Origin of the sequence: Dactylosporangium sp. CA-152071 (assembly GCF_050936335.1) — a bacterium.
GTDB classification, from domain to species: domain Bacteria; phylum Actinomycetota; class Actinomycetes; order Mycobacteriales; family Micromonosporaceae; genus Dactylosporangium; species Dactylosporangium maewongense.
The window spans coordinates 2,208,448-2,317,189 of sequence record NZ_JBNJMZ010000002.1 but is presented as its reverse complement, the minus strand read 5'-3'; the positions used below and the strand labels follow the sequence as shown (position 1 = coordinate 2,317,189).

The 108,742-nt window shown below is 73.0% G+C and carries 113 protein-coding genes and 2 pseudogenes (2 of these 115 running past the window's edge); 59 read left to right on the top strand and 56 right to left on the bottom strand.

The window, feature by feature from the left end:
- Window positions 1-989 carry the 3' portion of a DUF4132 domain-containing protein gene (locus tag ACQEVZ_RS50450; RefSeq protein WP_433382338.1) on the top strand. The gene continues 1,336 nt to the left of window position 1, outside the view, so only the last 989 of its 2,325 coding nucleotides appear in the window; the start codon falls outside the window, past its left edge; its stop codon occupies window positions 987-989.
- On the opposite strand, the gene ACQEVZ_RS50445 is transcribed toward ACQEVZ_RS50450, so the two are convergent.
- The 9 genes from ACQEVZ_RS50445 to ACQEVZ_RS50405 form a co-directional block, all read right to left on the bottom strand.
- Window positions 986-1,432, bottom strand: a complete 447-nt coding sequence (locus ACQEVZ_RS50445) for a nitroreductase family deazaflavin-dependent oxidoreductase (protein WP_360561122.1) — start codon at window positions 1,430-1,432, stop codon at window positions 986-988. The two genes, ACQEVZ_RS50450 and ACQEVZ_RS50445, sit on opposite strands and share 4 nt — an antisense overlap.
- A gap of 100 nt (window positions 1,433-1,532) precedes the next feature.
- Window positions 1,533-3,617, bottom strand: coding sequence for a glycoside hydrolase family 2 TIM barrel-domain containing protein (locus ACQEVZ_RS50440; protein ID WP_433382334.1), 2,085 nt, complete (start codon window positions 3,615-3,617; stop codon window positions 1,533-1,535).
- Window positions 3,618-3,686: 69 nt separating this feature from the next.
- Window positions 3,687-4,991: a mannitol dehydrogenase family protein gene (locus ACQEVZ_RS50435; protein WP_433382331.1), complete on the bottom strand. Its 1,305-nt coding sequence runs from the start codon at window positions 4,989-4,991 to the stop codon at window positions 3,687-3,689.
- On the bottom strand, window positions 4,988-6,196 hold the full coding sequence (gene manD, locus ACQEVZ_RS50430; RefSeq protein WP_433382328.1) for a D-mannonate dehydratase ManD: 1,209 nt from the start codon (window positions 6,194-6,196) through the stop codon (window positions 4,988-4,990). Before manD ends, ACQEVZ_RS50435 begins: the two co-directional genes overlap by 4 nt.
- Entirely contained in the window at window positions 6,193-7,023 is an 831-nt protein-coding gene (locus ACQEVZ_RS50425; RefSeq protein ID WP_433382325.1) for an ABC transporter permease, read from the bottom strand. Before ACQEVZ_RS50425 ends, manD begins: the two co-directional genes overlap by 4 nt.
- Window positions 7,020-7,898, bottom strand: a complete 879-nt coding sequence (locus tag ACQEVZ_RS50420; RefSeq protein WP_344499326.1) for an ABC transporter permease — start codon at window positions 7,896-7,898, stop codon at window positions 7,020-7,022. The genes ACQEVZ_RS50425 and ACQEVZ_RS50420 overlap by 4 nt, the downstream gene beginning before the upstream one ends.
- Window positions 7,898-8,950, bottom strand: a complete 1,053-nt coding sequence (locus tag ACQEVZ_RS50415; RefSeq protein ID WP_433382321.1) for an ABC transporter ATP-binding protein — start codon at window positions 8,948-8,950, stop codon at window positions 7,898-7,900. Before ACQEVZ_RS50415 ends, ACQEVZ_RS50420 begins: the two co-directional genes overlap by 1 nt.
- Entirely contained in the window at window positions 8,947-10,152 is a 1,206-nt protein-coding gene (locus ACQEVZ_RS50410; protein ID WP_433382318.1) for an extracellular solute-binding protein, read from the bottom strand. The genes ACQEVZ_RS50415 and ACQEVZ_RS50410 overlap by 4 nt, the downstream gene beginning before the upstream one ends.
- A 50-nt stretch (window positions 10,153-10,202) precedes the next feature.
- Window positions 10,203-11,201 (bottom strand): LacI family DNA-binding transcriptional regulator, encoded by a 999-nt coding sequence (locus ACQEVZ_RS50405; protein ID WP_433382315.1) that lies wholly within the window; start codon window positions 11,199-11,201, stop codon window positions 10,203-10,205.
- A gap of 154 nt (window positions 11,202-11,355) precedes the next feature.
- Between ACQEVZ_RS50405 and uxaC the strand changes: the two genes are divergently transcribed.
- Window positions 11,356-12,765, top strand: a complete 1,410-nt coding sequence (uxaC, locus tag ACQEVZ_RS50400) for a glucuronate isomerase (RefSeq protein ID WP_433382312.1) — start codon at window positions 11,356-11,358, stop codon at window positions 12,763-12,765.
- A 100-nt stretch (window positions 12,766-12,865) separates the two neighbouring features.
- Here uxaC and ACQEVZ_RS50395 read toward each other — a convergent pair whose 3' ends face one another.
- Window positions 12,866-13,849, bottom strand: coding sequence for an SMP-30/gluconolactonase/LRE family protein (locus ACQEVZ_RS50395; protein ID WP_433382309.1), 984 nt, complete (start codon window positions 13,847-13,849; stop codon window positions 12,866-12,868).
- A gap of 84 nt (window positions 13,850-13,933) precedes the next feature.
- Between ACQEVZ_RS50395 and ACQEVZ_RS50390 the strand changes: the two genes are divergently transcribed.
- Entirely contained in the window at window positions 13,934-14,605 is a 672-nt protein-coding gene (locus ACQEVZ_RS50390) for an SIMPL domain-containing protein (protein WP_354896406.1), read from the top strand.
- A gap of 18 nt (window positions 14,606-14,623) precedes the next feature.
- Here the strand turns inward: ACQEVZ_RS50390 and ACQEVZ_RS50385 are convergent, their stop codons facing one another.
- The 3 genes and pseudogenes from ACQEVZ_RS50385 to ACQEVZ_RS50375 all read right to left on the bottom strand — a co-directional run bounded on the left by ACQEVZ_RS50385 (window position 14,624) and on the right by ACQEVZ_RS50375 (window position 16,605).
- Window positions 14,624-15,409, bottom strand: a complete 786-nt coding sequence (locus tag ACQEVZ_RS50385) for a class I SAM-dependent methyltransferase (RefSeq protein ID WP_433382306.1) — start codon at window positions 15,407-15,409, stop codon at window positions 14,624-14,626.
- Window positions 15,410-15,440: 31 nt separating this feature from the next.
- A pseudogene (locus tag ACQEVZ_RS50380) lies at window positions 15,441-16,214 on the bottom strand (IS5 family transposase); the annotation flags it as partial.
- Window positions 16,215-16,230: 16 nt separating this feature from the next.
- A complete protein-coding gene (locus ACQEVZ_RS50375; protein WP_354896400.1) occupies window positions 16,231-16,605 on the bottom strand; it encodes a response regulator transcription factor in 375 nt (124 codons plus the stop codon).
- A gap of 104 nt (window positions 16,606-16,709) precedes the next feature.
- On the opposite strand from ACQEVZ_RS50375, the gene ACQEVZ_RS50370 reads away from it, so the two are divergent.
- Both ACQEVZ_RS50370 and ACQEVZ_RS50365 read left to right on the top strand, forming a co-directional pair.
- A complete protein-coding gene (locus tag ACQEVZ_RS50370) occupies window positions 16,710-17,363 on the top strand; it encodes a sensor histidine kinase (protein ID WP_433382302.1) in 654 nt (217 codons plus the stop codon).
- Entirely contained in the window at window positions 17,360-19,603 is a 2,244-nt protein-coding gene (locus tag ACQEVZ_RS50365) for an ATP-binding protein (protein ID WP_433382299.1), read from the top strand. Before ACQEVZ_RS50370 ends, ACQEVZ_RS50365 begins: the two co-directional genes overlap by 4 nt.
- Window positions 19,604-19,643: 40 nt before the next feature.
- Here the strand turns inward: ACQEVZ_RS50365 and ACQEVZ_RS50360 are convergent, their stop codons facing one another.
- From ACQEVZ_RS50360 to ACQEVZ_RS50350, 3 genes are all read right to left on the bottom strand, one after another.
- Complete coding sequence (locus tag ACQEVZ_RS50360) at window positions 19,644-20,150, bottom strand: GNAT family N-acetyltransferase (protein ID WP_433382296.1); 507 nt, start codon at window positions 20,148-20,150, stop codon at window positions 19,644-19,646.
- A 375-nt stretch (window positions 20,151-20,525) separates the two neighbouring features.
- Window positions 20,526-21,014 (bottom strand): SRPBCC family protein, encoded by a 489-nt coding sequence (locus tag ACQEVZ_RS50355; RefSeq protein ID WP_433382293.1) that lies wholly within the window; start codon window positions 21,012-21,014, stop codon window positions 20,526-20,528.
- On the bottom strand, window positions 21,011-21,382 hold the full coding sequence (locus ACQEVZ_RS50350; RefSeq protein ID WP_344499352.1) for an ArsR/SmtB family transcription factor: 372 nt from the start codon (window positions 21,380-21,382) through the stop codon (window positions 21,011-21,013). Before ACQEVZ_RS50350 ends, ACQEVZ_RS50355 begins: the two co-directional genes overlap by 4 nt.
- A gap of 137 nt (window positions 21,383-21,519) precedes the next feature.
- On the opposite strand from ACQEVZ_RS50350, the gene ACQEVZ_RS50345 reads away from it, so the two are divergent.
- Window positions 21,520-22,818, top strand: a complete 1,299-nt coding sequence (locus ACQEVZ_RS50345; RefSeq protein ID WP_433382289.1) for a chitosanase — start codon at window positions 21,520-21,522, stop codon at window positions 22,816-22,818.
- Between the two features lie 89 nt (window positions 22,819-22,907).
- On the opposite strand, the gene ACQEVZ_RS50340 is transcribed toward ACQEVZ_RS50345, so the two are convergent.
- Window positions 22,908-25,166 (bottom strand): putative bifunctional diguanylate cyclase/phosphodiesterase, encoded by a 2,259-nt coding sequence (locus ACQEVZ_RS50340; protein WP_433382286.1) that lies wholly within the window; start codon window positions 25,164-25,166, stop codon window positions 22,908-22,910.
- Window positions 25,167-25,411: 245 nt separating this feature from the next.
- Between ACQEVZ_RS50340 and ACQEVZ_RS50335 the strand changes: the two genes are divergently transcribed.
- The 6 genes from ACQEVZ_RS50335 to ACQEVZ_RS50310 all read left to right on the top strand — a co-directional run bounded on the left by ACQEVZ_RS50335 (window position 25,412) and on the right by ACQEVZ_RS50310 (window position 30,347).
- The gene (locus tag ACQEVZ_RS50335) at window positions 25,412-26,554 is read left to right on the top strand and encodes an alpha/beta hydrolase family protein (RefSeq protein ID WP_433382283.1); all 1,143 of its coding nucleotides are present in this window, start codon (window positions 25,412-25,414) and stop codon (window positions 26,552-26,554) included.
- Window positions 26,551-27,450, top strand: a complete 900-nt coding sequence (locus ACQEVZ_RS50330; protein WP_433382280.1) for an ABC transporter ATP-binding protein — start codon at window positions 26,551-26,553, stop codon at window positions 27,448-27,450. Before ACQEVZ_RS50335 ends, ACQEVZ_RS50330 begins: the two co-directional genes overlap by 4 nt.
- On the top strand, window positions 27,447-28,184 hold the full coding sequence (locus ACQEVZ_RS50325; protein ID WP_433382277.1) for an ABC transporter permease: 738 nt from the start codon (window positions 27,447-27,449) through the stop codon (window positions 28,182-28,184). The genes ACQEVZ_RS50330 and ACQEVZ_RS50325 overlap by 4 nt, the downstream gene beginning before the upstream one ends.
- Before the next feature lie 22 nt (window positions 28,185-28,206).
- Window positions 28,207-29,388: a sensor histidine kinase gene (locus ACQEVZ_RS50320; protein WP_433382274.1), complete on the top strand. Its 1,182-nt coding sequence runs from the start codon at window positions 28,207-28,209 to the stop codon at window positions 29,386-29,388.
- Between the two features lie 94 nt (window positions 29,389-29,482).
- Entirely contained in the window at window positions 29,483-30,088 is a 606-nt protein-coding gene (locus ACQEVZ_RS50315) for a response regulator transcription factor (protein WP_344499366.1), read from the top strand.
- A 70-nt stretch (window positions 30,089-30,158) separates the two neighbouring features.
- Window positions 30,159-30,347: a hypothetical protein gene (locus ACQEVZ_RS50310; RefSeq protein WP_433382270.1), complete on the top strand. Its 189-nt coding sequence runs from the start codon at window positions 30,159-30,161 to the stop codon at window positions 30,345-30,347.
- Between the two features lie 23 nt (window positions 30,348-30,370).
- Here ACQEVZ_RS50310 and ACQEVZ_RS50305 read toward each other — a convergent pair whose 3' ends face one another.
- Window positions 30,371-31,273, bottom strand: a complete 903-nt coding sequence (locus tag ACQEVZ_RS50305; protein WP_433382267.1) for an MBL fold metallo-hydrolase — start codon at window positions 31,271-31,273, stop codon at window positions 30,371-30,373.
- 84 nt (window positions 31,274-31,357) lie between these two features.
- Here ACQEVZ_RS50305 and ACQEVZ_RS50300 point away from each other — a divergent pair, with 84 nt between their 5' ends.
- Window positions 31,358-31,993, top strand: a complete 636-nt coding sequence (locus ACQEVZ_RS50300; RefSeq protein ID WP_433382264.1) for a DUF1707 SHOCT-like domain-containing protein — start codon at window positions 31,358-31,360, stop codon at window positions 31,991-31,993.
- Window positions 31,994-32,103: 110 nt separating this feature from the next.
- Here the strand turns inward: ACQEVZ_RS50300 and ACQEVZ_RS50295 are convergent, their stop codons facing one another.
- The 3 genes from ACQEVZ_RS50295 to ACQEVZ_RS50285 form a co-directional block, all read right to left on the bottom strand.
- Window positions 32,104-32,325, bottom strand: a complete 222-nt coding sequence (locus ACQEVZ_RS50295; RefSeq protein WP_433382261.1) for a hypothetical protein — start codon at window positions 32,323-32,325, stop codon at window positions 32,104-32,106.
- Window positions 32,326-32,599: 274 nt separating this feature from the next.
- Complete coding sequence (pepN, locus tag ACQEVZ_RS50290; protein WP_433382258.1) at window positions 32,600-35,020, bottom strand: aminopeptidase N; 2,421 nt, start codon at window positions 35,018-35,020, stop codon at window positions 32,600-32,602.
- A gap of 95 nt (window positions 35,021-35,115) precedes the next feature.
- Entirely contained in the window at window positions 35,116-35,742 is a 627-nt protein-coding gene (locus tag ACQEVZ_RS50285) for a pyridoxamine 5'-phosphate oxidase family protein (protein ID WP_344499376.1), read from the bottom strand.
- A gap of 280 nt (window positions 35,743-36,022) precedes the next feature.
- On the opposite strand from ACQEVZ_RS50285, the gene ACQEVZ_RS50280 reads away from it, so the two are divergent.
- Complete coding sequence (locus tag ACQEVZ_RS50280; RefSeq protein WP_344499378.1) at window positions 36,023-36,484, top strand: flagellar basal body-associated FliL family protein; 462 nt, start codon at window positions 36,023-36,025, stop codon at window positions 36,482-36,484.
- Window positions 36,485-36,506: 22 nt separating this feature from the next.
- Here the strand turns inward: ACQEVZ_RS50280 and ACQEVZ_RS50275 are convergent, their stop codons facing one another.
- Window positions 36,507-36,965, bottom strand: coding sequence for an N-acetyltransferase family protein (locus ACQEVZ_RS50275; protein ID WP_433382254.1), 459 nt, complete (start codon window positions 36,963-36,965; stop codon window positions 36,507-36,509).
- 71 nt (window positions 36,966-37,036) lie between these two features.
- Window positions 37,037-37,315, bottom strand: a complete 279-nt coding sequence (locus ACQEVZ_RS50270; RefSeq protein ID WP_344499382.1) for a GlsB/YeaQ/YmgE family stress response membrane protein — start codon at window positions 37,313-37,315, stop codon at window positions 37,037-37,039.
- Between the two features lie 161 nt (window positions 37,316-37,476).
- Here ACQEVZ_RS50270 and ACQEVZ_RS50265 point away from each other — a divergent pair, with 161 nt between their 5' ends.
- On the top strand, window positions 37,477-38,661 hold the full coding sequence (locus ACQEVZ_RS50265; RefSeq protein ID WP_433382251.1) for a hypothetical protein: 1,185 nt from the start codon (window positions 37,477-37,479) through the stop codon (window positions 38,659-38,661).
- A 44-nt stretch (window positions 38,662-38,705) separates the two neighbouring features.
- Window positions 38,706-40,187: an RtcB family protein gene (locus ACQEVZ_RS50260; RefSeq protein ID WP_433382249.1), complete on the top strand. Its 1,482-nt coding sequence runs from the start codon at window positions 38,706-38,708 to the stop codon at window positions 40,185-40,187.
- Between the two features lie 31 nt (window positions 40,188-40,218).
- Here ACQEVZ_RS50260 and trxA read toward each other — a convergent pair whose 3' ends face one another.
- The 4 genes from trxA to ACQEVZ_RS50240 all read right to left on the bottom strand — a co-directional run bounded on the left by trxA (window position 40,219) and on the right by ACQEVZ_RS50240 (window position 43,595).
- Complete coding sequence (trxA, locus tag ACQEVZ_RS50255) at window positions 40,219-40,644, bottom strand: thioredoxin (RefSeq protein ID WP_344499388.1); 426 nt, start codon at window positions 40,642-40,644, stop codon at window positions 40,219-40,221.
- 78 nt (window positions 40,645-40,722) lie between these two features.
- Entirely contained in the window at window positions 40,723-41,319 is a 597-nt protein-coding gene (locus tag ACQEVZ_RS50250; protein WP_433382245.1) for a DedA family protein, read from the bottom strand.
- A 26-nt stretch (window positions 41,320-41,345) separates the two neighbouring features.
- Window positions 41,346-42,254, bottom strand: a complete 909-nt coding sequence (locus tag ACQEVZ_RS50245) for an MBL fold metallo-hydrolase (protein ID WP_433382242.1) — start codon at window positions 42,252-42,254, stop codon at window positions 41,346-41,348.
- A gap of 81 nt (window positions 42,255-42,335) precedes the next feature.
- Window positions 42,336-43,595: a hypothetical protein gene (locus ACQEVZ_RS50240; protein WP_433382239.1), complete on the bottom strand. Its 1,260-nt coding sequence runs from the start codon at window positions 43,593-43,595 to the stop codon at window positions 42,336-42,338.
- A gap of 23 nt (window positions 43,596-43,618) precedes the next feature.
- On the opposite strand from ACQEVZ_RS50240, the gene ACQEVZ_RS50235 reads away from it, so the two are divergent.
- Window positions 43,619-44,728 carry a serine hydrolase domain-containing protein gene (locus ACQEVZ_RS50235; RefSeq protein WP_433382236.1) on the top strand — a complete coding sequence of 370 codons (1,110 nt, stop codon included), beginning with the start codon at window positions 43,619-43,621 and terminating at the stop codon, window positions 44,726-44,728.
- Here ACQEVZ_RS50235 and ACQEVZ_RS50230 read toward each other — a convergent pair.
- A complete protein-coding gene (locus ACQEVZ_RS50230) occupies window positions 44,706-45,341 on the bottom strand; it encodes a CGNR zinc finger domain-containing protein (protein WP_433382233.1) in 636 nt (211 codons plus the stop codon). The two genes, ACQEVZ_RS50235 and ACQEVZ_RS50230, sit on opposite strands and share 23 nt — an antisense overlap.
- A gap of 32 nt (window positions 45,342-45,373) precedes the next feature.
- On the opposite strand from ACQEVZ_RS50230, the gene ACQEVZ_RS50225 reads away from it, so the two are divergent.
- Both ACQEVZ_RS50225 and ACQEVZ_RS50220 read left to right on the top strand, forming a co-directional pair.
- Window positions 45,374-45,763, top strand: a complete 390-nt coding sequence (locus ACQEVZ_RS50225) for a GNAT family N-acetyltransferase (RefSeq protein WP_433382230.1) — start codon at window positions 45,374-45,376, stop codon at window positions 45,761-45,763.
- A gap of 84 nt (window positions 45,764-45,847) precedes the next feature.
- Window positions 45,848-46,645, top strand: coding sequence for a DUF6745 domain-containing protein (locus ACQEVZ_RS50220; RefSeq protein WP_433382227.1), 798 nt, complete (start codon window positions 45,848-45,850; stop codon window positions 46,643-46,645).
- Between the two features lie 6 nt (window positions 46,646-46,651).
- Here ACQEVZ_RS50220 and ACQEVZ_RS50215 read toward each other — a convergent pair whose 3' ends face one another.
- Entirely contained in the window at window positions 46,652-46,852 is a 201-nt protein-coding gene (locus ACQEVZ_RS50215) for a helix-hairpin-helix domain-containing protein (protein ID WP_433382224.1), read from the bottom strand.
- A gap of 6 nt (window positions 46,853-46,858) precedes the next feature.
- Window positions 46,859-47,611 carry an SDR family NAD(P)-dependent oxidoreductase gene (locus ACQEVZ_RS50210; protein ID WP_433382221.1) on the bottom strand — a complete coding sequence of 251 codons (753 nt, stop codon included), beginning with the start codon at window positions 47,609-47,611 and terminating at the stop codon, window positions 46,859-46,861.
- Window positions 47,612-47,671: 60 nt separating this feature from the next.
- On the opposite strand from ACQEVZ_RS50210, the gene ACQEVZ_RS50205 reads away from it, so the two are divergent.
- Entirely contained in the window at window positions 47,672-48,040 is a 369-nt protein-coding gene (locus tag ACQEVZ_RS50205; RefSeq protein ID WP_433382218.1) for a DUF402 domain-containing protein, read from the top strand.
- A gap of 233 nt (window positions 48,041-48,273) precedes the next feature.
- Window positions 48,274-48,426 (top strand): hypothetical protein, encoded by a 153-nt coding sequence (locus tag ACQEVZ_RS50200; protein WP_433382216.1) that lies wholly within the window; start codon window positions 48,274-48,276, stop codon window positions 48,424-48,426.
- 9 nt (window positions 48,427-48,435) lie between these two features.
- Here the strand turns inward: ACQEVZ_RS50200 and ACQEVZ_RS50195 are convergent, their stop codons facing one another.
- The 4 genes from ACQEVZ_RS50195 to ACQEVZ_RS50180 all read right to left on the bottom strand — a co-directional run bounded on the left by ACQEVZ_RS50195 (window position 48,436) and on the right by ACQEVZ_RS50180 (window position 51,455).
- Complete coding sequence (locus ACQEVZ_RS50195; RefSeq protein WP_433382213.1) at window positions 48,436-48,870, bottom strand: hypothetical protein; 435 nt, start codon at window positions 48,868-48,870, stop codon at window positions 48,436-48,438.
- The gene (locus ACQEVZ_RS50190; protein ID WP_433382210.1) at window positions 48,867-49,454 is read right to left on the bottom strand and encodes an RNA polymerase sigma factor; all 588 of its coding nucleotides are present in this window, start codon (window positions 49,452-49,454) and stop codon (window positions 48,867-48,869) included. Before ACQEVZ_RS50190 ends, ACQEVZ_RS50195 begins: the two co-directional genes overlap by 4 nt.
- A 55-nt stretch (window positions 49,455-49,509) precedes the next feature.
- Window positions 49,510-49,854, bottom strand: coding sequence for a hypothetical protein (locus ACQEVZ_RS50185; RefSeq protein WP_433382207.1), 345 nt, complete (start codon window positions 49,852-49,854; stop codon window positions 49,510-49,512).
- A gap of 92 nt (window positions 49,855-49,946) precedes the next feature.
- Window positions 49,947-51,455 carry a S8 family serine peptidase gene (locus ACQEVZ_RS50180; protein WP_433382204.1) on the bottom strand — a complete coding sequence of 503 codons (1,509 nt, stop codon included), beginning with the start codon at window positions 51,453-51,455 and terminating at the stop codon, window positions 49,947-49,949.
- Between the two features lie 187 nt (window positions 51,456-51,642).
- Between ACQEVZ_RS50180 and ACQEVZ_RS50175 the strand changes: the two genes are divergently transcribed.
- Both ACQEVZ_RS50175 and ACQEVZ_RS50170 read left to right on the top strand, forming a co-directional pair.
- A complete protein-coding gene (locus tag ACQEVZ_RS50175) occupies window positions 51,643-52,941 on the top strand; it encodes a M20/M25/M40 family metallo-hydrolase (RefSeq protein ID WP_344500704.1) in 1,299 nt (432 codons plus the stop codon).
- Between the two features lie 23 nt (window positions 52,942-52,964).
- A complete protein-coding gene (locus ACQEVZ_RS50170) occupies window positions 52,965-53,273 on the top strand; it encodes an MTH1187 family thiamine-binding protein (protein ID WP_344499424.1) in 309 nt (102 codons plus the stop codon).
- 13 nt (window positions 53,274-53,286) lie between these two features.
- On the opposite strand, the gene ACQEVZ_RS50165 is transcribed toward ACQEVZ_RS50170, so the two are convergent.
- Window positions 53,287-53,946, bottom strand: coding sequence for an HAD family hydrolase (locus ACQEVZ_RS50165; protein ID WP_433382200.1), 660 nt, complete (start codon window positions 53,944-53,946; stop codon window positions 53,287-53,289).
- 102 nt (window positions 53,947-54,048) lie between these two features.
- Between ACQEVZ_RS50165 and ACQEVZ_RS50160 the strand changes: the two genes are divergently transcribed.
- Window positions 54,049-54,777: a methyltransferase domain-containing protein gene (locus tag ACQEVZ_RS50160; protein ID WP_433382197.1), complete on the top strand. Its 729-nt coding sequence runs from the start codon at window positions 54,049-54,051 to the stop codon at window positions 54,775-54,777.
- Here the strand turns inward: ACQEVZ_RS50160 and ACQEVZ_RS50155 are convergent.
- Window positions 54,774-55,367 carry a TetR/AcrR family transcriptional regulator gene (locus ACQEVZ_RS50155; protein WP_433382195.1) on the bottom strand — a complete coding sequence of 198 codons (594 nt, stop codon included), beginning with the start codon at window positions 55,365-55,367 and terminating at the stop codon, window positions 54,774-54,776. The genes ACQEVZ_RS50160 and ACQEVZ_RS50155 overlap by 4 nt on opposite strands.
- 44 nt (window positions 55,368-55,411) lie before the next feature.
- Here ACQEVZ_RS50155 and ACQEVZ_RS50150 point away from each other — a divergent pair, with 44 nt between their 5' ends.
- Window positions 55,412-56,059, top strand: a complete 648-nt coding sequence (locus tag ACQEVZ_RS50150) for a lysophospholipid acyltransferase family protein (RefSeq protein WP_433382192.1) — start codon at window positions 55,412-55,414, stop codon at window positions 56,057-56,059.
- On the opposite strand, the gene ACQEVZ_RS50145 is transcribed toward ACQEVZ_RS50150, so the two are convergent.
- Entirely contained in the window at window positions 56,046-56,174 is a 129-nt protein-coding gene (locus ACQEVZ_RS50145; RefSeq protein WP_433382189.1) for a hypothetical protein, read from the bottom strand. The two genes, ACQEVZ_RS50150 and ACQEVZ_RS50145, sit on opposite strands and share 14 nt — an antisense overlap.
- A gap of 84 nt (window positions 56,175-56,258) precedes the next feature.
- On the opposite strand from ACQEVZ_RS50145, the gene ACQEVZ_RS50140 reads away from it, so the two are divergent.
- The gene (locus tag ACQEVZ_RS50140; protein ID WP_433382186.1) at window positions 56,259-56,753 is read left to right on the top strand and encodes an SRPBCC family protein; all 495 of its coding nucleotides are present in this window, start codon (window positions 56,259-56,261) and stop codon (window positions 56,751-56,753) included.
- On the opposite strand, the gene ACQEVZ_RS50135 is transcribed toward ACQEVZ_RS50140, so the two are convergent.
- The 4 genes from ACQEVZ_RS50135 to ACQEVZ_RS50120 all read right to left on the bottom strand — a co-directional run bounded on the left by ACQEVZ_RS50135 (window position 56,747) and on the right by ACQEVZ_RS50120 (window position 60,201).
- A complete protein-coding gene (locus ACQEVZ_RS50135) occupies window positions 56,747-58,333 on the bottom strand; it encodes a methyl-accepting chemotaxis protein (RefSeq protein WP_433382183.1) in 1,587 nt (528 codons plus the stop codon). The genes ACQEVZ_RS50140 and ACQEVZ_RS50135 overlap by 7 nt on opposite strands.
- A 148-nt stretch (window positions 58,334-58,481) precedes the next feature.
- Window positions 58,482-58,778, bottom strand: coding sequence for a DUF1330 domain-containing protein (locus ACQEVZ_RS50130; RefSeq protein WP_433382180.1), 297 nt, complete (start codon window positions 58,776-58,778; stop codon window positions 58,482-58,484).
- 35 nt (window positions 58,779-58,813) lie between these two features.
- Window positions 58,814-59,512, bottom strand: a complete 699-nt coding sequence (locus ACQEVZ_RS50125; RefSeq protein ID WP_433382177.1) for a hypothetical protein — start codon at window positions 59,510-59,512, stop codon at window positions 58,814-58,816.
- Window positions 59,509-60,201, bottom strand: a complete 693-nt coding sequence (locus ACQEVZ_RS50120) for an SMI1/KNR4 family protein (protein WP_433382174.1) — start codon at window positions 60,199-60,201, stop codon at window positions 59,509-59,511. The genes ACQEVZ_RS50125 and ACQEVZ_RS50120 overlap by 4 nt, the downstream gene beginning before the upstream one ends.
- Before the next feature lie 109 nt (window positions 60,202-60,310).
- On the opposite strand from ACQEVZ_RS50120, the gene ACQEVZ_RS50115 reads away from it, so the two are divergent.
- From ACQEVZ_RS50115 to ACQEVZ_RS50090, 6 genes and pseudogenes are all read left to right on the top strand, one after another.
- On the top strand, window positions 60,311-61,891 hold the full coding sequence (locus ACQEVZ_RS50115) for a methyl-accepting chemotaxis protein (RefSeq protein ID WP_433382171.1): 1,581 nt from the start codon (window positions 60,311-60,313) through the stop codon (window positions 61,889-61,891).
- Between the two features lie 77 nt (window positions 61,892-61,968).
- Window positions 61,969-63,273: a S8 family peptidase gene (locus ACQEVZ_RS50110; RefSeq protein WP_433382168.1), complete on the top strand. Its 1,305-nt coding sequence runs from the start codon at window positions 61,969-61,971 to the stop codon at window positions 63,271-63,273.
- Window positions 63,270-63,872: an RNA polymerase sigma factor gene (locus ACQEVZ_RS50105; protein WP_344499449.1), complete on the top strand. Its 603-nt coding sequence runs from the start codon at window positions 63,270-63,272 to the stop codon at window positions 63,870-63,872. Before ACQEVZ_RS50110 ends, ACQEVZ_RS50105 begins: the two co-directional genes overlap by 4 nt.
- A complete protein-coding gene (locus ACQEVZ_RS50100; RefSeq protein ID WP_344499450.1) occupies window positions 63,860-64,303 on the top strand; it encodes a hypothetical protein in 444 nt (147 codons plus the stop codon). Before ACQEVZ_RS50105 ends, ACQEVZ_RS50100 begins: the two co-directional genes overlap by 13 nt.
- A 125-nt stretch (window positions 64,304-64,428) precedes the next feature.
- Entirely contained in the window at window positions 64,429-67,503 is a 3,075-nt protein-coding gene (locus ACQEVZ_RS50095; protein ID WP_433382164.1) for a CHAT domain-containing protein, read from the top strand.
- Between the two features lie 51 nt (window positions 67,504-67,554).
- Window positions 67,555-67,941, top strand: a pseudogene (locus ACQEVZ_RS50090) (transposase); the annotation flags it as partial.
- An 87-nt stretch (window positions 67,942-68,028) separates the two neighbouring features.
- Here the strand turns inward: ACQEVZ_RS50090 and ACQEVZ_RS50085 are convergent.
- Window positions 68,029-68,964 carry a helix-turn-helix transcriptional regulator gene (locus ACQEVZ_RS50085; RefSeq protein WP_433382161.1) on the bottom strand — a complete coding sequence of 312 codons (936 nt, stop codon included), beginning with the start codon at window positions 68,962-68,964 and terminating at the stop codon, window positions 68,029-68,031.
- 91 nt (window positions 68,965-69,055) lie between these two features.
- On the opposite strand from ACQEVZ_RS50085, the gene ACQEVZ_RS50080 reads away from it, so the two are divergent.
- The 4 genes from ACQEVZ_RS50080 to ACQEVZ_RS50065 all read left to right on the top strand — a co-directional run bounded on the left by ACQEVZ_RS50080 (window position 69,056) and on the right by ACQEVZ_RS50065 (window position 70,391).
- Complete coding sequence (locus ACQEVZ_RS50080; RefSeq protein ID WP_433382158.1) at window positions 69,056-69,439, top strand: VOC family protein; 384 nt, start codon at window positions 69,056-69,058, stop codon at window positions 69,437-69,439.
- A 121-nt stretch (window positions 69,440-69,560) separates the two neighbouring features.
- A complete protein-coding gene (locus tag ACQEVZ_RS50075) occupies window positions 69,561-69,821 on the top strand; it encodes a hypothetical protein (RefSeq protein WP_433382155.1) in 261 nt (86 codons plus the stop codon).
- Window positions 69,815-70,009, top strand: coding sequence for a hypothetical protein (locus ACQEVZ_RS50070; RefSeq protein WP_433382152.1), 195 nt, complete (start codon window positions 69,815-69,817; stop codon window positions 70,007-70,009). Before ACQEVZ_RS50075 ends, ACQEVZ_RS50070 begins: the two co-directional genes overlap by 7 nt.
- A 172-nt stretch (window positions 70,010-70,181) precedes the next feature.
- Complete coding sequence (locus ACQEVZ_RS50065; protein WP_433382149.1) at window positions 70,182-70,391, top strand: hypothetical protein; 210 nt, start codon at window positions 70,182-70,184, stop codon at window positions 70,389-70,391.
- A 38-nt stretch (window positions 70,392-70,429) separates the two neighbouring features.
- Here ACQEVZ_RS50065 and ACQEVZ_RS50060 read toward each other — a convergent pair whose 3' ends face one another.
- Complete coding sequence (locus ACQEVZ_RS50060; protein ID WP_433382146.1) at window positions 70,430-71,323, bottom strand: LysR family transcriptional regulator; 894 nt, start codon at window positions 71,321-71,323, stop codon at window positions 70,430-70,432.
- A gap of 108 nt (window positions 71,324-71,431) precedes the next feature.
- Between ACQEVZ_RS50060 and ACQEVZ_RS50055 the strand changes: the two genes are divergently transcribed.
- The 10 genes from ACQEVZ_RS50055 to ACQEVZ_RS50010 are packed head-to-tail and all read left to right on the top strand — an operon-like array spanning window position 71,432 to window position 83,344.
- Window positions 71,432-72,808, top strand: coding sequence for an LLM class flavin-dependent oxidoreductase (locus ACQEVZ_RS50055; RefSeq protein ID WP_433382143.1), 1,377 nt, complete (start codon window positions 71,432-71,434; stop codon window positions 72,806-72,808).
- Complete coding sequence (locus ACQEVZ_RS50050; protein WP_344499470.1) at window positions 72,805-74,202, top strand: NtaA/DmoA family FMN-dependent monooxygenase; 1,398 nt, start codon at window positions 72,805-72,807, stop codon at window positions 74,200-74,202. Before ACQEVZ_RS50055 ends, ACQEVZ_RS50050 begins: the two co-directional genes overlap by 4 nt.
- Window positions 74,199-75,824 (top strand): ABC transporter substrate-binding protein, encoded by a 1,626-nt coding sequence (locus tag ACQEVZ_RS50045; RefSeq protein WP_433382140.1) that lies wholly within the window; start codon window positions 74,199-74,201, stop codon window positions 75,822-75,824. The genes ACQEVZ_RS50050 and ACQEVZ_RS50045 overlap by 4 nt, the downstream gene beginning before the upstream one ends.
- The gene (locus ACQEVZ_RS50040; protein ID WP_433382137.1) at window positions 75,821-76,771 is read left to right on the top strand and encodes an ABC transporter permease; all 951 of its coding nucleotides are present in this window, start codon (window positions 75,821-75,823) and stop codon (window positions 76,769-76,771) included. Before ACQEVZ_RS50045 ends, ACQEVZ_RS50040 begins: the two co-directional genes overlap by 4 nt.
- On the top strand, window positions 76,768-77,610 hold the full coding sequence (locus tag ACQEVZ_RS50035; RefSeq protein ID WP_344499476.1) for an ABC transporter permease: 843 nt from the start codon (window positions 76,768-76,770) through the stop codon (window positions 77,608-77,610). The genes ACQEVZ_RS50040 and ACQEVZ_RS50035 overlap by 4 nt, the downstream gene beginning before the upstream one ends.
- Window positions 77,607-79,256 carry a dipeptide ABC transporter ATP-binding protein gene (locus ACQEVZ_RS50030; protein ID WP_433382133.1) on the top strand — a complete coding sequence of 550 codons (1,650 nt, stop codon included), beginning with the start codon at window positions 77,607-77,609 and terminating at the stop codon, window positions 79,254-79,256. Before ACQEVZ_RS50035 ends, ACQEVZ_RS50030 begins: the two co-directional genes overlap by 4 nt.
- Window positions 79,253-80,422, top strand: coding sequence for an acyl-CoA dehydrogenase family protein (locus tag ACQEVZ_RS50025; protein WP_433382130.1), 1,170 nt, complete (start codon window positions 79,253-79,255; stop codon window positions 80,420-80,422). The genes ACQEVZ_RS50030 and ACQEVZ_RS50025 overlap by 4 nt, the downstream gene beginning before the upstream one ends.
- A complete protein-coding gene (locus ACQEVZ_RS50020; RefSeq protein ID WP_433382127.1) occupies window positions 80,419-81,693 on the top strand; it encodes an SfnB family sulfur acquisition oxidoreductase in 1,275 nt (424 codons plus the stop codon). The genes ACQEVZ_RS50025 and ACQEVZ_RS50020 overlap by 4 nt, the downstream gene beginning before the upstream one ends.
- Window positions 81,693-82,844 (top strand): LLM class flavin-dependent oxidoreductase, encoded by a 1,152-nt coding sequence (locus ACQEVZ_RS50015; RefSeq protein WP_433382124.1) that lies wholly within the window; start codon window positions 81,693-81,695, stop codon window positions 82,842-82,844. The genes ACQEVZ_RS50020 and ACQEVZ_RS50015 overlap by 1 nt, the downstream gene beginning before the upstream one ends.
- The gene (locus ACQEVZ_RS50010; RefSeq protein WP_344499486.1) at window positions 82,841-83,344 is read left to right on the top strand and encodes a flavin reductase family protein; all 504 of its coding nucleotides are present in this window, start codon (window positions 82,841-82,843) and stop codon (window positions 83,342-83,344) included. The genes ACQEVZ_RS50015 and ACQEVZ_RS50010 overlap by 4 nt, the downstream gene beginning before the upstream one ends.
- Here the strand turns inward: ACQEVZ_RS50010 and ACQEVZ_RS50005 are convergent.
- Complete coding sequence (locus ACQEVZ_RS50005) at window positions 83,341-83,901, bottom strand: hypothetical protein (RefSeq protein WP_433382121.1); 561 nt, start codon at window positions 83,899-83,901, stop codon at window positions 83,341-83,343. The two genes, ACQEVZ_RS50010 and ACQEVZ_RS50005, sit on opposite strands and share 4 nt — an antisense overlap.
- Window positions 83,902-83,913: 12 nt before the next feature.
- Window positions 83,914-84,087, bottom strand: coding sequence for a hypothetical protein (locus ACQEVZ_RS50000; protein ID WP_344499490.1), 174 nt, complete (start codon window positions 84,085-84,087; stop codon window positions 83,914-83,916).
- A gap of 81 nt (window positions 84,088-84,168) precedes the next feature.
- Between ACQEVZ_RS50000 and ACQEVZ_RS49995 the strand changes: the two genes are divergently transcribed.
- The gene (locus ACQEVZ_RS49995; protein ID WP_354896245.1) at window positions 84,169-85,128 is read left to right on the top strand and encodes a GlxA family transcriptional regulator; all 960 of its coding nucleotides are present in this window, start codon (window positions 84,169-84,171) and stop codon (window positions 85,126-85,128) included.
- Window positions 85,129-85,166: 38 nt separating this feature from the next.
- Window positions 85,167-86,054 (top strand): hypothetical protein, encoded by an 888-nt coding sequence (locus ACQEVZ_RS49990; protein ID WP_433382118.1) that lies wholly within the window; start codon window positions 85,167-85,169, stop codon window positions 86,052-86,054.
- Between the two features lie 121 nt (window positions 86,055-86,175).
- On the opposite strand, the gene ACQEVZ_RS49985 is transcribed toward ACQEVZ_RS49990, so the two are convergent.
- From ACQEVZ_RS49985 to ACQEVZ_RS49975, 3 genes are read right to left on the bottom strand one after another with little or no spacing between them, the layout of a single operon-like run.
- Window positions 86,176-87,102 (bottom strand): ornithine cyclodeaminase family protein, encoded by a 927-nt coding sequence (locus ACQEVZ_RS49985; RefSeq protein ID WP_433382115.1) that lies wholly within the window; start codon window positions 87,100-87,102, stop codon window positions 86,176-86,178.
- Between the two features lie 5 nt (window positions 87,103-87,107).
- Window positions 87,108-88,220, bottom strand: coding sequence for an alanine racemase (locus tag ACQEVZ_RS49980; RefSeq protein WP_433382112.1), 1,113 nt, complete (start codon window positions 88,218-88,220; stop codon window positions 87,108-87,110).
- Window positions 88,207-88,857, bottom strand: a complete 651-nt coding sequence (locus ACQEVZ_RS49975) for a helix-turn-helix transcriptional regulator (protein WP_344499500.1) — start codon at window positions 88,855-88,857, stop codon at window positions 88,207-88,209. The genes ACQEVZ_RS49980 and ACQEVZ_RS49975 overlap by 14 nt, the downstream gene beginning before the upstream one ends.
- 82 nt (window positions 88,858-88,939) lie before the next feature.
- On the opposite strand from ACQEVZ_RS49975, the gene ACQEVZ_RS49970 reads away from it, so the two are divergent.
- The 6 genes from ACQEVZ_RS49970 to ACQEVZ_RS49945 all read left to right on the top strand — a co-directional run bounded on the left by ACQEVZ_RS49970 (window position 88,940) and on the right by ACQEVZ_RS49945 (window position 94,467).
- The gene (locus tag ACQEVZ_RS49970; RefSeq protein ID WP_354896236.1) at window positions 88,940-90,013 is read left to right on the top strand and encodes an NYN domain-containing protein; all 1,074 of its coding nucleotides are present in this window, start codon (window positions 88,940-88,942) and stop codon (window positions 90,011-90,013) included.
- 91 nt (window positions 90,014-90,104) lie between these two features.
- On the top strand, window positions 90,105-92,132 hold the full coding sequence (locus ACQEVZ_RS49965; protein WP_433382107.1) for an RICIN domain-containing protein: 2,028 nt from the start codon (window positions 90,105-90,107) through the stop codon (window positions 92,130-92,132).
- A gap of 490 nt (window positions 92,133-92,622) precedes the next feature.
- On the top strand, window positions 92,623-92,892 hold the full coding sequence (locus tag ACQEVZ_RS49960) for a SpoIIE family protein phosphatase (RefSeq protein ID WP_425552114.1): 270 nt from the start codon (window positions 92,623-92,625) through the stop codon (window positions 92,890-92,892).
- 52 nt (window positions 92,893-92,944) lie between these two features.
- Window positions 92,945-93,502, top strand: coding sequence for a DUF5709 domain-containing protein (locus ACQEVZ_RS49955; protein WP_433386133.1), 558 nt, complete (start codon window positions 92,945-92,947; stop codon window positions 93,500-93,502).
- Window positions 93,503-93,505: 3 nt separating this feature from the next.
- The gene (locus tag ACQEVZ_RS49950; RefSeq protein ID WP_433382103.1) at window positions 93,506-94,300 is read left to right on the top strand and encodes an MBL fold metallo-hydrolase; all 795 of its coding nucleotides are present in this window, start codon (window positions 93,506-93,508) and stop codon (window positions 94,298-94,300) included.
- Window positions 94,301-94,311: 11 nt separating this feature from the next.
- Window positions 94,312-94,467, top strand: coding sequence for a hypothetical protein (locus tag ACQEVZ_RS49945; protein ID WP_363407307.1), 156 nt, complete (start codon window positions 94,312-94,314; stop codon window positions 94,465-94,467).
- Between the two features lie 14 nt (window positions 94,468-94,481).
- Here ACQEVZ_RS49945 and ACQEVZ_RS49940 read toward each other — a convergent pair whose 3' ends face one another.
- The 4 genes from ACQEVZ_RS49940 to ACQEVZ_RS49925 form a co-directional block, all read right to left on the bottom strand.
- The gene (locus ACQEVZ_RS49940) at window positions 94,482-95,156 is read right to left on the bottom strand and encodes a hypothetical protein (RefSeq protein WP_433382099.1); all 675 of its coding nucleotides are present in this window, start codon (window positions 95,154-95,156) and stop codon (window positions 94,482-94,484) included.
- A gap of 7 nt (window positions 95,157-95,163) precedes the next feature.
- Window positions 95,164-96,333: an RNA polymerase sigma factor gene (locus tag ACQEVZ_RS49935; protein WP_433382096.1), complete on the bottom strand. Its 1,170-nt coding sequence runs from the start codon at window positions 96,331-96,333 to the stop codon at window positions 95,164-95,166.
- Window positions 96,327-96,674, bottom strand: a complete 348-nt coding sequence (locus tag ACQEVZ_RS49930) for a YciI family protein (protein WP_433382093.1) — start codon at window positions 96,672-96,674, stop codon at window positions 96,327-96,329. Before ACQEVZ_RS49930 ends, ACQEVZ_RS49935 begins: the two co-directional genes overlap by 7 nt.
- Window positions 96,675-96,738: 64 nt before the next feature.
- On the bottom strand, window positions 96,739-97,566 hold the full coding sequence (locus ACQEVZ_RS49925) for an SDR family oxidoreductase (RefSeq protein WP_433382090.1): 828 nt from the start codon (window positions 97,564-97,566) through the stop codon (window positions 96,739-96,741).
- 51 nt (window positions 97,567-97,617) lie between these two features.
- Here ACQEVZ_RS49925 and ACQEVZ_RS49920 point away from each other — a divergent pair, with 51 nt between their 5' ends.
- The 4 genes from ACQEVZ_RS49920 (at window position 97,618) to ACQEVZ_RS49905 (ending at window position 101,884) form a co-directional block, all read left to right on the top strand.
- Complete coding sequence (locus ACQEVZ_RS49920) at window positions 97,618-97,992, top strand: winged helix-turn-helix transcriptional regulator (protein ID WP_354896217.1); 375 nt, start codon at window positions 97,618-97,620, stop codon at window positions 97,990-97,992.
- Complete coding sequence (locus tag ACQEVZ_RS49915) at window positions 97,989-99,326, top strand: hypothetical protein (protein ID WP_433382086.1); 1,338 nt, start codon at window positions 97,989-97,991, stop codon at window positions 99,324-99,326. The genes ACQEVZ_RS49920 and ACQEVZ_RS49915 overlap by 4 nt, the downstream gene beginning before the upstream one ends.
- Window positions 99,327-99,355: 29 nt before the next feature.
- Window positions 99,356-100,546 carry a M20 metallopeptidase family protein gene (locus ACQEVZ_RS49910; protein ID WP_433382083.1) on the top strand — a complete coding sequence of 397 codons (1,191 nt, stop codon included), beginning with the start codon at window positions 99,356-99,358 and terminating at the stop codon, window positions 100,544-100,546.
- A 111-nt stretch (window positions 100,547-100,657) separates the two neighbouring features.
- A complete protein-coding gene (locus tag ACQEVZ_RS49905; protein WP_433382080.1) occupies window positions 100,658-101,884 on the top strand; it encodes an MFS transporter in 1,227 nt (408 codons plus the stop codon).
- Here ACQEVZ_RS49905 and ACQEVZ_RS49900 read toward each other — a convergent pair.
- The 3 genes from ACQEVZ_RS49900 to ACQEVZ_RS49890 form a co-directional block, all read right to left on the bottom strand.
- Window positions 101,865-103,358 carry a DUF7402 domain-containing protein gene (locus tag ACQEVZ_RS49900; protein WP_433382077.1) on the bottom strand — a complete coding sequence of 498 codons (1,494 nt, stop codon included), beginning with the start codon at window positions 103,356-103,358 and terminating at the stop codon, window positions 101,865-101,867. The genes ACQEVZ_RS49905 and ACQEVZ_RS49900 overlap by 20 nt on opposite strands.
- Window positions 103,359-103,665: 307 nt before the next feature.
- Entirely contained in the window at window positions 103,666-105,711 is a 2,046-nt protein-coding gene (locus ACQEVZ_RS49895) for a hypothetical protein (RefSeq protein WP_433382074.1), read from the bottom strand.
- Window positions 105,712-105,861: 150 nt separating this feature from the next.
- Window positions 105,862-106,968, bottom strand: coding sequence for a hemerythrin domain-containing protein (locus ACQEVZ_RS49890; protein ID WP_433382071.1), 1,107 nt, complete (start codon window positions 106,966-106,968; stop codon window positions 105,862-105,864).
- Window positions 106,969-107,038: 70 nt separating this feature from the next.
- Here ACQEVZ_RS49890 and ACQEVZ_RS49885 point away from each other — a divergent pair, with 70 nt between their 5' ends.
- A complete protein-coding gene (locus ACQEVZ_RS49885) occupies window positions 107,039-107,683 on the top strand; it encodes a TetR/AcrR family transcriptional regulator (RefSeq protein ID WP_433382068.1) in 645 nt (214 codons plus the stop codon).
- Here ACQEVZ_RS49885 and ACQEVZ_RS49880 read toward each other — a convergent pair.
- Window positions 107,655-108,742 carry the end of a putative bifunctional diguanylate cyclase/phosphodiesterase gene (locus tag ACQEVZ_RS49880; RefSeq protein WP_433382065.1) on the bottom strand. It continues 1,525 nt past the right edge of the window, so 1,088 of the gene's 2,613 nt are visible here — the last part of the coding sequence; the start codon falls outside the window, past its right edge; it ends in the stop codon at window positions 107,655-107,657. The genes ACQEVZ_RS49885 and ACQEVZ_RS49880 overlap by 29 nt on opposite strands.

The following is a 108,742-nucleotide window of genomic DNA, read 5'->3' as shown; positions in this document are numbered from 1 at the left end:
CGGTCAGCGACGGGGAACACCGGTACACCGGCCTGCCGGACGCGGACGGCGGGTTCACCCTGCCCGGCGGGAAAACACCGGGCGACGCGGCGCGGGTGCGGCTGTGGCACCCGGTGGACGCCGATGCGGAGGAGGTCCGCGCCTGGCGCGCGCACATCCTCGACCACGAGCTGGCGCAGCCGTTCAAGCAGGCATTCCGCGAGGTGTACCTGCTGACCCCCGCCGAGGAGGAGACCCGCCTCTACTCAAACCGGTTCGCGGCGCACATCCTGCGGTACCAGCAGGCCTACGCGCTCATGAAGGAGCGCCGGTGGGGCAGCAACTACCTCGGCGGCTGGGACGGCGGCTACGACGGCGAGGCGAAGCGGGAGTTCCCCGCGGCCGGCCTGACGGCCGTCTTCCACCACGAGCAGGCCGTCGACGGCGGCGGCGACCCCGTGCAGTTCTGCTCGACCGACCGGGTCCGGTTCGAGCGGGGGCGTGGCCGGGCGCGGCAGGACGTCCCGCTGGCGGAGGTCCCGGGAAGGGTCTTCAGCGAGGCGATGCGCGACGTCGACCTGTTCGTCGGGGTCACCTCCATCGCCACCGACCCGACCTGGGCCGACCACCGCACCGACGACGCTCGGTTCGGCTACTGGCAGGCGTTCGCGTTCGGCGAGCTGACGGCCAACGGCCAGGTCCGCCGGCAGGTCCTGGAGCACCTGCTGCCGCGGCTGAAGATCCGCGACCGGGCCCGGCTCGACGGCCACTACCTCGTCGTCGACGGCCGCCGCCACACGTACCGGATCCACATCGGCAGCGGCAACATCCTCATGTCCCCGAACGACCGCTACCTGTGCATCGTGCCGGCCGGCGCCGGCAAGACCCCGGGGGTGCGCTTCATCCCCTTCGAGGGCGACGCCATGCTGTCGATCGTGCTGTCGAAGGCCATGCTGCTGGCCGACGACCACAAGATCACCGACCCGTCGATCCTGCGCCAGCTCGACTAGGCGACCGGGGTGAGCAGGACGATCGGGATCTCGCGGTCGGTCTTCTGGGCGTACTCGTCGTACAGCGGGAAGATGCCCGCCATCTGGGTCCAGAGCGGGGCGCGCTCGGCCGGGGACGCGACGCGGGCGCGGGCGGTGAACCGGCGGGTGCCGACCTGCACCCCGACGCTCGGGTCCGCCTCGAGGTTCTTGAACCACGCCGGGTCGTCGTCGGCGCCGCCCTTGGAGGCGACGACCACGAAGTCGTCCCCCGTGGTGCCGTAGATCAGGCAGTTGCGGCGTGGCTCGCCGGTCCGGCGGCCGGTCGTGGCGAGCACGAGGGTGAGCACGCCGTTCGACTCGTGCCCTTCGGTGCCGCCAGAGGCCAGGTACTTGCGGGTGTGCTCGGCGACCCAGTCCCACTTCGAGTCGGTGGCGCGGTCGAGGTCTTCGGCGACAGCCATGTCGGGCGGTCCTTTCTGATGCGGACGGTACCGGTTGTTCCTACCCCATGGACGGAGCCGGCAACACGTTCTCGACATCGGACAGGACCGCCCGTGGCGCTCAGTTCAAGTTCCAGGTCACGGTGTCGGTGACGGGGGTGCCGTTGATGGTGGCGGTGACCTGGACGGTGTTGGCGCCGGCGCGCAGGGTCACGCCGGTCCACTTGAAGATGTGATCGGCGCTGGTGCGGGAGCCGAGCGAGACGCCGTTGAGGGTGGCGGTGACGGATGCCGCGTTCGAGTACACCTTCAGCTCGGTCGCGGCGGTGGTGCGCTGGGTCCAGCGGCGGCTGGTGATGTACAGGGTGGGCGCCGCCGACCAGTTCGCCTTGTAGAAGTAGAAGGCGTCCTTGCGGGTGACCCGGTCGCGGGTGACGAGACCCTTGTCGTTGATGCCGGGCTGGCCGCCCTCGTTGCGCGCGTCGGCGGCGAAGTCGAACATGTTCCACACGTACGTGCCCCACACGTACGGGCGGGCGTCGAGCTGCTTCCAGGACGCCTCGTGCAGCAGCGCCTGGTACTCCTCGGGGTGGGACTGGCCGCCGGGGCTGGGCGCGGCGGGGTTGAGGGCGTGCTGGGTGGTGTTGGCGCCCGCGCCGTACTCGGACAGGGCGATGCGGCGGGACGGGTTCGCGGCGTGCAGGCCGTCCAGGTTCCCGCCGAGGTCGTTGTAGCCGCCGTTGTACCAGCCGAAGTACTTGTTGTAGCCGCTGGCCTCGGCGTGGTTGTTGACGGCGCCGGTGTCGCTGACGCAGCAGCTGGCGTAGACGGAGACCCGGTCGGGGTCCTCGGCGTTCACGAGGCCGGCGAGGCTGTCCAGCAGGGCGTTGGTGGCGGCGTTGTCGACCCGCTGCTCGTTGCCGATGCCCCAGAAGACGATCGACGGGTGGTTGTAGTTCTGCCGGATCAGCTCGATCATCTGCTGGCGGGCGTTCGCCGTGTAGCCGGCGGAGTTGGTGGTGTCGTTGACGAGCGGGATCTCCGCCCAGACGACGAGACCGCGTTCGTCGGCGAGGTTGTAGTCCTTCTGGTCGTGCTGGTAGTGCGCCATCCGGATGGTGGTCGCACCGATCTCGCGGATCAGGTCGAAGTCCTGGGTGTGCTGGGTGTCGTCGACGGCCCAGCCGACCCCGGCGCGGTCCTGGTGCAGGTTCACGCCGTGCAGGTCGTACGGGTGACCGTTGAGGGTGAAGCCGGTGTTGGGGTCGACGCCGAAGGTGCGCAGGCCGAGGGGCTCGGTGACCACGTCGGTGACCTGGCCGTCGGAGCGGATCTCGACGTTCGCCTTGTACATGTACGGGTCGGCGAGCCCGTCCCACCGGTGCGGGTCGGCGATGGTGACGGTCTGCACGACGTCCACGCCGGCGTTCGCGGCGACGGTACGGGCGGGCAGCGACTGGTCCGCGACGATGTTGCCCGCCGCGTCGGTGACGACCGTGCGGACGACGACGGAGCGGCTCGACGTGGAGTTGTTGAACAGTTTCGTGGTCACGTCGACCGTCGCCGACGCCGCGGTGACGGACCGCTGCCGCAGGTACACGCCGGGGCCGGCGGAGTCGAGCATCCGCACGGCCAGGGGGTCGACGACCTGCAGGCTGACGTTGCGGTAGATACCGCCGTAGAACGTGAAGTCCGCGGACAGCGGCGGGATGTCGGCGTTGTTGGCGTTGTTCACCTTGACCGCGATGACGTTGTCCTGCCCCACCTTGAACGCCGACGTGGCGCCGAAGCGGAAGCGGGAGTAGCCGCCGGAGTGCTTGCCGAGGTAGGTGCCGTTGACCCACACGTCGGCGACCTGGTTCGCGCCGGCGAACTGCAGGAACAGCATCTTGCCGGCGAAGGACGCCGGGACGGTGTAGTGCCGGCGGTACCAGCCGACACCACGGTAGTAGTTGTTGCCCCCGTCCGCTCCGTCAAGAGCGTTCCAGGTGTGCGGGACGTTGAGCTGCTGCCAGCCGCTGTCGTTGAATGCGGTGGCCTCGGCGCCGGCGACGTCGCCCTTGGTGAAGCGCCAGCCGGAGTTGAGGTCGACCCGCTGCCGGAGCGCGGGCGGGGTGTACGTGGCCGCGGACGCGTGGGGCGCCGCGATCACGTTGGCGGCCACGACCATGACGGCCGTGGCGAGCCACGTGACGATCCTGGGCATTGTTCACTCCCGAACGGGACGTATGGCGGTACGCGCCGCCCCGGGCGGGGCAGCGGTGAGGTGCCGTGTTCAGTTGAAACGCAGGCGTGCGACCTGTTCGACGAGCAGGTCGCGCCAGGTGGTGCCGAGCGGTTCCCCGAGGAACGGCTGGAGCGCGTCGACGAGCGAGGCGGGGGTGGAGCGGCCGGCCGCCGCGGCCGCCAGCGCCGCCGCCTGCGGGTCCTCGACGGGTTGGCGGGTGGCGACGTACACCATCCACGCCGCGACGGCGAGCGCGGTCCACTGTGGAGTGTGTCCCGAACTGAGACGGTCGCGGGCGGTGCCGAGCAGCCGGATCGGCAGCTTCAGCGAGCCGTCGGCGGCGACCTGGGCGGTCCGGTGGCCGAGTGCCGGGTCGGCGAACCGGCGCAGGATCGACTCCTGGTAGCCGCGCAGGTCGAAGCCGTCCGGCAGGGTCAGGGTCGGCGCGGCGTCCTCGGTCATGAGCCGCCACGCGGCGTCGGCGAGGACGGGGTCGGTCAGCGCCGACGCGATCGTCTCGTGGCCGGCGAGGGCGCCGGTGTACGCGAGCAGCGAGTGGGTCGCGTTGAGCAGCCGTAGCTTCGCCGCCTCGTACGGCGCGACGTCCGTGGTGAACGTGGCGTCCCACGCGGGCCGCCCGGCGGCGAACGTGTCCTCGATGACCCACTGGCTGAAGGGTTCCGCGACGACCGTGCCTTCGTCGCGGACGCCGAGGATCCGCTGTACATCGGCGAGATCGGCGGCGGAGGTCGCGGGGACGATCCGGTCCACCATGCACGACGGGAACGCGACCGAGGAGCCGATCCACTCGACCAGCCGGTCACCGGCCGGCAGGGTGGCGGCGTGGGCGAGGACGATCCGGCGCAGGGTGGCGCCGTTGGCGGGCAGGTTGTCGCACGGCAGCACGCTGAGCGGCCCGGCGTCGGCGCGGCGGCGCAGCTCCAGGCCGGCGACGAGCCGCTCGACCGCGTTGCCGGGCCGGTAGCCCTTCTCGGTCACGGTGAGGGTCACCAGGCGCACGGCCGGGTCGGCGATCCTGTTCACCAGTTCGAACGCCAGGCCGATCTCGCGCAGGGCGCCGATGATCCGCGGAGGTCCGGCGCCGACGCCCCGTTCGAGGACGGTGTACAGGCAGTCCTGCGGCGCGAGCTGGTCCCGGACGGTCGTGGACCGCTGGGTGAAGCCGGCGATCCCCCAGGTCGGGTCGGCGGCCAGGGTGGCGTCGGTGTAGACGGCCTGGTGCGCCCGGTGGAACGCGCCGACGCCGAGGTGCACGATGCCGACCCGCACGTCCGCCGGGTCGTACGGCAACGCGGGCAGTGACCGCAGGGCGGACATCGACAGGCGGGTCACCAACTGTGCATCGTCCCGTCTTCGAGACGGTTCACCGGCAGCGACGCCGGCTTGTACGGGTACCGCGCGGCGAGCTCCTCGTCGATGTCGACGCCCAGCCCCGGCTCCTCGGACGGGTGCAGGTAGCCGCCGTCGAAGTGGTACCCGTGCGGGAACACCTCGTCCGTCGCGGTCGTGTGCCGCATGTACTCCTGCAGCCCGAAGTTCGGGATGGCGACGTCGACGTGCAGGGCGGCCGCCATGCAGACCGGGGACAGGTCGGTGGCGCCGTGCGAGCCGGACCGCACGTGGTGCAGCGCCGCCAGGTCGAAGATGCGCCGCAGGTGGGTGATCCCGCCGGCGTGCACGACGGTCGCGCGGATGTAGTCGATGAGCTGCTCGCGGATGAGCTGCTCGCAGTCCCAGACGGTGTTGAACACCTCGCCGACGGCGATCGGGGTGGTGGTGTGCTGGCGGATGAGCCGGAACCCGTCCTGCAGCTCGGCGGGGACGGGGTCCTCGATCCAGGTCAGGTCGAACGGTTCCAAACTCTTGCCGAGCCGGGCGGCCTCGATCGGGGTGAGCCGGTGGTGCACGTCGTGCAGCAGCCTGACGTCGGGGCCGAACTCGTCGCGGACGCGGGCGAACACCGACGGGGTGTGCTTCAGGTACTTCGCTGTGGACCACACGTTCTCGGTCGGCAGGGTGGCGTCGGCGGGCTCGTAGTACATCTTGTCGCCGGAGACGCCGTAGGTGCTGGCGAGCCCGGGGACGCCGGTCTGCACCCGGATGGCCTTGTAGCCGAGGTCGACGTACCTGGCGACCTCCACCAGCACGTCGTCCACCGTGGATCCGTTGGCGTGGCCGTAGACGGTGACGCCCTCGCGGGAGCGGCCGCCGATCAGCCTGTACACCGGCAGCCCCGCGATCTTGCCGAGGATGTCCCACAGGGCGGTGTCGACGGCGGCGATCGCGCTCATCGTGACGGGCCCGCGCCGCCAGTACGCGCCCTTGTACAGGTACTGCCAGGTGTCCTCGATACGGGTCGGGTCGCGGCCGATGAGCTGCGGCACCACGTGGTCGGTGAGGTAGCTGGCGACGGCGAGCTCGCGGCCGTTGAGGGTGGCGTCGCCGACGCCGGTGACGCCCTCGTCGGTGACGATCTTCAGCGTGACGAAGTTGCGGTCGGGACAGGTGACGATGACCCGGGCCTCGCTGATCCTCATGTGACGTCCTCCTCCTTGACCCGGGCGACGAGCTGGGTCGGGTTCACCAGGCGCAGCGCCAGGACGAGCAGCACGAGCATCGTGCCGGTGTAGATGACGGCCATCCCGTCCACGGACTGCTGCGCGCGGATGCCGGCGGCGGACATCGAGTTGTAGAGCGCGACGACGAGCGTGGTCGAGTCGGGCCCGGCGGTCAGGAACGTCAGCTCGAACATGCCGACGGTGCGGACGAGGACGAGGATCGACGCGGCGAGGATGCCGGGGACGAGCAGCGGGGCGAGGATGCGGGTGAAGATCTGGCGGGTGCCGGCGCCGCACATGCGGGCGGCGCGTTCGATGGTGGGGTCGATCTGCTCGATGAACGGGGTCATGGTGAGGATGACGAACGGCACCGACGGCACCAGGTTCGCCAGCACCACCCCGGTCATGTGCCCGGCGAACCCGTACTTGTAGAGCACGGTCGCCAGGGGGATGCCGTACGTGATCGGCGGCATCAGGATCGGCAGCAGGAACAGCAGGTACAGGACGCGCCGGCCGGGGAACGCGCGGCGGGCCAGCACGTAGGAGGCGGGCACGCCGACGAGCACGGAGATGCCGACGACGAGCGCGGACACCTCCAGGGTGGTGACGAGGACGGGCAGCAGCCCGAAGTCGCGCCACGCCTCGCCGTACCACTGGCCGGTGAAGCCGGAAGGCAGCCACGTGTCGAACCATTGGGTCCCGAACGAGCTGACGACGACGGAGCCGACGAGGCCGAACAGGTTGACGAAGAAGAACGCGACGACACCCCAGACGAGCCAGGCGGCAGGACGCGCGGTGATTCTCATCCCTTGCCTCCGGTGGATCCGGTGTACAGCAGCGACCGCCAGCCGAGGACGGCGGCGATGACGGCGAGCTCGACGAGGCCCATGACGACCGCGATCGCGGACGCCTTCGGGTAGTCGTACTGTTCGTAGCCGGCGTGCCAGGCGGCGATGGAGATGACGCGGGTGTCACCGGCGGGGTCGCCGACGAGGACCGCGGACGGGAACACGCTGAACGCGAGCACGAACGTCAGGCAGAACGTGGTGGCCAGGCCCGGCGCGAGCAGCGGCAGGGTGATCCGCCGGAAGCGCTGCGCCCAGCCGGCGCCGAGGGTCGCGGCGGCCTTCTCCAGGGTCGGGTCGATGCCCGACAGGTACGACAGCACCAGCAGGAACGCGAACGGGAAGCCGGTGATGACGAGGGAGAAGAACACGCCCCAGTAGTTGTGGGTGAGCCGGACCGGGTCGTCGATGATCCCGGCCGCCATCAGGGTGCGGTTGAACCAGCCGGTGGGGCCGAGGAAGTTGAGCAGCCCCTGCGCGGTGAGGACCGTGCCGAGGGTGATCGGCACGACGAGGAGCGTGGTGAGCAGCCGCTTGCCGCGGAACCTGCCCCGCATCCGGTAGGCGATCGGCACCGACGCGCCGACGTTGAGCAGCGCCACCGGCAGCGACAGCCACAGCGTGGTGGTGAGGGTGCCGCGCTCGTACGCGTCGCTGAAGAACGACGTGTAGGCCGCGAACGGCCCACCCTCTTCGGGTTGGAACGACAGCCCGATGCCGTAGAAGAACGGGTAGACGAACAGCGTCACGACGAACAGCAGCGCCGGGCCGAGCAGGAGCAGCTGCCGGTCGACGCCGCGCTCGGCGAGCCGGTGCCGCAGCGCCACCTTGGCCATCAGCTCTCCCCTCCGGCGGGGAACACGAGCAGCGCCGACGGGTCCACCGCGAGGCGGACGTCGTCGCCCGGCGCGGGCCGGGTCCCGGTGCGCAGGTGCAGGCGCTGCCCGGCTTCCGTCACGACCTCGACGGCCACCTCGCGGCCCTGGTACTCCACCACCTCGACGGTGGCGGGGAACCCGTCGTCGGCGATCCGCAGCGACTCCGGTCGTACACCGGCGACAACGGCATCCCCGATGGCCAGGTCGCCGACGGCGGTGCCGTGCAACGTCAACCCGCCGCCCTCCACCACTGTGGACGGTCCGGTGTGGACGACCTTCATCGGCAGCAGGTTGCGGAAGCCCATGAAGTCGGCGACGTGCCGGTTCGCGGGCTGGGTGTGCAGCTGCTCCGGGGTGCCGACCTGCTGGACGCGCCCGTTGCGGAGCACGACCAGGCGGTCGGCCATCGACAGCGCCTCCTCCTGGTCATGTGTCACGTAGACGGTGGTGAGGCCGAGCGCCTGGTGCAGGCGGCGGATCTCGGTGCGCATCTCCAGCCGCAGCTTCGCGTCCAGATTGGACAGTGGCTCGTCCATCAGGACCAGCGACGGCTCCAGCACGACCGCGCGGGCGATCGCGACCCGCTGCTGCTGCCCGCCGGACAGCTGCCCGGGCAGCTTCCGCGCCTGCTGCTCCAGGTGGACCAGGGCGATCGCCTCATCGGTGCGACGGCGGATCTCGGCGCTGGGCAGGCGGCGCATCTGGAGCCCGAACGCGATGTTCTTCGCGACCGTCAGGTGCGGGAACAGGGCGTAGTTCTGGAAGACCATGCCGAAGCCGCGCTTCTCCGGCAGCAGCGTGTCGAGGCGGGTGTCGTCCTGCCAGATGCTGCCCGCGGTGAGCGGCAGCAGGCCGGCGAGGCAGTTGAGGGCGGTCGACTTGCCGCAGCCGGACGGGCCGAGCAGGGCGATGAACTCGCCCCGCTCGATCGTCAGGTTGAGGTCGACGAGCGCGTCCTGGCCGCCGAAGCGCCGGGTCACGCCGTCGAGCCGCAGCTGGTTGAAGGTCACTTCTTCACCTTCGCGCCGCCCACCTCACGGTCCCACTTGTCGAACGCGGCGACGAGCGCCTTCGCGTCGAGCGGGACCTCCAGAGGGTTGCCGGCGATGAGCTGGTCGTACTCGGGGCGGCCGAAGTCGGTGATCGCCTTCTGGCTGTCGGCGGGCGCCATCGACAGCGGCACGTCCTTGACCGCCGGGCCGGGGTAGAAGTAGCCCTTGTCGTAGGCCTTCGCCTGCTGCTTCGGGCTGAGCATGTCCTGCAACAGCAACAGGATCGCGGCCTGCTTGTCGGCGGAGACGCCCTTCGGCACGACGGCGTAGTGCGCGTCGGTGACCCAGTGGAAGCCGTTGAGCGAGCCGATCTTCGCGTCCTTCGGCACCTGGCCGAGGACGCGCGGGTTGATGTCCCAGCCGGTCGTGGTCGCGATGATCTTCGCGGAACCGTTCGCGAGGGACTTCATCGTCTCGCTGGTCGAGCTCGGGTACAGCTCGACGTACTTGTTGAGCTCGGTGAGGTACGCCCAGGTCTTCTCCCAGCCGTTGACCGGGTCCTTCGGGTCCTTGTCGCCGAGCAGGTACGGCAGGCCCATCAGGAACGTGCGGCCGGGCCCGGAGTTCGCGGGGCGGGCGTACTGGACGGCGCCCGGGTTGGCCTTCGCGTACGCGAGGAGCTCGTCGGCGCTCTTCGGCGGGTTCGGCACCTTGTCCGGCAGGTACTCGATCAGCGGGCCCGACGGGTAGTAGGTGACGGTGACGCCGAAGTCCCCGGCGAGCTTCTGCATCGCGGCGGCGCCGGGCAGGTAGCTGTTCATGTTGGACAGGCGCTGGGCGTACGTGGGAAGCAACGGCTGCCAGAGCCCCTGGTCCACACCGGCGGCGAGGCCGTCGACACCGGTGAGCACGAGGTCGATGTCGACCCGTCCGGCGTTCTGCTGCGCCTTGACCTTCGGCGCGAGCTCGGGCGCGGTCGCCTTGGAGTAGGTGACCTTGCTGATCGTGTCGCCGTGCGCGGACACGAAGTCGTCGATCATGCCCTGGGTGAGCTGCAGGTTGCCGGCGACGTCGAGGATGTTGAGCGTCACGGGGGACGCGGGCTTGAGCGGCAGGTCGCCGCTGGACGCGGCCGACGGGGTGTTCTTCGCCGGGGCGCCGCAACCGGCGACGAGCGTGAGGGTGAGCAGTGCGGCGAAGTGTCTGCGGGTCAGGGACATAGCGGGATTCCCTTCTGGTGCACGCTTCAGGGGGTGTCGTGCGGCGTGGCTCAGGTGGTGCTGGCCGCGGGTGGGCGGCCTGTCGAGTGGCGGACCATGAGCTGTGACGGGAGCTCACGGCGGGCGAGGGCGGCGCGGTCGGGGCTTTCGAGCAGCTGCAGCAGCATGTCGACGCCGGCGCGGCCGATCGGCTCCTGCGGTTGGGCGACGGTGGTGAGCGACGGGCTGACCATCTGGGACAGCACGATGTCGTCGAAGCCCATGACGCTGATCGCCTCGGGCACCTTGACGCCGCGGGTGGCGAACCAGTTCAGCAGGCCGAGCGCGACCAGGTCGTTGTAGGCGATGACGGCGGTGACGCCGGTCGCCAGCACCAGGTCAGCCGCCGCGACGCCGCCGGCGAACTGCGGCACGAAGTTGCCGACCTCGACGAGCTCGATGTCGCCGGCCGCGGTCACCGCCCGCAGCGCCTTGGCCCGCTCCCGGTTGGACCACGACGCCCGCGGGCCGGCGACGTAGGCGATCCGCCGGTGGCCGAGGGCGGCGAGGTGCGCGACGGCCTGCCGGATGCCGTCGACGTTGTCGATGGTGATCGCCGGGATCTGGCCGACCCGGCGGTTGAGCATGACGATCGGCGTCTCGCCCGTGACCGAGCGCAGGTCCTCCTCGGTCATGCGCGGCGAGCAGAGCACGATGCCGTCGACCTGCTTGCTCAGCGCCCTGACCAGGCCGGCCTCGGCGTTGGGGTCCTCGTCGGTGTCGGCGAGGAAGACCGAGAAGTCCGACTCGCGGGCGCGGCTCTGCACGCCCTTGACGACGCCCGGGAAGAACGGGTTGGTGAGGTCGGGCACGATCAGCCCGATGTTGCCGGTGCGGCCGGTGATCAGGCCGCGGGCCGCGCGGTTGGGCTGGTAGCCCAGCTCGGCGGCCGCCCGCTCGACCCGGGACCTGGTCTCGGCCTGGACGAGCGCGGGTGTGGTCAGTGCCCGGCTCACCGTCGACGGCGACACGCCGGCCACGCGGGCCACGTCCTTGATCGTCACCGGCATCGAGCACGCTCCCTGGGTCTCGTGATGACGGCAAGCATGAAATCGTTTGTAGGTCGATGTCAAGAGATTCCTCACGCTCACTCTTGACGCGGCGATTTCGTGCGCACACAGTGATGAGAACGTTTGTGGGATCTACCTCTGAGGAGTCACCACGGTGCCGCAGCTCCACCTCGACCCCGACCGGGCCCTGCCACCGGACCCCACGACCAGGGAGCTCGCCCGCACCGTCTACGCCGCGACCAGGTCGCTGCCGCTGGTCTGCATGCACGGCCACGTCGACGCCGCGCTCCTCGCCGACGACACACCGTTCGGCGACCCGGCCTCACTGCTGATCACCCCGGACCACTACGTGACCCGGTTGGTGCATGCGGCGGGTGTACCGCTGGAGGCGCTGGGCGTGGGCCCCTCGGCGACGACCGACCCGCGGGCGATCTGGCGGACGTTCTGCGCCAACTGGCGGCTCTTCCGGGGCACCCCGTCGCGGTACTGGCTGACCCACGAGCTCGTCGAGGTCTTCGGCGTCTCCGTCGTCCCGTCCGCGGCCACCGCCGACGCGCTGTACGACGCCCTGTCATCGCGCCTCGCTTCGCCGGAGTTCCGCCCGCGGGCCCTGTTCGCACGGTTCGGCATCGAGGTGCTCGCCACCACCGACTCGCCGCTGGACGACCTCGACGCCCACGCCCGGCTGGCCGCCTCGGGTTGGGAGGGCCGGGTCATCCCCACCTTCCGCCCCGACGCCCTCGTCCACCTCGACCGTCCTACGTGGACCGCCGACGTGGCCGCCCTCGCCAAGCGCGCCGACGTCCCCACCGACGACTACGACGGCTACCTGGCGGCGCTGCGCGCCCGGCGGCAGGCCTTCATCGCCGCGGGCGCCCTCGCCACCGACCACGGCCACGAGTCCGCCGACACCACCCCGCTGCCGCCGGCCGAGGCCCGCCGCATCTACGCCGCCGCCCTCTCCGGCCAGGTCACCCCCGCGGAGGCCCGCGCGTTCGCCGGCCACATGCTCCACCAGATGGCCGCCATGTCCTGCGAGGACGGCCTGGTCATGCAGCTGCACCCCGGCGTCCTGCGCGATCACAGCACCGATGCGTTCGAGCAGTACGGCCCGGACCGCGGCTTCGACATCCCCGTCACCGCCGAGTTCACCCGCTCGCTGCGCCCGCTGCTGCAGTCCTTCGGCCGCCACCCCGCGCTGCGCCTGATCCTGTTCACCGTCGACGAGACGGTCTACAGCCGCGAGCTGGCCCCCCTCGCCGGCGTCTACCCCGCCGTCCGCCTCGGCGCCCCGTGGTGGTTCCTCGACAGCCCCGAGGGCCTGCGCCGCTTCCGCGCCTCGGTCACGGAGACGGCGGGCTTCTACAACACGGCCGGCTTCGTCGACGACACCCGCGCGTTCGCCTCGATCCCGGCCCGCCACGACCTGGCCCGCCGCATCGACGCCGGCTACCTGGCGGGCCTGGTCGCCCAGCACCACCTGGACCTCGACGAAGCCATCGAGACGGCGGTCGACCTCGCCTACACGATCCCGAAGGAGGTCTACACCCGCCCCGCGACGTGACCAAGTTACGACGGCGCCTGCGGGTGATCGCCACGAACAAGCGAGTCAAGCTGCTGGTCCTCGGCATCTTCGCGTTCTCGTTCCACCGCGCCGGCTTTGTTCAGCCGGCCGGTTGTGCCGGGATGTCGAGGACGGCGACGTCGGTGGCGGTGAGGCTGCCGGCGATGACCGTGCCGGCGTGTTCGGCGACCGAGGTGACGAAGCCGTAGGAGCCGTCGGTGGTGCGCAGGTCGTGGACGAGGTGGCCGTCGAGGGTGAAGGCCATGACCCACGCGATCGGGGTCGCCTTGGGGCGCAGCGCGGCGGGCAGGTTCCAGGCCAGGAGGCGCAGGAGGCCCGGCAGCGGCAGGAGGCGGTCGAGCAGCGGGTTGCGGGGCGCGGCGATCGCGACCCACAGCAGGCCGTCGCTGCCGAGGCTCATGTTGTCGGGGAAGCCCGGCAGGTTCTCCACGAAGGGCTCGACCCGGCCGTCGGGGCAGTGGCGGCGGATGCGGTACCCGGCGGTCTCGGCGAACAGCAGGGAGCCGTCGGGGACGAGGACCAGGCCGTTTGCGAACTTCAGGTCGTGCAGCAGGGTGGTGACGGTGCCGTCGGGGTCGCGGCGGATCAGGCGGCCGGTGCACGTGTGCTCGAACATGTCGCCGAGGTGGTGTTCGAGGTCCCAGCGGGTCGTCGACGTGGTGAACCAGATCGTGCCGTCCGCGCCCTGCACGACGTTGCTGGCGAACGTGAGCGGCGCGCCGTCCACGGTGTCGACGAGCACCTCGACCGTGCCGTCCGCGGTGACGCGCAGGAGGCCCCGGTCGTGGTCGCAGACCAGGACGCTGCCGTCGGGGCACGGCTGCACGCCGAGGGGGCGGCCGCCGGTGTCGGCGACGACCATGCGCGAGCCGGCCGGGCCGAGGCGCAGGAGCCGGCCGTCACCGGTACCGGTGACGACGACACCCGACACGTCGAACATGACGTCCTCAGGGCCGTGCCCACCCGTCGCCAGCCGCCGCGCGACGACGAACGCGCCGGTCGGCCCGGTGTCGCGCGCCGCGGGCGGCCGCCATCGACGCGGCACGATCCAGCGGCGGGGCATGGCAGCACCCTACGACGGCGTGGCCGCCCGCGCCACGGCGGCGGGTAACCTGCGGGGGTGGGTGCGGCGTCGAATACTCGGACCGTGTCCCAGACAGATTGGACGGTGGGAATGCAGACGATCGGGCAGCCGTGGGGTGTCAGCGTGTTCGGTGCGGCGAGTGTGAAGGCGGTGCCGGAGCTGGTCCGGATCCGGTTCAAGGTCGTGCGGACGCTGGAGACGGCGGCGGAGGCGCTCGACAGCGCGAGCGCCGCGGTCGGCGAGGTCAGGCACGTGCTGCGTCGGCACGGGATCCCCGATGCGGCTGTACAGGCGTCCCGGTTGAGCCTCGTGACGGCGACGAGGTACGTCGACGGCGACAGCCGCTTCGCCGGCTACCGGTGCGTGGCCGGGTTCTCCGTCGAGTCGGCGGACCTCGACGGGAGCCGGCAGCTGCTGGTCGACCTCGTCGCGGCCGGCGCCAACGAGATCGAAGGCGTCGACTTCGACGTCACCGGCAAGCCGGCGCTGCGGGCCGAGGCGCGGCGCAAGGCCGTCGCGGCCGCGCGGGCCAAGGCCGAGTTGTACGCGGAGGCCGCCGGTGTCCGCGTCGGGGTGGTGCTGCACATCGAGGACGTCGACCCGGAATCGCCGGGCGTGAACCGGTACCGCGGCCATGCCAGCGGCTCGGGCGAGGCCGCCGACCAGGACCTCGCCCCGGGCCACGTCATCGTGTCGGCCGCGGTGATGCTCGGGTTCGCGCTGGCGCACGACTGACGGGGGCTCGGGTTCGCGCTAGCGCACGACTGACGGAGCGCGTCCCGAGGCCAGGAGCGCCGCCGTCGGCAGGGCGAGCGCGCCGTCGTCGTCGAGGAACCCGGCGGCGAGGCGTTCGTATGCGCTGCGGGCGGCGGCGACCGTCGCCGCGTCCTGGCCGGCGAGCGCCTCGCCGAGGGCGCCCATGCCGTTGGCGGGCCCGATCCACCAGGTGTCGACGTCGGTGCGGTGCGTCCAGCTGATCGTGTGGCAGGCGACGTCCCGCAGGCCGGCGCCGGTGAGCAGGCCGGCGACGCCCTCGGCGGTACGGGCGAAGTTCAGCGACGGCGGGATGATCGACGGCGCCGGGGTGAGCCCGACGGCGGCCATGACGTCGTTCCACAGCTGCTGCAGCGGCGGCGACGGGTGCGGCCACACGGTGACCGCCACCCGCCCGCCCGGCGTGGTCAGGCGCACCAGCTCGGCGACCGCGCGGCCGGGGTCGGTGACGTGGTTGACGACGAAGTTCGCGACCACCGCGTCGAAGGCGGCGTCGGGCAGCGGCAGGTCGGGCAGGCCGGCGTGGAGGACCTCGGGCACGACCGCGCGGGCGAGCTCGACCATGCCCGGCTCGGCGTCCACCGCGGTCACCGTGGCGCCGCCCGCGACGGCGAGCGCCGCGACCGTCCCCGTGCCCGTGCCGACGTCGAGCAGCCTGATCCCCGGTGCGAGCCCCGCGGCTGACAGCAGCGCCGGCGCCGTGTACGCGCACAGATGGGCGTAGCTGTCAGCGAACGCCGCCGCGCGGCCGGTCCATTTCCCCATGCGGGGAGCTTAGGGCGACCGGCAATTGGTGTCACTTGAGTCTGCGGGTGGTGGGGCGGGTGTCCCAGCGGTACAGGGTTCGGGCGCGTTGGATGAGTTGACGGACGGTGACGATGGCGGCGGCCAGGTACAGGTAGAAGTCGACGATGGCGGCGTTGCGGTCGGTGCAGCGGCGGATCTTGCCGAAGCCGTTCATCCATGAGTTCGTCCGCTCCACCACCCAGCGTTTGCCGATCTGGACCGGGGCGGGCACGCCCTTGCGGGCGATCTGTGCGTCGAAGCCGAGCTCGTCGAGCAGGTCACGGCTGCGGTTGTTGTCGTAGCCGCGGTCCAGATGCGCGGTGACCTGATCAGGCCAGTGGTGCCGTAGCTGGGTGCTGCACGCGGCGAAGGTGTCGCGCAGCAGCGGGGAGTCGTGCCGGTTGGCGGTGGCGCCGATGATCCCGAGCGGGATGCCGTAGCCGTCGACGCCGGTCGAGCGTTTCATGCCGCCTTTGCCGCGGTCGACCGGGGAACGGCCGGCCCGGTCGCCGCCGCACGGTGCTTTCGTGATCGCGCCGTCGGCGCTGACGTCGGCCAGGTCCAGGCCGATCATCCGGTCGTAGGCGTCCAGGGCCAGCTCGTGGACCTGTTCACCGAGACCGGCGTCGGCCCACAGTCGCAGACGGCGGCGGATCGTGCGGTCAGAACAGGTGTCCGAGGCGACGCGTTCATACCCGGATCCGTGGATCAGCGCGGCGATGACGTGCTCGAACACGACCCGGTCCGGGATCCGGCGGCGGTGGCAACCGAGGGGATGCGCCGGGTATTGCCGGTCGCTCTTAGTCAGGGGCCTCGGAGAGCAGCGTCTCGATGCGCTCCAGCAGGACGCTCGGCTCGAACGGCTTCACCAGGTAGTCGTCGGCGCCGGCGTCGAAGCCGGTGCTCACGTCCAGCCACTGGCCGTGGGAGGTGAGGATCAGCACGGGCATCAGCTCGGTGTCGGCGGTCTCGCGCAGGGCGCGGCAGACCTCGATGCCGTTGATGCCGGGCATGCTGACGTCCAGGATCGCCAGGTCGGGATGTTCGCGGCGGGCCGTGTCCAGGGCCGTGCCGCCGTCGGCGCAGGCGATGACCTGATGGCCGGACGTGTCGAGCAGGAACGTCAGCAGTTCCCGGATCGCGAGGTCGTCCTCGGCCACGAGCACCGTCGACACGAGCACCGACCTCCCGTTCCCATGTGAAGCATCCGATCCGAGTATATGGACAAATTGGCTCAACTATGGTGGTTCCGGATGGTTCGAGTCTGGAGGCCGCGAGGATGACCGCAGCGGTGCAGCCGCAGTACCTGCGGCAGCTGTCGCACGAGCTGCGTACGCCGCTCACCGGCATCCGCGGCTACAGCGAGGTGCTGGAGCAGGCCGGCCCGCTCACCGAGCGGCAGCGGCACATGCTCACCATGCTCAACTCCTGCGTGCACCGCCTCGACAGCCTGATCGACGACCTGCTGCTGATCGCGTCCGTCGACGCCGGCGCGTACGGGCTGGTGGTCGAGGACGTCGACCTGGCCCGCCTGTGCGAGCACGCGGTGCGGGCGCACACCGCGCACGCGCGACCCGGCGAGCCCGCGGTGCGGTGCGCGGACAGTGCCGGAAGCTGCGTCGTACAGGCGGATCCACGGCAACTGGAGCATCTGCTGGTGGCGCTGCTCAACCATGCCGCCGGGTGCTTCGCCGGGTGCGCCGAGCTGTGGGTCGGCACCGGCGGCGACGGCACCGGCGCGTGGGTCACCGTCACCGGCGACGCCGACGAGCCGGCCGGCATCGTGGGGCTCGGACTCGCCGTGGTGCGGGCGATCGCCGAGCAGCACGGCGGCAGCGTGGCCGCCGGCGACAGCGAGCTGCGGGTGGCGCTGCCGCGGACGGTGCGGCCCAGCGAGCGGGTCGTGGTGCGGGCGATGCGGCGGCCGCGATGAGGTGGTACGGCTCGATGGCGCTCGCCGCCGCGGTCCTGGTCCTCGGGGCGCTCGTCACGCTCGGCGTCACGAGCGTCATCACCGGCAAGGAGCGGCGCTCGGCGCAGCTGGCAATCCAACGCCAGTCGGATCTGGCGGCCGCGGCGGTCGCGGGGGAGGTCCGCCGGTACGTCGACACCATCGACAACGTGGCGGCCGCGCTCGGCTCGCACGACGGGCTGAGCCCGCAGGCGTTCGACCGGGCGACGTCCCGCATCCCGTCGCTCGCCGGCGCCACCGCCCTCGTGTTCGTCGTTCCGGCCGGTGCACCGGATGTCGCCGCCGTCCAGGACGCGTGGCGGGCCGCCGGCGCCACCGGGCTCACCCTCAAGCCCGCGGAAGGCATTCAGGAGCACTACTTCGGCGTGTACGCGCGGCAGCTCGACGGCAACGCCCCGCTGGAGGGCGGCAGCGACCTCGGCGACAACCCCGACCTCGCCGACGTCATGCGGCAGGCGCGGATGTCCGGACACGCGGCGGTGTCCAACGCGGCACTGATCGCCGGCGGGCAGCGGCGCACGCTCAGCCTCGCCACGCCCGTCACCGGTGCGGACGGCGCGCTGCGCGGCTGGGTCGTGCTCGGCCTGCGCGGCGAGGGCTTCTTCGGCGGGGCGCTCGGCGAGGTGCTGCACCGCCGGGTCACCGCGACGCTGTCGGCGACCCAGACCGGCGGCGGGCTCCTGCCGATCGCGACCGTGCACCGCCTCGCCATGCCCGGCGACGCCCTGCGCCGGGCCAAGGACATCGGCATCGCGCAACGCGTGTGGCACCTGGAGGTCAGCGCCGACCCGCGCGACCTGCCGGGCGCCTACACCGACCGGCCCCTCGTCGCGACCGCCGCCGGCGCCGCGCTGACCGTCCTCGTCACGCTGCTGGTGTACCTGCTGTCGACCCGCCGCTCGAAGGCGATGACCCTGGTGCACGAGTCGACCCGCGAGCTGCGCGCCGCCGAGCGCGAGGCCCGCGACCAGGCCGCCCTGCAGCAGGCGATCCTCACCAGCCTCGCCGAGGGCGTCACCGTCGTCGGCGCCGACGGCCGCGTGCTGCTGCACAACCCCGCGGCCCGCCAGCTGCTCGGCACCACCGGCGACCCCGACACGCTGGAGGACTGGCCCGCGCACTACGGCGCCTACCTGCCGGACCGCGCGACCCCGTTCCCCGCCGCCGAGTTGCCGATGGTGAAGGCGCTGCGCGGCGTCTCCGTCGACCGGGTCGAGATGGTGATCCGCAACCCCACCCACCCCGACGGCATCCTCGTCAGCGTCAGCGCCCGCCCGCTGGACCGCTCCGGCGGCGGCCCGCGCGGCGCGGTCGCGGTCCTGCACGACATCACGGCGCTGCGCCGGTACGAGACGGAGCTGGCCCAGTTCGCCGCCGTCGTCGCCCACGACCTGAAGAGCCCGCTGACCGCGGTGCACGGCTTCGCCGCCGTCGCCGCCGACGCGCTCTCGGCCGGCGCCGTGCGCTCCGGCCCCGACGCCGCTCAGGCCGCCCCGCGCCGCCCCGACACGGCGAAGGTCGCGGTCGAGCGGGTCCGCCAGGGCGCGATCCGGATGCGGTCGATCATCGACGACCTGCTCGCGTACACCACCGCCCGCGACGCGCCGCTCAACCTCACCGACGTCGACCTGGGCGCCGTCGTCGCGTCCGTCGTCGCCGACCGCACCGCCCTCGCCCCGCCCATGCAACTGGCGAAGGCGTCCACGGTCGCCCTCCCACCCACGCCGCGCATCCACATCGGCGACCTGCCGCACATCAAGGCCGACCCGGGCCTGCTGCGCCTGGTCGTGGACAACCTGATCGGCAACGCCATCAAGTACACCCCCGCCGGCCAGACCCCGCACATCGAGGTCACCGCCGTGTCCGACCCCGACTGCATCGTCCTCGTCGTCGCCGACCGCGGCATCGGCATCCCCGACGGCGACAAGGCCCGCGTCTTCGAGTCCTTCTACCGCGCCCGCCCCGCCGACTACGGCGGCACCGGCCTCGGCCTGGCCATCTGCCGCCGCATCGTCGAACGCCACGGCGGCTCGATCGCCGTCGAGGACAACCCCGGCGGCGGCACCAGGTTCTGCGTCTCCCTCCCCACGGCCGACCACCCCACCGAACCCGACCCCATCGCCGCCCTGCGCACCTACGGCATGTCCGCCGACGCAGGCTGGGAACGCCTCATGCGCCCCAGCGACGTCAACGCCTCCTGACGCCCTTCCCCGCAGGCGTCTCCGCGCCCTTCAAGCACCGCTACAGGCGCGGCTCGAGCATCAGGTCGCGCTGATACCAGGTGCCTGCCTTGCCACCGAGGTGTGCCGGGTCGGCCGGACCGGCAGGGGCGAAGCCGGCCTTGGTCAGCACCTTCCGGGACGCCACATTCTGGTGGGAGGCGGCCGCCCGCAGCGTGCGCAGCCCGTGCCGGGCCGCCGCCAGCCGGCACAGCTCCCGGACGGCTGCGGTCGCCACGCCACGGCCGGAAGCATGCTGCGCGACCCGGTAGCCCAGCTCCGCGACGCGGCCGTCGATGTTGTACAGGTTGAACCTGCCCACCACCGAGCCACCCTCGCCGACGAGCACATAGAAGGCGCACACGCCGGCCTCCTGCTCGGCCAGCGAGCCGGCGTACCGGTCGGCGAACCGGTCGAAGAAGTCGTCGCCCCGGTCGGATACCGAGGCAGCGAAATACGCCCGGTTCGCCAACTCGAAGTCCAGCACCGCCGGGGCATGACCGGCATCCGACCGCTCCAGCTCGGGCATCGCCCGACCCTACCCAGATGCTCCGCCGACGCCACCAGATTTCCGCCGCCGACAGACACCGTTGCTGTATTCGCCAGCGTTCGGGAATGTGTTTCTGCGGTCTGCCTGAATTCCGCTGAACGGTGCGCCGGCGGCCGGGCTGGGTGGGGCGGCGTCGGAGTGGGTGGGTTGGCCCATCGGCGGAGCCGGGGTGCGGTGAGTGGGGTCAGGCGGGGACGCGGGGGGTGGACAGGGACTGGATGAGTTCGGTGAGGACCTGGGCGGAGTCGGCCTTGTCGACCGCGTCCATGAGGTCCGGCGGCACGTCGGTGAAGAAGTCGGCGCCGCGGCCGCCGATGACAACAGCAGGTGAAGGTCAGGAGGACGCCGGAGACATCACTCGAGCAGGGCTTCGAAGTATGGCTTCATGGACGGGTAGTAGTCGTTGAAGTCGGGCATCGGGGTGTCGTCGCGGGAGGCCACGAGGGCGTCGAGGTAGAACTCCCAGCCGGGGCCGTAGTCGCCGGCGCCGACGCCGTCGGGGCCGGGCAGGTGGTGGACCAGCTCCAGCAGCGTGCCGGTGTCCACGGTCGACAGGCGCAGCTCCAGGTGGGCCATCGAGTCGGTCAGGACGAGCCGCCGTGGGGGTTCGCACGCCTCGATCCGCGCCTCGGACCAGGGGGCTCCTTCCTCCTGGATCATCTGGTACTGGATGCGGCCGCCGGGACGGGCGTCGCCCTTCCAGGGGCCGAACCAGCGCGCCGTGCGGTCGGACTCGGTGACGCTGGCCCAGACGTCCTCGATCGGGGCGCGGAAGGTGCGGCTGATCACCAGTTCGCCGCCGGTGGCGGTGGGGACCCAGCGGCCGGTGGGGGTCGGGCTCATGCGGTGCGTTCCTCTCCGATGGGTGGGTTGCGAAGGCGGTCGCGGCGGGTGCGGTACACCTCGGTCTCCAGCGCGTCCATCCGCTGCTGCCAGATCGGGGGCGCCGTGAACCGGGCGAGCCAGCCGGTCAGCTCGCCGAGCCGGGTGGGGTCCAGGGAATACACGCGGCGCCGGCCTTCGAGGGTGTCGCGGACCAGGCCGCACTCGCGCAGCACGCGCAGGTGGCGGCTCACGGCGGGGCGGCTGATCTCGAACCGGGCGCCGATCGCCGACGCGACCTGGCCCGCCGGCGCGGCGCCGCCGGTGTGCAGCAGCTCGAGGATCGCCCGGCGCACCGGGTCCGCGATCGCCTCCGCCACGTCGTCCACGCCGAGAAGTGTAACCCACGGGTTACACGTTTCCTGGCCTAACGGAGTCTGAAGTCTGGCTTAGGCACCTTGACATCGAAGGATTCGAATCAGATTATCTGTCAGGTAAGTTACCTATCTAACGAGAGGGAGGCCTCGTGAAGATTCCCGGCAGGCTGGTCGGCATCGGTGCCGCGGTCGCGCTGATCGGCGGGGTGACGGTCGCAGTGACCACCTACGGCGCCGAGGCGGCCACGGAGAGCCTGCTCTCACAAGGCAGGCCGGCCACGTCGTCGTCCGACGAGCTGTCCTCGCTCGGCCCCGGCAACGCCGTCGACGGCAACACCGGCACCCGCTGGGCCAGCGCGGAGGGCGTCGACCCGCAGTGGATCCGCGTCGACCTCGGTGCCGCCAAGACGATCACGCACGTCAACCTGAGCTGGGAGGCGGCGTACGCCAAGGCGTACCAGATCCAGACCTCGCCGGACGGCAGCGCCTGGACCACCATCTTCAGCACCACCACCGGCAACGGGGCGACGGACGACCTCACCGGCCTGAACGGCACGGGACGCTACGTCCGGGTCCTGGGCACCGCCCGCGGCACGACCTACGGCTACTCGCTGTGGGAGTTCAAGGTGTACGGCACGACGCCCGGCACCCAGCCCAGCGCCAGCCCGACGCCGTCGAAGACCCCGAGCAGCAGCCCGACGCCGTCAAAGACGCCGAGCAGCAGCCCCAGCGCCGGCAAGGACCTCACCGACCCGCGCAAGAAGGACATCGCCATGCAGCTGGTGTCCAGCGCGGAGAACTCCTCGCTGGACTGGAAGGCGCAGTACAAGTACATCGAGGACATCGGCGACGGCCGCGGGTACACCGCCGGGATCATCGGCTTCTGTTCCGGCACCGGCGACATGCTGGAGCTGGTCCAGCTCTACGCGCAACGCGTCCCGGGCAACGTGCTCGCCAAGTACCTGCCGGCGCTGCGCAACGTCGACGGCACCGACTCGCACGCCGGGCTCGACCCGAACTTCACCCGGGACTGGAAGACCGCCGCGGCCGACCCCGCCTTCCAGACCGCGCAGAACGACGAGCGCGACCGCGTCTACTTCAACCCCTCGGTGCAGCAGGCGAAGGCCGACGGCCTGCGGGCCCTGGGTCAGTTCGCCTACTACGACGCGATCGTCATGCACGGCCCCGGCGACAGTGCCGTCAGCTTCGGCGGCATCCGCCGGGCCGCGATGGCCAAGGCCCGCACCCCCGCACAGGGTGGCGACGAGTTCACCTACCTCAACGCCTTCCTCGACGCGCGGGTCGCGGCGATGAAGACCGAGGAGGCGCACAGCGACACCAGCCGGGTCGACACCGCGCAGCGGGTTTTCCTCAACAACCGCAACTTCGACCTCAACCCGCCGCTGAGCTGGAAGGTGTACGGGGACCCGTTCAACATCCCCGCCTGACGAGCACAGGGCTTGAGTGCGCCGCTCGCGGCGCATTGGGGTCCGGGGTGAGAATCCCCGGCGGGACCCGCCGCGCAGCGGTGGGGCGGCTAGTTACTGTTACGGGCGTCGCCGAGGATCGATGAGATCGCCTCGGCGGCGCCCGGCTTCGCGAACAGGTAGCCCTGCCCGAACTCGCAGCCGAGGTCCTGCAGCGTCGACCACTGCTCCTGCGTCTCGATGCCCTCGGCGACCGTCTGCAGCTGCAGGGCCCGGCCGAGCTGCACGACGGCCTCCGCCAGGGTCGCGTCGCCGTTCTCGGTGTCGATGCCGTCGACGAACGACCGGTCGATCTTCAGGATGTCGACGGGGAAGCGCTTCAGGTACGACAGCGACGAGTAGCCCGTGCCGAAGTCGTCGATCGCCAGCCGTACACCCAATGACTTGAGCCGGCCGAGGGTCTCGATCGTCGAGTCGGTGTCCTGCATCAGCAGCGACTCGGTGATCTCCAGGACCATCTGGTGCGGGTCGATGCCGGTCTCGGCGAGGATCTGCCCGACCTCCTCGACGAGCCCCTCGTGCTGGAACTGCCGCGCCGACAGGTTCACGTTCATGCGGATCCGCCCGGCGGACTCGGGGAACTCCGCGCACCACTGCGCGAGCTGCTGGCACGCCTGCCGCAGCACCCACCGGCCCAGCGGCACGATCAGCCCGGTCGACTCGGCGAGCGGGATGAACGCGTTCGGCCCGACCAGCCCGCGCACCGGGTGCTCCCACCGCACCAGTGCCTCGACGCCGATGAGGCGGCTCGTCGGCAGGTCCACGATCGGCTGGTAGTAGACGACGAACTCCTCGTCGGCGAGCGCGCGCTCCAGCTCCGCGCGGTCGTCGGCCTCGCGGAGGATCTCGGCGTACATGGCGGGGTCGAACAGCGCGTAGCGGTCCCGGCCGGCGGCCTTCGCCGCGTACATCGCGAGGTCCGCGTTGCGCAGCAGCTCACCCGGGTCCGGCCCGTCCTCGCCCTCGCTCGCCTTCGCGGTCGCGACGCCGATGCTGGCCGAGCAGACGACCTCGCGGTTGCCGAGGCGCAGCGGCCGGCGGATCGCGGCGAGAAGCCGGTCGCCGAGGTCCATCGCCTCGAACTCGTTGATGTCCTCGACGAGGATCGCGAACTCGTCGCCGCCGAGCCGGGCGAGGGTGTCCGCGGACCGCAGCTGCTGGTGCAGGCGCAGCGCCGTCGACGCGATCAGCTGGTCGCCGGCGTTGTGGCCGAGGCTGTCGTTGACGAGCTTGAAGTCGTCGAGGTCGACGAGCAGCAGCGTGATCCGCCCGCCGCCGCGCCGGTTGCGGGCGATGGCGTGCTCGAGCCGGTCGCGGAACAGGGCCCGGTTCGGCATGCCGGTCAGCGAGTCCGCGAACGCCTGCCGGGTCAGCTCCTCCTCGAGCTCCTTGCGCTCGGTGATGTCCCTGATGCTGATGACCGCGGCCTCCAGCGACGGGTCGTCCAGCCGGTTGGTGCCGATCACGTCGGCGTAGATCCAGGCGCCGTCGGCGCGCCGGATCCGTGACTCGACCCGCGCGGAGGAGCCGGGGGCGCCGTTGGCGACGCTCAACCACCACTCCATCACCACCGGCAGGAAGTCGGGGTGCGTGATGTCCATGAGCAGGTCGCTGGTGACGAACCCCTGCTCGTAGCCGAGCACGGTGCGCACCGACGGGCTGCAGTATGTGACGCCGCCGCGGGGCAGCACGGCGATGACCGCGTCGGAGGAGTTCTCCAGCAGCGCCTCGATCCGCCGTTCGGCGCTGAGCCGGGCCGCGTCGAGGCGCCGGCGGTTGCTGGCGGTCCGCGCGCAGAACCACATGACGCCGGCCATCAGCGCGAGGCTCAGCGCGGCGAGGGTACCGGTGACGGGGCGGTCCCGGGTGAGTACCAGCGACACGTACCCGACCAGCGACGCCGCGCCGATGCTGATGACGGCCCGCTCTGAGGCGAGCGCCGCGGTGGACGCCAGGATCAGGGTCACGCCGGCGGGGTAGATGGCGAGCGCGGCGACGTCGTACGCGGTGAACCCCAGCAGCACCGCCAGGTTCCCCAGCCACCAGGCGATCAGCGCGCGCGGCAGCCACGGCCGGTCGACCAGCCGGCGCCACGGCAGGAGCGCCATCGCGGCCTGCGCGACGCCCACGAACGCGATCGCGGCGACGAGCAGCGGCCCGCCCTGCCAGTCCAGGTGCACCCGGACCGCGCCGATGGCGATCACCGCGACGCCGACCCACGTGCCCAGCCTGATCTGGCGGGCGCGGTACTCGCCTTCGTGCTGCTCCAGCCGCCCCCTCCGCTGCGCTCCGGCGTCGGCTTGAGCCACACCTGCATCGCTGGTCCGCGGCCCGAGCCGCTCCGCTGGCCGCTCACTCGCGTTCACCGACATGGTCCGTTGATCGGTGCCGGCCCGGTCTTCCTGAGCCGATCCCTTCCCGTCGCGGGTGCGGAACGGGAGCGAACGGGGAGACGTGCCGTCTGACAATTGTCACCGGCCGGGCGTGCACGGTGCACCGCAACCGATGTGTGACGGCACTACGGGAGCGGCACGGGGGCACGAAGACTGTCCATATGAGACGCAGAGTCGTACTGATGGCGGCGGCATCGGCTGCGGTGGCGGCCGTCCCCGCACCGGCGTTCGCCGCCGGACCGGTGAGGCTGGTCCTGCCGGCGCCGACCGGGCGCCACCGCATCGGCACCGTCGCGCTGCACCTCGTCGACCGGTCCCGCCCCGACCCGTGGGTGCCCGCGGAGCGGGTCCGGGAGCTGATGGTGCAGCTGTGGTACCCCGCCCACGACGCGCGGCGGCTGCCGCTCGCGCCGTGGGTGTCGCCGGCGTTCGCCGCGCTGCTCAACCCGCCCGGCTCCGGCTACGAGCTGCCCCTCACGCACGCCCGGCTCGGCGCGCCCGCGCTGCCCGGCCCGCGCGCCGGGTGGCCCGTCGTGCTGTACTCGCCCGGCTTCGGTGTCGAGCGGACCGCCAGCACCGCCGTCGCGGAGGAGCTCGCGAGCCACGGGTACATCGTCGTCACCATCGACCACACGCACGACTCGCCGCTCGTCGAGTTCCCCGGCGGGCGCGTCGCCAGGAGCGCGGTGCCGCCGCCGACCGGCGAGCCCGGCGAGGAGGAGCGGCTCATCGCGAAGGCCCTCGCCGCCCGGGTCGCCGACACCCGGTTCGTCCTCGACTGGCTCGCCCGTCCCCAGCGGGCGTTGCCGAGCGGTCTCTGGTACGCCGTGGACCAGCGCACGATCGGGATGATCGGGCACTCGCTGGGCGGTACCACCGCCGCGGAGACCATGCTGGAGGACCGTCGCGTCAAGGCCGGCGTGAACCTCGACGGCGCCATGTCGGGCCGCGTGATGACCGAGGGGCTGGACCGGCCGTTCGTCCTCGTCGGGTCGGACGGGCACGGCCGCGCCGGCGACGAGACCTGGGCCGCGTTCTGGGCGGTGCTGCGCGGGCCGCGCCTGGAGCTGCAGCTGCGCGACTCCGGGCACATGTCGTTCACCGACTACCAGGTGCTGCTCCCGCAGGCCGGGATCCCGGCGGAGGACCTCGTCGGGCAGCTGGGCACGATCGACGGCGAGCGCTCCGTGCGGGTGCAGCGCGCCTATCTGCTGGCGTGGGCCGACCGCTGGCTGTCGGGGCGCGGGGGCACCCTGCTCGACGGCCCGTGCGCGGCGTTCCCCGAGATGCGGTTCCTCTCGTGACGGCGGCGGTCCAGGTGTACGAGCTGCGCCGCCGCTACGGATCGTTCGAAGCGGTGCGGGGCGTGTCCTTCGACGTCGAGCGCGGCGAGCTGTTCGCGCTGCTGGGCACGAACGGCGCCGGGAAGACCTCGACGCTCGAGCTGGTCGAGGGGCTCGACCGGCCGACCGCGGGTACGGTACGGGTGCTCGGCCGTGACCCGGTCCGCGACCGTACCGCAGTACGGGCCCGTACCGGCGTGATGCTGCAGGAGGGCGGCTTCCCACCCGACCTGACGCCGGCGGAGGCGCTGCGCATGTGGGCCGGCACGTTCGGCACGCGGGCCCGGCCAGTCGCGGACACGCTGGACCTCGTCGGCCTGGCGCACCGCGCGGACGTGCGGGTCCGGCAGCTGTCCGGCGGCGAGCGCCGCCGTCTCGACCTCGCCGTCGCCGTCGTCGGCCGGCCCGACCTGCTCATCCTCGACGAACCCACCACGGGTCTGGACCCCGAGTCCCGGCACGACACGTGGCGGCTGCTGCGCGGGCTGCTCACCGACGGCGTCACGATCCTGCTCAGCACCCACTACCTGCAGGAGGCGCAGGAGCTCGCCGACCGGGTGGCGATCCTGCGCGCCGGGACCGTGGTCGCGACCGGCTCCGTCGCCGAGGTCGTCGCCGCGTTCCCGGCCCGGATCACCTTCGACCTGCCGCCCGGCGTCACCCTCGACGCGCTGCCGGACGTGGTCGGCGCCTACGACCTGACCGGCGGGCGGGTCTTCGTACACACGCAGCAGCTGCAAACGGCGCTCACGACGCTGCTCGGCTGGGCCGCTGCAAACGGCATCACGCTCACCGGGCTCGACGCGCAGTCCGCGACGCTGGACGAGGCGTTCCTGTCGATCGCGGGTGCGGCATGACGCATCTGGTCCGGTCCGAACTGCTTCTCCTCGCCCGCAACCGGATGGCCGTGTTCAACTCGGTCCTCGTGCCGGTGATGATCATCGGGCTGCTCGCGTCCGGCGGCGATGCCGGCGGTGACACGGCGGTCGTCACCGGGATGCTCGGGTTCGTCCTCGTCGGGGTGCTGTACTACACGCTGGTCAGCACCTACGTCGCCCGCCGCGAGGACCTGGTGCTCCAGCGGCTGCGGGTCGGCGTGCTCACCGACCTGGAGATCCTCGCCGGCACCGCCGGCCCCGCGGTCGCCGTGGCGCTCGGGCAGATGGCGCTCTTCGTCGCCGTCGGCGCGACCGCGTTCGGGCTGCCCGCACCGGTCAACGCCCCCGTGCTGCTCCTCGGGGTGCTGCTCGGGACGGTGGTGTTCGCGCTGCTCGCCGCGGTGAGCACGACCTTCACCCGCACCGTCGAGCTGGCGCAGGTGACGACGCTGCCGGTCCTGCTGGTCTGCCTCGCCGGCGCCGGCTTCGCGGTCCCGCTGGACGAGCTGCCGGGGCCGGTCGCGGAGGCGCTACGGTGGCTGCCACTGTCGCCGACGCTGGAGCTGGTCCGGCTCGGCTGGCTCGGCAGGCCCGGGGCGGGCGTCCTCGGCGTCCTCGGGGCGGCGGCCGCGCCGGCGGGGCTGCTGGCGGCGTGGACCGTGCTCGGCTGGGTGGCCGTGCGACGCTGGTTCCGCTGGTCACCGCGGCGTTAGTCGCAGATGGGGGTTCGGGGTCTTGATCGGGTGGTGGCGGCGGCGCAGCCAGGCGGCGCGGCTGGAGTGGTACGTGCGGGGCTCCTTCTACGGCCAGCTCACGCTGTCGCCGGTGCTCATCGGCTTCCTGGTGCAGCTGGAGGTGAGCCGCACCGCGCTCGGGGTCGTCGTCGCGGGGTTCGTCGTGCACACCGTCGTGTGCCTGCTGCTCGTGCACGCGGGCATCGGCTCGTACCTGGGGCTGCGGCCCCGCCCGACGGGCCTGATCCTCGCCGGCGGCGCGCTGACCGTCGCCGGCATGGCGCTCGGCTTCCTCGCCTACCCGCACGCGACCCCGGGCCGGCCCGACGGTCCCGCCACCGCCATCCTCATCGTGCTCGTCGTCACGTACGTGACCGCGCTGTGCGCCGCCGTCCGGCCCCGGGTCGTGCTCGCCGTCGTGGTCGGCAGCTGCCTCTTCAGCACCGTCACCAGCAGCGCCGGGGCGGCGATCGCGCTCGGCGCCCTGCTCGTCCCGATCGTCAGTGCGTACCGGGTGTCGCTGTGGATGCTCGGCGTGGTCCGCGAGCTGGACCGCGCCCGGCACGTGCAGGCCGGGCTCGCCGTCGCCGAGGAGCGCCTGCGGTTCGCCCGCGACCTGCATGACGTGGTCGGCCGTACGCTGTCCGTCGTGGCGCTGAAGTCCGAACTGGCCGCGCAGCTCGCCCGCCGGGGCCGCGAGGAGGCGGTGGCGGAGATGCTGGAGGTGCGGCGCATCGCCCAGGACTCGCTCACCGAGCTGCGTGCCGTCGTCGGCGGGTACCGTGCCGCGGACCTCGACGTGGAGCTGGCCGGCGCCCGGGCGCTGCTCGCCTCCGCCGGCATCGAGTGCCGCGTCATCGGCGACGGCGGCGCCCTCCCGGCGGAGCTGCAGGGCACGCTCGGGTGGGTGGTCCGCGAGGGCACCACCAACCTCCTGCGCCACAGCGAGGCCCGCACCTGCGTCGTCACCCTGCGCACCGGCGCCGACGCCGTGACGCTCACGATGACGAACAACGGTGTCCCCGCCTCGGACAAGATCGTGTTCGGCGGCGGGCTGATCGGGCTGACGGAGCGGATCACGGCCCTCGGCGGCACGGTGACCGCGGTCCGCACCCCGCCGGACGGCTTCCAGCTGCTCGTCTCGCTGCCGCTGCTGTCGGCCGCCCCGGCGGTGGCAGCGTGATCCGGCTGCTGGTCGTGCTGCCGCTGCCACCGGCCGCTCCGGCCGGTGGCCGCGTCGCGTTGCCGCTCCTGCCGGCCGCTCCGGCGGTGGCCGCGTGATCCGGGTGCTGCTGGCCGACGACGAGCACCTGATCCGGGGCGCGATCGCGGCGCTGCTCAGCCTCGAGGACGACATGGAGGTCGTCGCGCAGGCCGCCACCGGCGCCGAGGCGCTCAGCCTCGCCCGTGCCCTGCACCCGGACGTCGCCGTCCTGGACCTCCAGCTCCCCGACCTCGACGGCGTGACGGTCGCCACCACCCTGCACGCCGAGGTGCCCACCTGCCGCACGATGATCGTCACCAGCCACGGGCTGCCCGGCCACCTGAAGCGCGCCCTCACCGGCGGCGTGCGCGGTTTCCTCGCCAAGACCGTCGCCGCCGAGGTCCTCGCCACCGTGGTCCGCACCGTGCACGCCGGCGGCCGGTACGTCGACCCGCAGCTCGCCGCCGAGGCCATCAGCGCCGGCGACAGCCCCCTCACCGCCCGCGAGGCCGACGTGCTGCGGCTGGCCGGCGACGGCGCCCCCGTCGACGAGATAGCCCGCCGCGCCGCGCTCTCTCCGGGCACCGTCCGCAACTACCTCTCCTCGGCCGTCACCAAGACCGGCGCCGCCAACCGCCACGAGGCGGCCCGCATCGCCCGCGGGCGCGGCTGGATCTGAGGCGGCAGGCACGATCTGCCGTCTCAATCCCCTCCCCACCCTCGACCTCGCCAAGGGCGACAACTCTCCGATGACCGACGAGGACGTCGTCAAGACCCTCGGCGACCAGGCAGCCACCGTGCCGTTCACCGCGACCGTCGACGCCGAGGGTCAGCTCAAGGAACTGCTCGTCGATGTTTCCGCCGCCGGCGACAAGAAGGCGCACCAGCTCAAGCTGACGGTGACCGGGGTACACCGCTACGACTTCTTCAACAATTGACCCACCCCGGCCGGCTGCCGGAGTTACTGGTACGACTCCGGCAGCCGGCTGGCCGGGTGCGCCCACGCGAGCACGTTGGGAAGGCCCTGCTTGTCGAAGAATGCGACGATCTCCGGGTCGGTGTGGCGCAGGCTGAAGTGGGTCAGCACGAACGTGGTCGCCGGGTTGGCCTCGACGACCGGGCGCAGCTCGCTCCACACGGTGTGGCCGATGCGGCGGGCCCGCTCCAGCTGGTCGTCGCCGAGGAACGTGCACTCGGTGACGACGACCGGATAGTCCAGCAGCCACGGCGACCGGGTGAAGACGTCGGGCCGGGTGTCGCCGAGGAACGCGACCAGCGGCGTCACCACCTCGTGGTCGATCTCGACGCCCTCGCGGCGCTTCGCGGCGAGGAGCCGGCCGTCGGCCTTCAACGCCTCGAACTCGGGCCTGATCGCCCGCTTCACCGACGAGATCGCGAAGCCGACGCACGGCACCTTGTGCTCGCAGTCGACGACCCTGACCCGGTGCGCGCCGCGCTTGCCGATGCTGAACTCGTCGCCGCCGCGGACGCCGTGCAGCCGCGCCGCCGGGGCGAGCGACGGGTCGTAGGCGGCGTTGTGGTTCAGCTCGCTCGTCGCGCGGATGTAGCCCTCCGCGTAGGGGACCGCGGCCGCCGGCAGGTAGATGTCGACGCCGGTCTCCTTGACCGCGACGTAGTCGAGGTCCTTGCTGTGGTCCATGTGCGTGTGGGTCAGGAAGACCGTGTCCGGCTGCCAGCCCTCGACGAGCCCGCAGTCGACGCCCGCCTTCAGCTCCGGCAGCAGGAAGAACGTCTTGTCGTTGGACCGGGAGTAGCCGCTCATGGTGATGCCCGCGCCGGGGATCGCCCACGACTTCCACTGCCGGAAGGGGTGCCCGCGGTCGAGCAGCTCGGCGTGCGGCATGACGCTCCCCTCCGGTCGGTGTCCAATGTCGACGGTACCGGCGGCGGCAACCCGATTAGCGCGGCAGCGTCTACGCTGGGCGGCATGAGCGAGCTTCCCGAGCGGGTGGACCACCGGCAGCTCCGCGCGTCCGACGCGGACCGGGAGCAGGTCGCCGAGGTCCTGCGCACCAGTGCCGCCGAGGGCCGGCTGGACCTGGACGAGCTCGACGAGCGGCTGCGCACCGTGTACGCCTCCCGCACGTACGCCGACCTGGAGCCGCTCCTCGCCGACCTGCCGGCCCACTCATCGGCCAAGGTCAACCTGGACGGCGTCCAGCCGCCGCGCCCCGGCGACGTGGCCGAGCGCAGTGGCGCGGTCGCGGTCATGAGCGGCTTCCACCGCCGCGGCGCCTGGATCCCGCCGCGCCTCTTCACCTGCCTGGCATTCTGGGGCGGCGGCACCATCGACCTGCGCGACGCCCGCTTCCTGTACGGCGACCTGAAGATCCGCGCATTCGCCGTCATGGGCGGCGTCGACGTCATCGTCCCCGACGACGCCGCGGTCGAGGTCACCGGCATGGGCGTGATGGGCGGCTTCGACCACGGCGCCGCCACCGCCGGCCGCCACGGCGCCCCCCGCATCGTCGTCACAGGCTTCGCCTTCTGGGGCGGCGTGACGGTCCGCCGCAAGGACCGCAAGGACCGCAAGGACCGTAAGGACCGCAAACACAAGGACTGACCACCCGGCCGGTTGGTGCACGGCGGCCCAGCCCTGAAGGTCGGGGGAGAGACGGACCGCCCGGGGCGGTGTCCCTCCGCGCCGCCACCATCCAGCGCCGACCACCGCCGTCAAACGACCGGCAACTCCGCGCCCTGGTTGATCATGACTGCATCGGTCTGCCTGACCTGTCCGGCGTCGGTCCCGTCGTCGCCCTGCTCGCCGCCTGGTCCCACGGCCGAATCCTTGGCGAAGCCGCGTTCGCCGGGATCACCCCATTCTCCGCAGGCTCCGGCCGCACCACCCGTCACCATCTCAACCGCGGCGGCGGCACCTTCAACGCCGCCCTCCACGACGTTGTCACCATCGCCGCGGCGTGCACCACCCGCCGCCGAGTGCCGAACTCGTTCGAAGATCGAATGGCGGATCCGGTCGTCCGGGCGACCAGATCCGTCATTCGATCATGGTCTGGCTCCCCGGTGACGAGAGTCGGTTGGACATATGCGAAATGTCGGATAAATCCGGGCGCTTGCGCCTGGATTTATCCGGGGCAGGGGCCGTCTCGGGGGGCGGAGGGCGGCTTGCCGCGGCAGTGGGGGCGCTGGCCTTGGTTGGGAGGGTGGTGGGTCAGGTGGTGCGGGTGTGGAGCATGCGGCGGACGACGTCGATGCGTTCGGTCATGTACTTGGCGACCACCGGTGCCGCGTCGGCGGTGACGGTCTCGGCGCGGCGCAGGTAGGGCTCGTCGACGCCGTGCAGCGGGAAGAGACGGTTCGCGAACACCATCGCCGGGGTCATCCCGCCGCGGTGCAGTTGCGGCGCGAGCTCCAGGTACCTGGCGGCGAACGGTGCGAGCGTCGCGTCCTGGCCCGGGCGCCAGAAGGCCGCCAGGACGGTCTTGACCTCGTTGATCGGCACCGAGCGGTCGACGACCACGGCCTGCCAGACGGACTCCTTCACCGCCGGGTCGGGCGACGCCGCCCGGACCCCGGTGGCCCGGACCCAGGCGTCGGGGTCGGGGTCCACGCCGAGCAGCGCGTCGATGTCGGCGTCGACGGTGCCGCCCAGCTCGGCCGCCCGGGTGAGGGCGCGCCACCGCAGGTCCACGTCGTCGCCGGCCCGGGAGCGCAGCCACGCGACCTCGTCGAGGTCGGCGGCGGTGCGGGCGAGGGTGCGCAGCGCCACCTGCGCCTGGTCGGGGTGCTCGGCGAGCTTGCGGCAGGTCGCGGCGACGGACTCGATCAGCTCGGGGCGTTCGGCGTCCGGCGACCACCGCTCGGCCACGTCGGCGGCGAGCGTCAGGTACGGCTCGATGACCGACCCCGACGTCTCGGCGAGCAGCACGCCGGTGAGGCAGCGCACCGCCTCCGCCGCGGACACCTCACCGGTGAGCAGCATGTCCCAGACGGTGGCGACGGCGACCCCGCGGGAGATGGCGCTCGGCAGCGCCGTCGCGGCCGGGAAGGGGGAGGGGCGGGTCGTGGCGAAGGTCAGGTCCTCGTCGTTGACCAGGTACAGGTCGGCGCCGGAGGGCAGGTCGACGGGAGTCGTGGGGCCGGCGATCTCCACCTGGACGAGGCCGGTCCGCTCCAGCCGTTCGCCGCCGTCGCTGCGGTACGCGCCGACCGCCAGGACCTGCGGGCGCGGAGGACCGTCGGGGCCGCGGGCGTCCAGGACGAAGCCGTCGCCGGTGTGGCGCAGCGTGATCCGGTCGGTGCCGGCGGTCTCCAGCCAGCCGGTCCGCCACGCGTTGAGGTCCCGGCCGCTCGCCGCGCCGAGTGTGTCGATGAGGTCCTGCAGGGTGGTGTTGCTCCAGGCGTACCGCGCGAAGTAGGTGGCCATGCCGGTCTCGAAGTCCGCCTCGCCGACGTATCGCATCAGCTGGTGCAGCACCGACGCGCCCTTCGGGTAGGTGATCGCGTCGAAGATGGACATCGCCTGCGCGACGTCGTGGATCGGCTGGCGGATCGGGTGCGTCGCCGGGCCCTGGTCGGCGAGGTACGCCAGGAGCTTGCCCTCGGCGAGGTGGCCGGCCCACGCGTCGGTGAACTCGGTCGCCCGCTCCGCCGCCCAGTTGCAGGCGAACTCGGCGAACGCCTCATTGAGCCACAGGTCGTCCCACCAGCGCATCGTGACGATGTTGCCGAACCACATGTGCGCCATCTCGTGCAGCAGCACCTTCGCGCGCAGCTCCCGCTCCGCCGGGGTGGGCGCCGACCGGTACATGAACGAGTCGGACCACGTGACGCAGCCGTAGTTCTCCATCGCGCCGCCGAACTCGGGGACGAAGACCTGGTCGTACCGGCGCTGCGGGAACGGCATCCGGAACACCTCGCCGTAGAAGGCGAGCCCCTGCCGGGTCAGCGCGAAGAGCTCGTCGGCGTCGCGGTCCAGCACGGCCGCGAGGGACCGGCGGGTGAGCAGCCCGAGGTCGTGCCCGTCGACGTCGCGGCGCACCTCGTGGAACGGTCCGGCGTTGACGACCGTGTTGTACACCGACAGCGGCGGCGTCGCGGGGAACTGCCACCGGCGCGCGGCACCGGCGGTGGTGACGACCGGGTCGCCGCTGTTGCTCACGACCGTCCACTGTGGTGGCGCGAGCACCGTGAACTGGTGCGGCGCCTTCAGGTCCGGCTGGTCGAAGCACGCCCACACGAAGTGCGCCTCGTCGGGCTCGAACGACGTCCACACGTAGATCTCGCCGTCGGCGGGGTCGACCGCCTTGTGCACGCCCTCGCCGTCCTTGGTCTCCGCCTGTACGGTCTCGACCCGCAGGTGGTTGGTCGCCTCGAGGCCCGGCAACGGGATCCGGCCGTCCTCGGCGGGCGGCAGCGGGACGCCGTTGAGCTCGGCGCTGACGACCTCGGCGGCGCAGTCGACGAAGCTCTGCGAGCCCGGCTCGCGGCACGTGAACCGCACCTGCGACACGCACCGCACCCGCGGCCCCGACGGCAGCTCGGTGAGATCGATGTCGATCGCGTAGTGCTCGACGGCCAGCAGCGCGGCCCTTTGCTCGGCTTCGACCTGCGTCAGGCTCGGGTTGCTCATCCGCCGATCCTAAGGCGTGGACAGATTGCCAGCATGACCATTACTGGCCTGGTGGCTGCCGTGACGCCGTACAGCTGAACAAGCGGGTGGGGTGATCAGGCGCCGCGGTCAGCGCCGGCGCGCTCCGCCGCCACGTGGAAGAAGTCGCCGCCCTTGCGGCGCGCGTCGTCGGTGCCCCACGCGCGCTCCTCGGCGGTGACCTTCCGCAGCCGCGGGATGTGTTTCGCGCAGTGGATGTACGCCTCGTCGACGTGCAGGTTGACCCACCGCTCGGCCCGGCGCCCCGGCACGGTGTCGCTCGGCAGGCCGGGGAACGCCCGGCGCATCTCGGCGTCGGGCACGATTGTGGCCCGTCCGTTGATGTGCAGGCCGATCACGTCGCGCAGGAAGTCGACGAAGACGAGGCCGACGTGGGGGTTCTCCACGATGTTGCCGAGGCTCGCCATCACGCCGTTGCCGCGGTACTCCGGCCACGCGACCCGTCCCGGCCCGAGCACCTGCACGAACCCCGGCGGCCCGGCGCGGAACGTGCAGTCGCAGTGCCCGAGCGCGCTCGCCGTCGCGACGAACATCATCTCCTGCCGGCCGACGAAGTCCACCATGTCGGCGTTCAGCTCCGGTAGTACCTGCTGCTGGTAGAACCGCTCCGCCCGCTCGACGGTCCCGAACCGGGACTGCAGCAGGTGCTCACCCGCGGTCCCCGGCAAGTGTGTGCTGGCCATCGTGTCCACCGCTGCCTCCAACGTCGACCCCCGAAGATCGCAGTGTTCCACGCGCGCAACCGTCCCGTCGCACACCGTGTACGTCGGTGCCGCCCCCACCGGGCCGGTTGCCGGCGCCCCCGTCACAGGCGTCCCAGCGGCCACGGCACGCACCGGCGTCGCGGTGGTGCGCTCGTGGCGCTACCGCTCCGCACCTGGCTGCAACTCACCTGTCGGGCGATCGGTCCGATGTCAGGAAGCGTCGGAGGTCGGCGGTCGTTCAGGCACGAGGGGGAGCTTCATGGCGAAGGACGAGAAGGACAAGGCGGCGACGGAGGAAGCCCCCAAGAAGGGCGGCAAGAAGAAGCTCATCATGATCCTCGCGATCGTCCTGGTCGCGCTGGCCGGTGGTGGCGCCGGCGGGTACTTCATGTTCGCGCCGAAGAAGGCGACGGCCGAGGTCCTCGTGGCCGGGGTCGTCGTGCCGCTGGACGCGATCACGATCAACCTCGCCGACGGGCACTACCTGAAGCTGAAGATGACGCTGCAGGCGACCGACAAGGCGGCCGAGGCCCCGGACGGCAGCAAGGCGCTGGACGCCGCGATCTCGCTGTTCAGCAACATGGACTCCAAGGAGCTGCTGACCACCGACGGCCGCGAGAAGTACAAGGCGCAGCTCAAGGAGAAGGTCGTCGCGGCCTACACGGTCAAGAAGGAGAAGGAGGTCATGGACGTGTACTACACCACGTTCGTGATCCAGTAGGCGGCGCCGGTGCGGGGCCGGCTCAGGCGGACGGGCGGCGCAGCGTGAGGTACGGCACGGCGCCCGGCTCGGGCTCGTAGCGGTCCACCTCGGCGAAGCCGCGCGCCTCGGCGAACCGGACACCGGCGGTGTTGGCAGCCCAGACCACCGTCTCGACCGCGGGGGTGGCCTGGTCGGGGGCCTGCTCGGCGGCCTGGCGCATCGCCCGCTCGTACAGTGCCGAACCCAGCCCACGACCGCGCCACTGCGGCAGCACCCGGACGATCACCGTGGACGCCCCGCCGCCGGCCTCGGGCGGGCGGACCGTGGTGCAGCCGACCAGCACGTCACCGTCGTAGGCGACCTCCAGCAGGTATCTGCCGACCCGTTCGCGCGCCTCGTCGGTGGACATCGCGGCGTCCGGCACGACCGCGTTGTGCACCAGCCGCCAGTCCTCGAGCGTGGCGTCGTCGGTGACCGGTCCGATCCGCAGGCTCGACATGGCCGCGACCATACGGCAACGGCGCCCGGCACGATGGCCGGGCGCCGTTGAAGCCAGCGCTGAACGTCTGCTCAGAGCGCGCGGCGGCCCCGGCCGGAGATGCCGGCCACCAGCGCCACACCGACGGCGGCGAGCAGCACCTGCACGACGAGCTCGCCCCAGTCGACACCGGGGGTGTCGGTCGCGATGCCGATCGCGTTCGCCAGGACGGTGCCCAGCAGCGCGGCGACGACACCGACGACCATGGTCAGCAGGATCGACATGTGCTGCCGGCCCGGGACCACGAGCCGCCCGAGCGCACCCACGATCAGTCCGACGATCAGCGCGGTGATGATCCCAGTGACGGTCATTGCTCCTCCTGAACTCGTTGCTTCCTGTGTGCCTCGGCCCTGCTCCCGCTCCGCCTCGGCTCTGCTTCAGTGATGCCCGTGCGTCCCTGATCCGAAACCGATCGCACCCGTCCTCGATCGGGACGGCACAACTCCGGCATATCGGCTATCGTTACGCGTCTATGAGAGTCCTTGCTGTTCTCGCCGCCGGAGTCACCGTCGCCGCGACCCTGGTCACCGCCACCACCAGCGCGTCCGCCGCGGCGGCGCCGGCCACGCTGCCCGCCGGCCAGTTCACGCTGTCGGCGAACTACCACCAGTTCGACGCGGTGAACTCGGCCCTGGTGTCCACGCTGGGCACCGCGGCCGTGCACACCGTCATGGACAACGCCAACCACGACCGGACCGGGATCACCGACTCGCTGGGGATCAGCTACGAGACCGGCTTCTCGTTCGACTCCGGCGACGACAACGACTGCACCAACTACCCGCAGGGCATCACCACCAGCCGGGACGCCATCGGCACCGCCAACAGCGGCAACTACGACGGCCACCAGCTGATCCTGGTCAGCTGGTACACCAAGGACGGCTGCGACGGGGCGTCCTCGCGCAGCCGGATCACGCTCGTCGACTGGGACGCCACGTATCCCAACAAGTACCGCAAGGTCCTGCTGGTCGAGCCGACCGGCACGACGGCCGCCCCCGACTTCAAGGACATCAAGATCCACGCCGGCGGCGTCTCGTGGTTCGGCGACTACCTGTACGTCGCCGACACCGGCCGCGGCATGCGGGTCTTCGACATGCGCAAGATCCTGAAGACGAACACCGGCGGGACCGCCGCGCAGATCGGCCGGCAGAACGCGACCACCTACTACGCGCACAACTACGCCTACGTGCTGCCCCAGATCGGCACGATCACCGCGGCGACCACGTCGGGCACGAACCTGGCCTGGTCGTCCATCTCGCTGGACCGGGTCAGCCGGTCGATCGTCATGACCGAGTACACGTGCGCCTCCGGCTGCGCCGACTACCCCAACCGGCCCCCGCGGGCGGTGCGCTTCCCGTTCGCCGCCGGTGCCACCACGTTCGCCGCGAGCACCACGGCCAGCCAGGCGCTGCAGCTTCCCTGGTACAAGCTGAACGGCGTCGCCTCGCACAACAACCGCTGGTGGTTCAACTCGTCCGGCGCCAAGCAGCTGTACTACTGGACGCCGTCGGCGGGCTCACACACGTACGCGTGGGTCAGCGGCGGCGAGAGCATCAGCTACTGGGAGGACGCGACCGAGGCGGACCTGCTGTGGTCGCTGCAGGAGCAGGTCGGGCACCGCAACGTGTTCGCCGTCAAGCAGGCCGACTTCGACGGGTAATTCGTTGTACGGCGGGCGGGGCGCCTTCCTACCCTGGGCGGACCATGTCGACCACCAAGCGGCCCGATCCGCGCCTCGCCCGCACCGACGACTCCTGGCTGACCCTGCCCAACCCGCACGGCGTGCCCGTGGAGATCTGCGCCGCGCCCGACGTGCCGATCGAGTCCGCGGCGGTCGACGAGCTGCTCACCGTCGTGGAGACGGCGGCCACGCTTGACGCCATGGGCGCCCGGCTGGACCGGGTCGTGTGCACCCCCGACTTCCACAAGGGCGCCGGGATCCCGATCGGCACGGTCCTGCAGACCACCGGGGCCCTCATCCCGCAGGCGGTCGGCAACGACATCAACTGCGGCATGCGGGTCGAAGCCACGTCACTGACCGTCGACCGGGTCCGGCCGCACCTGGACCGCCTCGAGCAGCACCTGCGGCACCTGTTCTTCGAGGGCGGCCGGCGCATCGGCCTCACCCCCGCGCACCGCGAGGGCCTGCTCCGCGACGGCCTGCCGGGCCTGCTGTCCGCCGGTGTCCCGTCCGGCGCGGAGGGCGCCTGGGCGCAGGTCCGCCCCGACGACCTCGCCCCGGACAACCTGCACGCCGCCGGCCACCCGGTCGCCTCCGCCGCCGGTTTCGACGACTGGATCACCAGCGGCGGCGGCACCAGCTACGACAGCATCATCGGCAGTGTCGGCGGCGGCAACCACTTCGCCGAGCTGCAGTACGTCTCGGAGATCCATGACGGCGCGGCCGCCTACGCCTGGGGCCTCGCCCCGGGACGGGTGGTGCTCATGGTGCACACGGGGTCGCTCTCGCTCGGCCACCAGGCCAACTCCACCGGCCAGGACCAGGCCCGCGCCCTGTGGCCGCGGGGCGTGCCGATGCCCCGCAACCGCATCCTGCCCATGCTGCTGACCGACGAGGGCTCCGCCCGCATCGGGAAGTACCTGACGGCGTTCGCCAACGCGGCCAACTTCGCCATCGGCAACCGCTTCTTCCTGGCCCTGATGATGCGGGCCGGCCTCGCCGCCGTCGCCGGACAGGTCGATTCGCGGCTGGTGTACGAGTCGCCGCACAATCTGCTGTGGCCCTCGCCCGACGGCACCGTCGTGCACCGCAAGGGCGCCACCCCCGCCGCGGGCCCCGGAGACACGACCCCATGGGGCGAGCCGGTCATCGTGCCGGGCTCGATGGGCGCCCCCAGCCACCTGCTGCGCGGCCTCGGCAACCCGCGCGCCCTGCAGAGCGCCTGCCACGGCGCCGGTCGCAGCGTCCCGCGCGGCTCCGCCTCCCGCGGCAGCGACGCCGAGCTCGACGCGTTCCTGGACGAGTTCCGCGTGGTGACCCCGCTGAACCACCGCGACCCCGCCCTCGCCGGCCGCCGCGACATCCTCGACGCCTGGCGCCGCGACCTCAAACAGGAGGCACCCTGGGCGTACAAGGAGGTCGGCCCGGTCGTCCGCACCCTGGAGACCGGGGGCGTGGCCACCCCGGTCGCCGAGCTGCGCCCTCTCCTCACCGTCAAGGGCTGACCGGACCCTGCCGGCCGGTGGTCGGCGGAACTCAGGCCAGGGACTGCTCGACCCAGCGGCGCAGGACGGTGGCGTTGGCGGCGCCGGACTGGCGGGCGACGACCTTGCCGTCCTTGACGATCATCAGGGTGGGGACGGCGCGGACGTCGAAGCGGCGGGACAGGCCAGGGGCCTTGTCGATGTCGACCTTCACGAGCTTGACCGTGCCGGCGAGCTCGGTGGCGACCTGCTCCAGGGCGGGGCTCACCGCGCGGCACGGGCCGCACCAGGTCGCCCACAGGTCGACGAGGACGGGGGTCGACGAGCGCTCGGCGACCTCGGCGAACGTGTCGTCACCAGCGTCGACGATCCACGGCAGCTTCGCGCCGCAGCTGCCGCAGGCGGGTCTGCCCGACGCCGCCGCCGGGACCCGGTTCCGTTTGCCGCACGCCGCGCACGCCACGATGCTGCCCGCCACCAGTCACTCCCGTTCGCTCAGGACCCATCAGGTGCAAGCGCCGCTCGTACCGGCGAAATTCCCGCGACGGCGAGGGCGTCAGGTCGCGCGGAGTTTGCGGACGGCGAGGGTCACCGCGCAGGCGGCGAGCAGGACGCCGACGGCGGTGCCGGCCGGGGCACTGAAGCGGTCGACCTGCTGCCAGCGCTCGGCGAGCATCCAGCCGGCGCCGATGAACAGCGCGTTCCACACGCCCGAGCCGGCGGTGGTCAGCAGCACGAACTTCGGCAGCCGCATCCGCTCGATCCCCGCCGGGATCGACACGAGGCTGCGCAGCACCGGCACGCACCGCGACAGGGCCACGAACCAGGAGCCGTGCCGCTGGAAGAGCCGCCGGCCGCGCTCCAGGTCGCGCTGCCCGGCGAGCAGGAACCAGCGGCGCCCCGCGAGCCGGTGCAGCCGCTCATACCCGAGGCGGGCACCGAGCCAGTAGAGCAGCAGCGACCCGGCGACGGCCCCGGCGGTCGCGCACAGCCAGACGAGCACCGGGTGCATGGCGCCGGCCCGCGCCCGGAAGCCCGCGAGGGGCAGGATCAGCTCCGACGGGATCGGCGGGACGAGGGTCTCCAGGGCGATGAGCAGCCCGACCCCGACAGGCCCCAGCTGGTCGATGACGGCGAAGATCCAGTCTGTCATCGCAGTGAGCCTACCCGCGGACGGCCTCAGACGCGGGTCGCCATGGGGCCGCCGAGCCAGGCGACGGCGTCGGTGAGGGCGGCGACCGGATCGACGTCGGTGCCGCGGCTGTCCGCATACGCGCGGTGCAGGTTGGGCACGAGCCGCTCCGCGTCGGCCCAGCCCGCGAACTCGCCGAGGTCACAGGCGCGGGCGGCCTCCAGCGGGGTCAGCCCGGCCCGCAGGCCCGCGTCGGCGGTGTCGAGGACGAGTCGCAGGTACCGGCGGATCCGGTCGAACACGGGGTCGATGTCGGCGGCGGTGAGCAGCGGCCCGTGGCCCGGGACGAGATGGTCGGGTCCGAACGCGGCGAGCCAGTCCAGGGCCGCGATCGCGCCGGTGACGGAGCCCATGAACACCAGCGGGGTGAGCCCGTTGAAGACGAGGTCGCCGGCGAAGAGGACCCGCTCCTCGGGCAGCCACGCGACGAGGTCGCCGGTCGTGTGCGCGGGCCCGCCGGGGTGCACGACGTCGACCCGACGCTGTCCGATGTGGACGGTGAGCCGGTCCTGCACGGTGATGTCAGGGAGCCGGCGGGTGACGGCGCCCCAGTCGGGGACGGGCTGCCACAGCGGCGGGCAGCCGTCGATGACCGGGTCGACGCGGAGCCCTTCGCGCATGTGCTCGTGGCCGACGATGACGGTGGCGGCGGGCAGGAGGCTGTTGCCATACGTGTGGTCGCCGTGCAGGTGCGTGTTGACGGCGAGGCGGATCGTGCCGCCGCCGGTCGCGTCGTGCACGGCGGCGAGGAAGCGCCTGGTGCGGGTCTCGGTCGCGCACGTGTCGACCAGCAGGACCTGGTCACCGCCGGCGACGACGCCCGCGTTGTTGAGCCACCACGTGCCGTCGGGCTGGACCCACGCGTGCACCCCGGGCACGACCTCGTGCAGCGTCATGCCCCGCAGCGTACCGCCACCGGAATGACGCCGAAAAGTCCCGCAACGTCCCGGAAAGCCCAGAAAGGCCCGGAACGGGGGCTAGCGTCGCAGCGGGATCTGGCCGGGGGTGACGAGGCCGAGCCTGACCAGGTCGAAGTCCAGGTCGCGCTCCCACTCCACCCGCGGCGCCACGAGCAGGCTGCCGCTCTGCGCGAAGGTCAGGTGCGCGGCCCCGCCGGTCGAGCCCAGGAAGAGGCGCGGGCGGCGGCTGGCGCCGAACCCGCCGAGCGTCTCCAGGCGCCGCGGGCGCTGCCCGTCGACGACCGACCCCGCCCAGCGCCAGGGGGCCGCGTCGGCCATGAGGGCGGTCGCGTTGGTGGTCCACTTGTCGGTCCACTCCCGCAGCCGGAAGCTCTCCGGCAGCCCCCGCAGCACGCGCGCGGTGGCCCGGTCGGTGGTGACGCCGCACATGTCCAGGGCGTCCATGGCGTGCCCGGCCAGCAGCGCGTCGACGACCGCGCCGGCGTTGGGCGCATCGCCCCACAGCTCGTCGACGCCGGTGGCGGGGGACCGCCAGTATTGCGGCATCCGGTCCCAGCGGTGATGTGCCGCCGCGCCCGCCACCCGCGTGAGGCCGGCCCGCAGGCCACCGCCGGGGACGACGCCGACCGCGAGCCAGATGCCCTTGCCCGCCGGTTTCGCCGGCGGCACGATCTCCCGCAGCAGCACCTGGACGCGACCGGCGAGCCGGCCACCGGTCCGGTCGCGCGGGAACCACCACCGGATCCCGGGCAGGAACAGCCCGGCGACGGTCTCGTCGAGGTCCTCCAGCTGCCGCTCCGACAGCACAGACAGCAGCGCGGGGTCGAGCGCCACGTCGACGGGGACCCGGTCGCTGGTCAGCTTCGACGTCGCCAGCCGCTGCAGCCGGGCCCGCCGGCGGCCCTCGGGCTCGAGGGCGGGGACGACGGCCCAGGTCGCCTCCCACTGCGCCCACTCCTCGACGGCGGCGACGACGTCCTCGGGGAACACCGAGTGGAACTGGCCGGACGGCACCGCGAGCGGGTCGCCGTGCTCCAGCGGCTGCGCGTCGCTCTGGCGGCGCTCGTAGAACGCGGCGGTGAACCCGAGCACGGCCGCCGGGTCCGGCAGGGCGTCCACCTGCTCCCAGTCGCCGACGCGCTCACCGGGCCGGATGTCGGCGACGGTCACGACCGCGTAGGCCTCCTCGCCCGGCATCCGCACCCAGGCGCCCGGCTCCACCGGACTCGCCGACCACTGGCGCGGCGCCTGGCGGACCACCGGCTCCAGGCCGGACCGGCGCAACGCGTCGACAGCTGCGGTCAGGGACGTCTCCACGGGGAACACCATAAGGTGAGGTCATGGACGAGCTGCACGGGAGCATGGCGGGACTGGTCGACCGTGGCGCGGTGCCCGGCCTGGTGGCCGCGGTCGCCGGCGCCGACGGGCCGGTCCGGGTCGAGGTGCTCGGCTCGACGTCGACCGGGCCCGACGCGGTGCCGATGCGCCGCGACACGCCGGTCCGGCTGACGTCGGTGACGAAGCCGATGGTCGCCGCGGCCGCGATGACGCTGGTCGAGGACGGTCTGCTCGCCCTCGACGAGCCCGTCGACCGGCTGCTGCCGGAGCTCGCCGGCCCTCGGGTGCTGCGCCGCCCCGACGGCGACGTCGACGACACGGTGCCGGCCCGGCGGGCGATCACCGTCGAGGACGTGCTCACCTACCGCATGGGGCACGGGCTGCTGCTCGACCCGGCCGCCGACCCGCCGATCAACCCGCCGGTGCCGGCCGTCCGCGCCGCCGACGCGCTGGACCTGGCGATCGTCCGGCCCGACCCGAGGACCCCGCTCGACGTCGACGAGTGGATGCGCCGGTTCGCCTCGCTGCCGCTGCTGTTCCAGCCGGGGGAGCGCTGGGCGTACAACTCCAGCGGCCACATCCTGGGAGTGCTGGTCGCGCGGGCGGCCGGGATGCCACTCGGCGACGCGCTGCGGGAGCGGCTGTTCGAACCGCTCGGCATGACCTCCACCGGCTTCTCGCTGCCGCCGGAGCGGGCCGCCGAGCTGCCGGCGGTGTACTTCCAGGGCGTCCGGCAGACGGACGTGGCGACCGCGGAGGCCTGGACCCGCGAGCCGGCGTTCCCCGACGGCGCCGCCGGGCTGGCATCCACTGTGGACGACGTGGTGGCGTTCGGCCGGCACCTGCTGCGCGGCGGCCCGGCGCTGCGGGCGATGACGGTGAACCGCCTGACGCCGGCCCAGATCGAGGGCGGCGGGATGCTGCTCGGCGGGCACGGCTGGGGCTTCGGCATGGCCGTCCACGCCGACGGCACGTACGGCTGGGACGGCGGCTACGGCACCTCGTGGAGCAACAGCCCGGCGACCGGCACCGTCCGGGTCCTGCTGACCCAGGTGTCCGACGTGCTCTTCGACGGCACCGTGCAGGGGTTCACCCGCCGCGCCGTGGTGTAGCTCGTGTAGCTGGTGCAGCTCGGGTAGCTAGACCCGTCGCATGCGGCGGCGTGCCGTTGACCGGTGCCGGGTTCGACGGGCCGCGGGGCAGGCGCTTGCGGGCGCGGTTGCCGCACGGGTCGGCCGAGCACCAGCGGCGGGTGCCCGTGTGGGACGCGTCCAGGAACAGCGCCGCGCACGACGGGTCGGCGCACGCCCGCACCCGCGCGGCGGCGGGCGACGTGACCAGGTCCAGGGTGTCGCGGGCGACCAGCGCCAGGGTCGCGGTGACCGGGTCGGCGGCCTGCCAGCGCGGCGCGCCACCGGCGTCGAGGAACGGCACCGGCACCGACCGGGCCGCGGCGTCGTTGACCGCGTCGCGCACCTGCGCGGGCGCCCCGGACGCGCCGGCCACGACCAGCGCGTGGACGGCCTCGCGGAGGCGCCACGCGCCGGCGACGATCGCCGCGGGCACGCTGCTGCCGGCCGGCGGCGCGACCGGGCCGAACTGCCGGACCCACGCCGCGAGCGCCGGACCGTCGGGGAGGTCCTCGAACGGCGTGCCGCTGCCACGGTCGCGCAGCGTGTGGACGAAGTCCAGACACAGCCGTCCTGTGCCCTGGCGGAACGACATTGACGCAGCATATATGGGTAGAGTGCGGCCCCGTGACGTACACATGGCGCGGCGCGTTCACCGACGCTGAGGTCGAGGCACTGCACGCGGAAGGTTTCGGGCATCCGCCGACCGGCAGCGCGTGGTGGGCCCGGGTCAACCGGCACAGCCTCGGCTGGGTCTGCGCCCGCGCCGAAGGCCGGCTGGTCGGGTTCGTCAACGTCGCCTGGGACGGCGCGTCCCACGCGTTCGTGCTCGACACCGTCGTCTCGTCCGCCGGCCGGCGTCGCGGCCTCGGCACGGGCCTCGTCGCCGCGGCCGTCGAGGGTGCGCGCGCCGGCGGCTGCGAGTGGCTCCACGTCGACTTCGAGGACCACCTGAGCGGCTTCTACCTGGAGTCGTGCGGCTTCACCCCGACCGGTGCCGGACTCATCAAACTCTGAACGGGGTTGCGGGCGCTGCCCGTGCACCTGCAGAATGGTCGACATGATCCGCACTCACCGGAAGGGCGCGTCCGCCCTCGCGCGTTGACCGCCACGGCGCGGCGTTCCGCCGCTGCCCCCACCCTCCGCCAGTCCGCCGCCCGTGAAACCCGGGTCCTCGAGCTGTGGCATCGCGCGGAGCCGATCCGCGACGAGTGGCTCGAAGCGGGCAGGTCCACCGGCCCGGCAGACCGGGCGACGACCGAACACCTCATCGCCGGCCTCTACCGCCGGCAGCACCGGCGCGTGCCGGTGTTCCGCTGGGTCGCCTCGCCACGGCAGGCGCTGCCCCTGCTCGCCGGCCTGCCGACGCACGAGGTCCTGCAGTCCTGGGTCCGCGACCGGCGTCCACAAGGGACACCACCGGTGGCCGGCGACATCGCCGCCGGCCTGGCCCGCCTGCGCGGCGCGCTCGACGACGCCGTCGAGCACACCGACCTGCTCGCCGCCGCGGTGAAGAAGCCGTGGCCGGTCCTCCCGCCGCGACAGGCCCTGCAGGCCGGGGTCCCGCTGCTGGAGGTCCTGCAACGGTCGCTGCACGAGCCCCTCGCCGCCGGCCTCACCTGGCCGGTCCGGTCCGCCCTGAGTCCACACAGGACGGTGCCGGTCTGCTGGTACGGCCAGCAGGACGCGACCTGGATCGGCTTCTACGACGCGATCCGCAAGCTGGGCCTCGCCAGGTTCCGCCCGCACGACGACGCGCAGCTCGACGAGTGGGCCGCCCTGGCCCGCGCCGCCGGCTGGTGGTGGCCCGGCGACGACGTCTGCGTCCTCGTCGAGCGCCCGTCACAGGTGGCCCCACGCCGCGTCGGCTACCGCGACGGCACCACCATCACCTGGTGACGCCGCTCAGCCGAGGCTGAGCCCGTGCTCCTGCAGGGCCTTCTGCAGGAGCCGCAGGGCCTTCGGTCCGACGCCGTGCAACCCGGCCAGCCGCACACGGGGGACACCGGCCACGTCACGCAGCGACGTGTAGCCGGCGTCGTGCAGCGCCCGGGTTGCCGGCGCGCCGATCTTCGGCAGCGAGTCGAGGTCGGGTTTCGCGGTCATTCAGGGTCATTCAGGGAGCTCGACGCCCGACAGGGACGCGCAGGCGGCGAGGAGGGCGTCCTGGACGGAGCGGTCGTACGCGGCGGGGTTGGCCTTCAGGTCGGTGCGGCGCTTGAAGTAGCGGGCGGTGACCGTCGCCGCAGGGTCGTCGGAGGTCGCCAGCCAGACCTGGGTCTCGGCGCCCTCCGGCAGGCCGTCGGTGGCGCTGGGGCCGCCGAGCTTCGTGCGGATCCAGCCCGGGTCGACGGCGTTGCTGCGCACCTGCGGCCACCGCCGCGCGACGGCGAACGCGAGCGCCACGTCGTGCAGCTTCGAGTCGCTGTAGGCCTGCATGCCGTGCCAGGGTTTGCGCTCGTACTGCAGGTCGTCGAGGTCGGCGATCCCGACCGACTCCAGGCCTGAGGTGAGGTAGACCAGCCGCGCCGGTTTGGGCATGAGCGCGGTCAGCACGTATGGCGCGAGCACGTTCACCTGGAACGTCCGCTCCAGCCCGTCGCCGGTGGTGCGCCGCTCGTCCTGCCCGCCGATGCCCGCGTTGTGCACGACCACGTCGAACTGCCCGGCGTCCCGCCCGAGCGCCTTCGTCTCCGCCAGCGACGCGAGGTCCCCCACGACCACCGGCACACCCGGCAGCCCGGCCGCCGCGGCCCGCTCCGCGCTGCGCGCGTGCAGCACCACGTCATGCCCGAGCCGCAGCAGCTGCTCCGCGGTCTCCAGCCCGATCCCGTCCGTCGACCCTGTCACCAGTACCCGTGCCATACCAGGCATTCTAGGATCGGCCGATGGCTGACTTCGTCCGGCGGTACTTCCGCGGACCTCTTGCTGCACCCGCCCGGCGCCGCGCACTCGGTGTGGTGGTTCTTCGCCGGCGGTGAGTTCGCCGGCTGGTACGTCAACCTGGAGTCCCCGGCGGTCCGCCGCGGCGGCGGGATCGACGTCGTCGACCACCACCTCGACATCGACGTCGCCCCGGACCGGCGCTGGCGGTGGAAGGACGAGGACGAGTTCACCGACTGCATCGGTCGGCCCGGCTTCTGGAGCGCCGAGCAGGCCGCGGCGATCCGCGCCGAGGGCGAGCGGGTCGCCGCGGCAGTCGAGGCAGGGCGCTTTCCGTTCGACGGCACCTGGTGTGACTTCACCCCGGGTAGCTGGCCGCTGCCGAAGCTGCCTGCGGAAGGCGCGGCGTAGGTCGGCAGGTTCATGGCGCTTCCAGCGCGATGAGGCGGGTGATGGCGGGTGTGCGAGCTGCTCCGTGGCCGTCAGCGCGGTCGGCCGCATCGGCCCGCGCCGCGACAGCGTGTGCACCACCGACAGCGCGCCGAAGCCGGGGCCGACGACTGCGAGGAGCGCGTCCGCGAGTACACCGGCGGAACAGCGCAGTCGTAGACGTAATGCCTATCTGGCCGGTAGGATTCGGTGGGATGAGCCGGTGGGGTGGTCGCGCAGGAAAGCTGGCGCCGGGGCTGCTGTTCGTGGTGGCGATGGTGGCGCTGTTCCAGCGGTGGGAGGTGGTGTTCTGGGTGTGCGCGGGAGCGACCGTGCTCAGCCAGTACGCCACCATCCATCGCGACTGAGCCGGCCTGCTACGGCGCCGACGAACGGATGCCCGGCGACGCGACCACGTCACCCTTGGACGGTGCGACGCCGTCCCCGGAGAGCGCGGCGGGGCTCGGTGAGTTCGAATTCGAATGCGACAGCGAAGGCGATCGTGAAGGCGAAGGCGACGGCGGGGAGGACGTCGACGGCACCGGCGATGGCGGGTTGGACGAGCTGGACGGCGATGGCGGCACCACGGTCGGGTGCTGCGGTGCCGGGCCGGTCGGCCGCAGCGTGATGACCGCGGCGGCCACCAGCAGCAGCGTCGCGGCGACCCAGGCGGCGCGTCGCAGGAGCACGGACGCCGGGCTGCGCGCCGGTAGTGCGGTCGGGGGGAGTGCCGGTCGCAGCCGGTCCGGGGTGACCCGGGTTGCCTGTGCGGCGAGTGCGGAGCGCAGGCGCTGTTCGAGGTCGGTGTTCATCGTCGGGCCTCCGACAGGGCGTCGCGCAGGATCGTCAAGGCACGGTTGGCGGTCGACTTCACGGTGCCGCGGGACACGTGCAGGGCCTCGGCGATCTCCCGCTCGGACAGCTCCGACCAGTACCGCAGCACCACCACCTGGCGTTGCCGGACGGTCAGTCGGGCCAGGGCCGCGAGCAGCTCCTGGTCCTCCTCCGGCAACAGGGCCTCGTCCTCGGCGGCCGGCGCTGGTGACGCCGGTGGAGGCACGTAGGCGCGGGCGCTGCGGCGCCGGCGCAGGACCGACCGTGACGCGTTCATCACGCCCGCGGTGAGGTACGCGTGCGGGTCGGCGATCGCGCGCAGGTCTGCCCCGTGCCGCTGGTACAGCGCGGCGAACACGTCCTGGACGACGTCCTCGGCGGTGGGCAGGTCGTCGACCATGAGGACGGCCAGCCGCACCAGGCTGAGCCGCCGCGCGTGGTACAGCTCGTTGATCGCCGGCGGGCCCTCCCGGGGCGGGGTGCCCCGGGAGGTGGCCGCGCCGGACAGCACCGAGCGCAGCACGCGCAGCAGCGGCCAGGGCAGGCGGAACGTCAGCGTCATGGTGCTCGCAGGTCAGGGGACGGGCACGCGACGATACCGCGGGTTCGGGCCGGGGTCACCGCCGCGGCACCGGCGACGGCACGATCGACGACGACCGCGGCACGGGCGACGGCACGGGTGACGGCAGGGCCGGTGACGGCACGACCGACGATGACCGCGGCACCGGCGATGGCAGGGCCGAAGCCGACGCCGGCGACGGCACGACCGACGGCACCGGCAGGGCCGGCGACGGCACGACCGACGGCACGACCGACGGCGCCACCGACGACGGCACCGGCGACGGCACCACGGCCGGTGGCGGCGGGGCGTCGTCGGCGAACGCGACGGCGGACACGGCGCCGATCGTGGCGACGGCGGCCGCGCACACGACGTAAACAGCGGAACGGACCTTCAGGGGCATCGCGGCACTCCAGTGGACGAGGTACGGCTTTCGCAGCGATAGACGCACGACGCCACTGGAGGTTGGCTCCGCAATGGTGACCTGGATCACACCTAGGACCAGCTGGTCGCCGACCAGTCGTCGCTGGACCAGGTGCGGCCCGACCAGGTGCCCGCGGACCAGGTGCGGCCCGACCACGTGCGCCCGGTCCACGCGGGATCGGTCCACGTCGCGCCGGTCGCCCACGGGGTCACGGCCCAGGTCGCCGGGGCCCACGTCTTCGACGCCCACGACGTGCCGGTCCAGCCGTCGCCGGCGATCTTGAAGCCCATCCACGTGCCGCCGGACCAGGAGGACTGGGTGGCGGCCTTCGCGGCCCACTGTGGTGCGGCCAGGGCGCCCCAGACGGAGCGTTCGCCGGACAGCGGGGTGTTGTCGAGGACGACGTGGCTGGTGCCGCGGGACAGCTCGAACGTGCCGTTGCCGCTGGACGTGTTCCACGTCGGCTTCGCGACGGCGGTGCCGGTGCGGGCGAGCGCGCCGTTGACGTTGAGCTCCAGCAGGCCCATGGTGCCAGCCTTGCCGGTCGGCAGGAAGGTGCCGCCCTTGATCAGCCACTCCTTCACCTGGTCGGGGGTGGCGGACGGCTTGGACTGCAGCACGAGGGCCGCCGCCGCGGAGACGACCGCGGTCGCCTGCGAGGTGCCGCTGCCTTTGAACAGGGTGGTGCCGACGCGCGCGGACGGGTAGGTGTTGTCGATGTTGGAGCCGGGGTCGCGCAGCGACGCGATCGAGGTGCCCGGCGCCAGCAGGTCGACCTGGTTGCCGCCGGTGGACAGGTTCGTGAACGTGGCGAGCGTGTCGTCCTTGGTCGCGTCGGTACCGTTCGTCGTGGTCGCCCCGACGGCGAGGACCCACTCGTCCATGGCGGGGTTGGTGAGCTTGGCGGTGCCGTTGCCGTTGTTGCCGGCGGCGGCGACGACCACGATGCCCGCCTGCCACGCCTTCTCCACCGCGAACTGCAGCGGGTCGGTCCAGTTCGGCGGGTTGCCGCCGGAGCCGTAGGACAGGTTGATGACGCGGATCGGGTTGGCGGGGTCGTCGTTGCGGTGCTTCACGACCCAGTCGACGGCGGCGATCATCTGGGTCACGTCGACCGCGCCCCGGGCCGTGCCGATCTTGATCGAGGTGAGCTTCGCCTGCGGCGCGAGGCCCTTCGTCCCCGACGCGGTGTCGTCGCCGACGATGATGCCGGCCATGTGGGTGCCGTGCCCGTAGGTGTCGAGGTAGCGCAGGTTCGCCGCCTGCGACTCGAACGACAGGTCGGGGCCGTTGACGACCTGCGCCGCCGGCAGGCCCGGCACGGGCGCGACGCCGGTGTCGATGAGCGCGACGCCGACGCCCTTGCCGGTCAGCGCCGCGGCCGCGCCGGTGTCGGCGCCGATGATGGTGCGCACCTGGGCGAGGGTGGTCGCCGGGGAGCTGGTGTCGGCCGTCGAGGCCCAGGAGCTGGACCAGCCCCCGGTCGCGGCGGCCGGCGTCGCGGCGGCGCCGGCCGTCAACGCGACCGGCAGGGCCAGCGCGCCGGCCGTCAGGGCCAGCATGGTTCGTCTGCGAGTCACCAAGGTGCGCGCTCCAATCGCTTCGGCGGTCGCGTCCACGATCACCGCCCCGGAGCGGTCCTGTCACCGGCGGGAGTCGCGTTCCGCCCGCTCACCCGACACGGTCTGACCGACCCGCGTCCGACCGGCGGGTCGTGTTCGCGGGAAACCCTCAAGTCGTCCGCCGGGCCGCCGAAGCGCTACCGTCCTGCGGGTGGACGAGGTTGTTGCCCTGGCGAGTGAGCTGATCCGGTTCGACACCACCAACACCGGGTCGCCGGACGGCACCGGCGGTGAGCGGCTCGCCGCCGAGTACGTGGCGGAGCGGCTCGAGGACGTGGGCTACGAGACGACGTACGTCGAGTCGGGCGCGCCGGGCCGCGGCAACGTCTTCGCCCGCCTGCCCGGCAGCGACCCGTCCCGCGGCGCGCTCATGGTGCACAGCCACCTCGACGTCGTGCCGGCGGACGCCTCCGAGTGGTCGGTGCACCCGTTCTCCGGCGAGGTGTCCGGCGGGTACGTGTGGGGCCGCGGCGCCGTCGACATGAAGCACCTGGCGGCGATGAGCCTCGCCGTGGCCCGCCGGTTCCGCCGCGACGGGGTGGTCCCGCCGCGGGACATCGTCTTCGCGTACCTCGCCGACGAGGAGGCCGGCGGGGTGCACGGCGCCGGTTGGCTCGTCACCCACCGCCCCGACCTGTTCGACGGGGTGACGGAGGCGGTCAGCGAGGTCGGCGGCTTCTCCCTCACCGTGGCCGACGGGGTCCGCGCGTACCTCGTCGAAACCGCGGAGAAGGGCGTCGGCTGGCTCAGGCTGTCCACCCGCGGCACCCCCGGGCACGGCTCGCTGCTGCACACCGACAACGCGGTCTCCCGGCTCGCCGCCGCGGTCGCCCGGCTCGACGCGCACGAGTTCCCGCTGGTGCTGACCCCGCCGGTGCGCGACTTCCTCGCCGGGGTGAGCGAGCTGACCGGCGTCCCCTTCTCCGAGGATGACCCGGCGGCGGTGCTCGGCCGGCTCGGGTCCGTCGCCCGCATGATCGGCGCGTCGCTGCGGGACACCGCGAACGTCACCATGTTCACCGCCGGTTACAAGGACAACGTGGTCCCGTCGACCGCGTCCGCCATCTTCGACTGCCGGATGCTGCCGGGCCGCGAGGAGGCGTTCCTGAGCGAGGTCGACGCCGTCGTCGGGCCCGGTGTCAGCCGCGAGTGGAAGAGCATGCCGCCCGTGCAGACCACGTTCGACGGCACGCTGGTCGACGCGATGACCGCCGCGCTGGTGGCCGAGGACCCTGACGCGCGCCTGCTGCCGTACATGCTGTCGGCCGGCACCGACGCGAAGTCCTTCCAGCGCCTCGGCATCCGCAACCTCGGCTTCGCCCCGCTCCGCCTGCCGCCGGACCTCGACTTCACCGCGCTCTTCCACGGCATCGACGAGCGTGTCCCGGTCGACGGCCTCCTCTTCGGCACCCGCGTCCTGGACCGCTTCCTGCGAATGTGTTGACCGGGGCTGGGTAGGGTGGCCGTATGTCGGTGCTCGTCGCGTTCAGTGTCACCCCGCTCGGCTCGGGTGAGGAGGTCGGTGCCCTCGTCGCGGAGGCCGTCCGGGTCGTGCGGGCATCGGGCCTGCCCAACCGGACCGACGCCATGTTCACCGCCGTCGAGGGCGAGACCTGGGACGAGGTGATGGCCGTCGTCAAGGCCGCGGTCGAGGCGGTCCACGCCAAGTCCCCCCGCACCTCCACCGTCATCAAGGTCGACTGGCGCGAGGGCGTGACCGGCGCCCTCGACAAGAAGGTCGCCAGCGTCGAGCACCACCTCGCCGGCCTCGAGTAGGGCGCCGGCCCCGCTACACGGAGCAGTCCGCGAGGTCGCGGAGGGTCCTGATGACCGGGCCGGGCCAGGTGGGGTCGGTGTCCTTGTGCTCGACGGTGCGCACCACGCGCATGCCGACCGCGGCGGCGCCGGCCAGCTCACCGTCCGCGCCGTCGCCGACGTACACGCAGTCGGCCGGATCGGCGCCGAGCGCGTCGGCGGCGGCCAGGTAGATGCGCGGGTCGGGCTTGCCGACGCCGAGGACGCTGGAGAAGACGGCGACGTCGAAGCGGGGCGCGAGCACGCACGCCGGCCAGGCCTCGGCGGCCTCCGAGGTGGCGTTGCTCACCAGCGCCAGGCGGGCGCCGCCGGCCCGCAGCGCGTCCAGGGCCTCGAGGGTCGCCGGGCCGGCGGCGTCCAGGACCCGCCGCGCGAGGGCCCGGCGGTGCGCGGCGGCACGGGCGACGGCGTCCTCGGCGGGGGTGACGCCGAGCCGGCCCGCCAGGATGTGGATCGTCTCCTCGACGTTCCAGCGGGTGAGCCGCTCGTCCCAGGTGTCGCGGTACGCCTGCCGCAGCGCCGACGGGTCGACCCCCACCATCTCGGCCATCTCGCCGACGACCCGGTCGCGCTCGCCGTCGGCGCCGTCGACCAGCGTGTGGAAGAGGTCGAACACCAGGAACCGGGGCAGCATGCCAGGCACGCTAACAGCAACCGCGACCGCGGCATCGCCGCAGTGCTGTGAATCGATGCACGTTCCCTTGAATCCCGGGCCGGTGGGCGGTTGGCTCGGCGGATGGGGCGGATCGCGTACGACGACAGGGAAGCGGCGGCGTTCGAGGCGAACCGGCACCTGAGCGAGGCGAGCCTGGACGCGTGGCGGGAGGCGGTCGGGCGGCACGTCTCGCCACGGCCGGGGCAGCGGCTGCTGGACCTCGGATCCGGCACGGGCAGCTGGGCGCGGGCGTTCACGCAGTGGTTCCCCGGCGTCGAGGTCCTGGCGGTGGACCCGTCGGCGGCGATGCGGGCCCGGTCGCTGCACCAGCCGGTGGTCGACGGGCACGCCGCCCAGCTGCCGGTCGGGGACGGGACCGTCGACGCGGTCTGGGTGTCGACGGTGATCCATCACGTGCCCGACCTGGCGGCCGCGGCGAGCGAGCTGCGGCGGGTCCTGCGCCCGGGCGCGCCGCTGCTGATCCGGTCGGTGTTCGCCGGCCGGCACGACGGGCTCGCGCTGGTGCGGTGCTTCCCGGAGGCCGCCGAGGTGCTGGACACGTACCCGAGCGTGGCGGACGTCGAGGCGGCGTTCCGGGACGGCTTCCGCACCGTCGCCCTCGAACGGGTCCCGCAGACCACGGCGCCGTCGTGGCGGGAGGCGGCACAGGCCCTGCGCCGCGACGCGCACACCCCGCTGAAGCTGATCAGCGACGAGGCATACGCGGCGGGCCTGGCCCGCCTGCGGCGGTTCGTGGAGACCGAGCCCGGCCCGGTCGTCGACGCGCTCGACCTGCTCGTGCTGGCCTAGTCCCGGAGGTCCAGCAGCCGCGCCACCGCACGCGCCGCGCGGGCCGGGGCGGACGGGTCGCGGCGCAGGCGGTGCGCGGCGTGCAGCGCCAGCATGATGCCGGTCAGCTCGAAGACCGCCTGCTCGGGATCCCGCGCCACCTCGCCGTCCGCCTGGCGCGCCTGGTGCAGCAGCTCGCGGTGCCAGCGGTCGGCGGCGCCGGCGATCGCGTCGCGGACCGGGCCCGGCCGGTCGTCGAACTCCGGGCCGGCCGCCATGAAGAAGCAGCCGCCCGGCGGCCGGTCGCCGGTCAGGTAGCGCAGCCAGGACCCCGCGACGGCGCGCAGCCGCGGCAGCCCGGCCGGGGTCGCGGCCACGGGCCCCCACACGTCGCGCCAGAACTCGTCGGCGGCCAGCTCGACGACGGCGAGCTGCAGGGACTCCTTGTCGCCGAAGTGGCCGAGGACGCCGGACTTGCTCATGCCGAGGTCGGTGGCGAGCCGGCCGATCGTGAGCCCTTCGAGGCCCTCGACGGAGGCGACGTCGACGCCGTGCCGGATGATGCCGGCCCGCGTCAGGCGGGCCTCGGCGAGAGTTCGACGGGGACTCATCACACCACTATAGCGTCCGACCGTTCGGACGCTATTCTCGGCCGATGCGACTCCTCCGGCTGCTGTTCTCGCTCATGTACCGCCCACGCGTCGAAGGGCTCCACCACGTGCCCGAGCGCGGCGCGGTCATCGTCGCGGCCAACCACCTGTCGTTCTACGACAGCGTCGTCATCCCGCTGGTCGTCCCGCGCCGCGTCGTGTTCCTCGCGAAGGTCGAGTACTTCGAGCGCGGCCGGCTGCGCCGCTGGTGGTTCCGCGCCACCGGGGCGGTCCCCGTCCGCCGCGGCGACGGCCGGGCCGCGCAGGGCGCGCTCGACGCGGCCGTGGAGGTCCTCGCGGGCGGCGGCGCCTTCGGCATCTACCCGGAGGGCAGCAGGTCGCGGGACGGCCGCCTGTACCGTGGCCGCACCGGCGTCGCGTGGCTGGCCCTCACCTCGGGTGCGCCCGTCGTCCCGGTCGCGCTGGCGGGCACCGGTGCGCTGCCCCGCCGGACGCGGATCACCGTGCGCTTCGGCGAGCCGCTGCACTGCACCGGGCTGCCCGGCGACCCCCGGGCCCGCCGCGCCGTCACCGACGAGATCATGGCCGCGATCGGTGCCCTGTCCGGTCAGGACCGCGCCGACCGGTACAACACCCACCCCGGCGGCACCGGAACGCCCTCGGCAGCGAAGGGGAGCGTCAGCAGCCCTTGAGGATCAGGCAGAGCGAGCGGCGCGCGTGCACGAGCCACACCGCGACCAGCTCCCGCGCCACCTCGGCCCGGGACTGCGGGGGGTCCTGCACGCTCCAGCTGCTGATCACCACCATGCGTCCGAGTGTGGGCGGCGCGGATTGCCGGACGGTAGCCACCGCGAACGCCGGCGGGTGCATCCGGCGACGGACAATGGGGACATGGCACGCTTCAGCGTCACCCTCGACGTCGCCGCGCCCGCCGGACGGGTGTGGGCGGCGCTCGTCGACTGGCCCAGGCACGGCGACTGGGCGCCGCTGACGTCGGTGCGGGTCGTGACGCCGCGCCCCGACGGGATCGGCGCCACGTTCGTCGCGCGCTCCGGCATCGGCCGGGTCGGGTTCGACGACCCGATGACCGTGGCCGTGTGGCGCCCGCCGGCCGGTGACGAGCCCGGCGACGAGCCCGGCCGGTGCGACGTCGACAAGTCCGGCCGGGTGATCCACGGCACGGCGGCCTTCGACGTGATCCCGCTGCCCGGCGGCCGCAGCCTGGTCGTCTGGCACGAGGACGTGACGGTGATGCCGCACGCGCTGACCAGGCGGTTCCCGCTCATCGTGACGGCGGTCGGCAGGATCGGGTTCCGCCGGGCGCTGCGCGCCATGGCCCGGGAGGTCGAGCGCGCGCCCGCCCGGACCGGTGGCGAGCGTCAATAGCGGAACGTGTGGACCAGGTCCGTCAGCTCGCCGGACATGCGGGCCAGGTCGACGGTCGCCTGCTCCGACTCGGTCACGCCGGTGCTGGTCAGCCGGGCCGCCTCGGCGACACCCGTGATGTTCTGGGCGATCTCACCGGTGCCGGCGGCCGCCTCCGTCACGCTGCGGCTCATCTCCGACGTGGTCGCGGTCTGCTCCTCCACGGCCGACGCGATCGTGGTCTGGAAGTCGCTGATCCGCGCGATGACCGCCGACACCTGCTCGATCGCGGCGACCGCCCCGTTGGTGTCGTCCTGGATCGCCTGCACGCGCCGGGAGATGTCCTCCGTGGCCCGGGCCGTCTCCTGCGCCAGGTCCTTGACCTCCGAGGCGACGACCGCGAAGCCCTTGCCGGCCTCGCCCGCGCGGGCCGCCTCGATCGTCGCGTTGAGGGCCAGGAGGTTCGTCTGCTCGGCGATCGACGTGATGACCTTGATGACGTTGCCGATCTCCGCGGACGAGTCGCCGAGCCGGCTCATCGTCGCGGACGTCTGCTCGGTGATCTGCACGGCCTCGTTGGCGACGCGGGCGGCCTCGCTGGCGTTCTGCGCGATCTCGCGGATCGACGCGCCCATCTCCTCGCTGCCCGCCGACACGGTGTCGACGCTGCGCGACACCTCCTCCGCGGCCGCGGCGACCGTCTGCGCCTGCGCCGAGGTCTGCGCCGCCGACGAGGCGATCCTCGTCGCCACGCCCGACATCCGCTCCGACGCCCCGGCGAGCCGGCCCGCGGACCCGTCGATCGTCGACACCGTCTGCCGTAGCCGCGCCGTCGCCGTGTCCAGCGCCCGGCCCATCTGCCCCGGCTCGTCCCGCGACGTCAGCCCCGTCGTGCGGGTCAGGTCCCCTTCGGCGAGCCCCTCACAGACCGCCTTCACCCGCTGCAGCGACCGTACGATGCCGCGCGCCACGAACAACCCGAGCGCGAGCGCGCCGACCATCCCGATGCTGAGCAGCACGATCGCCATCGTCCGGTTCGACTCGTAGGAGTCGCGGGCCGCCTTCGCGGAGGCCGCCGCCGCGCCCGCCTCCGCGCTCTCCAACGTGTCAAGGTCCTTGTTGATGATCGCGAACACCGGCGCCACCTGGGTGTTCCGAACGTCCAGCCACGCCGCCATGTCGCCCTTCACGCCGTTCGGCAGCTGGACCGTCTGCCCGATCTGGACGAACTTGTCCCAGCTCGTCTTCAGCTCGTCGATGGTCGCCGCGTCGCCCGCCGGCCCGCTGGCCCGGTACGCCGTCAGCGCCGTGGCGAACTTGTCGACGTCGTTGGTGAAGTCCTGCTCGTACTGTTTCTGGTTGGTCGGGTCCCCGTGCGAGATCGCATGGTTGGCCAGGTCGACCCGGGTCTGCGCCGCCGCCAGCCGGATCATGCCGACCGCGCTCGTATGCGCCACGTTCTCCCGGTAGATCTGCTGCGCGGCGTCGCTCGCGCCGCCGAGGGCCGACACCGCCAGCACCCCGTTGACCAGCGCCACCAGCACCGCGACCAGTACAGCCGCGACAATCCTGACGTTCACACTCAGATTACGCAGAGCCACGCTTCCACGTTAGGGACGAGACACCCGCCGCGAATGAGACTTCCTCAGATTCGCGCCGTCCGCGCCGCGTGCGGCGTGACCCGGTTCCCTGGCGGGTGCGGTCGGGGTGGCCCGGGCCCGTGGGTCCCGGCAGGCTGACCGGCCCCGCTCAGGCGCCTGGCACGCCGTCGACCAGGAGCACCAAGCCCTCGGTGGCGGCGACCCGGTCCTTGGAGATCTCCTGGTACTCCGGCGAGCCCGCCCACCGCTCGAACGCGGCCCGGTCCTCGAACGCCATCAGGATCAGCTTGTCGTGCGGCCACGCGCCCTCGACGACGGTCGCCCGCTCGTCGGCGGCGAGGAGCCGGCCGCCGTACTGCTTGAGGACGGGCATGAACCGGGAGACGTACTGCTCGTACCGCGGCCGGTCGTGGACGGAGATCTGGGCGATGGCGAAGACTGTCACGTGATCATCTCACCGGCCCGGGCCAGCGTCCGCGCTCACTCTGTCGGCAACGTGACCGCCAGCAGCGCCCCGCCGTCGGGGGTCAGTGCGTAGTCGAGCCGCTCGACGCACTCGTCGTACACCGCCAGTCCGACGGCCCTTTCGCGGGGGATGTCGGGGGCCTCGCCGCCGAGCCGGTGCCATCGCAGCGCCGGGTCCTCCGCCGGTACCGCGTGGGCCGGGCCGACCGCGCACAGCGCCGCCAGCAGGACGATCGGCGACAGGTCGGCGACCGCCAGGGTCGCGTCGTCGTCCATGGCGGCGGCCACCTCGGCCGGGTCGGGCAGCAGCAGGTCCAGGTCGACGACCGGGCGCCAGCCTTCCGCGGCGACCTCCAGCGCGAACGCGCGCGCCGCCGCGACGACCTGTTCGGGCGCTCCGAGCTCCTCGAACGCCTCGACCCGTGCCACCGCCCGCGCGAGCGTCGCGGGCCCGACGGTCCGCTGCTCCAGCAGCGCGTCGAGGAGGCCCGGCAGCCGCTCGCGGACGTACCGCTCGAGCATCCCGGTCCGGGACGGGCCCGGCTCGACCGACCCGCCGGTGACGACCCACCGCTGCGCCAGCGCCTCCCGCACGGCGGCGTCGAGCGCTCCGACCTCGGCCGCGCCGACGGGGAACACGTGCGCGCCCGGCGGGAACACCCCGTGCACCTGGCCCGACGCGTCGACGCAGAAGGTCTCGCCGCTCCCCGTCACGCGTTTGGCTCCCGCGCCGCGACGCCCTGGAGCCAGGCGGGCCGGTGCCCGTTGCGCCGGTCCGTGACGCCCCAGTCGCACGTCGGCCCGGTCCGCGCGTCGATGTCGAGGGTCGTCGGCTCGCCCGCGGCGGTGCGCTCCAGCTCGGCGGCGTAGTCGAGCAGCAGCTGCCGCCACGACGGGGCGAGGACGTCCCACATGGCGCACTCGACGTCGACCCGCACCACCTGCCCGACCGTGCCACCGGGCGCGGGGTCCAGGTCGAGGTACCACAGCACGTCCCCGTTCAGGTCGCCGACGAGGACGGTGCGCTCCCCGCCGACGACCGGCCGCACCGCCCCGCTCAGGTGCAGCGAGCCCTCGTCGATGTGGTACGCCCAGGCGCCGGGCTCGTCGAGCTCCGGGTCGGGATCCGCGCAGTCCCACCACTCGCGGGTCTGCCCGACGAGGTCGTCCGTGCCGTACAGCTGGTACAGCGGCATCGGGCTGGGCATCCCCCAGGTCGTTCCATTGTGGACGAGCAGGCTCGCCTTGAAGTCCTCCGGCAGCGCGACCCGCAGCGCCGCCTCGACGGCCTCGACCGCCGCGCCGTCCGCCGGTCCGGGCAGCAGCTCCAGCGCCGCCGGCAGCACCCGCCCCAGCGCCGCCTCGATCCGCCTCCAGGCCGCCACGATCTCGTCGTCCACCATCGCCCCCCGATCCGCGGCCGTTGCGCGACCGGGCGAATCTTACTCAGCAACCGGCCCGCAACGCCGATGTATCGGGTGGATCGGGTGGTGCGCCCGTGGCGACGGTGTGATGGGGGACCAGATGGGCATGTTCGCCGACCTCGGCATCGTGCAGAAGATCGGGGTGCTGTGCGCCGCCGGCGTCGTCATCTCGGCGACCACCGGCGGCGTCGGGATCGTCGCGCAGGTGACGCTCGCCGAGCAGGCCGAGATCGTGCGGGACCTGCAGGAGGCCAGCGGGCTCATGCACCACCTGGACACGCGCGAGGCGGAGCTCAAGGTCGACGCGTACCGGGCGCTCGCGGAGAAGGACGTCGCGCCGATCATCGAGGACCTGCCCGGCGACCAGGCCTCGGTCACCGACACCCTCGCCGAGCTGGACGTGTTGTCGTTGCCGGCCAATGTACGGGCGGCCGTCGAGGACATCAAGGCCGACGCCATCAAGTTCAACGACTTCATCGGCACGTTCGTCCGGGACGCCCAGAAGGACCAGGCCTCGGTGCAGGCGCGGGAACCGGAGATCGCCGAGCGCAACCACGCGGTCGACGACAAGCTCGGCGCGCTGCAGGACAGCATCGACGCGCACGTGAAGGAGGAGCGCGCCACGATGGTCGCGGCGCAGACCACGGCCCGGTGGGCGACGGTCGGCGTGATCCTGATCGGGGTGGTGTTCCTGCTGCTGCTGTCGGTGCCGGTCATCCGGGCCATCGGCGGGCCGGTCCGCCGGGTCAGGGCGGTGCTCGAGGCGCTCGCCAAGGGCGACCTCACCCACCGGGCCCAGATCAAGGGCCGGGACGAGATCGGGCAGATGGCCGCGCACCTGGACGCCGCGCTGGACAGCATCAGCCGGTCGATCCGGGAGGTCAGCACCAGCTCCGACACGCTCGCCGCGGCGTCGCAGAGCCTGTCGCAGGTCAGCGACGGCATCTCGGGCGCGGCCGAGACGTCCAGCCGGGAGATGCACGGCGCGTCGGACGCCTCGGGCGAGGTGTCGCGGCACGTCAACGCGATCGCCGCCGGCGCGGAGGAGATGGGCGTCTCGATCCAGGAGATCGCCCGCAACGCCGCGAACGCCGCCGGGGTCGCCAGCGGCGCGGTCCGCGAGGCCGCCGCCGCGAACGACAAGGTCGACCAGCTCGCCGCCTCGTCCGACGAGATCGGCTCGGTGCTGAAGCTGATCACGTCGATCGCCGAGCAGACGAACCTGCTCGCGCTCAACGCGACCATCGAGGCCGCCCGGGCCGGCGAGTCGGGCAAGGGCTTCGCCGTCGTCGCCAACGAGGTCAAGGAGCTCGCGCAGGAGACCGCGAAGGCGACCGGGGACATCCACCAGCGCGTCACCGCGATCCAGGCCGACACCGCCGCCGCGGCCGACGCGATCCGCAGGATGGGCGACGTCGTCGAGGAGATCAACCAGTACCAGGCGACGATCGCCTCCGCCGTCGAGGAGCAGTCGGCGACGACCGCGGAGATGAGCCGCTCGGTCGCGGAGGCGGCCACCGGCGCGGACAGGATCGCCGGCAGCATCTCCGGCGTCGCCACCGCCGCGGCCACCACCACCCGCGGCGTCGCCGAGGCGCAGAGCGCCGCCGCCGGTCTGGCCCAGATGTCCCAGGACCTGCGCCAGCTGGTCGGCCAGTTCCGGCTGTAGCCCGGATGAGGGTCGCATGTATCTGAGCGGCCCCCCGCGGTCTCTTGTCGTCGGAAGGACGAGTCACGGAGGTCGCGATGCCGTTCAACCTTGAAGGCGCCGGGCACTGGTACCGGCTGGCGGGGCTACCCGAGCCGCACCACAGCGACCCGCCGCTGCTCGTCGCGTCCGGCGCGGACGTCGCCGAGACGGTCGCCTGGTGCAACGCGCGCCTCGCCGACCTCGGCTCCGGGTGGCGGGTGGAGCCGGAGGACGGACCGGCCACGCGCCCCGTCGTGACGGCGCTGGTGGTCCGGCGGCCCGAGCTGTCGCCGCCGGACGAGCCCGTGCTGTCCGTCAGTGACGTACTGGCGCTGCTGAAGCTCCGGACCGGGCCATCGCCGTGGCCCGGTCCGGTCCTGGCCGTGGGGTCGTTCGGGTTCGACAACCCGGGGCCGAAGCCCGGCGCGGTCCGGCAGACGGGGCCGCTGCCCGAGCTGGCCGCGCTCGTCGGCGGGCCGCTGGGCCGGATCCCGGTCACCGCGTCCCTGCCGCCGCCGGCCCGTCGCCCGCTGTCGGCGCTGCCGGGCGGCCGGCGGCCCGTGGTCGCGCTGCTGGACACCGCGCTGGACCCGCACGCGCCCGGCCGGCCTGCACCGTGGCTCGGCGACCCGGACCCGGGCCCGGACGGTGTCTGGGCCGACGCCGGCCAGTACGGATGGCGGCGCGGCCCGGCCCGGCTCCGGCCGCCGGAGACCGCGTCCTTCCGCAGCATGCCGAAGTGCTTCGGGCACGGCACGTTCTCCGCCGGGCTGATCCGCCAGGTCGCCCCGGACGCGCGGATCCTGTCCGTCCCCGTGGTCGACGACGACGGCACGACCCACATCGACCAGCTCATCAACGCGTTCGGCTGGCTGCACGAGCAGCGGACCGCCGACCCCACGTTCGTCGACGTGGTGTGCTGCCCCATCACCGTCACCGCCAACCTGCCCGACGACGCCCTCGTGCTCGGCTGGCTGCGGGCGGTGCTCGGCGCGCTCGGCGGGGCGGGCGTGCCGGTCGTGGTGCCCGCGGGCAACGACGGCTCGCCGGTGCCGACCTTCCCGGGCGCGTTCACGGCGCTCTCGGTCGCCGGCACGCCGGACGTCCCGGTGGTCACGGTCGGCGCGCTGAACCCGGACGGCAGCGACGCCTACTACAGCAACCACGGCGACTGGGTGCAGGTCCGCCGGCCGGGATCGGCGCTGATCAGCCTGATGCCGGTGTGGGACGGCGACGAGCAGCCGCCGGTCCGCGGCTCGGCGGGTGTCGGCGTCGACCCGGATGCCTTCCGCGGCTGGGCCCGGTGGAGCGGCACGTCCTTCGCCTGCGCGCTGCACGCCGGCGAGCTGGCCGCCTTATGAACACCCACGTGGAGGAGGCGCAGGCCGACCGGTACACGCGACTCGCCGGCTGCCTGGAGCGCGCCCGCGGCGGCGACCGGGAGGCCCTCAGGGAGGTCGTCGTCGAGCTGAACCCGACGCTGTGGCACGTGGCGAGGGCCGCCGGACTGCCGCCCGACGAGGCCGAGGACGTGGTGCAGGCGACGTGGCTGGCGTTGCTGCGCCATCTGGACGGCATCCGCTCACCGCAGTCGCTGACCGGCTGGCTCGTCTCGACGACCCGGCACGGCGCGTGGCGGGCCCGCCAGCGCCTGCACGGCAGGCCCGCCGGAGACCCCGACGCGCTCGTCGAGCTGGAGGACCCGGCACCCGGGCCGGTCGACCAGGTCCTCACGGACCAGCGGGACCGGGTCCTGCTGCGGCACTTCGCGGAGCTGCCGGAGCGCTGCCGGCGGCTGCTGCGCATCGTCGCCACCGTCCACCGCCCCGACTACACCGAGGTCGGCGAGGCGCTGCTGATGCCGCGCGGCTCGATCGGCCCGACCCGCGGCCGCTGCCTGAACAAGCTGCGCGACCTCCTCCTCGCCGACGCCGCCTGGGACCCGACATGGACGAACTGACCCTCCTGCGCCTGCTCGCCGGCGCCCTCGACCGCACCGACCCGCCACCGGCCGGGCTCGACGACCGTGTCATGTTCGCCCTCGAGGTCGACGCCGTCGACACGGAGATGGCCTGGCTGGAGCGCGAGGTCCTGACCGGCTCCGGCGCCCGGGCCAGCGAGCACAGCCGCACCATCACGTTCGACTCCGCCAGCCTCACCGTGATGATCTCCGTCGTCGAGCGGGCCGACGGCCGGGTCCGCCTCGACGGCTGGCTGGCCCCGCCCGGCCCGCTGCGGGTCGAGCTGCGGGTCGCCGCCCACCCCGACAGCGCCGTCCACGCGGGGGCCGACGGCCGGTTCGTCTTCGACAACGTCCCGCGCGGCCTGGCGCAACTGGTCGTCCAACCGCCGTCCGGCCCGACCGTCGTGACCCCCGCGCTCGCCCTGTGAGCACGGCAGACGCGCCGCGGCCCGCCGCTGCTTCGCCGCCTGCTGTTCCGCCTGTTGTTCCGCCTGCCTCGCCGCCTGCCTCGCTGGCTGCTGTGCCGGCTGTCGTGCCGGCTGCTGTGCCGGCCGTGCGTCTGGCTGCTGTGCCGGCGGCGCGTGGCCGTGGGGGGCCGGCCGTCGTCGTGGAGCGGGCCGCGGCGCTGCACGACCGGGGGCAGCGGGTCACCGCCGACATGCGTCCCGTCCAGGGTTCCAAGCTGCTCCGGGAGGGCCTGCGCCTGCTCGACCGGCTCCCCGCGGCGGACCAGGCCGGCGCCGCGACCGTCCGGGCGCGGCTGCTCGCGACGCTCGGCTACGCGGAGGTCGACCAGGGCCGCATCGACGCCGGCCTGCGCCTGCTCGACGAGGCGGAGGCGCTGCTGCCACCGGACGGCCGCGGCGCCGTGTACGGCCAGCGCGGCGTCGTCCTCAGCCGCCTCGGCCGCGACGAGGAGGCGCTGCGGCAGTTCGACGCGGCCGTCGCCGCCCTGCGGTCCGTCGGCGAACCGGAGGCGCTCGCCCGCGCCCTGTACAACCGCGGCAACGTCCACATGGGACTGGCCCGGATGCGGGCGGCCCGCAACGACTTCCAGCGCGCCGTCCGCGTCGCCGAGCGGGCCGGCTTCGACCGCATCATCCCGATGGCCAGGCACAGCCTCGGCTACCTCGACCACCTCAACGGCAACATCCCCGCCGCGCTCGCCGTCTACCGGGAGGTGGCTCCGCGGTACCAGCTGAGCAAACCCGGCATGCTGCCGATCCTCGCACTGGACAGGGCGCGGGCGCTCACGGCCGCCGGGCTCTTCCGCGACGCCGAGCAGGAGCTGGTCTGGGCCGTCGCGCAGTTCCGGCGGCGGCGGACCGGCCAGGACTACGCGGAGGCGCAGCTCGCCCGCGCCGAGGCCGCCCTCCTGCGCGGCGACCCGACGGCCGCCCGCGACCTGGCGACCGTTGCGAGGGCCGCGTTCCTGCGTCGCGACAACCACCGCTGGGCCGCGCTGTCGCTGCTGCTGGTCCTGCGCGCCGAGCAGGCCGCGGGCCGCCCCGCCCTCACCGACCGCGCGACGGCGCTCGCGTCCACATTGGACGACCTGGGCCTGCGGGAGGACGCGACCGTCGCCCGCCTCGTCGCGGCCAGGTCATCAGGGACCCTCCCACCGCGGCCGCCACGATCCAGCCGCCTCGACACGCGGCTGCTGTGGCACCTCACCCGCAGCGAACTGCTCGACGCGACCGCCGCCGCCCGGCACCGGGAAGCCGGACTCCGGGAGCTGCAGCGGCACCGCGCCCGGTTCGGCTGCCTCGACCTGCAGACGGGCGCCTCCGCACACGGCCGCGACCTGGCCGCCGCGGGCCTGGCGGCGGCGGTCCGCGACGGCACGCCACGCGACATCTACCGCTGGTCCGAGCTCGCCCGCGCCCAGGCGATGCTCCTGCCGCCGGTCCGCCCGCCCACCGACCCGGCCGCGGCCGCCGCCCTGGAGGAGCTGCGCCAGGTCCGCGCCGTCCTCCGCCAGGCGGAGCTGGACGGCAGCGTCCGCCCCGCCACCCGGGACCGTCCCGGCCGCACACTGTCCGACCTGCGGCACCGGGAGACGGCCCTGCTGCGCACGATCCGCGAGCAGTCCTGGACCGTCTCCGGCCCCGGCACGGCGACCCGGCCCGCGTCGTTCACCGCCGTCCGCGCCGCCCTGGGCACCACCGCGATGGTCACGTACCTCCGCGACGGCCCGCGCCTGCTAGCACTGACCATTGTGGACGGCCACGCGACCGTCGTCCCGCTCGGCTCCTACGCCGCGGCCGCTGAATCATTGCTGCGCCTGCGCGCCGATCTCGACGCCGCCGCGGGCCGGTCCCTGCCCCCGAGGATGGCCGCCGCCCTGGCGACCGCCACCGCCGGCGACGCCACCACCCTGGCCGGCATCCTGCTCACCCCCGTCCTCGACCGCATCGCCGACCGCGCCCTCGTGGTCGTGCCGACCGGCGCCCTGGTGACCGTCCCGTGGGGGATGCTGCCCGGCTGCACCGGCCGTCCCGTCACCGTCACGCTGTCCGCGACGACGTGGCTCGCCGCCCGCTCCCGCCTGCCCCTCCCGGCTACTTCGGGCCTTGGCACCGACCGCGCCGCAGCAGCGCGTCATGCGATCGCCGCTCTGCACCACGCCGCGACGATGCCGGCCGGCTCGCCCACTCCCCATGCCACTGCGGCGCTGTCCGACTCGTCCGCTGCCCACGTGGCGGCGGCGCTGTCCGATTCGTCCGCTGCCCACGTGGCGGCGGCGCTGTCCGATTCGTCCCCTGCATCTGCCGCGGCGGTGCTGGCTGTCTCGGCCGTCACCTCGGCCGCGATGCCTGGCAACGACCGCATCTCGGCGGAGAGCCATGCGATCGCCGCTCTGGACCGGACCGCGACGGCGCTGACCGGCTCGGCACTGTCTGCGGGGCCTGGCAACGACCCCGCTTCGGGAGCGCCGCATGCGACCGCCGCCCTGGACCCGGCCGCGGCGGTGCTGACCGGCTCGGCTGCTGCCTCACCCGCGGCGGCGCTGACCGGCTCCGCCGCTGCCTCACCCGCGGCGGCAATGACCGGTTCGGCCACTGCCCATGCCACGGCGGCGCTGATCGGCGTGGCCGTCACCTCCGCCACGGTGCTGCTCGCGGGGCCCGGAAACGACCGCGCCGAGGCTGAGATCCACGCGATCGCCGCCCTGGACCGCGCCGCGACCGTCCTCACCGGCGCGGCCGCCACCCCCGCCGCCGCACTGTCCGCCATGGACGGCGCCGGCATCGCCCACATCGCCGCGCACGGCCACCACGAGCCCGACAACCCGCTCTTCTCCGCCCTCGACCTGGCCGGCGGCCCGCTCATGGGTTACGACCTCCAACGTCTGACCAAACCCCCGACGATGGTCGTCCTGTCCGCCTGCGACCTCGGCCAGTCCGAGGTCCGCCCGGGCGACGAAACCCTCGGCATGGCCGCCGCCCTCCTCGCCACCGGCACCGCCACGGTCATCGCCAGCACCAGCCGCGTCGGCGACGACACCGCCATGGCCACGATGACGGCGTTCCACCGCCACATCCACGCCGGCGCCGACGCCGCGACCGCCCTCGCCGCCGCCACCAGGGACCACCCCGGCCCGTTCGTCTGCCTCGGCGCCGCCTGACCCGCACCCCGACCCACCGTTCCCCCCGGCACCGGCGGATCGGATCCGGCGCATCTGGCCGGCTGGGCCCGGTTCGCACCCGGGATCAAGGAATCCGCCGGCCGCAAGAAGGGCAACGGCTCGACCGGACACGGCAATGCCTACCTCGCCAGAGTCCTCGGCCAGATCGCGGTGTCCGCCGCCCGGACCCACATGTTCCTCGGCGAACGCTACCGGCGCATCGCCCGCAGACGAGGCGCCAAACGCGCCGTTGTCGCGGTCGGCCGGTCCGTGCTGACCATCATCTGGCACCTGCTGCACGACCCCGAAGCCCGCTTCCACGACCTCGGGGCCGACTTCTACGACACCCGCACCGACACCGACCGTCGCAAACGCAGCCACGTCCGCCACCTCGAAGCCCTCGGCTTCAAAGTCACCCTCGAACCCGCAGCCGCCTAACCTCGCCACACCGAACCTGAACGACATCCCGGCTCCGCTTCACTGCGCCGGGAGCTGCCGCCTGCCCACGCACCGTCGGTTTTCGAGCTAGGGGGTCACGTTCAGGAAGCGATGGGCCAGGCGGGTGCAGGCGGCGCGGAGTTCCGGGGGGTCGATGACCTGGAGGTCGGCGTCGAATCTGGCGATGGAGGCGGCGAGGGACATCCATGACCATGACTCGAGGGTCAGGCGGCACTGGTTGGGGGCGAGTTCTTCGACGATGCCCTCGCGGGTGTACTGGGCGACCGTGGCGGCCGGGAGGTCCAGGATCACCACGCCGCGGCAGGTGTTGCGGTGGAAGGTGCCGGTGACGTATGCGGCGACGTCGCCGCCGGGGAGGGGGCGGGGCGTGAACCGGGGGCCGTTCGGGGTGCGCAGGGTGATCCGGTCGGCGCGGAAGATGCGCCAGTCTTTCCTGTCGAGGTCCCAGCCGACCAGGTACCAGCGTCCGGCCCAGGTCACGACGTGGTGGGGCTCGACCCGGCGCGTGCCGCGGTCGGTGTAGTCGAAGCGCAGGACCTCCCGGGCGTGTGCGGCGGTGCTGAGTGCCATGAGTACATCGCCGCCGACCGGTGCCTCGACAGCGGCCGGCACGGGAGCAGCGGCGGTGACGTGCAGGGTGTCGATCCGGTGGCGTAGTCGGGCGGGCATGACCTGCCTGACGGTGTGCAGTGCCCGCGCGGCGGCTTCGGCGGTGCCGTTGCCGGGGGTGGTCGCGGCCACCTGCAGCGCGATGCTCAGCGCGACGGCCTGCTCGTCGTCGAACAGCAGCGGCGGCAGCTCGGTGCCGGCGCCGAGCCGGTAGCCGCCGTCGGGGCCCTTGAGCGCCACGATCGGGTAGCCGAGCTCCCGCAGGCGGTCCACGTCCCGGCGTACCGTCCGCAGGCTGACCTCGAGCCGCTCGGCGAGCAGCAGCCCCGGCCAGTCCCGCCGCGTCTGCAGCAGCGACAGCAGGGCGAGCAGGCGCGCGGAGGTCTTCGGCATGAGATCCATCTTGCCTGCCATAGGTGCCACAACCTGGCACCTACCGCTGGCAGCCTCGGGTCGCACCGCCAGACAAACACGAGGAGATACGATGAGCATCACCACGACCACGCACCTGAACTTCCGCGGCGACGCCCGTCAGGCGCTGGAGTTCTACCAGTCCGCCTTCGGCGGTGAGATCGTCCTCGTCCCCCACGCCGACGACGTGGAGCACGTCATGTGGGGTCAGGTCCGGGCGGACAACGGCTTCCACGTCATGGCCTACGACGTGCCCGCCGCGCTGTCGTACGACGCCGGCGACAAGCCCGTCTTCGTCTCGGTCCGCGGCAGCGATGCCGGCGAGATCACCGCCTACTGGAAGGCGCTGTCCAGCGGCGCGACGATCGTCCAGGACCTCGCGCCGTCCGGTTGGTCGCCGCTGTACGGCATGCTCATGGACCGCTTCGGCGTCACCTGGGTCCTCGACGTGGCCTGACCCACATCCACGCGGTCCGCCGGCACGGCCTACCCGTGCCGGCGGGCCACAGAGCAAACGGAGCCGCATGCGCCCGAACCTGTTCACCGTCGACCTGCCGGGGCCTGGCCGGGTCAGTACCATGGCGAAACCGCGCGGCGGGGACTGGCTCGCGGACGAGATGGCCGCCCTGCGCGGGGCCGGCGTCGGTGTGCTGGTGTGCGCGCTGACCGCCGAGGAGCTGGTCGAGGTCGACCTCGCCGACGAGCCTCGGGTGGCCGGCGACGCGGGCCTGGAGTTCGTGGCCGTCCGATCCAGGACCGCGGCGTGCCGGCGCCCGGAGCGGTCCTGCCCGAGCTGCGGCGCCTCGCCGGCCTGGTCCGCGCCGGCGCGCACGTGGTGACGCACTGCCGGTTCGGGATCGGGCGCTCGGCCATGCTCGCCGCCGGCATCCTGACCCTCAACGGCGTCCCGCCCGCACTCGCCTGGCAGCGCCTCGAGGACGCGCGCGGCGTGCCCGTCCCCGACACCCCTGACCAGCGGACCTGGCCGGACGCGCTGCTGGCGGTGGACGGGCGACGGTGGCGGTGACGGCCGGGCTGACCGTCGGCCGGGTGCTGCACCGCACCGGCAAGTCGCTGGTGACCGCCGGCAGCTACCGGGGGGCCGGTGGTCGTGAAGGCGATCACGACGGCGGCGGCGTGAGCTGGCCGCCTGCCGGTGGTTCGGGAAGCCGGAGTTGCTGTGGGCCGACGACCGGGTGATGGTGCTCAGGGCACTGCCCGGCGCCCGCCTGCACGAGGTGCGCGACCGCGGCCTGACGGTGCCGTTCACCGTCAACCTGGGCCTGCTGCTGTCCCGCGCGATCCGCATGCACCGGGCGCTGGAGCCCGGGCCGGTGCGGCACCAGCGGCTCGCCACACTCGACCGGCACACCGCGGCCTGGCGCGAGCGGCTGCGGGCGGCCACCTGAAAGACGACCACCTGAAAGACGGCCACCTGAAATAACGGTCAAGTGCGGGCGCGGGCGCGTAGGTGGGACAGGATCTCGACGATGGCCGGCGGGACCCGGGGCTGGCGGCGGTGCAGGGCGGCCATGGTGACGACCGTGGTGTCGCCGCGCAGGGGCCTGGTGACGATGAGGCCGGCGCGTTCGAGCGGGTCGCCGTGCACGCTGTAGTCGGGCAGGACGGTGAGGCCGATGCCCTCGGCGACCATCATCTTGCCCATCTCCGCACCGTCGGTGGAGTGCCAGCGGGCCGGCAGGTCGGCGCCGAAGAGGCGGTGGGCGAAGCGGTGCATGAGGTAGCCCGCGCGCATGGCGACGAAGCGCTCGGAGCGCAGGTCGTCGACGGTGACCTCGGCGCCCGCGGTGAGCGGGTGGCCGGCGGGCAGGACGGCGGCGGGGCGACCGGTGAGCAGCGGGGTCGCCTCGAGGTCGGGTGGCACGTCGTCGCCGTCGAGGAGGTTGACGAGGCCCAGGTCGAGGGTGCCCTCGGCGAGTGACACGTGGATCTCGTCCTGCTGGAGGTTGCGGACCTCGACCACGGCGGCGCTGTCGGCGGCCTGGAAGGCGCGCACGGCGGGCAGGACGAGGGCGGCGGTGCCGGCGTTGACGGTGCCGATGCGCAGCAGCCGCCGGCTGGTCCGCTGGTTGCCGGCGGCGGCCTTGAGCCGGTCCACGGCCTCCAGGACGTCGACGATCGGCTGCAGCAGCTCCTGACCCGCGGCGCTGATCCGGGCGCCCGAGCGGCGCCGGTCCAGCAGCCGCACGCCCAGCTCCTGTTCGAGCTTGCGGATCGCCTCGCTCAGCGCGGGCTGCGACACGTGCAGCTCCTCGCCGGCACGGCGCAGGGAGCCGTGCCGGGTGACCGCGGCCAGGTATGTGAGCTGCTCGATCCGCATGCGCACTCCAAACGTGGATGGGGGGATCGGCAACGCCTTCCACCCGGGGTCTTGCGCGTCAATACCCTACTAAGTCTATAGTATTTACAGAGAAACAAGGAGAGACGCATGCGACCCCTGCACTTCGCCGCTTTCGTGATGAACACCACCGGCCACATCATTCAGGGCACCTGGCGCCGGCCGGGCGCCCGCCAGGCCGACTTCAACAGCCTCGACCTGTGGGTCGACCTCGCCAGGACCCTGGAGCGCGGCACGTTCGACGCGATCTTCTTCGCCGACGTGGTCGGGCTGTACGCGCCGTACCGTGGCGACGAACGCAAATACGTCGAGGCCGGCCTGCAGGTGCCGAGCAACGACCCTTCGGTGCTCGCGAGCGCCATCGCCTACGCGACGGAGCACCTCGGGATCGCCTTCACCGCGTCGATCCTGCAGGAGCACCCGTTCAACTTCGCCCGCCGCATCTCCACGCTCGACCACGCCAGCAAGGGCCGCATCGCCTGGAACATCGTCACGAACTACCTGCCCAACGCGTCGCGCAACTTCGGCCTGGAAGGGCTGACGAAGCACGACGAGCGCTACGCGTGGGCCGACGAGTACGTCGACGTCACGTACAAGTTGTGGGAAGGCTCGTGGGAGGACGACGCGCTCGTCCAGGACCGCGCGACCGGCATCCACGCCGACTACGACAAGATCCACCGGATCGACCACGAGGGCCCCCGGTACAAGGTGGAAGGCCCGCACCTGGTGAGCCCGTCGCCGCAGCGCACGCCGCTGCTCTTCCAGGCCGGCGCGTCGGAGGCGGGCCGCACGTTCGCCGCGAAGAACGCCGAGGCGGTGTTCATCGTCGCGCCGGGCGTCGAGGCCGCCGCCAGGGACACCGCCGACATCCGCGCCCGCGCCGTCCGGCACGGCCGCTCACCGCACGACCTCAAGTTCTTCCAGGGACTGCACTTCGTCGTCGGCTCCACCGAGGAGGAGGCGAAGCGCCGCAGCGACGAGCTCGACCAGTGGATCGACTACGACGGTCAGCTGGCGCACATGTCAGGCGCGATCGGCGTCGACCTCGGTCACGAGGCCCGCAAGGACCTCGACCGGCCCGTCGGCGAGCTGCGGACCGAGGGCGTCCAGTCGATCCTCGGCTGGATCAACGACCTGGTCACCGACCGCCCGCCGACGCTGCGCGACGTCGCGCACTACACCTCCCACAACGGCCGCGTCACCGGCACCCCGGAGCAGATCGCCGACCAGCTGGAGCGCTGGCGGGCCGCGGGCGTCGACGGCATCAACGTCGTCAACGCCGAGATCCCCGGCAGCTACGAGGAGTTCGTCGACCACGTCATCCCCGTGCTGCGCGACCGTGGCCTGGCCCGGCGCGAGTACCGCGAGGGCACGCTGCGCCAGAAGCTCTTCGGCCACGGCGACCGGCTGCCCGTGACGCACCCGGCGGCGCGGTACCGGCGGGCACGAGTGGGAGCAGCGTCGTGAAGCGCCTCATTCTCAACCTGTTCGAGATGAACTGCGTCAGCCACATCACCCACGGGCTGTGGCGGCTGCCGGACAACAACCGGGAGCGGTTCAACGACATCGAGTACTGGACCGAGCTCGCCGTGCTGCTCGAGGAGGGCGGCTTCGACGCGGTCTTCCTCGCCGACGTCGTCGGCACCTACGACACGTTCCGCGGCTCCGCGGCCACCGCCATCCGGCAGGGCCTGCAGATCCCCAACAACGACCCGGCGTCGGTGGTGCCGGCGATGGCGGCCGTCACGAAGCACCTCGGCTTCGGCATCACGTTCTCCACCACCTACGAGCCGCCGTTCGCGTGGGCGCGCCGGGCCAGCACCCTCGACCACCTCACCAAGGGCCGGGTCGGCTGGAACATCGTCACGTCCTACCTGCCCAACGCGGCCCGCAACTTCGGCCACGACGACGAGGTCGAGCACGACAACCGGTTCGAGCGCGCCGACGAGTACCTCGACGTGCTGTACAAGCTGTGGGAAGGCTCCTGGGACGACGACGCGATCGTCGCCGACCGGGACGGCAACGTGTTCGCCGACCCGGCGAAGATCCGCCCGATCCACCACGAGGGCGAGTACTTCAAGGTCGAGGGGCCGCACCTGCCGTCGCCGAGCCGGCAGCGCACGCCGGTGCTGTTCACGGCCACCGCCAGCGCGGCCGGCACGAGGTTCGCCGGCAAGCACGCCGAGGTCGTCTTCACCGGCGGCCCGTCCACCGAGGCCCTGCAGAAGACGATCGCGGGCATCCGCGAGGCGGCCGTCGCCGCCGGGCGGCGGGCCGGCGACGTCAAGTTCATCACCATCGCCGGCGTCGTCGTGGCGCCGACCGAGACCGAGGCGAAGGCGAAGTTCGCGCGGTACCAGGAGCTCGCCAACGCCGAGGGCTACCTCGCCCACGCGGGCCTGCCCTGGGACCCGACCGCCTTCCCGCCGGACGCGAAGGTCGGCGACGTCGCCAGCGGCGGCGAGGGCCGGGTCAGCCGGTTCCGCGTCATCGACCCCGAGCAGACCGTCGGCGAGCTCCTGCAGGGCTTCGGCGACCTGGGCCGGCAGCCGCTGCTGGCCGTCGGCGACCCGCAGCAGGTCGCCGACGAGATCGAACGCTGGCTCGACGAGGTCGGCATCGACGGCATCAACCTGCTGCAGTACCACTCCCACGAGACCACCCGCGACTTCATCGAGCACGTCGTGCCCGTCCTGCGCGAGCGAGGGCGCCTGCGCAGCACGTACGACGAGCGCGAGACCCTCCGCGACCGCATCTTCGGCGAGGGCGACCGGCTGCCCGAGCGGCACCACGGAGCCCGGTACCGCGGCGGCGCGCACCTCCCCGTGAACGGCATCACCGATCCGAAGGAAACCCCGTGACAAGAACACGCGCCACCCTGATCGCCGCCGCCGTGCTTGCGACCGCGTCGCTGAGCGCGTGCGGTGCCGCCGAGGCGACCAGCGACGGGACGCCGAAGACCGGCGGCACCGTCGTCTACGGCCACGTCCAGGAGCCGCCGTGCATCTTCGGCGGCTGGATCCAGCAGGCGTACATCTCCCGCCAGGTCCTCGACGGCCTCGTCACGCTCGCCGAGGACGGCAGCGTCCAGCCGTGGCTGGCGACGAAGTGGGCGGCGTCCGCGGACGGCCTCACGTACACCTTCACCCTCAAGGACGGCGTGAAGTTCACCGACGGCACGCCGGTCGACGCCGAGGCGGTCGCCTGGAACTTCGACCTGTGGGAGAACAAGGGCGGCAACAGCACCGCCAAGGTCTCCATCGACCCGTACTACAAGTCGGCGAAGGCCGTCGACGCCAGGACCGTCGAGATCTCGCTGAACTCGCCGTACCCGCCGTTCCTGAACCTCATCACGCAGGGCTACTTCGGCATCCAGTCGCCGACGGCGTACAAGAGCCGCACGGAGAAGGAGAACTGCGAGAAGCCGATCGGCTCCGGCGGCTTCACCGTCAAGGAGTGGAAGCACGGCGAGGAGGTCGTGCTCGCCAAGAACCCGGCCTACACGTCCTGGCCGGCCACCGCGAAGCACGAGGGCCCGGCGATCGTCGACGAGGTGCGCTGGAAGTTCATCGCCGACGGCGTCTCCCGCTACGCGTCGCTGAGCACCGGTGAGTCCCACGTGGTGTACGAGGTGCCGACGGTCAACTGGAAGGACGCGACCTCGCGGTACCAGACGATCCGCTACATCACGCCCGGCAAGCCCGTCTCGTTCTACATCAACACGAAGACCGGCCCGTTCACCGACGCCGCGGTGCGCAAGGCGTTCGCCTACGGCGCGGACCGGAAGGCCGCCGTCGAGGCCGGCTTCCACGGCGTCATCCCGTACGAGGGCAACCCCGCGGTCAGCCAGTCCACGCCCGGCTACAACGCCGAGGCGGCCAAGGCCTACGCCTACGACCCGGCAAAGGCCAACCAGCTGCTCGACGAGGCCGGCTGGACGGGCCGCAACGCCGACAAGGTCCGCACCAAGGACGGCCAGCCGCTCACCATCAAGCTCGTCTACGGCTCCGGGTTCATCTTCACCCAGGAGGGCGCGACCGTCCTGCAGGTGCTGCAGGAGCAGTGGAAGCAGGTCGGCTTCGACGTGAAGCTGATCCCCGCGACCCAGGCCGAGCTGTGGGGCGGCAAGTACTCCGACCCGAGCACGTTCGACGCCACCCCGTCCTACTGGACCAGCCCGAGCGCCGCGATCCTGTGGATCGTGTGGCGGCCCTCGACCGCGGAGAAGCCGAACGGCAGCAACCGGTCCTTCTACAACAACGAGACGCTGTCCACGACGATCCAGCAGGCCAACGCCGAGGCCGACGTCGCGAAGGCCGACGCCCTGTACGGCAAGGCGCAGCAGATCATCCAGGACGACGCGGCCGGGATCGGCCTGTACACGCAGAACTCCACCTACGCCGTCGCCCAGAACCTGAAGAACGTGTGGCTCGAGAAGAGCCAGGGCGAGCCGGTCTTCTCCGACGCGTACTTCGTCGGATGAGCGCCGTCATCCGGGTGGTGTTCAAGACCGTGGCGTCCCTGGCGGTGATCGTGGCCGCCGCGTCCGTCACGTTCTTCGCCCAGCTGGCCGTCCCCGGTGACCGGGCCAACACGCTGATGAACCTGCAGACCGGGCAGGACAAGCAGTGGAGCGCCGCGGAGCTCGCGCCGCTGAACGAGCGGTTCGGGTTCGACGACCCGGTCGTCGTGCAGTACCTGGACTACCTGAACGGGCTGCTGCACGGTGACCTGGGCACGTCGTACACCCAGAAACGGCCGGTGCTGGAGATCATCGGCGGTCAGCTGCTGCCGAGCCTGACCCTCACCGGCGCGGCGCTGCTCGTCGCCTGGGCGCTCGCCCTCGGCATCACCCTGCTGACCGTGAAACGGGGCAGGTTCCTGACCGGCCTCGGCACCACCTGGGAGGCGCTGACGGCGAGCCTGCCGCACTACTGGGTCGGGGTCGTGCTCCTCGTCGTCTTCGCCGTCCAGCTGCGGGCGTTCCCGATCATCGGGGGCACCAGCGCCTGGGGGAGCGTCCTGCCGGTGCTCACGCTCGCGATCCCGCTCGCCGGCTTCCTCGGCCAGGTGACCCGCGACGAGTTCGAGCAGGTGCTGCGGCAGCCGTTCGTGACCACCGCCCGCACCCGCGGGATGTCGGACCTGGGCGTGCGGCTGCGGCACGTGCTGCGGCACGCGATCCTCCCGGCGGTCACCCTGTCCGGCTGGGCGCTCGGCGCGCTCGTCTCCGGCGCCGTCATCGCCGAGAACATCTTCGGCCGGCCCGGGATCGGGCAGGTGCTCGTCACCGCCGTCAACACCCGCGACCTGCCGACGGTGTCCGGGATCGTCCTGGTCGTCGCCGCCATCTACGTCGTCGCCAACCTGCTGGTCGACCTCGCGTACGCGCTGATCGACCCGCGGCTGCGGACGGCGGGTGCCCGATGACCACGATCCCGCTCACCGCGCGCCGCCCCGTGAGCCTGCCGCGGCCCGGCACGGTGCTGTCGCTGCTCGTCGTCGGGTTCGTGGTCGTCGCCGCGATCGCGCCGTGGCTGCTCACCGGCGACAGCCCGACCGCGATCGACCTGACCGCGACCCTGCGGGCGCCGTCGCTGCAACATCCGTTCGGCACCGACGACGCCGGACGCGACCTGCTCACCCGCGTCATCTACGGGGCGCGCGAGTCGCTCGGCCTCGGCCTGGGCGCGACCGCGCTGGCGTTCGCCTTCGCGATCGGCCTGGGCTTCACGGCGGCGCTCGCCGGCGGGGTCGTCGACGCGGCCATCACCCGGGTCCTCGAGGTCGCGTTCGCGTTCCCGTCGCTGCTGCTGGCCCTGCTGGTCATCGCGGTCCGCGGCCCGTCGCTCGCCACGTCGATCGTCGCGGTCGGGATCGGCTCCGCGCCCGGGTACGCCCGGATGATCCGCGGACAGGTCCTCGCCGTGCGGCAGGCCGGGTTCATCGAGGCGGCCACCGCGCTCGGGCACGGCAGGCTCACCGTCATCCGGCGGCACCTGTTCCCCAACGCCATGCGGCCGCTCGTCGCGGTCGCGACCCTCGGCGTCGGCCAGTCGATCGTGTGGGCGTCGGCGCTGTCGTTCCTCGGCCTCGGCGTCGCCCCGCCCAGCTCCGAGTGGGGCGCGCTGCTGGACGCCGGCCGCCTGCACATCACCACCTCGTGGTGGCTGGAGATCCTGCCCGGCGTCGTGATCGTGCTGGTGGCGCTGTCCGTGACCTCGCTCGGCCGCACCCTGCAGCACCGACTCGGAGGAGCCGCCCGATGACCACAGTGGACGCACGACCGTTGGTGAAACAGGCGACGCTGCTGCGGGTCGAGAACCTGCGGGTGGCGTTCGGCGGCGACGAGGTCGTCAAGGGGATCTCGTTCACCGCACGGCCCGGGCAGTGCCTCGCGATCGTCGGCGAGTCAGGATCCGGCAAGAGCGTCACCGCCCGCACCCTCGTCGGGCTCACCGGCGCCGGCTCCCGCGTCACCGCGGACCGGATCGACCTGGCCGGCACCGACCTGCTGCACACCTCGGAGCGGGCGTGGCGGGCCGTCCGCGGCCGCCGGGTCGGCTTCGTGCTGCAGGACGCGCTCGTCTCCCTCGACCAGCTGCGCCGGGTCGGCGACGAGGTGTCCGAGCCGCTGCGGATCCACGGGTGGGGCGGCCGCGCCGAACGGGCCGACAAGGCCGTCGAGCTCCTCGGGTCCGTCGGGGTGCCGGAGCCGTCGGTGCGGGCGCGGCAGCGGCCGTACGAGCTGTCCGGCGGCCTGCGACAGCGGGCGCTGATCGCGTCGGCGATAGCCCTGGACCCGCCGCTGCTCATCGCCGACGAGCCGACGACCGCGCTCGACGTCACCGTCCAGGCTCAGGTGCTCGACCTGCTCGCCGCGTCGAAGGCCCGCGGCACGTCGATCATCCTGATCAGCCACGACCTGTCCGTCGTGGCGCGGCTCGCCGACGAGGTCGCCGTGATGCGCGACGGCGAGATCGTCGAGCACGGCCCGGCGGCGCAGGTGTTGTACGAGCCGCGGCACGACTACACGCGGATGCTGCTCGCCGCGATCCCGTCCGAGCACACCCGCGGCACCAGGCTGAGCGGCCCGTCCACAGTGGACCGCAAGCCGAGGACGATCGACCGCGGCCGGCCCGTGCTGGAGGCGCGGCACCTCACGAAGGTGTTCCGCGGACCCGACAAGGTGGACCGGACCGTCGTCGACGACGTGTCCTTCGAGCTGTTCGGCGGCGAGACCCTCGGCATCGTCGGCGAGTCCGGCTCCGGCAAGACCACCACCGCCCGGATCGCCCTCGCCCTCCTGGCGGCGACATCGGGTGAGGTACTGCTGCACGGCGAACCCTGGTCGGCGCTGACCACCGAGCGCCGCCGGCCGCTGCGCAGACAGGTCGGCGTCGTCTACCAGGACCCGCACAGCTCCTTCGACCCGCGCTGGTCCGTCGGCCGCATCCTGACCGACGCGCTCGGCACCGGCGACCGGCCGCCCGGCTCGAAGGCCGAGGCCCGGGAGCGGGCCGTGCGGCTCCTCGAACAGGTCGGCCTCGGCGCCGCCCACCTCGACGCGGCGCCGCTGCGGCTGTCGGGCGGGCAGCGGCAGCGGGTCGCGATCGCCCGCGCGCTCGCGCCCGAGCCGAAGGTCGTCGTGTGCGACGAGCCGGTCTCCGCGCTCGACGTGTCGATCCAGGCGCAGGTGCTCGACCTGCTCACCGACCTGCAGCACGAGCTCGGGGTCAGCTACCTGTTCATCTCCCACGACCTCGGTGTCATCCACCACGTCAGCGACCGGATCCTGGTCATGAAGGACGGTCGGATCGTCGAGCACGGCACCGCCGCCGACGTCTTCGAGCGGCCGCGGCACCCGTACACGCGGCAACTGCTGACCGCGGTGCCCCGGCTGGGGGCGTCATGACGTTCACCGAGCGCTTCGCCCCCGTCTTCGCGCGTATCGCCGAGGGCGCCGTCGAGCGGGAGGCCGACCGCCGGCTGCCGGCCGAGGAGGTCGAGTGGCTGCGGGAGGCCGGGTTCACGAAGCTGCGGATCCCCGTCGGGCACGGGGGGCTCGGGGCCACCCTGCCCGAGTTCACCGAGCAGCTCATCGAGCTCGGCCGGGCCGACTCGAACCTGCCGCAGCTGCTGCGCGGGCACATCGGCTTCGTCGAGAGCCGCCTCGCGCACGCTTCTTCGGAGGTCCGCGACCGGTGGCTGCGGCGGATCGCGGCCGGTGTCATCGTCGGCAACGCGCAGAGCGAACGCGCCAGCACCTCCTGGTTCGCCCCCGAGAGCACGCTGCGCCCCGCCGGTGACGGCTTCCGGCTCGACGGCCGGAAGTTCTACTCCACCGGCAGCCTCTTCGCCGACTGGATCCAGACCACCGCCGCCGGGAAGGACGGCACGGTGAACGTCCTCGTCCCCGCGTCCGCGCCGGGCGTGACCCGGATCGACGACTGGGACGGCTTCGGGCAGCGGCTCACCGGCAGCGGCACCACGATCTTCGAGGACGTGCCGGTCGCCGCCGAGGACGTCGAGCCCTTCGAGGAGACCCGCTCCACCCTGATGGCGGTGTTTCAGCTGGTACACCTGGCGAGCCTGGCCGGCATCGCCAGGGCCGCGGTCGCCGACACGGTCGCCTACGTGAACGGACGCACCCGCAACCTGCACAACCCCGCGCACCCGTCGCCGGCCACCGACCCGCAGGTGCAGCAGGTCGTCGGCCGTCTCGCCGGCGCCTCGACCGTCGTGTCCGCCGCGGTCCTGTCGGCGGCCGGCGCCATCTCGGCCGCGCGGTCCGAGCCCGACTCCGACCGCTTTGCAGACCGCGCGGACGTCGCGGACGTCGCGGTCTTCGGGGCGCAGGGCGTGGTCGCGCGGCTCGTCCTCGACCTGACCACCGAGCTGTTCGAGGTCGGCGGCGCGTCCGCGGTCACCGAACGGTTCCGGCTCGACCGGCACTGGCGCAACGCCCGTACCCTCGCCTCCCACAACCCGGTGATCTACCGCGACCGGATCGTCGGGCAGTACCTCCTGGACGGGACCAGCCCCAGCGCGGCGTACGCGAAGCTGCCGGAGGGCGCATGACCCGGGCGCTCACCACCGTCCCCGTGCTCACCGCCGGCGCGGCTGTCGAGGTCGCCGCCGGGCTCGCGCGCAGCTTCGCCAGTGATGCCGCCGACCGGGACGCGCGGCGGGTGCTGCCGGTCGCGGAGCTCGACGAGCTCAGCGCGTCCGGGCTCCTCGCCATCACCGTGCCCGTACCGTACGGGGGCGCCGGCCTGCCCGTGGAGACCGTCACCGAGGTCGTCCGGCTGCTGGCGACCGGCGACCCGAACATCGCGCAGATCCCGCACAGCCACTACGCGTACATCGGCCAGCTGCGCCGCAACGGCACCGACGCCCAGCGGCGGCAGCTCTTCGGGGAGGTGCTCGCGGGGCGCCGCTTCGGCAACGCCCAGTCCGAGGCCGGCACGAAACACGTCCGCGACATCCGGACCACGCTGACCGCTCTTGGCGACGACCGCTGGCGCCTCGACGGCCGCAAGTTCTACGCCACCGGGGCGCTGCTCGCGCACCGCATCCCCGTGCTCGCCCACCTCGGGCCCGACGGGCCGCTGCACGTCGCGTGGGTCGACCGGCACGCGGACGGCGTGGAGGTCATCGACGACTGGGACGGCCTCGGCCAGCGCACCACCGCCAGCGGCTCCGTCGTGCTGCGCGGCGTCGACGTTCCCGACTCGCTGATCACACCGTACGCGGTGACGTTCGACGGGCCGCAGACCTACGGGGCGTTCGCGCAGGTGCTGCACGCCGCCATCGACGCCGGGATCGCCCGCGCCGCGCTCACGGAGGCCGCCGCGTTCGTGCGGGAGCGCAGCCGCCCGTACCCCGACGCGGGGGTCGACCGGGCCGCGGACGACCCGCTCGTCGTGCACGCGTTCGGCGAGCTGGAGCTGGCCGTCCGGGCGGGGGAGGCGCTGCTCGCCGAGGCGGCCAGGGCGATCGACCGGGCCGACGCCGCGCTCACGGCGGACCCCGCCCGTACCGGTACGGGGCTTTCGGCGGACGCCGCCCGTACCGACGCTGCCGCCGGTACCGACGCTGCCGCCCTCACCGGCGCGGCGTCGCTCGCCGTCGCCGCCGCGCGGGCCGCCACCAGCCGTGCCGCGGTCGACGCCGGCAGCCGCCTCTTCGAGGTCGCCGGCACCCGGTCCGCGGCCGCGGGGCTCGGCCTCGACCGGCACTGGCGCAACGCCCGCACCCACACCCTCCACGACCCGACCGCATGGAAGATCCAGCACCTCGGCCGCTGGGCCGTCGACGGTACCCCACCCCCAAACCACGGACAGGCGTGATGACCGACCTCAAGTTCCACTGGTTCCTGCCCACCAACGGCGGAGACGGCCGGCAGGTCGTCGGCGGCGGACACGGCACCCCAGCCGGTGCCGCCGGCCGCCCGGCCTCCGTGCCGTACCTCGGCCAGATCGCGCGCTCCGCCGAGCAGCTCGGCTTCGAGGCGGCGCTCACCCCCACCGGGGCGTGGTGCGAGGACGCCTGGATCACCACCGCCATGCTGGCGAGCGTCTCCGAGCGGCTGAAGTTCCTCGTCGCGTTCCGCCCCGGCCTCACCTCGCCGTTCCTCGCCGCGCAGATGGCCGGCACCTTCCAGAACCTGTCCGGCGGCCGGCTGCTGCTCAACGTCGTCACCGGCGGCGAGAGCCACGAGCAGCGCATGTACGGCGACTTCCTGGACAAGGACGCCCGCTACGAGCGCTGCGGCGAGTTCCTGTCGATCGTCCGCGACCTGTGGTCCGGCAAGCCCGTCACCTTCGAGGGCCGGCACTTCCAGCTGTCCGACGCGGTGCTCGCGCAGATCCCCGCGCCGCTGCCGCAGGTGTACTTCGGCGGCTCGTCCCCGGCGGCCCTCGACGTCGCGGCCCGCCACGTCGACGTCTACCTCACCTGGGGCGAGCCACCGGCGGCCGTGGCCGCGAAGGTCGCCCGGGTCCGCGACCTCGCCGACGCGGAGGGCCGGCAGCTGGTGTACGGGCTGCGGGTGCACACCATCGCCCGCGACACCGCCGAGGAGGCGTGGGCGGAGGCCGACCGGCTGCTGGCCGGCATCTCCGAGGAGCAGATCCGCCAGGTCCAGGACGGGCTGCGCCGCAGCGAGTCCGAGGGGCAGCGGCGGATGCTCGACCTCAACGGCGGCACCAAGGACGGCCTGGAGATCCACCCGAACCTGTGGGCAGGCGTCGGGCTCGTCCGCGGCGGCGCCGGCACCGCGCTCGTCGGCAGCCACCGGCAGATCGCCGACCTCATCGAGGAGTACGCGGCGGCCGGCATCACCGAGTTCGTGCTGTCCGGCTACCCGCACCTGGAGGAGGCGTACCGCTTCGGCGAAGGCGTCCTGCCCGAGCTGGCCGCCCGCGGCCTCTGGCGGCATCCCGCGCCACCCGCCGGGGCGACCGCTTCCGTGCCGTTCGGCGGGGCGGTGACCCGATGAGCACGCTGCGGACCAACCAGGACCTCGACCCGGCCCGCCTGCGCGAGGTGTTCGGCATCTTCCCCAGCGGCGTGGTCGCGGTCGCCGCGCTGGTCGACGGAGTGCCCGTCGGCCTGGCCGCGAGCTCCTTCACGTCCGTCTCGCTGGACCCGCCGCTGGTGTCGTTCTGCATCGCGAACACGTCGAAGACGTGGCCCGACCTGCGCCGCGCCGCCCACCTGGGGGTCACGATCCTCGCCGAGCACCACTCCGCCGTCGCCCGCCAGCTCGCGGGCGCCGTCGACCGGCGCTTCGACGGCCTGCCCGTCACCGCCACCGCCGACGGTGCCCTCATCCTCGACGACGGCCTGGCCCACTTCGACACCACGATCTACAACGAGGTCCCCGCCGGCGACCACACCATTGTCCTGCTGCGGCTCAGCGCCGCGGGCCGCTCGGCCCTGCCCGACCCGTCCCCGCTCGTCTTCCACCGCAGCAGGTTCGGCCGCCTGGGCTTCTAGTCCCAACGCTCGATGTGGCGCACGACGTCGGCGAGCTGGCGGTCGCCGACGCCGTCGACCCATGCGGCGAGCTGGTCGTGCTCCGCGGCGAGCAGCCAACCCTGCCGGATCCCCGTGCGCAGCAGGTCAGTCGTGGGGTGCTCGACCTGGCCCGGTGGGAGCCAGTCGTCGTACAGGCGGATCCAGCCGGTCCGTTCGGTGTGCAACGACATGAACGGCGACGGCTCGTCGCGGTGGGCGTACTGCATGCAGTGCCGCAGCCGGACCTGCAGCCAGTCGCTCCACCCGTCCGCGACGAACTGCGCGGCCTCGGCCTCGGCCTCGGCGGGCCGGTTCGCCCGCACCAGCGCGCAACACCGCTCGATCCGGGTGTGCGCGACCTGCTCGCCCGCGCCGATCACCCGCGACTCGTGGTAGCCGGGCTCGAGGTCCTTCAGCGCCTCCGCGTACGCCGCGAACCGGCCGGCGTCGTACAGCTGCCGGCGCGCTATGCGTGCCTCGTCCTGCACCCGCTCGAACCGCTTGACGGCCCGAGCGTTCAGCCACCCCCGCAACATCGGGCCATCTTGTCACTCCGGGACATGCCGTGCGGGGGCGCGACGGCCGGTGCTGATCTTCTCGACGTGGCCGCAGTAGCACTCGAGGGCGAGCAGGACACCGGTGTCGGTGTTGCGCAGGGCGCGGATGCGGCGCTCGGACAGCAGGACGCGGGACCCGTGGGTGGGGCAGTCGATGACGAACATGGTCTCAGCCTGCGCCCGGCGGCGTGAACACAACAGTGGCAGATCTGCACGCGATCGCAGATTTTCTGCCATCATGATGGCATGCATCATCCGTTCCGCAACGTCGCCGCGTACGTCCACCACGGCACCGGCGCGTTCGGGGCCGGGATCGTGAGCGAGATCTTCGGCTACGACCGCACGTCCCGCGGGCTGCCCGGGTTCGACTTCGCGGTCTGCGCCGACGAGCCGGGGCCGGTGGCCACCGACGCCGGGCTCAAGCTGATGGTGGAGCACGGCCTGGACCGGCTCGCCCAGGCCGACCTGGTCCTCGTCACGTCATGGGAGCACTTCGACGTCGCGCCGTCGCCGGCGGTGCTGGAGGCGTTGCGGTCGGCCTACGAGCGGGGCGCGACCATCGCGGGCCACTGCACCGGCGCGTTCGTCCTGGCGTGCGCGGGCCTGCTCGAAGGCCGGCGGGCGACGACCCACTGGCGGTGGGCGGCGGCGATGGCGGCGCGCTTCCCGGACGTCCTGCTGATGCCCGAGGTGCTGTATGTCGACGAGGGGCGCATCGTCACCGGCGCGGGCGCGGCCGCCGGCGTGGACATGTGCCTGTATCTGCTGCGTCGCGAATACGGCTCGGCGGTCGCGAACGCCATCGCCCGCGACATGGTGCTGTCGCCGCACCGCGACGGCGGGCAGGCGCAGTACGTGGCGGCGTCCGTGCCGGCCGACTGCGACGACGAGCGCCTCAGCGCGGTCCTCGGCTGGGCCCGGGAAAACCTCGACACCCCGCTGACGGTCGAGGTCCTGGCCGCCCGGGCGCTGATGAGCCAGCGCTCCTTCGCCCGCCGGTTCGCCGCCGCGACCGGCTCGACCCCGCACGCCTGGGTGCTGTCCCAGCGCCTGCACCGGGCCGAGGAACTGCTGGAGACCGCCGACCTGCCGATCGAGGAGGTCGCCCGCCGCGTCGGCTTCGGCACCGCCGCCACGCTGCGCGAGCAGTTCGTCCGCCGACGCGGCGTCCCACCCCGCGAATACCGCAAGGCGTTCGCCTCCTGATCTTGTCGAGCGGGGCCGCGGCCCGTACCGTCCGCGGCATGCTCTCCCGCCTCGCCCGCTGGTCCAACCCGCTGCGCTCCGCCGGCCGTGACGTGGTCGTCGCGGTCGCGCACGGCTACGAGGCGTTCGAGGCCGAGGACTGGCCCCGCGCCGGCGACCTGCTCGCCGCGGTGGCGCCGCGCGTTCCCCGGCGAGCCGCGAAGGCGGTCTGGTTCGACGCGGCGCTGGCGTTCAAGTTCGCCCGCGACTGGCCCCGCGCGCTGGAGACCGGCAAGACCGCCGTCACGTTCGTGAAGCGGGGCGCCGAGGAGCCCGCCTACTGGAACCTCGGCACGGCCGCCACCGTCCTGCACGACTGGGAGACCGCCCGGGACGCGTGGATCGGCTACGGGTTGGCGCCGTTCGCCGGTACCGGCGAGATCGACGCCGACCTGGGACCCGCCTGCATCCGCCTCGCCGATGTGGAGGAGGTCGTCTGGGCGGTCCGCCTGTGCCCGACCCGAGCCCGCGTCATCAACGTCCCCTTCGACCCGTCCCGCCGCTTCGGCGAGGTCGTCGTCCACGACGGCGCCCCCAACGGCTCCCGGACGTTCGGGGAGATGACGGTGCCGGTGTTCGACGAGGTCGCCCTCTTCGCACCGTCCCCCACGGCGACCCTGTCCGTGCTCGTCACGGCCGGCGCCGACGACCTCTCGTCCCTGGCGGCCTCCTTCGCCGGCCGGAAGTTCGGCTTCGAGATCCTGGCCAGCCGCGTCGACCTGTGCGCCTGCTGCAGCCGCTCCTCGATCGTCCAGGAACCCCGCGACTTCGTCGGCGAGCAGCAGCTCTTCCTCGCCGCCCCCGAACCCGACGCCCAGACCCTCCTGACCGCCTGGTCCGCCGAACACCCCACCACCCGCTCCTGGACCAACCTGCACCCCGCCTGACGCCGGGCCGGCCCGCGCGGCCGCCCACGCGACCGCCGGCGGGACGGACCTTCGCGCCGTGCTGCCGCTCCTTGCCGCCTGGCTGCCCGCCATGCCACCGCACGCGGCGCGGGACTGACCGTCATCCGGCGCGGAGCAGGGCCTCGGCGATGAAGAGGTCCTGCAGGGCGATGCCGGAGGAGTCGAAGACGGTGATGTCGTCGGGTGAGCGGCGGCCGGGGGTGCGGCCCGCGAGGACGTCGCCGATGGCGGTCACGGTGAGGGTGCCCTCGGCGACGAGGGCGGCGACGTGCTGCAGCTCGCCGATGCGGACGGACTGGGACGGCAGGTCGCAGAAGAGGCGGGCGGCGGTCAGCAGGGCCGGTGGGAGCTCCTGCTTGCCGGCGGCGTCGGAGCCCATGCTGGCCACGTGGGTGCCGGGCCGCACCCAGGCGGCGTCGAAGAGGGGTGCGGTGGCGGTCGTGGCGGTGACGATGATGTCCGCGGCGGCGCAGGCCTCCTCCGCGGGGGCGAGCGTGCCGGTGAGACCGCGGGCGGCGAGCCGGGACAGGAACTCCGCGCCGCCGGCGGCGCTGCGGGCGACCACCAGGATCGTCGAGACGGGCCGCACCCGGGCGAGGGCCAGACACTCGTAGAGCGCCTGATGCCCCGTTCCGAAGATGGCGAGTGTACGGGCATCGTCGCGCGCCAGCACGGAAGCGGCGACCGCGTCCGCGGCGGCGGTGCGGTAGGCGTTCACGACGCCCGCCTCGACGACCGCCTCGACGCGGCCGACGGACTGGTCGAGGAGCAGCACGACGGAGTTGTGCCTGGGCTGTCCGGCGGCGGCGTTGCCGGGCCAGTAGCTGCCGACCTTGACGCCGGCCAGCGAGGCCGACGCGCCGGGCTTGACCGTGAACCGGTTCGCCGGGTCGGAGCCGTGGCAGGCGACGGCGGGGAAGACCGACGACTGCGGCTCGGCGGCGGCGATCAGCGCCGAGCGCACGGCGGTGAACGCCAGCTCCTCGTTGACGAGCGCGGCCGACTCGGCCTCGGGCAGGAACCGCATCGTGGTCACCATCCTCTGATTCGGGACCACACGGCCTCGACGGCGCGGGAGCCCGGCCGGACCACGTGGTATTGGTCGTGCTGCGCGGCGGTGGCGCAGGCGTGGTTGGGCAGGATCCGCACCCGGGCGCCGACCGGCAGGGTGGGCAGCGCGGCGGAGCTGCCGGGGCGGACCGAGAGGATGCCGTGCTCCTGGCTGGCGTCGGTCATCAGCAGGTCGTCATACAGGGTGCCGTCGAGGTCGGCGACCAGCCCGTACCCCTGGTCGACGCGCTGGCGGGCGGTGCCACGGTCCCGGGACGTCGCCATCCAGCCGCCGTCGGTGAGGATCCAGCCCTTGTCGGGGCGGTGGCCGATCACGGTGGCGACCACCGTCATCGCCAGGTCCGACGGCGTGCACACCCCGATGCCGGCCATCACGAGGTCGAAGAGGAGGAAGTTGCCGGCCCGGACCTCGGTGACGCCGGTGAGGTCGGTCGCGAAGTGCGCGGTCGGGGTGGAGCCGACGCTCACCACCGGCGCCTCGAAGCCCGCCGACCGCAGCACCGCGGCGGCCCGCACCGCGCAGTCGCGCTCGTGCGCGGCGGCCGCACGGAGCGCGGCGACGCCGTCGGCGAAGTACGACTCGCCGGCGTGCGTCAGCACCCCGCGGGGCACGGCGCCGCGAGCGGCGAGGGTGTGCGCGATGTCCAGCAGGACCGGGTCGGTGGGCTGGACGCCGCCGCGGTGACCGTCGCAGTCGACCTCGATCAGCGCCGGCACGCCGGCGGGCACGGCGGCGGCCTGCTCCACGCTGTCGAGCAGCACGGTCAGGTCGACGCCGCGGTCCCGCAGCGCGGTCACCCGCGGCAGCTTGTCCGGCGCGATGCCGACGGCGTACAGGATGTCGCGGTACCCGGCGTCGGCGAACGCGGAAGCCTCGGCGAGCGTCGACACGGTGATCGGGACGGGCCGCCCGTCGTCGAGCAGCGCGGCGAGGTCGACGGACTTCGTCGTCTTGACGTGCGCCCGCAGCGGCACGCCGAGCCTGGCGAGGTGCTTGCTGAGGCGGTCGGCGTTCGCCCGCACCACGGTCGCGTCGACCGCCAGGAACGGTGTCTGCGCGTCATCCAGTGTCAACGGAGCTCCTCCGGCTCTCGGCGAGATCGGCGTAGGCGGCGGACCGGGAGACCCCGAGCCGCGCGGCGACCCGGGGCACGGCGTTGCGGACGGCGAAGACGCCGCGCCGGTCCAGCGCGCGCAGGAGTGCGAGCCGTTCGGGCCGGGTCAGCGCCGCCACCGGCCTTCCCCGTGCCAGCTCCTCCGCCCGTACCAACGCATCGACGACATCGTCGAAGTCGTCGCTGAACGTGGTGGCCGGCACCTGCGCGGCCGCCGCGCCGGCCAGGGCGGTGAGCAGGTCGCCGGCCTGCCGCAGCGCCGTGACGTCGACGTTGACGCAGAGGGCGCCGAAGACATGGCCGGCGCCGTCGCGCAGCGGCATGGTCGAGGACTTGACGATCCGGCCGTCGGGGGCGCGGGTGACGTAGTTGACGTCGTTGGTGGCGGCGTCGCCCTGGGCGAGCACGGCCAGGCCGATCTCGCTGATCGCGTCGCCGGCCTTGCGCCCCGTCACCGAGCCGGCGACCGCGACGACCGACTGCTCGCCCCGCCGGTAGTCGTGCAGGACGACCTCACACATCGGCCCGAACGTCGCCGCCAGCCCGTCGATGACCGGCAGCAGCGCCTCCAGGATCGCGTCCGCTCCTGCATCCACCGGCTCATAGTAGACGTCCAGCTTCTGGACGAAAAGTCCGGCCGGTGCGCCGGTGATCGCCGACGGGCGTAGGGTGACCGGCGTGGACTCCGAAGACCGGATCGCACTTTTCCTCGACTACGAGAACCTGGCGCTCGGCGCCCGGGATCACCTCGGCGGCATGACCTTCGACTTCCGGCCGATCGCCGACGCCCTCGCCGAGCGCGGCCGGGTGGTGGTCCGCCGGGCGTACGCGGACTGGTCGTACTTCGACGAGGACCGCCGGATGCTGACCCGCTCGCACGTCGAGCTGATCGAGATGCCGCAGCGGATGGGTGCCTCGCGCAAGAACGCCGCCGACATCAAGATGGCGGTCGACGCGATGGAGCTGGCGTTCGAGCGCGACTACATCTCCACGTTCGTCCTGTGCACCGGCGACAGCGACTTCACCCCGCTCGTCGACAAGCTGCGCGGGCTCAACAAGCGGGTCATCGGCGTCGGCGTCGAGAAGTCCACGTCGGCGCTGCTGCCACCGGCGTGCGACGAGTTCTTGTACTACGACCGGCTCGAGGGCGTGGACGCGCGCTCGGGCCGGCCCCGGGGCGGCGGCCGGACCGCACGCGCCACGCCGGAGCCGGAGCCGCGCCGGACCAAACCGGTGCCCGAGCCGGAGCCGGAGCCGGTGCCCGAGGTCGGCGACGTCGACGAGCTCGCCGTGATCGTGGCGCAGACCGTCGCCGGGCTGCAGGGCAGCTCCGGGGGAGAGGTCACCGCCTCGACGCTGAAGCGGACCCTGCTGCGCAAGGACCCGACGTTCAGCGAGTCCGACTACGGGTTCCGCGCGTTCGGGGAGCTGCTGCGCCACCTCGCCGACCGCAATGTCATCGAGCTGTCCGGCGGCCGTGCCAAGGGCGACCCGGAGGTGGCGCTGCCCGAGCACGGCGACCGGGAGGCGGGGTTCGCGCTGCTGCGGTCCGTGGTGCTCGAGGCCGGGGGCGGCGGCGCCGCGCTGTCGGGGCTGAAGAACCAGGTCCGCCGGGTCCGGCCGGACTTCAGCGAGAAGAAGCTCGGCTACCGCACGTTCCTGCAGTTCTGCAAGGCCGCCGCGACCGGCGGCGCGGTCCAGCTGCGCTGGAACCCCGAGGCGGACGACTACCTGGTCACCGCGACAAGTTAGCGCGCACATCCGCAACGGACTGGGCATTGACGGGATGGCATGTGAGCGATAACAATCGTCGCCACCCGCCTAGAGACATGGACACCAGCAGATGAAGCATGCGGTCCGCCTCCTCGCGCTCCTCGCCCTGCTCGCCGTGTATGTCGCCACCCCGGCCCGGCCCGCCCTGGCGGCCGTCACCGGCACCCAGGTGCCCGTCCCGCCGCCGCCGATGGGCTGGGCCTCGTGGAACACGTTCGCCGCGAAGATCAACTTCAACGTCATCAAGGCGCAGGCCGACGCCCTCGTCTCGTCCGGGTTGGCCGCCGCCGGCTACAAGTACGTCAACATCGACGAGGGCTGGTGGCAGGGGACCCGCGACGCCGCCGGCAACATCACGGTCGACACCGCGGAATGGCCCGGCGGCATGGCCGCGATCGCCGACTACCTGCACGGCAAGGGCCTCAAGGCCGGCATCTACACCGACGCCGGCCGCGACGGCTGCGGCTACTACTACCCGACCGGCCGCCCGGCGGCGCCCGGCAGCGGCAGCGAGGGCCACTACGCGCAGGACATGCTGCAGTTCTCCCGCTGGGGCTTCGACTTCGTCAAGGTCGACTGGTGCGGCGGCAGCGCCGAAGGGCTCGACCCGCAGAGCACGTACCGCGCGATCAGCGCCGCCGTCACCAGCGCCACCGCGACCACCGGCCGCCCGCTCGTGCTGTCCATCTGCAACTGGGGCGTGCAGAGCCCGTGGAACTGGGCGCCCGGCATGGGCGCGATGTGGCGCACCAGCACCGACATCATCTACTACGGCCAGACCGCCACCCAGGCGATGGTCCTCAGCAACTTCGACCAGGGCCTGCACCCCGCCGCCCAGCACACCGGGTACTACAACGACCCCGACATGATGATCGCCGGCATGCCCGGGCTGACCGCCGCGCAGAACCGCACCCACATGGGCCTGTGGGCGATCTCCGGCGCGCCGCTGCTCATCGGCGACGACCTCGCCACGATGGACGCCACGACGAGGGCGACGCTCGGCAACGCCGAGGTGATCGCCGTCGACCAGGACCCGCGCGGACTGCAGGGCGTCAAGGTCTCCGATTCGCAGGGGCGGCAGGTGTACGGGAAGGTGCTCGCCGGCTCGGGACGGCGCGCCGTGCTGCTGCTCAACCGGGGGACCGCCGCGGCGTCGATGACGGTCCGGTGGGCGGACCTGGGCCTCGCCGCGACGTCGGCATCCGTACGGAACCTGTGGTCCGCGCAGAACGCCGGGAGCTTCGCCACGTCGTACACCGTGAACGTCCCGGCGAACGACGCGGTGCTGCTGACCGTCACCGGCACCGAGGCCGCCGCCACCACCTACGAGGCCGAGGCGACCGGCAACACCCGCACCGGCGCGACGGTCGTCGCCTGCGCCGGCTGCTCGGGCGGCTCGAAGGTCGGTGGCATCGGCAACGGCGGCACCCTGCGCTTCAACGCCGTCGCCGCACCGTCCGCGGGCCTCGCCGTGGCGACCATCGCGTACACCAACGGCGACCCCACCACGCGCACGGCGACGCTGCAGGTCAACGGGCAGCCGTCGACGGTCGTCGCGTTCCCGCCGACCGGGTCGTGGACCACCGCCGGCACCGTCTCGGTCATCGTGCCGCTGACCGCCGGCTCGGCCAACACGCTCACGTTCTCCAACGTCGCCGCCTGGGCGCCGGACCTGGACGCGATCGAGGTCCGCCAGCTCGCGTCGGCACCCGCGGCGGTGCGCGTCCAGGGCGTGCAGTCCGGCCGGTGCCTGGACGTCGACAACTCCAGCACCACCAACGGCGTGCAGCTGCAGCTGTGGGACTGCAACGGGCAGGCCAACCAGGCCTGGACCGTGACGTCGAGCAAGCAGTTGACGGTGTACGGCACCAAGTGCCTGGACGCCTACAACAACGGCACCACGAACGGCACCGCCGTCGTCATCTGGGACTGCAACGGTCAGGCGAACCAGCAGTGGAACGTCAACGCCGACGGCACCATCAGCAGCGCGCAGTCCGGCCTGTGCCTGGACGCCAGCAACCGCGGCACCGCCAACGGCACGAAGATCATCCTGTGGGCGTGCGGCTCGGGCACGAACCAGCGGTGGACCCTGGCGTAGCCGTTGATGGTTCGCGCGCCGGCGGCTGGGTAGGAACCGCAGCGAGGGGGTGTGCCGTGGCCGCGTCGGAGGACCGCCGGCAGTGGCGGGCGGCCGTGGTGGACCTGCTCCAGCGGGACCGGCTGGCGCAGCCGGACCAGCTGGGCGCCGTGGCCGCCGCCGCGGCCGCGCCGCTCGGGCTGGACGTCTGGGTCTACCTGGTCGACTCATTCCAGTCGCCCAGAGCAGCGGGTCCTGCTGCCGGTGCCGCGCCCGCCCGCGGCACCGCCGCCGCTCCCCGTCGAGTCCACTGTGGCCGGACAGGTCTTCATGACCGTCCGGCCGCGGTCGTCCACGGTGGACGGACGGCAGCGGCTGTGGATGCGGTCGTCTCGGCGGTCCTCGAACCCTGCTACGAGGTCGGCGGCGACGCGTTCGACTACGCGGCCAACGACGGGGCGCTGTTCTTCGCGAGGTTGCCGAGGAGCTGCTGGAGCGCGGTGACCGCCTGTTGCTGTACACCGACGGCGCCACCGAGGCCGTCGGCCGTGACGGCCGGGTGTTCGGCGTCGAAGGGCTGGTCGAGCTCGTCGAACGTGACACCGGCGAGCTGCCGGCCCCCGAGGCGCTGCGCCGGCTCTGCCACTCCGCGCTGGCGGGCTACGCAGGCACCCCGGCCGACGACGTCACGCTGCTGCTGGTGGAGTGGGCCCAGGACGCCGCGCGGCGGATGCTGCCCCTCGCCACGGCGGACCCCATTCCGCCCTGGGGCGAATTCTGACAATTCGCCCCGGTTCGCGTGTCACCCCGTGCGGGTGGGGTAGCGGGTGAGTATGCGTACAGACAACTTCCCGAGCCTGGTGTCCGACCCCGAGGCCCTGGGGCTTCCCGGTACCGCCGACTACGACTCCACCGCGGGGGACGATGTCGACACCGGACGGGTCGCCGACGGCCCGGACCCCGCGCTGCTGCCGCTGGACCGCGACGACCAGCCGCTCGGGCTCGACCACGCCGACCCCGAGTCGCTGGACGACAAGCTCGACCGCGAACTGCCCGACACGTCGCTGGGGGAGGCCGGCCCGCGGCCCGACGCCACCGCGTCGCCGATCGCCGCCGAGTCGTTCGACCCCGACGCGACCGGCGAGACGCTGGACTCCGTCGACCGGGACACCGCGCTGGACGACGCTCCGGTCGAGCCCGACCTCGGCTCGCAGGTCTCGATGTACGACACGGGCGCCGGCGCCCGCGGCGGCACCGTCGGCCGGCTCGTCGAACCCGACGAGGGCACCGGCGAGGACACCGAGAAGGACGCGATCGCCTACGACGCCGGCGCCGCGGGCGGTGGGGCCACGGCCGAGGAGCTGGCCGTGCACGAGATCCCGGAACGGTGACCCATGGAGACGTCAGCGACGTTCATAGGCAACGCGACGGTGCTGCTGCGCCTCGGCGCGTTCACGCTGCTGACCGACCCCAACTTCCTGCACGCCGGGCAGCGCGCGTACCTCGGCTACGGCCTGTGGTCGAAGCGGCGCCTCGAGCCGGCGATGGGCATCGACGACCTCCCGCCGCTCGACGGGGTCGTGCTGTCACACCTGCACGGTGACCACTTCGACCGGGTCGCCCGCCGCGGCCTGCCCCGCGACCTGCCGTTCGTGACGACCCGCACGGCGCAGCGCCGGCTGTACAGGTGGAGCTTCACGGAAGCGGTCGGCCTGGCCACGTGGGAGGACGTCACGTGGCGGCGCGGCGGCCAGGCGCTGCGGATCACCGCGGTCCCGGCGCGGCACGGCCCGGCCGGCGTCCACCTGGCCCTGCCGGAGACGATGGGCACCGTCATCGACTGGTCCCGCGACGGCCACCGCCGGCTGCGCCTCTACATCACCGGCGACACGCTCTTCCGCCGGTCCGTGCTGGACCAGATCCCCGAACGCTTCGGCGACATCGACGCGGTGCTGATCCACCTCGGCGGCACCCGCATCCTCGGCGTGCTGGTCACCATGGACGCCCACGACGGGGTCGCGCTGTCGCGCCTGATCCGCCCGCGCACCATCCTGCCGATCCACCACGACGACTACACCGTCATGCGCGACCCGCTGCACCACTTCGAGCGGCTCGCCGACGGCCTCCCGGTGCGCACCATGTCCCGCGGCGAGACGGTCGACCTGACCGCCGTCTCCGCGATCCAGTGAGGGGAATCGCCATGACCACCGACCCCGACCAGTTCCTCGACTTCCTCGACGACGACCAGCCCCCGGAGCCTTCCAAGGACTCGGACGCGGTGTCCCTGGAAGGCCGCGAACGCCCCCGCGACGAGGACGTGACCACCGACGAGACAGCCCCCGAACCCCCCGACTGACGGCGGGGTCGCGATCAGACGTCGCCGTCCGCCCCGATCAGCTCGGCCAGCGCCCGCCGCAGCCCGGCGTCGGGCGCTGCGACCGCGCTCCACACCGCCGTGCCACCCGTCACGGCCACGGCGACCTTCGCCTCGCCCTCGAACCGGTGCACCGCGTCGCACTCCTGGTTCATCGCCCACCCGTACGTCACCGGCAGCGCGGTGAGCCTGCGCTTGAGGACCTCGAGGGCACCGGCCGGCAGCGGATGGTCGAAGTCGGCGGCCATCTCGCCCGCCCACAGCACCGCGTCCCACGCCGCCGCGAAGACGTACTCGGAGAACGCCGCGGCATACCGGCTCCGCGTCACGCAGGCGTCATCGTCCGGGCCGACCAGGTACACCGGCGGATCACCGTACGCCGCCTCGACCGCCACGACCCACCGGCAGCAGTGCTGCAGTTCGGTCTCCAGCAGCAGGTGTCCGCTGTCGAGGAACCGCCCGACGGCCGGGCTCCCGAAGTCCCGCGCCGTGGTGACCAGGTTCGAGCTGACCGCCGCCAGGCGCCGGTCCCCGCCGAGCAGGAACCACTCCCGGACCGCCTCCGGCAGCGCCCCTCCGATCCACCGCTCCAGCATGGCGACCTCGTCCGGCGCCCCCACCGGCTCCCCGCCCACGCCGAGCACCTCCAGCGCCGCGTCGGTCCATGCCACGGTCCGATCACACCACGCCGTGCGAGAGCGCTGTGAGGCGGCGGTCCAGGAAGCGGCGTTCGGGGCCGTTGTCGGTGAGGGCTCTCGCGCGGAGGTAGGCGGCGCGGGCCTCGGTGGTGCGGCCGAGGCGGCGTAGCAGCTCGGCCCTGGTCGAGTGCAGGTAGCGGAAGTCGTCCAGGCCCAGGCTGTCGACGATGCGCAGGCCGGCCAGTGGGCCCTTGGTCTCGGCGACGGCGATGGCGCGGTTCAGCTCGACGACGGGTGAGGCGGTCAGGCGGGCCAGCTCGCCGTACAGGGCGGCGATCTGCGGCCAGTCGCACGGTGTCTCCGCGTGCAGGGAGGCGATCGCGCCCTGCAGGACGTAGGGGCCGCGGCCGCCCAGCGCGATCGCACGGTCGAGCACGGCGCGGCCCTGGGTGATCTGGGCGGCGTCCCACCGGGTCGGGTCCTGATCCTCGAGCAGCACCAGCTCGCCGTCGTGGAAGCGGGTCTCGCGGCGGGAGTCGTGCAGCAGCATCATCGCCAGCAGGCCGTGCACCTCGGGGGCGGCGGGCAGCAGCTCGGTCAGCGCGCGGCCCAGCCAGATGGCCTCGGCGGCGAGCTCGTCGCGGCCGCCGTAGCCCTCGTTGAAGATCAGGTACACGACGGTGAGCACCGCGTCGAGGCGCTCCTGGAGAAGGTGGTCCGGCGGGACGCGGAACGGGATCCCGGCCGCCTTGATCTTGCGTTTGGCGCGGACCAGGCGCTGGGCCATGGTGCGCTCCGGGACGAGCAGTGCCCGGGCGATCTCGCCGGTGGTCAGGCCGCCGAGGGTACGCAGGGTGAGCGCGACCTGGGCCTCGACGGCCAGCGCCGGGTGGCAGCACGTGAAGATGAGCTCCAGGCGCTCGTCGGGGACCGCGGTCATCTCCACCTCCTGGGCGGCGGCGAGCAGCGCGAGCCTGGGCACGAGCGCCCGCTCGCGGCGGATGTGGTCGGTGGCGCGGTTGCGTGCCGTGCGGATCAACCAGGCGCGCGGGTTGGCCGGCACGCCGTCGCGCGGCCAGTGGTCGGCGGCGATGGCGAAGGCCTCCTGCGCGGCGTCCTCGGCGAGGTCGAAGTCGCCGAGGACGCCGATGAGGGTGGCCAGGACGCGCCCCCACTCGGCACGGAAGATCCCGTCGAGTGCGGTTACCAATACACTTCCGATGGCCGGATCTCGACGGCTCCGCCGTGGCGGGCCGCCGGGACGCGGGCGGCCACCTCGATGGCCGCGTCGAGGTCGTCGGCCTCCAGGATGAACACGCCGCCGACGGCCTCCTTCATCCCGACGAACGGGCCGTCGGTCGTCAGCGTCCTGCCGCCTTCCACCCGCACGGTGGTCGCGTGCTCGGCGAGGCCCAGCGGTGGCACGGTGGTGACCCCGGGGGCCTGGTTGATCGCCTGGTAGTCGGCGTAGACCTGCTTCTGCTCCTCCTCGTTGAGCGCGGCCTGCCGCTCGAGTGCCGGGCCTTGGTAGATGAGCATGACGTACTGCATCGCTGCCTCCTCGTCGGTTCCAGACTGGCAGTGAGACGAACGGCGAGCCACGAATTCGACAGCCTCAGGAGGCGAATGCCGCGGCGTTGCGGGACGCCCAGGTCTGGAACGAGACGGGCGGGCGGCCCAGCACCCGCTCGACGTCGGGGCTCACCGCCTGCTCGTCCGGCCGGGGCCGGCCGAGGATGGCCAGGGTGCCGTCCGCGACCGGCGGGGGCATGAAGCCGAGCAGCTGGGCGCGGGCCTCCTCCGGGGTCTGCTCGACGAGGTCGACCGGCGCGCCGGTGGCGGCGGCGATCGCCGCCGCGCGGTCGCGGGGTGTGGTCGCCGCAGGTCCGGTGAGCACATACGTGGCGCCGTCGTGCTCGGCGCCGGCGAGGAGGACCGCCGCCGCGACCGCCGCGATGTCGTCCGGGTCGACCAGCGGGAGGGCGACGTCCACGTACGGCGCGTACGCCACCCGATGCGAGCGGATCGTCGGGGCCCAGGCGAACGTGTTGCTCGCGAAGCCGCCCGGGCGCAGGATCGTCCAGCGCACGCCGGCGCCGCGGACCGCCGCCTCCAGGTCGCGCAGCGGTGCGTGCGACGGGGTGTCGGGGCGGGTGCCGGCGGCCTGGGAGGACAGCAGGACGATGCGCGGCACGCCCGACTCGCGGACCGTGGCGACGAGCGCCCGGTGGTCGACCGGCGCGCCGGGCACCAGCAGGAACAGCGCGTCGGCGCCGTGCAGGGCCGGGCGGAGGCTCGCCGGGTCGGCCAGGTCCGCGGCGAAGGAGCCGTGCGATGGTCCGGCGTTGCGGGAGACGGCGGCGACGGTGGCGCCGGCCGCGGTCAGGGTCTGTACGAGAGGGCGGCCGACGTTGCCGGTCGCACCCGTCACGACGATCTTCATGCCGGCGAAGCTAGCATCGTGGGGATAGTAGGTACCTACAGGAAAGTGACCATGCAGAAGGAAACCATCCCGGAACTGGCGTGCCCGATCGCGCCGGTGGTCGACATCGTGTTCAGCCGGTGGACGACGCCGATCCTGTGGACGCTGCACGAGCACGGGCGGCAGCGGTTCAGCGAGCTGGAGCGCCGCATCGGCACGGTCACGGCGAAGGTGCTCACCCAGCGGTTGCGGCAGCTGGAGCGGGACGGCCTCGTCGTCCGCACGTACACGCCGGAGATCCCGCCGCGGGTCGAGTACGAGATCAGCGACCTCGGCCGCAGCCTCGGCCCGCTGTTCCACGCGCTCGCCGACTGGGCGGGCGGGCACCTGCCGGCCGTCGACGCGGCGCGGGCCTCCTACGACGCCGCCGGCAAACCGCGCCCATGACAGCGGATCGGATGCGGGCGTTCGCCGTGCTGCTCGACCGGTCGGTGGCGCGGATCGCCGAGCTGTCCGCGGACGGCCGCCGGTTCGACCGGCGCGCGGTCGTGGGGCTCGCGGACATCTGGGACAACAGCACGTTCCCGCTGTTCGACACGGCGCTCCTGCGGCCGTCGTGGCTGCGTGAGCGGCGGGCGGCGGCGGCCCTGCGGTGGATGGCGGACGGCAGTCCCGCGCGCCGGGCGTGGATGATCGAGCAGGCCGCCGGCCACCGGCTGGAGTCTCTGCTGCCGGAGCAGCGGGACCAGCCCGCGCACGTGCGGGACTACAAGGGAGACCTGCGGCCGGGCGTCGTCCCGCTGACCGCGGCGGCGGCCGCCGGCACCGCCCGCGACTACGACCTGACCGGGGCCCGGGTCCGCACCGTACACCTGGAGCGCGGCGAGCACGGCATCCATGGCTACCTGTGGCTCGAGGCGCCGCGCCGCTACCCCGCGCCCGACAACGCCGGCGAGGCGATCGTCGAGGTGATGCTGGAGGACGTCCGGGAGGCCCGGTTCGACACCGGCGACGGCCCGGGGGCGGCGCTGACGGTCGACGGTGACGGGGTCGAGGTGCAGGTCGGCGCCCGCGGCCGGTTCGGCGCCGCGTCGGCGCGCGTCGGCTTCGACGACGACACGTGGCACCTGTCGGGTGCGGGCCGGGACGCGGCGGCGGCCGATCCACGCGGCCGCGCGTTCCGGCGCGAGCCGATCGGCTGGCCACCGGCCCGCGGCGCGGCCCGGGACGCGGCCCTGGTGGTGCACCAGGCGATGCTGGAGCTGCGGTCGGTGCGCTACGCGAGCAACGTCGGGTCGGTGCGGTTCGGGCAGCTGTGCGCCGCCTTCGCCGGGGCGGGCACCGGCGTGCTCGCCGCGGCGGGCCGCCCCCGGCGGGTCCGTGACCGCGCGTTCCGGGAGCTGGCCGAGGGGTGGATCGCCGCGAGCCCCTGCCTGGCGGCCCGCATCACGGACCGGTTCCCGGACGGTCACTGGGCCCGGGCGGCGGTCCCCGCAGGCGACCCGCCACCGGCCCCGGCGGCGGCGATACCCGGGCGGGCCGAGCTCACCCTGGTCCACCACGTCGCGGCGCACGTCCGCTTCGACACCCAGCGCGACGCCTCCACGATCGTCAACCTGGCCGTCCCGGACGGTGACGGCCCGTGGACGCCGCGGGCGCTGGAGTTCGAGCGTACCGCCGCCGTGTCGATCGCCACGCCCGCGCTCGCCGGCCCGCACCCCGTCGCGCACACCGCCGGCCGGTCGCTGTCCTTCACCGACGGCTCGTTCAGCGTCGCGTAGTGGTGGCGCGCGGCGGTACCGTCTGCGGGATGGGACTGCGTGACGACCTCATCGACCTGCGCCGTGATCTGCACCGGCACCCGGAGATCGGCCTCGACCTGCCGCGCACCCAGCGGAAGGTGCTCGCCGCGCTCGAAGGCCTGCCGCTGGAGGTGACGACCGGCACCGCGCTGTCGTCGGTCACGGCGGTGCTGCGCGGCGGCCGGCGTGGCGGTGTAGACAGTCCCGCGGTGCTGCTGCGCGGCGACATGGACGCCCTGCCGGTCACCGAACTCGCCGATGTGCCGTTCGCCTCGGCGGTGCCGGGCGCCATGCACGCCTGCGGTCACGACCTGCACACCGCCGGGCTGGTCGGCGCGGCCCACCTGCTCGCCGGGCGCCGCGACGAGTTGGCCGGCGACGTCGTGTTCATGTTCCAGCCGGGGGAGGAGGGCTGCAACGGCGCCGGGCTGATGATCGACGAGGGGGTGCTGGACGCCGCCGGCTCCACCGTGGTCGCCGCGTACGGGCTGCACGTGCTGGCCACAGACTTCCCGCGCGGGGTGTTCGCGTGCCGGCCGGGCGCGCTGATGTCCGCCGCGGCGGGCCTCTACGTGCGGGTCGTCGGCGCGGGCGGGCACGGGTCGGCGCCGCACGACGCCCGCGACCCGATCCCGGCCGCGTGCGAGATGGTGACGGCGCTGCAGACGATGGTGGGGCGCCGGTTCAGCCCGTTCGAGCCGGTCGTGCTCACCGTCGGCGAGTTCCACGCGGGCACGCTGCGCAACGTCATCCCCGACGAGGCGGTGTTCTCCGCGACGGTACGGACGTTCAGCGCCGCCGCCGCGGAGCAGATCGCCGGGGACTCGGTGCGGCTGTGCGAGGGCATCGCGGCGGCGCACGGGCTGCGCGCCGAGGTGCGGTTCGAGCCGGAGTACCCGGTGACGGTCAACGACGACACGGAGGCGGCGTTCGTGGCGAGCACGGTCCGCGACGTGTTCGGGGCCGACCGGTTCCAGCACATGGAGCACCCCGACCCGGGCTCCGAGGACTTCTCCCGCGTCCTGCAGCGGGTCCCCGGTGCCTACCTGTTCCTCGGCGCGGCGGGCGGCGACGACCACACCGTCATGCCCAACAACCACTCGCCGCGCGCGGTCTTCGACGACAGCGTCCTGCACGACGGCGCCGTCCTGCTCGCCGAGCTGGCCCGCCGCCGCCTGACCCCGGGGCCCGCCGCCTGACCCCGGGGCCCGCCGCCTGACCCAGGGGCCCGCCGCCTGACCCAGGGGCCCGCCGCCTGACCCAGGGGCTCGGGGTAGAAAACCGTACGTACGTCTTGTTAGGGTCCCGGCGTGCTACCCGAACCCGGACCCGTGCGCCTGCTCGCCGGCGCCACCCTCATCAACACGTTCGGCAACGGCGTGTCGATGGCGTCGGTGGCGCTGTTCCTGACCCGTTCCGTCGGGCTGAGCGTGCGGGAGACCGGCCTCGCGCTGACCGTGACCGCCCTGGTGTGCCTCGTGTCGAGCGCGCCGATGGGGTACGTCGCGGACCGCCGCGGACCGCGTGGCGTCCTGCTCGCCGGCCTGCTCGTGCTGTGCGCGGGCTCGGCGGCGCTGGTGACGGTGCAGGACTTCTGGACGTACCTGCTGGTCGGGGTGCCGATGGCGGTCGGCGACGCGGCACAGCGGGCGGCCAAGGGCGCGGTCATCGCCGGCGCGGTGCCCGCCGACCGGCGCGTCTACACCCGCGCCTACCTGCGCTCCGTCACCAACGCGGGCATCGCGGCCGGCGCCGCGGTGGCCGGCATCGGGCTCGCCGTGGACACCCGGCAGGCGTACCTCACGCTGATCGCCATCGACGCGGTCACGTACGCCGGCGCCGCGCTCGTGCTGCGCCGCCTCGCCCCGGTGCCGGCCGCGCCCAAGCGGCAGGAGGGTCCCCGGCTGGTCGCGCTGCGGGACCGGCCGTTCCTGGCGTTCGTGGTCCTGGACGGGCTGATGGCCACGCACTTCGGGCTGTTCGAGGTCGCGCTGCCGCTGTGGATCGCGCACCGCACCGACGCGCCGCGCTGGCTGATCGCGGTGCTGTTCGGCATCAACACGACCGCCGTCGTGCTCTTCCAGGTCCGGGCCGCCCGCGGCACCGAGGAGCTGCCCGGCGCGGCGCGGGCTTCGCGGAGGGCGGGGCTGGCGCTGTTCGCCGCGTGCGGGCTGTTCGCGTTGAGCGGCGGCGTGAGCATGCCGGTGACCGTGGCGCTGCTGGTCCTCGGGTCGATGGTGCACGTCGCCGCGGAGCTGTGGCACTCGGCCGCCGGGTGGGGCATCTCGTTCGGGCTCGCGCCGCCGGACGCGCACGGCCAGTACCAGGGCGCCTATGCGATGGGCATGCAGCTGGGCCAGATGCTCGCGCCCTTCGTGGTGACGACCCTCGCCGTCGGCTGGGGCGCGCCGGGCTGGCTGCTGCTGGGCGCGGCGTTCGCGGTCATCGGCAGCCTGGTCCCGCCGGTCGTCACGTGGGCCCGCGCGTCAGCCGCGGCGCACGGGCCCACGCCGGCGGTCAGCTCGCGAACGCCTTGACCTCGAGCAGACCGACCGAGCTGGTGCCGTTGGACTGCAGCACGACCCGCAACCGGGCGGTGCTGACCTGCGTGAACGTCACCGTGATGTACGCGTTGGCCGTCACCGGGTAGCCGCTGGCGCCGGGCACGTCGGCGTACGCGCTGCCGGTCCAGTACTGCAGCTTCCAGCTCGACGGCACGTCGATGCCCTGGTTGTCGTCGAACAGGTACACCTGCGCGCGCTTGAGCGTCTGGTTGCTGCTCCAGGTGAGCTCCGCCCACTGCTGGCCGCTGTTCGGCCACGTGCCCCAGCGCGGGTTCACGGTGTCGTTGGACGACGGCGGGTCGATGCCGTCGTTGATCGCCGCGACCGACTCCCACGCCGACGTGTACGACGCGGACGCCGTCGCCGACCGGGCCAGGTTGCTGTCCTGCGGCGGCGGGTTGCTGCCGCCGCCCTTGATGAGGAACAGGTTGTCGGCGACGTTGTAGTACTGCGCCAGGTACGAGCCCGCCGGCGGGTTGGTGTGGTAGTAGTCGTCGTGGTTGCAGTCGAGCCGGTCGTCGTGGGACCGGTTCGTGCACACCGTGCGGATGACGACGTCGTCGCCGTCCTTGTAGCACATGACGTCCCACTCGTCGGTGCAGTGCCCGTAGCCGGACGCGTTCGGCGCGTTGTTGTTGACGGCGCCGAGCGTGTGCCCGAGCTCGTGCGCGGCGACGCCGGCCGACCAGCAGCCGTTGTCCGCCCGCGCGTACTCCGGTCCGGTGTTGGACCGGTTCGCGTCGCTCTTGCGCGTGTCGCCGGCCAGCCCGCCGATGCCGCAGTACACGTTGGCGTCGACGAACTGCAGGTACTTGCGGTCCGTCCGGTTGTAGCCGGCCGCCTTGACCGCGTTGAGCAGCGGCGCCCAGTCGTTGGCGTTCAGCGCCGAGTCGGCGATCTTCACGTCCCGCACGACCGGCCGGCACGCGCCGTTGACGGTCTCGGTGACGTACCGGACGTGCCGCTCGCCGCCCGTCTCCTTGGCGCTCTCGTTGAAGATCGTGTCGACGCCCTCGGCGAGGGTGCGGAACGTCTCCAGGTACTGCGTGTACCGGCTGGTCGAGCCGTGGATGTACAGCACCTCGACCCGTCGCCCGCTCGTGCCGTCACCTTCGCAGACCGCGAGCGACTGCACGGCGGCCGCGGCCTTTGCCGTGCCGGCGAGGGCGGGCACGGGCGTCTTCACCGACAGCCCGGCCGGGGCGGCGTCCGGGCCGTGCGTGCACATGATCGGGCTGGTGCCTTTGACCTCGAGCAGCCCGGCGCCGCACGGCCCCGCGGCCCGCCGCTGCAGCCCGTCGTAGACAAGCCCTTTGGCGACGTCGTTCTTCGGCAGGCCGGCGCTGCTCTCACCGGCGGACGCCGTGCCCATGAAGGCACCGGTCACGGCGAGGCCGAGCGCCGCGACGGCCGCGACGACCAGGCGGGTGGTTCGTTTTCGGGGCATGATTCGGACTCCCTGTCACAAGGGTGGGGGCGGGGCCGATGCGCATCGACGAAATCCTTTTCGGCACCCTGGCAGGACGAATCGCCCCGCGTCAATCCTTGTGACAGGATGTGCGGAGATTTAAGGTTCTCTACAACTCCCGAAACCTTTTCGCCGCCCCGACCCTCTGAAACTTTCCCCACCCGCCGCGACCCCGTCGCGTCCCGCGGGACCGTAGCTCAGAGAGCCGTGATCGAGTAGCGGATCCGGCTGTCATGGCGACCGGATCCGCTACTCGATCAAGCTGGGCGGCGAAGATCAGCAAGGGCTACCAGGCGATCGCCTGTTCCCACATTCGTACGTAAGCCTCGGCGCCGGACAGGAGTTGCTGGCGGAGCAGGGTGCTGTCGGGGCCGGCGCGCTGGATGAGGTCGGTGGTCCAGTCGGCGAAGAGGCCGTACTGCGCGGCGCCGTCGGTGTTGACGTCGAAAGTCCGCGAGCCGAAGACCTGCTTGCTGACCGTGGTGCCGTTGGGGGCGGTGAACGGGTAGATCAGCGGGGCGGATGAAGCGTCCGGGCGGGGGTTCGCCTGGTCGCCGAGGCCGTTGACGTCGGTGCCGTAGCCGTAGCCGGTGATGGCGTTGCCGTGCGGGGCGGCGCGGTTGGCACGCCACTCGCTCAGGAACTCCGGCACCGAGTTGGCGTAGGTGGCCACGAAACCGCCGAGCGCGAGAATCCGGTCGATCATGGTCGGGTCGGACCAGCTGTGCACCGAGGTCACACCCGGGTAGTGGGCGGTCGCGGCCATGTCGAGCACGGCCTGGGCGGTCTTCACGCTCATGTGGTCGACGTGGATGATCATGCCGCGCTCCATCATCCGCTGGATGAGGTAGCGGCCGAGGCTGGTCAGGCCGCGGGTGTTGCAGATCTTGCCGCTGGGGTAGACCGGCAGCACGGTGCCGGGCGGCAGGCTCAGCACCCCGAAGCTCAGCAGCCGGACGAGGTCGTCCTGCACGAGGGGCTGCTCGTTGTCGGACGGGCCGGTGCAGCTGGTCGCGGTCCACCAGTGGCCGGTGGACAGCAGGTTGCCGACGTTGACGAACGCCCCGGTGAGGCCCGCGTCGAAGCGGGTGCCGCCGAAGGCGTTGTCGAACTTGTGGATCGGGTACAGGCCCGAGACGCCGATCGCCTGCAGCTCGTCGAGCCCGGCGTCGATCTGGGCGGTGGTGCACTGCGGGACGTCGTTGCTCTCGCGGCAGCCGAAGATCTCGGAGTTCTCGACGCCGATCGTGACGGCTAGCTTGCCCTGCGCGGCGATGCTGCGCACCTGGGCGGGCGTGGTCGCGATGCGGAACCAGCCCTTACCGGCGCCGCCGTTCTGCGCGTCGATGTAGTCCTGCATCGAGTACAGGTAGCGGGACTGGACCCGGATCTGGTCCATCTCGTCGCAGGGGGTGTCGCGGAACGGGAAGAGCTCGCAGATCGACCGGTTCGCGACCAGCAGCGCGTTGAGCACCCGCTGGCCGGCCCGCCAGGACCGTTCGATGCCACGGTAGTACGACTGCTCGTGCAGCAGCGAGTTGTGCTGCGGCCAGTCGCCGAACGTCGGCCAGCCGTCCTCGGGTGAGTTCGCCGCGTCGGTGCCGCCGACGATGGCCTCGAAGAGCGCGCCGACGTTGAGGCTGCGGTGCGTGTCGCACCCCGCGAGCGCGACCTGCACGCCGCCGGACGCCCACGCCTCGCCGCAGTGCATCTGCCCGCCGAACGCCGCGGCGGCCGTGATGTGGGCGTGCGCGTCGATCGTGCCGACGAGCCTGCCGCTGCCGTCGACGCCCGGCGCGGCGGTGCCGGTGACCCCCGGGTCGATGTCGGGCGGGGTGAAGCAGCCCGTCGCGGTCGCGAGGGCCACGGTGTACGACGTGCCGGCCGCGCCGAGGCTCCACAGGAACGAGCCCATGGTCTGGCCGGTGGCCGTGGCGGTGAACCGGTAGCGGTCGCCGGCCTTGGTGACGGTGAAGTCGGCCCGGTCCCCGTAGGAGTCGCCGGCCATGATGAAGCTGACGACGCTCTGGTACGCGGGCTTGCCGTCGGAGCCGAACAGCTCGTACCGGCCGAGCTGGGTGGCCTCCAGCCGGAACGGCGTGGCGCCGGAGGCGGAGGACGTGAAGCCGTACCCGGCCCCGCTGCGCACGACGTAGCCGGTCGCGCTGGAGCCGTTGAAGACCCGCAGCGTGGCGCAGGTGCCGTCGAGCGCGTCGGCGTTGGCGGTGATCGCGGCGGCGGAGGCCGGTGGTGCGGCCGCGACCAGTGCGGCCGCGACGGAGACGAGCAGTGTGGTGAGGAAGGCGGTCGGATGGCGTAGCGACAGGGACATAAGGCGGTGCCCCTTCATGCGTGCCGGAACGCGCGCTCCGGCGGCCGGTGTGAAGTCAGACCAGCGTCCGATAGGCAGCGGTCACTGTCAACAGGAAGCGAGAATCTTTCGGTTTTCCTGCCGCTCGGCCGCCGGTGCGCGGTACGGGCGTCAAACGCCGGCGGGGGAGTGGGTGGACAGGTCGGCGCGGATGCTGTCCAGCGTCGTAGCCATGGCCTTCGGCATCGAGCGGTCCCGGCCCGTGACCCGCTCGTAGAGGAGCATGCCGCGGCCCGCGCTGAGTGCCATCGTCTGCACGAGCCGGGTGCCGCCGGGCACGGGGGAGAGCTGGAAGCGCCAGGTGGTGCTGTCGAAGAAGGGGGCGCGCCACAGGGTGCGGAACGCGAACTCCTCGCCGGGCTTCGCGGTGGTCACGACGCACTCACGGGTCCAGCGGGCGATGCCGTGGCGGCTCGACCCGCTGAAGCGGGCGCCGATCGCGGGGCCGGTCGCGGCGTCGTCCCACTCGCTGCGGTAGCACTCCGGGCTCCAGCGGCCCATGCGCGTGACGTCGGAGATCGCGGCGTACACGGCCTCGGGGCCGACCGGGATGACGACCTCCGCGCGGGCCGTCAGCGCGATGTCGGGGTTCGCCGGCGCGAGGTCGCCGTACGCGTCCTGGAGGCGGCGGGTGTACCGGCCGCGGGTGAGCCGCAGGATCATCCGCAGTGGGGCGCTGCGCAGCACGGGCCGGGCCAGCTCGGCGTCCGCGGTCATCACCCACGGCACGGCGAAGCCCATCCTGATCGGCAGCGCCTTGCGCATGGCCTTCTCCATGGCCGCGTGCCGCTTCGGGCTGATGCGCTCGGCGACGATCGGCACGACGACCGCCTCCTCCTCGGCGAGGTGCGGGGTCATCAGGTCCCGCAGCCGCACCGCGGCGTCGGCGAGGTCGGCGGCGCCGCCCGGGCCCTCCTGCAGGGCGGCCCGGATGGTGTCCATCAGGGGGTCCAGCTCGTCGTGGTCGTCGCTGAGCGCGTCCAGCTCCGCGGACGGTCCGACCGCCTCGCGCAGCATCGGCCACAGGAACCGGTCCTCGCCGACGTGGTGGTGGTGGATCATGTCGATCACGTCGCCGATGTGGGCGCGCAGCGCGGTGAGCTGGCGTGGGCCGGGCCGTCGCCGGCCGGCGGCGAAGTCTTGCGCGAATGTGGCGAGCCGGTCGAGCTCGACCCGGATCGCGGCGTGCATCAACAGGTATCCGGACTGGTCTGTCATCGTGTTCGCTCCTCGGTTATATTCGGTACAGCCACACTGTATTCGAGCCAGCAGGTATGGAGTCAATATCGTGGACACGACACAGAGCCGGGCGTACCGCTCACCGCGGCGCCAGGCGCAGGCCGAGGCGACCCGGGCCGCGATCGTGCGCGCCGCCGGGCGGCTGTTCGCCGAGCGTGGCTACGCCGGCACCACGATGCAGGCGATCGCCGACGAGGCCGGCGTCGCCGTCGAGTCGGTCTACAAGGCCGGCTCCAAGGCGCAGCTGCTGCGCCGCGCCCACGAGGAGGCGGTGGCCGGCGACGACCGGCCGATCGCGCTGTACGACCGGGACGAGGTGCGCGCCGCGCTCGCCGTCGACGACCAGCGGGAGCTGATCCAGGCGTTCGCCCGCACCGTCGCGGACCGGGCGCAGACGCTGACCCCGATCAGCCGGGCCTTCGTCCAGGCCGCCGGCGCCGACCCGGCGATCAACGAGACGTGGGAGGAGCTGGAGGAGCAGCGCCTCACCGACATGCGCCGGCTCGTGGAGTCCGTCGCCGCGCTCGGCCCGCTGCGCGACGGGCTGAGCGTCGAGCACGGCGGCACGCTGCTGTGGACGGTGCTCAACCATCAGGCCGGCTGGCTGGTCGCGCACCATCTCCGCTGGGACGACAAGCAGGTCGCCGACTGGATGGCGGAGCTCGTCACCTGCCTGCTGCTCCCAGCCGCATAGGCAGCAGCGCGTCGAACTCCGCGGCCGGCACGGCCTTGGAGAAGTGGAAGCCCTGGCCGACCTCGCAGCCCAGGCGGTGCAGCTCCGCGGCCTGCTCGGAGTGCTCGATGCCCTCGGCGACCACGCCGAGCCCCAGCGCGGCGGCCAGGTCGAGGATCGCCCGCGCCAGCGCGGACTGCTCGGCGCCGGCCGCGACCCCGTCCACGAACGGCTTCGGGATCTTCAGGACGTCGATCGGGAAGTCGTGCAGGCGGGACAGCGATGAGTAGCCGGTGCCGAAGTCGTCGACGGCCAGCTGCACGCCGAGGGCCTTCAGCTCGCCGAGGCGGTGCTGGGCGACCTCCGCGTCCTCCTGCAGCAACGACTCCGTGATCTCCAGCGTGAGCAGGTGCGGCGCCAGCCCCGACCGGGCGAGCGTCTGCTGCGCGTACAGGACGACCGCGGGATCCTGGACCTGCCGCGGCGACAGGTTGACGCTGATCTTCAGCCCGGGCCACGCGGCCGCCTGGCGGCAGGCGGTCTCCAGGACCGTGTAACCGAGCGGCAGGATCAGCCCGCTCTCCTCGGCGAGGGGGATGAACCGGTCCGGCGGGATGAACCCGTGTCGCGGATGCGGCCAGCGTACGAGCGCCTCGGCGCCCACGATCGCACCGTCGGACAGGTCGACGAACGGCTGGTAGTACACCTGCAGCTCATGCCGCTCGACGGCGCCGCGCAGCTCCTCGGCGAGGTCGAGCTTCTCCAGCAGGCCCGCGTGCATGCTCGGGGCGAAGTAGGCGAACCGGTTGCGCCCCTGCCGTTTCGCCATGTGCATCGCCACGTCGGCGTTGCGCAGCAGCTCGTCGGCGTCGGGGAGCCGGTCGGGGTCGGGCAGCGCGATGCCGACGCTCGCCTGCGGCTGGATCTCCCGGCCGCCGATCGACAGCGGCTGGCGCAGCGTGGCGAGGATCCGTTCGGCGACCCGGGCGGCCTCGGCGGCGTCGTCGAGGTGCTCCACCAGCATCGCGAACTCGTCGCCGCCGAGGCGGGCGGCGGTGTCGGCGGAGCGCAGGCACGTGC

Bases quoted from the DNA above. Each gene is read 5' to 3' on its own strand.
- ACQEVZ_RS50075 (WP_433382155.1), top strand. From the start codon at position 69,561: ATGGCGAAACCGCGCGGCGGGGACTGGCTCGCGGACGAGATGGCCGCC.
- ACQEVZ_RS50155 (WP_433382195.1), bottom strand. From the start codon at position 55,367: ATGAGTCCCCGTCGAACTCTCGCCGAGGCCCGCCTGACGCGGGCCGGC.
- ACQEVZ_RS50445 (WP_360561122.1), bottom strand. From the start codon at position 1,432: ATGGCTGTCGCCGAAGACCTCGACCGCGCCACCGACTCGAAGTGGGAC.
- ACQEVZ_RS50145 (WP_433382189.1), bottom strand. From the start codon at position 56,174: ATGGTGGTGATCAGCAGCTGGAGCGTGCAGGACCCCCCGCAGTCCCGG.
- ACQEVZ_RS50170 (WP_344499424.1), top strand. From the start codon at position 52,965: ATGTCGGTGCTCGTCGCGTTCAGTGTCACCCCGCTCGGCTCGGGTGAG.
- ACQEVZ_RS50440 (WP_433382334.1), bottom strand. From the start codon at position 3,617: ATGCCCAGGATCGTCACGTGGCTCGCCACGGCCGTCATGGTCGTGGCC.
- ACQEVZ_RS50210 (WP_433382221.1), bottom strand. From the start codon at position 47,611: ATGGCACGGGTACTGGTGACAGGGTCGACGGACGGGATCGGGCTGGAG.
- ACQEVZ_RS50355 (WP_433382293.1), bottom strand. From the start codon at position 21,014: ATGAGCCCGACCCCCACCGGCCGCTGGGTCCCCACCGCCACCGGCGGC.
- ACQEVZ_RS50385 (WP_433382306.1), bottom strand. From the start codon at position 15,409: ATGGGGAAATGGACCGGCCGCGCGGCGGCGTTCGCTGACAGCTACGCC.
- ACQEVZ_RS50020 (WP_433382127.1), top strand. From the start codon at position 80,419: ATGACCCGGGCGCTCACCACCGTCCCCGTGCTCACCGCCGGCGCGGCT.
- ACQEVZ_RS49985 (WP_433382115.1), bottom strand. From the start codon at position 87,102: ATGCGGTTCCTGCCCGAGGCCGAGTCGGCCGCGCTCGTCAACGAGGAG.
- ACQEVZ_RS49920 (WP_354896217.1), top strand. From the start codon at position 97,618: ATGCAGAAGGAAACCATCCCGGAACTGGCGTGCCCGATCGCGCCGGTG.
- ACQEVZ_RS50105 (WP_344499449.1), top strand. From the start codon at position 63,270: ATGAACACCCACGTGGAGGAGGCGCAGGCCGACCGGTACACGCGACTC.
- ACQEVZ_RS49890 (WP_433382071.1), bottom strand. From the start codon at position 106,968: ATGACAGACCAGTCCGGATACCTGTTGATGCACGCCGCGATCCGGGTC.
- ACQEVZ_RS49950 (WP_433382103.1), top strand. From the start codon at position 93,506: ATGGAGACGTCAGCGACGTTCATAGGCAACGCGACGGTGCTGCTGCGC.
- ACQEVZ_RS50185 (WP_433382207.1), bottom strand. From the start codon at position 49,854: ATGCCCCTGAAGGTCCGTTCCGCTGTTTACGTCGTGTGCGCGGCCGCC.
- ACQEVZ_RS50230 (WP_433382233.1), bottom strand. From the start codon at position 45,341: ATGTCGTTCCGCCAGGGCACAGGACGGCTGTGTCTGGACTTCGTCCAC.
- ACQEVZ_RS49930 (WP_433382093.1), bottom strand. From the start codon at position 96,674: ATGCAGTACGTCATGCTCATCTACCAAGGCCCGGCACTCGAGCGGCAG.
- ACQEVZ_RS50335 (WP_433382283.1), top strand. From the start codon at position 25,412: ATGAGACGCAGAGTCGTACTGATGGCGGCGGCATCGGCTGCGGTGGCG.
- manD (WP_433382328.1), bottom strand. From the start codon at position 6,196: ATGAGGATCAGCGAGGCCCGGGTCATCGTCACCTGTCCCGACCGCAAC.
- ACQEVZ_RS49955 (WP_433386133.1), top strand. From the start codon at position 92,945: ATGCGTACAGACAACTTCCCGAGCCTGGTGTCCGACCCCGAGGCCCTG.
- ACQEVZ_RS50200 (WP_433382216.1), top strand. From the start codon at position 48,274: ATGAGCCGGTGGGGTGGTCGCGCAGGAAAGCTGGCGCCGGGGCTGCTG.
- ACQEVZ_RS50060 (WP_433382146.1), bottom strand. From the start codon at position 71,323: ATGCGGATCGAGCAGCTCACATACCTGGCCGCGGTCACCCGGCACGGC.
- ACQEVZ_RS50055 (WP_433382143.1), top strand. From the start codon at position 71,432: ATGCGACCCCTGCACTTCGCCGCTTTCGTGATGAACACCACCGGCCAC.
- ACQEVZ_RS50010 (WP_344499486.1), top strand. From the start codon at position 82,841: ATGAGCACGCTGCGGACCAACCAGGACCTCGACCCGGCCCGCCTGCGC.
- ACQEVZ_RS50115 (WP_433382171.1), top strand. From the start codon at position 60,311: ATGGGGGACCAGATGGGCATGTTCGCCGACCTCGGCATCGTGCAGAAG.
- ACQEVZ_RS50305 (WP_433382267.1), bottom strand. From the start codon at position 31,273: ATGCCGCACGCCGAGCTGCTCGACCGCGGGCACCCCTTCCGGCAGTGG.
- ACQEVZ_RS49990 (WP_433382118.1), top strand. From the start codon at position 85,167: ATGCTCTCCCGCCTCGCCCGCTGGTCCAACCCGCTGCGCTCCGCCGGC.
- ACQEVZ_RS50420 (WP_344499326.1), bottom strand. From the start codon at position 7,898: ATGGCCAAGGTGGCGCTGCGGCACCGGCTCGCCGAGCGCGGCGTCGAC.
- ACQEVZ_RS49910 (WP_433382083.1), top strand. From the start codon at position 99,356: ATGGGACTGCGTGACGACCTCATCGACCTGCGCCGTGATCTGCACCGG.
- ACQEVZ_RS50245 (WP_433382242.1), bottom strand. From the start codon at position 42,254: ATGACGCTGCACGAGGTCGTGCCCGGGGTGCACGCGTGGGTCCAGCCC.
- ACQEVZ_RS50410 (WP_433382318.1), bottom strand. From the start codon at position 10,152: ATGTCCCTGACCCGCAGACACTTCGCCGCACTGCTCACCCTCACGCTC.
- ACQEVZ_RS50365 (WP_433382299.1), top strand. From the start codon at position 17,360: ATGAGGTGGTACGGCTCGATGGCGCTCGCCGCCGCGGTCCTGGTCCTC.
- ACQEVZ_RS50235 (WP_433382236.1), top strand. From the start codon at position 43,619: ATGGACGAGCTGCACGGGAGCATGGCGGGACTGGTCGACCGTGGCGCG.
- ACQEVZ_RS49945 (WP_363407307.1), top strand. From the start codon at position 94,312: ATGACCACCGACCCCGACCAGTTCCTCGACTTCCTCGACGACGACCAG.
- ACQEVZ_RS49965 (WP_433382107.1), top strand. From the start codon at position 90,105: ATGAAGCATGCGGTCCGCCTCCTCGCGCTCCTCGCCCTGCTCGCCGTG.
- ACQEVZ_RS50015 (WP_433382124.1), top strand. From the start codon at position 81,693: ATGACCGACCTCAAGTTCCACTGGTTCCTGCCCACCAACGGCGGAGAC.
- ACQEVZ_RS50425 (WP_433382325.1), bottom strand. From the start codon at position 7,023: ATGAGAATCACCGCGCGTCCTGCCGCCTGGCTCGTCTGGGGTGTCGTC.
- ACQEVZ_RS49925 (WP_433382090.1), bottom strand. From the start codon at position 97,566: ATGAAGATCGTCGTGACGGGTGCGACCGGCAACGTCGGCCGCCCTCTC.
- ACQEVZ_RS50165 (WP_433382200.1), bottom strand. From the start codon at position 53,946: ATGCTGCCCCGGTTCCTGGTGTTCGACCTCTTCCACACGCTGGTCGAC.
- ACQEVZ_RS50285 (WP_344499376.1), bottom strand. From the start codon at position 35,742: ATGGCCAGCACACACTTGCCGGGGACCGCGGGTGAGCACCTGCTGCAG.
- ACQEVZ_RS50360 (WP_433382296.1), bottom strand. From the start codon at position 20,150: ATGCCCGAGCTGGAGCGGTCGGATGCCGGTCATGCCCCGGCGGTGCTG.
- ACQEVZ_RS50260 (WP_433382249.1), top strand. From the start codon at position 38,706: ATGTCGACCACCAAGCGGCCCGATCCGCGCCTCGCCCGCACCGACGAC.
- ACQEVZ_RS50150 (WP_433382192.1), top strand. From the start codon at position 55,412: ATGCGACTCCTCCGGCTGCTGTTCTCGCTCATGTACCGCCCACGCGTC.
- ACQEVZ_RS50300 (WP_433382264.1), top strand. From the start codon at position 31,358: ATGAGCGAGCTTCCCGAGCGGGTGGACCACCGGCAGCTCCGCGCGTCC.
- ACQEVZ_RS50310 (WP_433382270.1), top strand. From the start codon at position 30,159: ATGACCGACGAGGACGTCGTCAAGACCCTCGGCGACCAGGCAGCCACC.
- ACQEVZ_RS50085 (WP_433382161.1), bottom strand. From the start codon at position 68,964: ATGCCGAAGACCTCCGCGCGCCTGCTCGCCCTGCTGTCGCTGCTGCAG.
- ACQEVZ_RS50395 (WP_433382309.1), bottom strand. From the start codon at position 13,849: ATGCCCCGCCGCTGGATCGTGCCGCGTCGATGGCGGCCGCCCGCGGCG.
- ACQEVZ_RS50080 (WP_433382158.1), top strand. From the start codon at position 69,056: ATGAGCATCACCACGACCACGCACCTGAACTTCCGCGGCGACGCCCGT.
- ACQEVZ_RS50005 (WP_433382121.1), bottom strand. From the start codon at position 83,901: ATGTTGCGGGGGTGGCTGAACGCTCGGGCCGTCAAGCGGTTCGAGCGG.
- ACQEVZ_RS50140 (WP_433382186.1), top strand. From the start codon at position 56,259: ATGGCACGCTTCAGCGTCACCCTCGACGTCGCCGCGCCCGCCGGACGG.
- ACQEVZ_RS50040 (WP_433382137.1), top strand. From the start codon at position 75,821: ATGAGCGCCGTCATCCGGGTGGTGTTCAAGACCGTGGCGTCCCTGGCG.
- ACQEVZ_RS50405 (WP_433382315.1), bottom strand. From the start codon at position 11,201: ATGCCGGTGACGATCAAGGACGTGGCCCGCGTGGCCGGCGTGTCGCCG.
- ACQEVZ_RS50110 (WP_433382168.1), top strand. From the start codon at position 61,969: ATGCCGTTCAACCTTGAAGGCGCCGGGCACTGGTACCGGCTGGCGGGG.
- ACQEVZ_RS50215 (WP_433382224.1), bottom strand. From the start codon at position 46,852: ATGACCGCGAAACCCGACCTCGACTCGCTGCCGAAGATCGGCGCGCCG.
- ACQEVZ_RS50195 (WP_433382213.1), bottom strand. From the start codon at position 48,870: ATGAACACCGACCTCGAACAGCGCCTGCGCTCCGCACTCGCCGCACAG.
- ACQEVZ_RS50325 (WP_433382277.1), top strand. From the start codon at position 27,447: ATGACGCATCTGGTCCGGTCCGAACTGCTTCTCCTCGCCCGCAACCGG.
- ACQEVZ_RS50000 (WP_344499490.1), bottom strand. From the start codon at position 84,087: ATGTTCGTCATCGACTGCCCCACCCACGGGTCCCGCGTCCTGCTGTCC.
- ACQEVZ_RS50265 (WP_433382251.1), top strand. From the start codon at position 37,477: ATGAGAGTCCTTGCTGTTCTCGCCGCCGGAGTCACCGTCGCCGCGACC.
- ACQEVZ_RS50190 (WP_433382210.1), bottom strand. From the start codon at position 49,454: ATGACGCTGACGTTCCGCCTGCCCTGGCCGCTGCTGCGCGTGCTGCGC.
- pepN (WP_433382258.1), bottom strand. From the start codon at position 35,020: ATGAGCAACCCGAGCCTGACGCAGGTCGAAGCCGAGCAAAGGGCCGCG.
- ACQEVZ_RS50100 (WP_344499450.1), top strand. From the start codon at position 63,860: ATGGACGAACTGACCCTCCTGCGCCTGCTCGCCGGCGCCCTCGACCGC.
- ACQEVZ_RS50030 (WP_433382133.1), top strand. From the start codon at position 77,607: ATGACCACAGTGGACGCACGACCGTTGGTGAAACAGGCGACGCTGCTG.
- ACQEVZ_RS50065 (WP_433382149.1), top strand. From the start codon at position 70,182: ATGGTGCTCAGGGCACTGCCCGGCGCCCGCCTGCACGAGGTGCGCGAC.
- ACQEVZ_RS50035 (WP_344499476.1), top strand. From the start codon at position 76,768: ATGACCACGATCCCGCTCACCGCGCGCCGCCCCGTGAGCCTGCCGCGG.
- ACQEVZ_RS50120 (WP_433382174.1), bottom strand. From the start codon at position 60,201: ATGGTGGACGACGAGATCGTGGCGGCCTGGAGGCGGATCGAGGCGGCG.
- ACQEVZ_RS49915 (WP_433382086.1), top strand. From the start codon at position 97,989: ATGACAGCGGATCGGATGCGGGCGTTCGCCGTGCTGCTCGACCGGTCG.
- ACQEVZ_RS49995 (WP_354896245.1), top strand. From the start codon at position 84,169: ATGCATCATCCGTTCCGCAACGTCGCCGCGTACGTCCACCACGGCACC.
- ACQEVZ_RS50250 (WP_433382245.1), bottom strand. From the start codon at position 41,319: ATGACAGACTGGATCTTCGCCGTCATCGACCAGCTGGGGCCTGTCGGG.
- ACQEVZ_RS50280 (WP_344499378.1), top strand. From the start codon at position 36,023: ATGGCGAAGGACGAGAAGGACAAGGCGGCGACGGAGGAAGCCCCCAAG.
- ACQEVZ_RS49900 (WP_433382077.1), bottom strand. From the start codon at position 103,358: ATGCCCCGAAAACGAACCACCCGCCTGGTCGTCGCGGCCGTCGCGGCG.
- ACQEVZ_RS50025 (WP_433382130.1), top strand. From the start codon at position 79,253: ATGACGTTCACCGAGCGCTTCGCCCCCGTCTTCGCGCGTATCGCCGAG.
- ACQEVZ_RS49895 (WP_433382074.1), bottom strand. From the start codon at position 105,711: ATGTCCCTGTCGCTACGCCATCCGACCGCCTTCCTCACCACACTGCTC.
- ACQEVZ_RS50275 (WP_433382254.1), bottom strand. From the start codon at position 36,965: ATGTCGAGCCTGCGGATCGGACCGGTCACCGACGACGCCACGCTCGAG.
- ACQEVZ_RS50270 (WP_344499382.1), bottom strand. From the start codon at position 37,315: ATGACCGTCACTGGGATCATCACCGCGCTGATCGTCGGACTGATCGTG.
- ACQEVZ_RS50370 (WP_433382302.1), top strand. From the start codon at position 16,710: ATGACCGCAGCGGTGCAGCCGCAGTACCTGCGGCAGCTGTCGCACGAG.
- ACQEVZ_RS50160 (WP_433382197.1), top strand. From the start codon at position 54,049: ATGGGGCGGATCGCGTACGACGACAGGGAAGCGGCGGCGTTCGAGGCG.